The sequence below is a fragment of the Bifidobacterium gallicum DSM 20093 = LMG 11596 genome, from assembly GCF_000741205.1.
GTDB lineage: Bacteria > Actinomycetota > Actinomycetes > Actinomycetales > Bifidobacteriaceae > Bifidobacterium > Bifidobacterium gallicum.
Genome location: NZ_JGYW01000005.1, coordinates 346029 through 434817, shown reverse-complemented (window position 1 = coordinate 434817; position 88789 = coordinate 346029). Strand labels below are relative to the sequence as shown.

General features: G+C 57.8%; 70 protein-coding genes, 2 pseudogenes and 1 riboswitch (1 of these 73 running past the window's edge). Of the genes and pseudogenes, 41 read left to right on the top strand and 31 right to left on the bottom strand.

What is annotated here, in order from left to right:
* The 3 genes from BGLCM_RS06320 to gmk form a co-directional block, all read left to right on the top strand.
* On the top strand, positions 1 to 990 hold a 990-nt coding region (locus BGLCM_RS06320; protein WP_044085160.1), incomplete at its 5' end, for an RNA-guided endonuclease InsQ/TnpB family protein.
* Positions 991 to 1224: 234 nt separating this feature from the next.
* A complete protein-coding gene (gene pyrF, locus BGLCM_RS06315; RefSeq protein ID WP_006294875.1) occupies positions 1225 to 2196 on the top strand; it encodes an orotidine-5'-phosphate decarboxylase in 972 nt (323 codons plus the stop codon).
* A 135-nt stretch (positions 2197 to 2331) separates the two neighbouring features.
* Positions 2332 to 2922, top strand: a complete 591-nt coding sequence (gmk, locus tag BGLCM_RS06310; protein WP_148401531.1) for a guanylate kinase — start codon at positions 2332 to 2334, stop codon at positions 2920 to 2922.
* Positions 2923 to 3091: 169 nt separating this feature from the next.
* Here gmk and ilvD read toward each other — a convergent pair whose 3' ends face one another.
* The 3 genes from ilvD to rpoZ all read right to left on the bottom strand — a co-directional run bounded on the left by ilvD (position 3092) and on the right by rpoZ (position 6781).
* A complete protein-coding gene (gene ilvD / locus BGLCM_RS06305; protein WP_006294873.1) occupies positions 3092 to 4951 on the bottom strand; it encodes a dihydroxy-acid dehydratase in 1860 nt (619 codons plus the stop codon).
* Between the two features lie 45 nt (positions 4952 to 4996).
* On the bottom strand, positions 4997 to 6238 hold the full coding sequence (gene metK, locus BGLCM_RS06300; protein WP_006294872.1) for a methionine adenosyltransferase: 1242 nt from the start codon (positions 6236 to 6238) through the stop codon (positions 4997 to 4999).
* A 258-nt stretch (positions 6239 to 6496) separates the two neighbouring features.
* Positions 6497 to 6781: a DNA-directed RNA polymerase subunit omega gene (gene rpoZ / locus BGLCM_RS06295; protein ID WP_006294871.1), complete on the bottom strand. Its 285-nt coding sequence runs from the start codon at positions 6779 to 6781 to the stop codon at positions 6497 to 6499.
* A gap of 224 nt (positions 6782 to 7005) precedes the next feature.
* Here rpoZ and BGLCM_RS08780 point away from each other — a divergent pair.
* Both BGLCM_RS08780 and fmt read left to right on the top strand, forming a co-directional pair.
* A pseudogene (locus BGLCM_RS08780) lies at positions 7006 to 9604 on the top strand (primosomal protein N' family DNA-binding protein).
* Positions 9605 to 9807: 203 nt separating this feature from the next.
* Positions 9808 to 10809 carry a methionyl-tRNA formyltransferase gene (gene fmt, locus BGLCM_RS06285; RefSeq protein WP_006294869.1) on the top strand — a complete coding sequence of 334 codons (1002 nt, stop codon included), beginning with the start codon at positions 9808 to 9810 and terminating at the stop codon, positions 10807 to 10809.
* 121 nt (positions 10810 to 10930) lie between these two features.
* Here the strand turns inward: fmt and serB are convergent, their stop codons facing one another.
* Complete coding sequence (gene serB, locus BGLCM_RS06280; RefSeq protein WP_006294868.1) at positions 10931 to 11539, bottom strand: phosphoserine phosphatase SerB; 609 nt, start codon at positions 11537 to 11539, stop codon at positions 10931 to 10933.
* Between the two features lie 134 nt (positions 11540 to 11673).
* Here serB and BGLCM_RS06275 point away from each other — a divergent pair, with 134 nt between their 5' ends.
* The 6 genes from BGLCM_RS06275 to BGLCM_RS06250 all read left to right on the top strand — a co-directional run bounded on the left by BGLCM_RS06275 (position 11674) and on the right by BGLCM_RS06250 (position 18423).
* Entirely contained in the window at positions 11674 to 12462 is a 789-nt protein-coding gene (locus tag BGLCM_RS06275; protein ID WP_187367851.1) for a DedA family protein, read from the top strand.
* 16 nt (positions 12463 to 12478) lie between these two features.
* A complete protein-coding gene (gene arc / locus BGLCM_RS06270; RefSeq protein WP_148401542.1) occupies positions 12479 to 14005 on the top strand; it encodes a proteasome ATPase in 1527 nt (508 codons plus the stop codon).
* A gap of 11 nt (positions 14006 to 14016) precedes the next feature.
* Positions 14017 to 15636 (top strand): depupylase/deamidase Dop, encoded by a 1620-nt coding sequence (gene dop / locus BGLCM_RS06265; protein WP_006294865.1) that lies wholly within the window; start codon positions 14017 to 14019, stop codon positions 15634 to 15636.
* 168 nt (positions 15637 to 15804) lie between these two features.
* A complete protein-coding gene (locus BGLCM_RS06260) occupies positions 15805 to 16644 on the top strand; it encodes an inositol monophosphatase family protein (RefSeq protein WP_006294864.1) in 840 nt (279 codons plus the stop codon).
* A 57-nt stretch (positions 16645 to 16701) separates the two neighbouring features.
* On the top strand, positions 16702 to 16893 hold the full coding sequence (locus BGLCM_RS06255) for a ubiquitin-like protein Pup (protein WP_006294863.1): 192 nt from the start codon (positions 16702 to 16704) through the stop codon (positions 16891 to 16893).
* Positions 16894 to 16896: 3 nt separating this feature from the next.
* Positions 16897 to 18423 (top strand): proteasome accessory factor PafA2 family protein, encoded by a 1527-nt coding sequence (locus tag BGLCM_RS06250; protein WP_006294862.1) that lies wholly within the window; start codon positions 16897 to 16899, stop codon positions 18421 to 18423.
* A 73-nt stretch (positions 18424 to 18496) separates the two neighbouring features.
* Here BGLCM_RS06250 and BGLCM_RS06245 read toward each other — a convergent pair whose 3' ends face one another.
* From BGLCM_RS06245 to tnpA, 6 genes are all read right to left on the bottom strand, one after another.
* Entirely contained in the window at positions 18497 to 18778 is a 282-nt protein-coding gene (locus BGLCM_RS06245) for an HU family DNA-binding protein (protein ID WP_006294861.1), read from the bottom strand.
* Positions 18779 to 19132: 354 nt separating this feature from the next.
* Positions 19133 to 21589: a lysylphosphatidylglycerol synthase transmembrane domain-containing protein gene (locus BGLCM_RS06240; RefSeq protein ID WP_006294860.1), complete on the bottom strand. Its 2457-nt coding sequence runs from the start codon at positions 21587 to 21589 to the stop codon at positions 19133 to 19135.
* Positions 21590 to 21863: 274 nt separating this feature from the next.
* Positions 21864 to 23306, bottom strand: a complete 1443-nt coding sequence (gene purB / locus BGLCM_RS06235; protein ID WP_006294858.1) for an adenylosuccinate lyase — start codon at positions 23304 to 23306, stop codon at positions 21864 to 21866.
* Positions 23307 to 23500: 194 nt separating this feature from the next.
* Complete coding sequence (locus BGLCM_RS06230; protein ID WP_006294857.1) at positions 23501 to 25240, bottom strand: PGAP1-like alpha/beta domain-containing protein; 1740 nt, start codon at positions 25238 to 25240, stop codon at positions 23501 to 23503.
* A 1-nt stretch (position 25241) separates the two neighbouring features.
* Entirely contained in the window at positions 25242 to 25583 is a 342-nt protein-coding gene (locus BGLCM_RS06225) for a hypothetical protein (RefSeq protein ID WP_044085058.1), read from the bottom strand.
* Between the two features lie 281 nt (positions 25584 to 25864).
* Positions 25865 to 26281, bottom strand: a complete 417-nt coding sequence (tnpA, locus tag BGLCM_RS06220) for an IS200/IS605 family transposase (protein ID WP_006294854.1) — start codon at positions 26279 to 26281, stop codon at positions 25865 to 25867.
* Between the two features lie 34 nt (positions 26282 to 26315).
* Here tnpA and BGLCM_RS06215 point away from each other — a divergent pair, with 34 nt between their 5' ends.
* Positions 26316 to 27629, top strand: coding sequence for an RNA-guided endonuclease InsQ/TnpB family protein (locus BGLCM_RS06215; protein ID WP_044085057.1), 1314 nt, complete (start codon positions 26316 to 26318; stop codon positions 27627 to 27629).
* 48 nt (positions 27630 to 27677) lie between these two features.
* Here BGLCM_RS06215 and BGLCM_RS06210 read toward each other — a convergent pair whose 3' ends face one another.
* From BGLCM_RS06210 to BGLCM_RS06180, 7 genes are all read right to left on the bottom strand, one after another.
* The gene (locus BGLCM_RS06210; RefSeq protein WP_052295102.1) at positions 27678 to 28283 is read right to left on the bottom strand and encodes a DUF6466 family protein; all 606 of its coding nucleotides are present in this window, start codon (positions 28281 to 28283) and stop codon (positions 27678 to 27680) included.
* Complete coding sequence (locus BGLCM_RS06205) at positions 28280 to 29290, bottom strand: VWA domain-containing protein (protein ID WP_044085056.1); 1011 nt, start codon at positions 29288 to 29290, stop codon at positions 28280 to 28282. The genes BGLCM_RS06210 and BGLCM_RS06205 overlap by 4 nt, the downstream gene beginning before the upstream one ends.
* The gene (locus tag BGLCM_RS06200; protein WP_006294850.1) at positions 29287 to 30342 is read right to left on the bottom strand and encodes a vWA domain-containing protein; all 1056 of its coding nucleotides are present in this window, start codon (positions 30340 to 30342) and stop codon (positions 29287 to 29289) included. Before BGLCM_RS06200 ends, BGLCM_RS06205 begins: the two co-directional genes overlap by 4 nt.
* A gap of 1 nt (position 30343) precedes the next feature.
* Positions 30344 to 30850: a hypothetical protein gene (locus BGLCM_RS06195; protein WP_006294849.1), complete on the bottom strand. Its 507-nt coding sequence runs from the start codon at positions 30848 to 30850 to the stop codon at positions 30344 to 30346.
* Positions 30847 to 31917, bottom strand: a complete 1071-nt coding sequence (locus BGLCM_RS06190) for a DUF58 domain-containing protein (protein WP_006294848.1) — start codon at positions 31915 to 31917, stop codon at positions 30847 to 30849. The genes BGLCM_RS06195 and BGLCM_RS06190 overlap by 4 nt, the downstream gene beginning before the upstream one ends.
* Entirely contained in the window at positions 31914 to 33002 is a 1089-nt protein-coding gene (locus BGLCM_RS06185; RefSeq protein WP_006294846.1) for an AAA family ATPase, read from the bottom strand. The genes BGLCM_RS06190 and BGLCM_RS06185 overlap by 4 nt, the downstream gene beginning before the upstream one ends.
* Before the next feature lie 183 nt (positions 33003 to 33185).
* Positions 33186 to 33968 carry a uracil-DNA glycosylase gene (locus BGLCM_RS06180; protein WP_081450389.1) on the bottom strand — a complete coding sequence of 261 codons (783 nt, stop codon included), beginning with the start codon at positions 33966 to 33968 and terminating at the stop codon, positions 33186 to 33188.
* 195 nt (positions 33969 to 34163) lie between these two features.
* Here BGLCM_RS06180 and BGLCM_RS06175 point away from each other — a divergent pair, with 195 nt between their 5' ends.
* Both BGLCM_RS06175 and groL read left to right on the top strand, forming a co-directional pair.
* Positions 34164 to 34847, top strand: a complete 684-nt coding sequence (locus BGLCM_RS06175; protein ID WP_006294843.1) for a LytR C-terminal domain-containing protein — start codon at positions 34164 to 34166, stop codon at positions 34845 to 34847.
* Between the two features lie 441 nt (positions 34848 to 35288).
* On the top strand, positions 35289 to 36899 hold the full coding sequence (gene groL / locus BGLCM_RS06170; protein ID WP_006294841.1) for a chaperonin GroEL: 1611 nt from the start codon (positions 35289 to 35291) through the stop codon (positions 36897 to 36899).
* 263 nt (positions 36900 to 37162) lie between these two features.
* Here groL and BGLCM_RS06165 read toward each other — a convergent pair whose 3' ends face one another.
* Positions 37163 to 37453, bottom strand: a complete 291-nt coding sequence (locus BGLCM_RS06165; RefSeq protein WP_006294840.1) for a WXG100 family type VII secretion target — start codon at positions 37451 to 37453, stop codon at positions 37163 to 37165.
* Between the two features lie 155 nt (positions 37454 to 37608).
* Here BGLCM_RS06165 and BGLCM_RS08080 point away from each other — a divergent pair, with 155 nt between their 5' ends.
* From BGLCM_RS08080 to BGLCM_RS08725, 5 genes are all read left to right on the top strand, one after another.
* Positions 37609 to 38715: a DUF6479 family protein gene (locus tag BGLCM_RS08080; RefSeq protein ID WP_148401529.1), complete on the top strand. Its 1107-nt coding sequence runs from the start codon at positions 37609 to 37611 to the stop codon at positions 38713 to 38715.
* A gap of 93 nt (positions 38716 to 38808) precedes the next feature.
* Complete coding sequence (locus BGLCM_RS06155) at positions 38809 to 39540, top strand: response regulator transcription factor (protein ID WP_006294837.1); 732 nt, start codon at positions 38809 to 38811, stop codon at positions 39538 to 39540.
* A 181-nt stretch (positions 39541 to 39721) separates the two neighbouring features.
* Positions 39722 to 41707 carry a sensor histidine kinase gene (locus BGLCM_RS06150; protein ID WP_006294834.1) on the top strand — a complete coding sequence of 662 codons (1986 nt, stop codon included), beginning with the start codon at positions 39722 to 39724 and terminating at the stop codon, positions 41705 to 41707.
* Between the two features lie 246 nt (positions 41708 to 41953).
* Positions 41954 to 42343, top strand: coding sequence for a cold-shock protein (locus BGLCM_RS06145; RefSeq protein ID WP_044085150.1), 390 nt, complete (start codon positions 41954 to 41956; stop codon positions 42341 to 42343).
* 47 nt (positions 42344 to 42390) lie between these two features.
* Entirely contained in the window at positions 42391 to 43767 is a 1377-nt protein-coding gene (locus tag BGLCM_RS08725) for a DUF3027 domain-containing protein (RefSeq protein WP_420796158.1), read from the top strand.
* 89 nt (positions 43768 to 43856) lie between these two features.
* On the opposite strand, the gene BGLCM_RS06135 is transcribed toward BGLCM_RS08725, so the two are convergent.
* A complete protein-coding gene (locus tag BGLCM_RS06135) occupies positions 43857 to 44852 on the bottom strand; it encodes a universal stress protein (protein WP_006294830.1) in 996 nt (331 codons plus the stop codon).
* 291 nt (positions 44853 to 45143) lie between these two features.
* On the opposite strand from BGLCM_RS06135, the gene BGLCM_RS06130 reads away from it, so the two are divergent.
* Positions 45144 to 47714, top strand: a complete 2571-nt coding sequence (locus tag BGLCM_RS06130) for an ATP-dependent Clp protease ATP-binding subunit (protein WP_006294829.1) — start codon at positions 45144 to 45146, stop codon at positions 47712 to 47714.
* 443 nt (positions 47715 to 48157) lie between these two features.
* A complete protein-coding gene (locus tag BGLCM_RS06125; protein ID WP_006294827.1) occupies positions 48158 to 48784 on the top strand; it encodes a hypothetical protein in 627 nt (208 codons plus the stop codon).
* 353 nt (positions 48785 to 49137) lie between these two features.
* Here BGLCM_RS06125 and BGLCM_RS06120 read toward each other — a convergent pair whose 3' ends face one another.
* On the bottom strand, positions 49138 to 50526 hold the full coding sequence (locus tag BGLCM_RS06120; RefSeq protein WP_044085055.1) for a DUF349 domain-containing protein: 1389 nt from the start codon (positions 50524 to 50526) through the stop codon (positions 49138 to 49140).
* A gap of 355 nt (positions 50527 to 50881) precedes the next feature.
* Here BGLCM_RS06120 and hisS point away from each other — a divergent pair, with 355 nt between their 5' ends.
* The 8 genes from hisS to BGLCM_RS06080 all read left to right on the top strand — a co-directional run bounded on the left by hisS (position 50882) and on the right by BGLCM_RS06080 (position 61637).
* A complete protein-coding gene (hisS, locus tag BGLCM_RS06115; protein WP_044085054.1) occupies positions 50882 to 52306 on the top strand; it encodes a histidine--tRNA ligase in 1425 nt (474 codons plus the stop codon).
* A gap of 72 nt (positions 52307 to 52378) precedes the next feature.
* Complete coding sequence (aspS, locus tag BGLCM_RS06110) at positions 52379 to 54175, top strand: aspartate--tRNA ligase (protein WP_044085053.1); 1797 nt, start codon at positions 52379 to 52381, stop codon at positions 54173 to 54175.
* Between the two features lie 577 nt (positions 54176 to 54752).
* Positions 54753 to 55556, top strand: a complete 804-nt coding sequence (locus tag BGLCM_RS06105) for an alpha/beta hydrolase (protein WP_044085052.1) — start codon at positions 54753 to 54755, stop codon at positions 55554 to 55556.
* 307 nt (positions 55557 to 55863) lie between these two features.
* Positions 55864 to 56661 (top strand): amino acid ABC transporter ATP-binding protein, encoded by a 798-nt coding sequence (locus BGLCM_RS06100; protein WP_006294818.1) that lies wholly within the window; start codon positions 55864 to 55866, stop codon positions 56659 to 56661.
* 48 nt (positions 56662 to 56709) lie between these two features.
* Positions 56710 to 57555, top strand: coding sequence for a glutamate ABC transporter substrate-binding protein (locus BGLCM_RS06095; protein ID WP_044085051.1), 846 nt, complete (start codon positions 56710 to 56712; stop codon positions 57553 to 57555).
* Position 57556: 1 nt separating this feature from the next.
* On the top strand, positions 57557 to 58234 hold the full coding sequence (locus BGLCM_RS06090; RefSeq protein WP_006294816.1) for an amino acid ABC transporter permease: 678 nt from the start codon (positions 57557 to 57559) through the stop codon (positions 58232 to 58234).
* A 3-nt stretch (positions 58235 to 58237) separates the two neighbouring features.
* Positions 58238 to 59500 carry an amino acid ABC transporter permease gene (locus BGLCM_RS06085; protein ID WP_006294815.1) on the top strand — a complete coding sequence of 421 codons (1263 nt, stop codon included), beginning with the start codon at positions 58238 to 58240 and terminating at the stop codon, positions 59498 to 59500.
* 1108 nt (positions 59501 to 60608) lie between these two features.
* On the top strand, positions 60609 to 61637 hold the full coding sequence (locus BGLCM_RS06080; protein WP_006294811.1) for a PPK2 family polyphosphate kinase: 1029 nt from the start codon (positions 60609 to 60611) through the stop codon (positions 61635 to 61637).
* Positions 61638 to 62526: 889 nt separating this feature from the next.
* Here BGLCM_RS06080 and BGLCM_RS06075 read toward each other — a convergent pair.
* Positions 62527 to 65121, bottom strand: a complete 2595-nt coding sequence (locus BGLCM_RS06075) for a DEAD/DEAH box helicase (protein WP_006294808.1) — start codon at positions 65119 to 65121, stop codon at positions 62527 to 62529.
* 192 nt (positions 65122 to 65313) lie between these two features.
* Here BGLCM_RS06075 and BGLCM_RS06070 point away from each other — a divergent pair, with 192 nt between their 5' ends.
* The 6 genes and pseudogenes from BGLCM_RS06070 (at position 65314) to BGLCM_RS06050 (ending at position 70871) form a co-directional block, all read left to right on the top strand.
* Entirely contained in the window at positions 65314 to 66696 is a 1383-nt protein-coding gene (locus BGLCM_RS06070) for a replication-associated recombination protein A (RefSeq protein WP_006294807.1), read from the top strand.
* A 480-nt stretch (positions 66697 to 67176) separates the two neighbouring features.
* A pseudogene (locus BGLCM_RS06065) lies at positions 67177 to 67683 on the top strand (MFS transporter); the annotation flags it as partial.
* A gap of 45 nt (positions 67684 to 67728) precedes the next feature.
* Positions 67729 to 67860, top strand: a complete 132-nt coding sequence (locus tag BGLCM_RS08705) for a hypothetical protein (protein ID WP_006294805.1) — start codon at positions 67729 to 67731, stop codon at positions 67858 to 67860.
* 352 nt (positions 67861 to 68212) lie between these two features.
* Positions 68213 to 68428: a hypothetical protein gene (locus tag BGLCM_RS08665; RefSeq protein WP_238548640.1), complete on the top strand. Its 216-nt coding sequence runs from the start codon at positions 68213 to 68215 to the stop codon at positions 68426 to 68428.
* Between the two features lie 86 nt (positions 68429 to 68514).
* The gene (locus BGLCM_RS06055) at positions 68515 to 68886 is read left to right on the top strand and encodes an MGMT family protein (protein ID WP_006294801.1); all 372 of its coding nucleotides are present in this window, start codon (positions 68515 to 68517) and stop codon (positions 68884 to 68886) included.
* Between the two features lie 470 nt (positions 68887 to 69356).
* On the top strand, positions 69357 to 70871 hold the full coding sequence (locus BGLCM_RS06050) for an MFS transporter (RefSeq protein ID WP_148401540.1): 1515 nt from the start codon (positions 69357 to 69359) through the stop codon (positions 70869 to 70871).
* A gap of 174 nt (positions 70872 to 71045) precedes the next feature.
* Here BGLCM_RS06050 and BGLCM_RS06045 read toward each other — a convergent pair whose 3' ends face one another.
* Positions 71046 to 72860 (bottom strand): AMP-dependent synthetase/ligase, encoded by a 1815-nt coding sequence (locus BGLCM_RS06045; RefSeq protein WP_044085145.1) that lies wholly within the window; start codon positions 72858 to 72860, stop codon positions 71046 to 71048.
* A gap of 532 nt (positions 72861 to 73392) precedes the next feature.
* Between BGLCM_RS06045 and BGLCM_RS06040 the strand changes: the two genes are divergently transcribed.
* Together BGLCM_RS06040 and BGLCM_RS06035 are read left to right on the top strand one after the other, a co-directional pair.
* On the top strand, positions 73393 to 75240 hold the full coding sequence (locus BGLCM_RS06040) for a DUF6508 domain-containing protein (protein WP_052295100.1): 1848 nt from the start codon (positions 73393 to 73395) through the stop codon (positions 75238 to 75240).
* Between the two features lie 100 nt (positions 75241 to 75340).
* Positions 75341 to 76039: a GNAT family N-acetyltransferase gene (locus BGLCM_RS06035; RefSeq protein WP_044085049.1), complete on the top strand. Its 699-nt coding sequence runs from the start codon at positions 75341 to 75343 to the stop codon at positions 76037 to 76039.
* A gap of 191 nt (positions 76040 to 76230) precedes the next feature.
* Here BGLCM_RS06035 and BGLCM_RS06030 read toward each other — a convergent pair whose 3' ends face one another.
* Positions 76231 to 76611, bottom strand: coding sequence for a DUF488 domain-containing protein (locus BGLCM_RS06030; RefSeq protein WP_044085047.1), 381 nt, complete (start codon positions 76609 to 76611; stop codon positions 76231 to 76233).
* Positions 76612 to 76682: 71 nt separating this feature from the next.
* Positions 76683 to 77165, bottom strand: coding sequence for a GNAT family N-acetyltransferase (locus BGLCM_RS08075; RefSeq protein ID WP_006294794.1), 483 nt, complete (start codon positions 77163 to 77165; stop codon positions 76683 to 76685).
* 469 nt (positions 77166 to 77634) lie between these two features.
* On the opposite strand from BGLCM_RS08075, the gene BGLCM_RS06020 reads away from it, so the two are divergent.
* Positions 77635 to 78006: a metallopeptidase family protein gene (locus BGLCM_RS06020; RefSeq protein ID WP_006294793.1), complete on the top strand. Its 372-nt coding sequence runs from the start codon at positions 77635 to 77637 to the stop codon at positions 78004 to 78006.
* 98 nt (positions 78007 to 78104) lie between these two features.
* Here BGLCM_RS06020 and BGLCM_RS06015 read toward each other — a convergent pair whose 3' ends face one another.
* Entirely contained in the window at positions 78105 to 78464 is a 360-nt protein-coding gene (locus BGLCM_RS06015) for a YccF domain-containing protein (protein ID WP_006294792.1), read from the bottom strand.
* A 177-nt stretch (positions 78465 to 78641) separates the two neighbouring features.
* Between BGLCM_RS06015 and tenA the strand changes: the two genes are divergently transcribed.
* On the top strand, positions 78642 to 79382 hold the full coding sequence (gene tenA / locus BGLCM_RS06010; protein ID WP_044085046.1) for a thiaminase II: 741 nt from the start codon (positions 78642 to 78644) through the stop codon (positions 79380 to 79382).
* Positions 79383 to 79620: 238 nt separating this feature from the next.
* Here tenA and yhbY read toward each other — a convergent pair whose 3' ends face one another.
* From yhbY to BGLCM_RS05990, 4 genes are all read right to left on the bottom strand, one after another.
* Positions 79621 to 79926, bottom strand: a complete 306-nt coding sequence (yhbY, locus tag BGLCM_RS06005) for a ribosome assembly RNA-binding protein YhbY (RefSeq protein WP_006294790.1) — start codon at positions 79924 to 79926, stop codon at positions 79621 to 79623.
* A gap of 146 nt (positions 79927 to 80072) precedes the next feature.
* Entirely contained in the window at positions 80073 to 80861 is a 789-nt protein-coding gene (locus BGLCM_RS06000) for an aldo/keto reductase (protein ID WP_006294789.1), read from the bottom strand.
* Positions 80862 to 81114: 253 nt separating this feature from the next.
* Positions 81115 to 83520 carry an energy-coupling factor transporter ATPase gene (locus tag BGLCM_RS05995; RefSeq protein WP_006294787.1) on the bottom strand — a complete coding sequence of 802 codons (2406 nt, stop codon included), beginning with the start codon at positions 83518 to 83520 and terminating at the stop codon, positions 81115 to 81117.
* On the bottom strand, positions 83517 to 84185 hold the full coding sequence (locus BGLCM_RS05990; protein ID WP_006294786.1) for an ECF transporter S component: 669 nt from the start codon (positions 84183 to 84185) through the stop codon (positions 83517 to 83519). Before BGLCM_RS05990 ends, BGLCM_RS05995 begins: the two co-directional genes overlap by 4 nt.
* Positions 84170 to 84323: riboswitch (FMN riboswitch) on the bottom strand. Its footprint overlaps the gene before it by 16 nt.
* Before the next feature lie 401 nt (positions 84324 to 84724).
* Between BGLCM_RS05990 and ppgK the strand changes: the two genes are divergently transcribed.
* Entirely contained in the window at positions 84725 to 85495 is a 771-nt protein-coding gene (gene ppgK / locus BGLCM_RS05985) for a polyphosphate--glucose phosphotransferase (protein WP_006294784.1), read from the top strand.
* Positions 85496 to 85617: 122 nt separating this feature from the next.
* On the top strand, positions 85618 to 86841 hold the full coding sequence (locus BGLCM_RS05980) for a pyridoxal phosphate-dependent aminotransferase (protein WP_006294783.1): 1224 nt from the start codon (positions 85618 to 85620) through the stop codon (positions 86839 to 86841).
* Here BGLCM_RS05980 and BGLCM_RS05975 read toward each other — a convergent pair whose 3' ends face one another.
* Both BGLCM_RS05975 and BGLCM_RS05970 read right to left on the bottom strand, forming a co-directional pair.
* Positions 86842 to 87651, bottom strand: coding sequence for an ATP-binding cassette domain-containing protein (locus BGLCM_RS05975; RefSeq protein WP_044085142.1), 810 nt, complete (start codon positions 87649 to 87651; stop codon positions 86842 to 86844).
* 94 nt (positions 87652 to 87745) lie between these two features.
* Positions 87746 to 88789: the final stretch of a hypothetical protein gene (locus BGLCM_RS05970; protein ID WP_052295099.1), read on the bottom strand. The gene runs 1164 nt beyond the window's last position; the window shows 1044 of its 2208 coding nt (coding positions 1165-2208); the start codon falls outside the window, past its right edge; it ends in the stop codon at positions 87746 to 87748.

Below are 88789 nucleotides of genomic sequence, written 5' to 3'. Positions count from 1 at the left end.
TTCCTCAGGGAAGTGTCTTCAGTTGCGCTTCAGCAGTCGTTGCGCCACTTGCAAGCGGCGTTCTCCAATTTCTTCGACGGTACTGCGGATTATCCGAGGTTCAAGAAGAAGTCCCGTGGCGGAGCCGCCACGTTCGTTCGTAGCGCGTTCACATGGGACGGCCGCACTCTCAGGCTCGCCAAGATGGACAAGCCGCTCGACATCCATTGGAGCCGTCCGTTGCCGGACGGCGCATACCCGGTCAACGTGACCATATCCTTGGATTCGGCTGGCCGCTGGCATGTGAGCATCCTCGTGGAGGAACACGTCACCGCGTTGCCAAAAGCCGAAGGCGAGGTCGGCGTCGACATGGGCGTGGAATCCTTCGCCACGCTCTCCACCGGCGAGAAAATCGACAACCCGGGGCTGCGCAAGAGGAACGCCAAGCGCCTGGGGAAAGCGCAACGCGATCTGGCGCGCAAGCAGCAAGGAAGCAGGAACCATCGCAAGGCCGCGTTGAAAGTCGCCAGGATCGAGGCGCGTACCGCCGACCGGCGGCGTGATTTCCTGCACAAGCTGTCCACCCGCATCATCCGTGAAAACCAAACGGTCGTGCTGGAGGACTTGAACGTGCGGGCCATGAGCCGCACCTGCGAACCCGTCGCCGACCCGCAACACCCGGGACGGTGGAAACGCAACGGCCAGACGGCCAAACGCGCCCTCAACCGCGGTATCACGGACGCGGGCTGGCGCATGTTCCGCACCATGCTTGAATACAAGGCCGCATGGTACGGACGCGACATCGTGGTCATCGACCGCTGGTACCCGAGCAGCCAGATCTGCTGCGCCTGCGGACGCCATGATGGCAAAAAACCGTTGAACGTCAGGGCATGGACGTGCCCCGCGTGCCACACAACCCATGACAGGGACGTGAACGCCGCGAAAAACATCCTCGCCGCAGGGCTTGCGGTGAACGTCTGCGGAGACGGACGCAAACACCACAACAACTAACCACGTTGTAGTGCGAAGCGTAGTCTGTGAAACAGAAACCCTAGGCCGCGAGGCCAAGGAATCCCCCGCCTCTACAAGCGGGGGAGGATGTCAAGGTATTGATATAAGGATTTTTGCATATGCACCTTGGGCATTCTTCCTGTCGGACCGTCAACCACGGCCGCAAGGCGCAGCAGTCCAAGATGGCATGCACATTACAGCGATGTCTGAAGGTCACGGAAGGATAAGGCAATCATGACCAGACCGACCGATGAAGAACTCAAAGCGTTGCGCAGCGATTTTGGCCTGCGCTTGAGCAACTCCATGAAACAATACGGTCCGCTCTGCATCGGCATTGACCCACATCGCAAGCTGTTGCAGGAATGGGGCTACAACGTGAACGCCGACGGCGCGGAAATATTTTCGATGCGCATGATCCAAGCCGCCACGTCACGTGCGGCGGCCGTCAAATTCCAGTTGTCAATGTTTGAACGCTACGGTTCCAAAGGCATCGCGGCTTTGGAACGCGTGCTGTTCGCCGCACGTCAGCTTGGCTTGATTACGATTGTGGACGGTCTGCAAGGGGGATTGACCACGACGGTGTCGGCTTTGGCGGACGCGTATTTCAATCCGGGTGCGCCACTGTTGTGTGATGCGGCGACATTCATGCCGTACTATGGTGCGCGATCTCTGGGTGGCATTATTGAGGACGCACTGAACAATGGTCGTGGTGTGTTCATCGCGTCACTGACGTCGAATCCGGAAGGCGCCAGTTTGCAAACGGCCATCCGCCAATCAGGCGAGTTCAAGGGGCATACTGTGGCGTACGGCATCGCACGCACGGCGCAGAAATACAATAACGAGATTAAAGGTTTGGGTTCTGTGGGCCTGATCATTGGCGCGACCATTGGCCAGTGGGTGCAGGATTCAGGTTTTTCTCCATCGAGTTTTACCGGCCCCATCCTCTCGCCAGGCTATGGCTGGCAAGGTGCCGGCGCCGCCGATTTGAAATCCGTGTTCCGTGGCACCCAAGGTAATGTGCTCGTGACGGTGTCGCGTGAGATCGCCAAACGTGGTCCTGACATTGGCGAGCTGACGCATGCCACGGAAGTCGTGGCGTTGGATGTGCGCAGCGCGCTGATGGAAGCGATGAACGAAGATGAACGTGAAGCACCCGTCACGAGCCGCTTGGCCAAACACGTCAAGACAGTGCGCCCGCGCAGCTGATTGATGGCTTGCCTGGCATACCGCTGATGCTGACGCATCGAGCACCCCCTTTACTATGTATCGTAGTGACTGGCGTGTGGATGATGCCCATGTGCCGGCAGTGCAGAAGTAGTGATGAAAGAAGGAACGCAACACATGGCAGCACAGCAGGGACGGCTCATGGTGCTCTCAGGTCCCACGGCCGTAGGCAAGGGGACCGTGGAAGCGGCGCTGCGTGCCGCACATCCGCAAGTATGGGTGTCGGTCTCAGCCACAACGCGCGCGCCACGCCCAGGCGAACAAAACGGCGTGACCTACTGGTTCATGGATGACGCTGAATTTCTGGAGATGCAAGCGCAAGGTGAGTTTCTGGAAACCGCCGTCGTGCACGGCATGGCGCACTACGGCACGCCACTGAAACCCGTGGAAGAGCACCTGGCCCAAGGGGTGCCGACGATTCTTGAGATTGACTTGCAGGGAGCGCGCCGTGTCAAGGAACGTGCGCAGGAACTCGGTTTGGATGTGCTCTATGTGTTCCTTGCGCCACCCAGTTTTGAAGAACTCAAACACCGCCTGATTGGTCGCGGCACCGAAACACCCGAACAGCAGGCGCGACGTTTGGAAACGGCCAAAGTGGAACTGGCTTGCGAATCCGAATTCGACGTGACGATTGTCAATACCACGGTGGAGCAGGCTGCAGCTGAGCTGTGGCAGCTGATTGCCGACGAATACGGGTTGGACAACTGAACAAGACTGAGTGAACGGCAGCGCAATAGGCCATCATGCCAGTCATGCCACATGGCTGGCACGCTGTCAGTCAAGCACACCTTGATGTAAATGTAAGTGAATGTAAGTGAGGGGCTCGCCACCGCAGTAACGGATGGCGAGCCCCTCATGCTTTGCAATGGGCTGAATATCAGGCGTGGCCCGACAAACGGTTGATCAGCTCGGGATCACGCGTGGCACCCTTGTCGGCCGAACGGGCGAACGCGGCGAACGCTTTGAGCGCCTGGCTGACCACACGGTCGCGGTGCGGTACGTAACCGTCGCCGGCCTCAAGTTCGGCACGACGTGCGGCGAGTTCTTCCTCGGTCAATTCCACGTTGATTGTGCGGTTCGGAATGTCGATGTCAATGATGTCGCCATCCTTGATCAACGCAATCGGACCACCCGACGCGGCTTCGGGAGCCACATGGCCAATGGACAGGCCCGAAGAACCGCCCGAATAGCGGCCGTCAGTAATCAACGCGACTTCCTTGCCGATGCCCTTGCCCTTGACGAACGAAGTGGGGTAGAGCATTTCCTGCATGCCCGGACCGCCCTTGGGGCCCTCGTAGCGGATGATCAGCGCCTGACCGGGCTTGAGTGTGTCGTTGAGGATGACTTCGATGGCCTGCTCCTGGGATTCGACGACGAGAGCCGGACCATGGAACTTCCAAATCTCCTTTGGCACGCCAGCCGTCTTGACGACGCAGCCGTCGGGCGCGATGTTGCCACGCAACACAGCCAAACCGCCTTCGGTCACGGCAGGATGCTCAATGTCGTGGATTGCGCCGTTGACGCGGTCCGTGTCGAGCGACTCAAACTTCGTGTTGTGCGTCCACGGATCAGGCGAGACGATGCCGCCGGGAGCGTCCAAGAACATGTCTTTGGCTTCCTGCGTGCAAGTGTCGCGCATGATATCCCAGTCGGCGAGCTTGGCTTCCAAGCTCGGGTAATCGACGGAGTGCACGTTGCGGTGCAGTTTGCCGGCACGGTCGAGCTCACCGAGGATGCCCGTGATGCCACCGGCGCGGTGCACGTCGGAAATCTCCCATTCACCCGAAGGGGACGCCTTGCAAATGCAGGGCACCGTATGCGAGATGCGTTCAATGTCGTCGAGCGTGAAGTCCACGTCGGCGCTTTGAGCCATGGCCAGGATGTGCAGCACGGTGTTTGTGGAACCGCCCATAGCCACATCCATTGTCATCGCGTTTTCAAACGCTTCCTTCGTGGCGATTGAACGCGGCAGCACAGACTCGTCATCCTGCTGGTAATAACGGTTCGCGATGTCGACCACGGTCTTCGCGGCGCGTTCGAACAGTGCCTTGCGGTCTTCATGCGACGCCAGGATCGTGCCGTTGCCCGGCAACGCCAAACCAATCGCTTCGTTCAAGCAGTTCATCGAGTTGGCTGTGAACATGCCGGCGCACGAACCGCAGGTCGGACACACGGTCTTCTCATAGGCGAGCAGGTCTTCATCGCTCATGTTGTCATCGGCGGACGCGTACATGACGTCGATCAGATCGGTGTTCTTCTTGACAGTGCCGTCAGTGAGCACCGTCGTACCGGCTTCCATCGGGCCACCGGAAACGAACACGGTGGGAATGTTCAGGCGCAAAGCGGCCATGAGCATACCCGGAGTGATCTTGTCGCAGTTCGAGATGCAGATCAGCGCATCCGCACAATGCGCATTGACCTGGTATTCGACGGTGTCGGCGATGATTTCACGGCTGGGCAGCGAATAGAGCATGCCCGTGTGTCCCATGGCGATGCCGTCGTCCACGGCCATCGTGTTGAACTCGCGCGGAATGCCGCCGGCCTGCTTGACAGCCTCGGAAACGAGACGGCCCACCTTGTTCAGGTGCACGTGGCCCGGCACGAACTCGTCAAACGAGTTCGCGATGGCGATGATCGGTTTGCCAAAATCCTTGCCGTCCACGCCGGCAGCGCGGTACAGGGCACGGGCGCCGGCAAAAATACGGCCGTTCATGATTGTCGCTGATCGCATTTTCATAACTCACCATTCAAGCGAACAACCCGTGCCCCCTAAGGGGAAATGTCACATGGTGGAAGGGTTTTCACGCAGTTGTTGCACTGCATGTTGCAACGCGTCGACGCGGTCCGTGTGCTCCCACGTCAGTTCGGGAATGTCGCGACCAAAATGGCCGTACGCCGCCGTTGTTGCATAAATCGGGCGCAGCAGGTTGAGTTCGTCCACAATGGCCGCCGGACGCAGGTCGAACACTTCACGTACGGCCGCCTGGATCTGTTCGCGTGTCACGCCGGGCGCTTCGGTGCCATAGGTGTCCACGTTGATGCTGACGGGATCGGCCACACCGATCGCGTATGCCACTTGCACTTCAACGCGCTTGGCCAAACCGGCCGCCACAATGTTCTTCGCGACCCAACGCGCCGCATAGGCGGCGGAACGGTCCACCTTGCTCGGATCCTTGCCTGAGAACGCGCCGCCACCATGATGCGCCGCGCCACCATAGGTGTCCACAATGATCTTGCGCCCTGTCAGACCAGCGTCAGCGGCCGGACCACCGAGCACAAACGAACCCGTAGGGTTGGTCAGCAACCGGTAATCCGACACGTCCACGCTGGCTGGCAGCACGTCGGCCAGCGTGGGGCGCACCACATGCTGGTCAAGTTCGTCACGCAACCACTCCTGGCTGATACCGGGATCATGCTGCGTGGATACGAGCACTGTGTCGAGGCGCACGGCGTTGCCGGCCTCGTCGTATTCAATCGTGACCTGCGTTTTGCCGTCCGGGCGCAGATGTGGCACGATGCCTTCATGACGCACCTGCGCCAGTCGTGCGGCCAGACGGTGGGCCAGATGCACAGGTAGCGGCATGTACGCGTCGGTCTCGTCGCTCGCATACCCGAACATCACACCCTGATCGCCCGCGCCTTGCGCCTCATAGCGTTCTTCACGCGATGCCGCGCTTTCCGCGTCGGCCGACAGGCGTGAGACACCTTGGTTGATTTCAGGGCTTTGCTCGCTCAACGACACGACCACACCGCACGAATCAGCATCGAGACCGATGTCGGAGCTCGTGTAGCCGATCGAACGCACGACGTTGCGCACAATCGACTGGATATCCGAGTAGCCTTCACTCGTCACCTCACCGAAAATGAAGAACTGGCCCTTCGTGGCCGCTGTTTCTACCGCCACATGCGAATGCGGGTCCTGGGCAAGCAGGTCGTCAAGAATGGCGTCGGAAATTTGGTCACAAACCTTGTCGGGATGGCCTTCGGTCACGGATTCTGCCGAGATGAGTGTGCGTTCGTTCATGGCTAGGCGCCTTTCTGGTCGCTGGGTCTTTCTGGTCGGTTGGTATGGGCAAAGATTGCTATGGGCAAGGATTGGGGCGGTGGACACGCCATGTGCTGCACGTGCGGAAATAATCCAAACAACAGTGGCACAACAAAGCCCCGGTGCTGAACGGGGGTGGGCAAGCCGGGACGAACATCCCAACGCAGCTCTCCGTTTCAGGTCCGGGGCTCAAGCGTGTTTTACGTACCGTCAACAACGGTGCGTAAGCAGTGATAATCAGTTGCCTTCGTTGAGGTCGTCCTCGCCGAGGGTTTCCTCAACGAAGCCTTCGTTGATCTCACGGAAGGCGATGGACAGCGGCTTCTCCTGATTCTGGTATTCCACGAGCGGGCCGACGTTCTGCAGCAGGCCTTCGTTAAGCTGCGTGAAATACGAGTTGATCTGGCGGGCGCGCTTGGCGGCGAAAATCGCGAGTGCGTACTTGGAGTCTGCATGCTCCATGAGGTCGTCGATCGGCGGATCCGCAAGACCGGTCGGAGTCGGCTCGGTACCGAATGCCATGGTTGAGTCTCCCAATCACTAAAGTCTGACTGTTTCCGAACTCCCCACTGTACGTGCACGAGGGGACTTTTGCACGGGTTCATAACCAACACTACACAAGCGCTGCACAAGTGGTATGTCAACGTTGTGCGGGTGTGCGTGGCGCGGGAACGAGCGGTGGGAACGCGGTTGGAGAGCGGTGCGCATTACACTGTTCAGCACTGTTGCGTTGACGGGATGTGCTGATGCGGGAAGGGGCTGCGATGACTGACGCTGAACAACTCGCGTTGCCGGGATTGGCTCCGCGCAAACGTAAGAGCCGTGCGCGTGTTAAGCAGCCGGCCGCGTTGCTGCCCATCGCTCGCGTTGTGTTGGACGTGCAGGCTACGCAGCTGGGACAGTTGTTTGATTACTTGGTTGAGGAACGGTTTTCCGATGCTGCTCGGCCCGGCACGCTCGTGCGCGTGCGGTTCGGCGGCAAACTTGTGGACGCTATTGTCTGGGAGCGCCGCGCGACGAGCGACACGGACGCCACGGCGTTGCGCTACGTGGAGCGTGTGCTCAGTGACGCTGTGCTCGTGCCGCGCCAGATGCGTCGTGATATCACGGCTATTGCCGACGCGTATGGCGGCACACGCGCCAACATTGTGCGGGTGGCCGTCGCGCCGCGCGTGGCCTGGGTGGAGCAGCGGCTGGGACCGCTGATTGAGCGCGTTGACGCACTCGAATCGGCGGCCATGGGCTCCGGCTCGGCTGCGGCTGTGTCTGCAGGTTCGCCGGCTAGAGGTTCGCTAGCTGCCGGTTCGGTGGCCACAGGTTCGGCTGATGCTGTTGATTTCCCTGATAACGCCCTGGGTGCCGCAACGTTGCCCGCCGACCGCCTCACGCATGCGCAAGCATTGTTGCAGCGCGAATGTGCGCGGTATGCGCTCGCCTATGACGAGGGCCGCGCGCTGCTTGATGCGTTGCGGCATCGGCAACCGGTCGATGAGCATGGCGGCGGTGATGCGAGTGCTGGTGAGGGGCGTGCCGCGGGAAGTGATGCAGTATCGGATGCCGGGCAAGAGCGTGGTGCCGGGCATGATGGTGGCGCCGGACAACAATCTGGGGGAAGGCGTGGGACGGTGCCGCTCGTTTGTGGTGGATGCGGCGCCGGGCGCGTTCATGTGGGCGCGAGACTTGGCTTGTATGGTCATACAAGCGTGGATGGCGGGACGGTCGGTCGCGGTGGTGCTGCCGACGCAACGCGAAACGTTCGACTTGATGCACGCGTTGACGCAATACGGGTTGCGTGCGTTTTCGCCTGATGATCTGACTGCCGATGATGCTGCTATGCAACAGGGTTCCGGGGAACATGAGGGGGAGTCAGAAGGCACGTTGCGGCAGCGTCTGGAGGAGCTGGGGGATGTGGCGATGTTGACGACGGCATTGTCTCCGGCGCAACGATACGCCTCCTATTTGGCTGTGGCTTCGGGCCTTGTGCGCATTGCGATTGGTACGCGGGCCACGATGTATGCGCCTGTGGCTGATGACGCGTTGTTTGTGATTGTTGATGATGCGGCCTATCAGAACGCTGACGGGTTCATGCCGTATGCGAATGCGCGTGGTGTGATGCATGTGCGCAGCATGATGCATGGTGGTGTGTTCGTCGCGATGGCGATGGCGCGTAGCGTGTTGAGCCAGTATGAGTGCGAACCGTCATGCACGGTGGCCGCTACGGTGAGCGGACCGGCGACGAGTGTGCATCCGACCAAGGATTGCGTGCAATCATTGCTGCCGGTTGTGCGATGGTTGAGCCGTGAGGAACTGTTGCGCCTGGGGGATGCGAGTGTGGGCGCGCGCATGCCGCATACGGCCGTGACCTTATTGCGTAAAGCCTTGGAAACGGGGCCTGTGCTGTTGTCAATTCCGCATGATGGTTTGGCTGATACGTTGAGTTGTGCCAGTTGTTTGACGCAAGCGCGATGTCGGCGTTGCCAAGGTCCGTTGGAATCGCGCCCGCATGAGGCGCCACGCTGCCGTTGGTGCGGGGCTCCTGCCACGGATTGGCAGTGTGCGCAATGCCAGGGCACACGGTTGCGGACGATCCGCGTTGGGGCGGCCGGCACGATTGAGGAACTGCAAGGATTGTTCCGTGGTGTGCCCTTGCTCGTGTCGAATGCGCGGTTGCCTGGTGGACCTCTGGTATGGGTGGAGGATGAGCCTGCGATCATTGTGGCCACTGAAGGCTCCGAACCGATGGTGCGTGGCGACGGACACAATGCCGGCATGTATGCGGCGTCAGCGGTGCTTGACGCTTGGACGAGTTTGTATCGTCCGGGTATTGATGCGCGCATTGACGTGTTGGGCCAATGGATGCGTGTGGCTTCGATGACGGCTCCGGCCGTGCGCGGCGGCACGATGCTTGTGATTGGGCAGAGTGACGCGGTGGTCGCGCAGTCATTGATGTTGTGGGATTCGCGGATGTTGGCGGCACGTGAGTGTGAAGAGCGCAGTGAAGCCGTGTTGCCACCGGCTGTCAGCGCCGCTTGCGTATGGGGCAGGCGTGATGCTGTGCAAACCTGTCTGCGTACCATTGGCGTGCTGTCGGGCGATTGGGCTCAAGTGGCAGGTCCCGATGGTGCTGTGCCTGCCGTGTTGGGGCCTGTGGGCATTCCCGCGCAGGCCACGGTGGATGCGCGTGAGTTGGAAAACATGGGTGACCGTGTCAAAGCCGTGGTGCGTGTGCCGCATGAGCGACGGGCTGAACTGGCGTTGCGGTTACGTCAGGAATCGGCACGGCATATGGCCATGCGTGAACCGGGAGAGTTGCGCTTCCAACTCGATCCGAAGGATTTGGTGTGAGTGTATGTGAGTGTAATGGCTGCAGCTGTGGCCCGTAGCGTTGGCTGATGTTGGCGCATGCTGGTCATTGACATCGGAAATGTTGCATGCGCGCTCGGGCTGATTCGTTCCTCGCCTTTATGATGGAAACGACATTACGCATGCTGGCGCAGCGCACATTGGCGTCGGCAGTGAACCACATACCGTGAATCGAAGGTGAGTGCATGCTCAAGGTCCTGTTCGCCGGAACGCCGGAAACGGCTGTTCCTTCGTTGCGCAAGTTGGCGCACGATACCGACCATTTTGAGATTGTGGCCGTGCTGACGCGTCCTGACGCGCCTACGGGACGCGGTCGGAAACTGCAGCCAAGCGCTGTCAAGCAAGCGGCATTGGAATTGGGCTTGCCCGTGATTGAATCCGATCCGAAAGAGGAAACGTTCGTGGACGAGCTTGCCGCAACAGGCGCCCAAATCGGCGTGGTTGTGGCGTATGGCAACATTTTGCGCCAGCATGTGCTTGACGCGCTGCCGATGGGATGGGTGAACCTGCATTTCTCACTGTTGCCGGAATGGCGTGGCGCGGCCCCGGTGCAACGTGCCATTTGGGCTGGTGACTCGGTGACGGGCACCACGGTGTTCCAGTTGACGCGTGGTATGGATGAAGGTCCGGTACTGGCGCAGTCCACCATGGAAATTCGCGCGCATGACACGTCGGGCGAGTTGTTGGAACGTTTGGCGCAAGACGGTTCACATCTGCTGGCCGCCGCGCTTGAAGCGTTGGCTGAAGGCCGTATTTCACCCGTGCCGCAACCACAAGGTTCGTTTGAAGTGGCACGCAAGATCACGACCGAGGACGCCGCCGTACGGTTCAAGGCTCCCGTATTCGCCGTGGACCGTCAGATTCGCGCCTGCACGCCGGCTCCGGGCGCGTGGGCCCATCTGCATGCCAACGCCGTGGCTGAAGACGCGGACGCTGTGGAAGGCAAGGAAGCGCCAGCCGCCACGGTCTTGCATATTCTTAAAGCGGTGCCGGCCGATACGGAAGACATGCAGGTGCCAGACGATCTGGAACCTGGCAAACTTGTGGTCACCAAAAAACATGTGTGGGTTGGCACGTTGACGAGCCCGCTCGAACTGCTCGCAGTCAAGCCCCAAGGCAAAAAAGCCATGGCCGCCGCCGACTGGGCGCGAGGTGCGCATCTCGACGAAACGGCGTATCTGGACTGAGAATCTGTTATCACCTGTCATCGCCTGATGCGTTTGGGGCACTTGGCGCTCGTATCAGGCGATGCAATATGCCCATGCGGCAGACGATGCCCATGCAGTAGACACTGCATGGGCATATTGCTTAATCCAACAAATCAAGGAGCAGCGCCAAATTGCGCTCATTGATGCAGTACGGCGCTTGTGCGCGCACCGTGGGCTTGGCGCAGAACGCCACACCAAGACCTGCCGCGTGAATCATTGGCAAATCGTTGGCGCCATCACCCATGGCCACGGTCTGGCTCATATCAATGCCCATGTCTTGAGCCCATTGGCGCATCGACGCGAGTTTGACATCTTTGGTGACAACCGGTCCCACGGTTTGACCCGTGAGCATGCCATCGTCCTGGCCTAAACGGTTGGCCAGCGTGAAATCAAGGTTCGCATCTTGGGCCAGCAAATCCACGACCTCATGGAACCCGCCCGACACCACACCAACTTTCCAACCGTGCGCATGCAACGTGTCAATCAATTGATGGGCACCATGGGTCAGCTGCACGCGCTCATGCACCGTCTGGAAAATTGAAGCATCCAATCCTTTGAGCAACGCCACACGCTCACGCAAGGCTTGTTCAAAATCAAGCTCACCGTTCATCGCCTTGGCTGTTACCGAAGCGATATGCTCACCAACACCGGCGGCCGCACCCAATTCGTCAATGACTTCCTGATCAATCAGCGTGGAATCCACATCCATCACGAGCAATCCGGGTTTGCTCAACGTGGGACGCGATGCAGGTGACGGCGAATTGGGGCGCGATATGTTGGAACCTTGCAAAGTTTCGGTGCACATGGTTCCGATTGTCGAAAAACGTTGGGACAATCATAATCATGCCTATTGCAATGATTCTTGCCGAAGCGAACCCTGTGCAATGTTCCACGGGGTCCGAAGGTCTGATTGGATCGATGACCATGTGGCTGGTCTCGATGATGGAACATGTGGGAGCGGTCGGCGTGGCGCTCGCGATCATGCTGGAATCCGTGTTCCCGCCAATCCCGAGTGAAATCGTGCTGCCATTGGCCGGTTTCACAGCGGCCCATGGTGATTTGTCGTTGTTCGCCGCGATCATATGGGCCACGCTTGGTTCGTTGCTTGGCGCGTGGACGCTCTATGGCATTGCGCGCTGGGTCGGGTTGCACCGCATTTTGAACGCGGCCGACCGTATGCCCGGAGTCTCACGCAAAGATGTGCACCAAGCCAACGCATGGTTCACCAAATATGGCAAATGGTCGGTCATGATTGGCCGCGTGATTCCCGTGGTGCGCTCGTTGATTTCAATTCCTGCTGGATTCAACCGCATGAACTTCGCCACGTTCTCGATATTCACGTTTCTCGGTTCACTCGTATGGAACACGGTGCTTGTTGGTGCCGGATACCTGTTGGGCGATGAATGGTGTTCGATTCTTGGCGTGCTCAACGTGTTTGAAGATGTCATTATCGTTGTGTTCATCGGCGTGCTCGTGTTCGCTGCGGTACGCTGGGTGAAACGCGTGTCAGCGGAACATAAGAGGAAACAGTCCGACGATGACGACGACATGATGCATGAGTCCACCTTGATGATGGATACGACTGAGGAGCGTGGTGCCGGTGAGCTCAGCGCAGGATCGCGAACTGATTGAATTTGATGACCCTCAGGTGTCGACGCCTGAACAATTGGCGGCGCAAAACGATGCGTTGCGTCAACGCAACCATGCGCTTGCGCAAGCGTTGACCCGTGCCGGCCAGGAACTGTCTAAAGCCAAAGCGCAAATGGATGTGTTCGCACAACCGCCATTGACCTATGCCACGATGGTGCGCGTTGTCAGTGACACGACCGACCGGTTCGGCGTGCAGCATGCCACAGCTGAAATCATGCATGGCGGCCGCGCGATGGTTGTGGCTGTGGCGCCCAACGTGCAAGCCAGCCGTTTGCGCATGGGATCAACAGTGGTGCTTAACGAGACGATGCTGATCGTGGGGCACCGTACGGTTCCCTTGCATGGGCAAGTGCGCACCGTCAACGAGGTGTTGCCCGATGGCCGTCTGCTGGTCGCCGACGCTTCCGGGTCGACCATGGTGGTGGAACGTGCGGGCGACTTGATCCGCGCCCACATTAAACCTGATGATGCCGTCATGTTGGACGCTTCCCAACGTATGGCGTTGCAAATCGTGCCGCGCGGTGAACAAGCCGATCTGGTGCTGGAAGAAGTGCCTGATGTGACATTTGACGACATTGGCGGGTTAACCGAGCAAATCAGCCGTATCCGCGACGCCGTGGAATTGCCGTATGTGCATCGTGAACTGTTCGCGTCCGTGCATTTGGCGCCACCCAAAGGTGTGCTGCTGTATGGACCTCCAGGCAATGGCAAAACGTTGATCGCCAAAGCCGTGGCGCGCGCGTTGTCCACGCGGTCGGACCGTCCTGGCGTATTCCTGTCAGTCAAAGGCCCGGAACTGCTCAACAAGTATGTGGGCGAATCGGAACGCATGATCCGCATGATTTTCGACCGTGCCCGCGAACGCGCCGCGGCAGGCAGCCCTGTGATCGTGTTCATCGATGAAATGGACTCGTTGCTGCGCACCCGTGGTTCAGGTGTGTCATCCGACGTGGAAACCACAATCGTGCCGCAGTTCCTGACGGAACTTGACGGCGTGGAAAGCTTGGAAAACGTGATGGTCATTGGCGCTTCCAACCGCATCGACATGATCGATCCAGCGGTGTTGCGTCCAGGACGCCTTGATGTGAAAATCCGTATCGACCGGCCCGACAAGGAGGCGGCGCGCTCGATTGTGCGCCACTATTTGACCGACGATTTGCCGTTGGCCGCAGGGCAAAGCGCCGCCGGCATGGCCCAAACACTCGTAGAACAGATTTACACGGCCGATGAGCGGCGCCGTATTGGGAGTTACATGGACGAGCGTGGTACTTGGATGCCACTGACGATGGCCGATGTCACATCGGGTGCGAGCCTGAAAAACATTGTGGACCGCGCCAAGATGAAAGCCGTCAAGCATGCCATCGACGCTCAGGCGCCGGTCAGCTTGACGCCGGCTATGCTGGTTGAAGCCGTCGATGAGGAATGCCATGATTTGGCACACACCCTCGCCGACGTGGATGCGGCCCAATGGGCCCGAACCAATGGCATTGGTGTGGGCGAGGTGACACGGATCCGCACGCGATAGGAGGCTGACGCATGAGTGTGCAGCGCATTATGGGAACGGAAACCGAATATGGCGTCCACGAAGCGCATGCGGCACGCTACAACCCCGTGGAGCTTTCGTTCGCCGTGATCGACGCCGCGGCACGCGATGACGCACGTCGGCGCATCCGTTGGGATTATCGGCGAGAAGATCCCGTCAACGATGCGCGTGGCACACGCTTGGAGCGTGCGGCCGCACACCCCGATTTGCTGACTGACGAACCGCAGACCACGGTCATCAACATAATCGCCCCGAATGGGGGACGCATGTATGTGGACCATGCGCATCCTGAATACTCCGCGCCGGAAACCACCGACCCGTTCATGGCCACGGCTTACGACTATGCGGGCGACCTGCTGATGCAGGAAGCGGCACAACAGGCTTCACAGCAGACGGGTAAAACCATTGCGCTCATGCGTACGAACGTGGATGGCAAAGGCGCCAGCTGGGGCACACACGAAAACTACATGATGGATCGGGCGGTGCCGTTCCACGCAGTCGCGTCCCTATGCGCCACCCATTTTGTGACACGCCAAATCTATGCGGGGTCAGGACGAGTGGGACTCGGCGAGCGCAGCGAACAAGCCGGATACCAGCTGAGCCAACGTGCCGATTACATCCATATGATTGAAGCGTTGCAAACCACATTCGACCGTCCGATCATCAACACGCGTGACGAACCCCATGCTCCGGCCGACCAACGCCGGTTGCATGTGATTGTGGGCGATGCGAACCGCATGCCAGTGCCGCAAACGCTCAAACTTGGCACCACGAGCATGTTGCTATGGGTGTTGGAAACCGCGTATGCCAACCCTGATGCCGGCATCGTCGAACAGTTGCAGGACTTTGTGCTGGCCGACCCTGTGCAGGCGATGCATGAAGTGTCGCATGATTTGACATTGCGCAGCGTGTTGGCGTTGACCAATGGTGAGCGCCAGAGCGCCTGGAACATCCAGGTACGCTTGTATTCGCTGGTCTACGAAGTGGCGGCCATGGTCTATGGCGCTGATTCACTGGGGGAGCCGTTGTGGCCGGACAAGCCTACGCGCTCGCTGGTGGCCATGTGGAAACAGGCGTTGCTGGATTGTGGTGCGATTATGCATGCCGATGATGATGCACGCCTGAGCATGAGCGATGAGGCGTCGCGTGTGGAATGGCTGCTCAAATGGCAGATGCTTGAACGGTTGCGTCGGCGCATCGATACGACTGGCACGTTGGGGCAATCGGCATGGGCGGATGCACGCATTCAGGCGCTTGATTTGCGGTGGTCCGTGTTGGATCCGTACACGTCGCTCGTGCATGCGCTTGATCAGCGTGGCCTGATTGAACATGTCTGTTCGGCGCAGGAGGTGCATGATGCGGCCCGGTATGCGCCGCCCACCACGCGTGCGTGGACTCGTGCGGCATTCATCAATCAGTATGCTGAGGATGTGGTGGCCGCCTCGTGGACGCAGTTGACTGTGCGCGATCCCAAGTCCTGCGCACTTCATACTGTGGACATGACCAACCCCCGTTCGTTCGCCCAGGGCGAATCGGAGCCGGTATTCAAGTCCGAGACGTCAGCGCTGGCAATTGTGGAGCGACTCAACTATTTGCAGTCGGCAGAACGGTAAATGTCTCCTCTAGGGGGTTGACTGGTAGTACGGATCACAAGCCAATGTTGGCTAGACCATTCCTATGCAAATGACCGTTGCGTTAGGAACGGCTATTATTCTGATGCACAGGCAACCGCATGGCGGTGGCGTTTTCCCCTGAATGTTTTGCGAGGAGATTGAACAACCATGACCGAACTGAGGAATCTGGCGATGCAGGCCGCCCAGGTCGCACAGGATGCGGGCCGGCATGCACTGGCGGACCAGGTGACACCACGTAGTCTCATGGTTGTGGATCCCGACCACCATGATTATGACGAAGGCCTTGAAGTTGAGCAACGTCTGGAACGGTATATGGCTGTTCGCCTCAATGAGATCAATCCGTTCAGCGGCTTGTGGAATGAACGTCCCGCCGAACTGCATCCGGGCGACCGGTTCTGGTGTCCGGGCGGCATTGATGGCGTGATCAACTATTCACGGTCGATGGCTGAATGGACCGTGACGATTTCACTGTTTGAGTTCAATGAGCATCTGAGCGCCCAACCGATTATTGGCGTGGTACATGCGCCCGCATTGAACCTCACGTATGTGGCTGCGCGACGGTCGGGCGCCATTCGCATCCGCAAAACCCCAATGGGTGAGAAACGTGAGAAAACTGTGCCTTCGACGACAGCCCATCTGGACGGTTCCGTCGTCAGTTTTGGCATGTCGCATAAATCCGAGGAATCCAAACGCGCGTTGGATGTGGTGGCGGCATTGTCCGGGCGTCCGGCTGATATCAAGCGTATCGGCCCTGCGTCGCTGGATTTGTGCAAAGTGGCTGACGGCACGTATGACGCCTATTTTGAACCGAATTTGCATGAATGGGATGTTCCTGCCGTGTCTGCCGGAGCTATCGTAATCTGGGAGTCACAAGGTCGCATTGCGAACTGGGCCGGTGACCTGATTCATTGGCGTAGTGAAAACGACGTGGTGGCCACCAACGGCATCATCAATGATGAATTGCGCCCGATTTTGCTTGAGCACTGACAGGCCGCGGCTGCGTTCAGCCAAGATGCGACAACCAGAACCAATCAAGGAAGAACGATGCCACAGGAACAAGTGAACCGCAAGGCAAGCGAGCACACGCAAGCCGTGAACGACGAACAGGTTCGTCTCAATGTGGAAGCGGAAGCGAGCATGGACGTGCTCGACTCGATTCTCGATGATATTTCCACTGTGCTCGAAACGAATGCGCAAGAATACGTGGACAGCTTCGTGCAGAAGGGCGGCCAGTGAGCGATGCCGCAACTGCATGATTCGACGAGTCGTGCCCAAGGGGAACCAAACGCGCATGAACACGGTTTTGACCGCATCTTCGGTTTGGAAACCGAATACGGTGTGAGCGTGACGGGAGCGGACCATGCAGTGCAAGCCGCCAACGCGGCTGTGGCCATGTTCCGGCCCATCGTGGAGCATACGCGTTCCACGAACACGTATCTGGCCAATGGTTCACGACTGTATCTCGATGTGGGAGCCCATCCCGAATATGCCACGGCAGAGGCGCGCATGCCGAGTGACGCATTACTGGCCGATGCGGCGGGGGAGCGCATCATGCGTTCAATGGCGTTGAACGCCCAGGAACAGTTGCGCGACGCCGTGGGATCGGCCGCGCGTATCCATTTGTTCAAGAACAATGCCGATTCAGCCGGCCACTCGTTTGGATGCCATGAGAATTATTTGGTGCGCCGTTTTGTGGGGCTGACAGACATTACCGACCAATTGCTGCCATTGTTGATCAGCCGTCAGATCATCACAGGTGCCGGACGGTTTGCCGATGGCCGGTTCAGCATCACGCAACGCGCATTGTTTGTGGACGAAACGGTGTCGTCAGCCACGACGCGCAGTCGTCCAATGGTCAATACGCGTGATGAACCGCATGCGAATCCGGAAGAGTTTCGACGTTTGCATGTGATCATAGGCGACTCGAACCGTTCCCAGTGGGCGACTCGCATGAAGCTGGCAATCACGCATCTGGTGCTGTGCGTGATTGAATACCATGCGCGACATCAGGAGTCCAGCGCCTTGTCGCTCATGGCGTTGGCTGATCCCGTGGACGCCAACCATGCCGTGGACGAGCATGGGGTACAAGCGCAGTTGCAGTTGGCTTCTGGAGATCATGTGAGCGCGCTGCAGATGCAACGCCGGTATTGGCAGGCGTGTGCGACGTTCCTCGATGCTCATGCGCACGCTGTGGACGCTTCATTGGGCCAGCCGGGTGCCGCATTGCAAATTCTTGACGAATGGCGCGTGGTGCTTGACGAGTTGGAACGTGATGATATTGCCAGCTTGGCCACGCGTGTGGATTGGGCTGCGAAATTGCACTTGTTCAGCCAGCTGGTCGCACGGCGGTTGGGTTGCGACGTGGATCAGGCGCGTGCATTGCTGCGCCAGCCGGGCGCGCTGCCGCCGGCACTTGCGTTGCAATTGGCCCAATTGGATTTTGACTATCATGACATTGCCAATGGCGCCGTATTCGATGCGCTCGTGCGTCATGGCCGCATGATTGAGGAAGTATCAGCTCAACAAGCGGATGAGGCGCGTCACACGCCTCCAGCAGGCACTCGTGCCGTGTTGCGCGGTCGGTTTGTGCAGTTGGCTGCCGAGGCTCATGTGCGTCATGCGTGTGATTGGACGACGCTTGAACTGCTCGAGCCGCATAAGACGACGGTATCGTTGCTTGACCCGTTCGAGGACCAGCCTGATGCGCAATTGTCCGCCATCTTCGACCAGTTGGAAGCCCGCATCGCGTTGCATGAGACGCGTTGACCGCGTGGTGCGTAGATATGAAAAAATCCCGGCCATCATTGGTCGGGATTCTTTCATACGGCCGAGGCCGTTATCACTCGGTGACAGCCTTCTTCAGCAGCGAGCCAGCGGAGATACGCACACCGTAGGTGGCAGGAATCTCGATGGTTTCGCCCGTACGCGGGTTGCGGCCCGTGCGAGCGGCGCGAGGCACGCGCTCGGCGGAGAACAGACCGGTGAGCTTGAGACCCTCGCCGGACTTCATGGCCTCAACGAAGACGTCCTGGAATGCGTTGACAGCTGCTTCAGCCTGAGCCTTGGTGAGGTTCGACTTCTGGGCGATCTTCGAGACGAGATCAGACTTGTTGTATGCCATAAAGCATCCTTCTTGGTTAGGGGACGATCCTTGGAGCGGTACGTCCTTGTTTCATTGGATATCATAGCGCATAATCTACCGAAATAGGCTAATTTGCAACGATTTTCATGACTCTTCTCAGTTTTGTGATGATTTGCGTGGCGACTGTCGCATAAGTATTCCGTCCACTTTATGCAAAAGTGGCATATTTAGTATGGTTTCAACAGTTTTCGAGGGGAAAGGGGCGTTGTCGCTGCAATAGAAATATCAAAAAACAGGAAACGTGAACAATGTCGTAAGTAGTGCCGGCGCTGCGGAACGTACTGAACATGCAGCGACGGCAACGGTGGAACGCAAACTAGTGAGGGGCTTTTATCAGATCATGTCGTGACGGTCAAGCCACTTCATGGCCAAGGCGCCAACGGGGATGCGCAACCAGTAGAACGCGAGACGGTAGACGATCGTGGCCGACAACGCGATCGGGGAGGGCACGCCCACGGCAGTAAACGCGACCGACAACGCGGCTTCCACAGCACCCAAGCCGCCGGGCGTGGGCACGGCGGAACCCAACGTATTGGCCAGCAGGAAGATGAATGTCGTCTCAATCGGATTCATCGAGAACCCGAACGCGTGCAAAGCCGCCCAGAATCCGAAACCGGTGGCCAGATTGAGCACTAACGCACCCACAATGCCGATGATCAGCTCACGGGGCTGCGTGAGCGTCTCCAACAGGCTGCGCGCATACGATTTGAGCAGTGGCAGGTATTTTTGCGTGACTTTACGACGAATTGGCGTGATGGCCATCGCCAAGCACACGACGAGCGCGACAATAGCGATCACCATGATCAACGTGTTCGTCGGCACCATGCCCGACAGCGTGTTGCGGCCCGTGAAAATGCCAATGACTATCAACAAGATGACGGTGGTGACGGCTTGCACGCCCCACACGGCGCTCATGATGGCTGTGGCCACGGTATTGCGATATCCGTTCTTACGCAGGAACTGCAAATTGACAAACGCAGGGCCGATGCCGGCGGGCATCGACACGGCCGTGAAGCCCGCAGCCATTTGTGAACACAACAATCCGAATGGATTGACGGGCCCACGGTTCATGAAACCGCCCAACGTGACGGCTGAACCCACCCATGCGAGGAACCCGAAACCCACGCACAACAACGCGAACCACAAGTTGGCGTTCGTGACGGCCTTGATCATCTCCTCGGGCTTGAGTTGCGTGAAAATCACAGCAACGGCAATCACGAGCAGCGCCATGCCGACGAACGAACGGATCGAGAACCGCGAAAGCGTGACCTGCTCAAGATTTTCAGCGGCCTCCGGAGGCGCGAGCGCGCTCATCGCCTTGCGCAAGTCTTCGAGCAGATGTTTGTTCCAACCATCCAACTGGCGTGTGGACGGTGGGACGGCAGCCCGCTGCACAAACGGAATGAGATTGATCAGCGTTTCCGTGTCCCACACGCGCTTGGCCACGCGGATTGTGCGATCCACGCCGTAGAGCGCCGCATACAGCGCGAGCATTTGCACGTTGTCGAGTTCCACGTTCGTGATGCTGCTGGCCACATCGCCGTTTTGCCAGCCGGCAATGAACATGTGTGCCGGTTGTTGTTCGGGAGTGCCGAGTTCCTTGATGCGCCCGAGCGTGTTGAGTGTGATACGCCGATGCGTGTAGCCGCGTTGGTGCGCGCGGTCAAGATACTGCAGCAATTCCACGAGCTCGTCGTCAGTCAGCGTCGCGGCGTCACATTCGTCCAGCACGGCGCAGGGGTTGAGCACGAGCATCGAGGATTCACTGTAATCGGCGACGCCATACGGTTTGATCGTGGGCAATCCCAGCGAGCGCAATCCCAACAGCATTGAAGCGTGATGATGCTGCGCGCTGATGGCGGAACGGTCCTTGCGCACAGCCACACTTTTCAATTTGACCAGTTGCCACATCTGATTCAAATAGCCGGCGAACCGCAGTTGGTTGTCGAGCACGGACACGGTGTAATGGCGACCATCCTGGTCGCGCATATCGTAAATGCGCGAGTTTTCGACCAGATCATCATCCAATGATGTGACGAGCACGCCGGGTTCGGTATTCAAACTGGTGCGACGTGTCAATTGCACAGGATTGAGCCCGATGGTGCGCACGGCTGAAATGATTTGACGGCCCCAGGCCCCCGTGTTGATCGAACCGATGGCGAACCGCAGCACGAGCCCAATGACGCGACCAAGCAGCAACGACAGCATAATGCCCGTGACTGAACTCCACGATGTGATGACGAAGATGACGCCGGCGGCAATGAGAATGTTCCAGCCCCATTTGACGGTGGACCGCGTGCGACGCGGACCCGCCATCGTCAGGAACGCGGACAACGCGGCAAAAAAATCAGGCAACAACGCGGTGCCCAAGCTCGTGCCCGCAGACATCAGCGTACCCACAAGAATCGAATTGCCCCACGTGCTCAACGCCAACGACGTGCCCCATGCGGCGCCGAACCCAAGCAGTAGCGCGCCAACAGACAGGGCGGCTTGCAACCATTCTTTACGCGTCATGATTTGGATCAGCACGCTGACGACCACATAAATGACCACAAGTTGTTGCAACAATGACGCGGGCACGTCGAGAATCCAGTCCACGTTCTTACCCACGTTTTGCGCGTCATACGCCACACCTGTGGTCACGCCGCGCAAATACACGGCGAACAACAGCAGCAATACGGCAATGATCAAATCAAGGACAGCGTTGACAAGGTCGCCAAACACATGTGTGCGCTGGGGAGGGATATCGTCAATAACGACATTGTTCATCGTATCGTCATCGTCAAGCATGGTGGGTGAGGCCAATGGTGCCGCTGACGCAGAATCCGAACCGGATTGCGGCGGCTCCGTGCGGGCTGCGTGATTTTGCGGTGATTGCTTGCTGCTCATCCACACCTCATCCGTTGCTTGGGGTCATCGTGATGTGCCCATCACAGTGTGCGATGGTGCGGGAAGCCGTTCATCTCATCGGTATTTACCTGCGGCCATTCTTGCTGTGAAGAGCACAAACGCCCACCGAAGTGGGCGTTTTAAGTGTACTAGGCGGCCTGCATGAGGCACAGCATCATTCAGCGAACGAAATCAAATCCGCAGCCACACCCACATACGAGGCAGGAGTCAACGCTTTGAGACGTGCAGCCGTTTGCTCATCGAACTGCAACGAATCAATGAAACGCTGCACATCATCCTGGTTGATACGATGGCCGCGCATGAGCTCCTTGACTTTCTCATACGGACGTTCCATGCCTGGCAGACCTGCCAATTCACAAGCGCGCATCGCTGTTTGAATAGGCTCGCCCAGCACTTCCCAATTCGCATCCAACTCGGCTTGCATCGTGGCTTGGTCGGGATGAATCGACTGTAAGCCGCCCAACAGGTTGTCGAGCGCGAGCAGCGAATAACCCAACGCGGAACCAATGTTGCGTTGCGTCGTCGAATCAGTCAAATCACGCTGCCAACGGGATTCCACAAGCGTGGCCGACAATGTGTCGAGCAGTGCGCAGGAAAGCTCAAAGTTCGCTTCAGCGTTCTCAAAACGGATCGGATTGACCTTGTGTGGCATCGTCGACGAACCCGTGGCACCCTTGACCGGCACCTGGGCGAACACGCCACGCGAAATATACATCCACACATCCACGCACAGGTTGTGCATGATGCGGTTGGCATGGCTGACCGTGCCATAGAGTTCGGCCTGCCAGTCATGCGATTCAATCTGCGTGGTCAGAGGATTCCACGTCAAACCCATGCGGTTCGTCACGAACTCGCGCGACACAGCCACCCAATCCACATCGGGATAAGCGGCCAAATGGGCGCCGAACGTGCCCGTGGCACCATTGATCTTGCCCAAATACTCCTGGGATTCAATATGACGGATCTGACGGTTGATACGGTAGACATACACCGCCAGTTCCTTGCCCAACGTGGTAGGAGTGGCCGGCTGGCCATGCGTCAACGACAGCATCGGCAGTTCAGCGAACTCCTCGGCCTTGCCCATCAGATGGGCCGTGATGGCCTTGGCGGACGGCAACCACACCTGTTCCATCGCGTTCTTGACACAACGCGCATACGACAGGTTGTTGATATCTTCACTCGTACAAGCAAAATGCACGAGCGTCTTCAACTCGGTCAGCTGCGTGGGATGGCCCAGCACTTCGGCCGCGCAATCCAATTCATCATCAATGTAATATTCCACAGCCTTCACATCATGATGCGTGATGGCCTCATGAGCGGCATGGCGTTCAATGCCCTCATCATCAAAAGTTTCAGGAATCGCGCGCAAATAGGCTTGTTCCTCATCGGTCAACGGCTTGACACCTTGCACAATCGGCTCATAACCATTGCCTTCGAAACCGTTGGCCAGCAGAATCATCCATTCCACTTCCACGCGCATGCGCTCGCGGTTGAGTGCGGGTTCGCTCAAATATTCAACGAGGGGGGCCGTCTGCTTGCGATAGCGGCCGTCGAGTGGAGTCAATGCGGGAGTAGGGGAAATATCGGTAAGCCTCATGTGCCCCACCCTACTGGAAACCGCCAACGGGTGGGGCCTTGAAGCTGCGTTTGTCTCAGGTTATGGGAAGGCGTCCGTAGCGTGACCGGCTACGGGCCGATCGGACAGGACGCAGGCCAATACAGCATGACCTTGGTCAATGGCATCGGTTGAACATCGATGAAGCATCAATATGGTCTCAAAAGGATCAACCGCTAACGAGCCAATGCCGCACGAGGTTGAGGAACTATGGCTGTGAACACTGAATCCGCATGATCCTTCGTCACGCGGCCCTGCCAATACGTGGTGCCCTGGTAGGTGCCGTCGATCGTATTGGCGAAATGCTGTTCATGCGTTTGCACGGCAGGTGAGCCCAACGCGCTGGCATCCTCATACGCCGACTCGTGGTATTTGAGCCAATGTGTGATCTCATAACGGTTGGGGTCGCGCTCCACGCCAGTACCTGAGTTCAGCGCATTCGCCTGATCGAGCGCCCCCTCATCCAACGAACCGCGCACAGTCAACCAAGTGTCGGTGCTCGGATTCGCCTTGCCATCCAACGCGGCCACCAGTTCATCATCCATTTCAATGGCCGTTACCCACGTGGACGACGCGATCGGATGGTTGGCGATGGGCGAGCCCGCTGTCACAATATGGTCGATCGTGAATTCATCCGCGCAATCCGACGCGATGGCCGCCGCCACAATACCACCTTGCGAGTGGCCGACCATCGCCACGGGTTCGTCGGATTTGATGCCGGCTTGCCTCATGGCTTCCACGACCATGCGTGCACTTTCGGCATTCATGCGTTGTTCGCTGTTCGAACTCATGAGCTCCACGTTTTGTGGCCATCCGAACGGCGAATCGTCTTTGCCATCAGTGCCGGGGATCGACACGAGCCATGCGTTCGTGCCGTCATCGCGCACATATTGCGAAATGGCGATCGTGCCGTAGCTCAATGCAGTGTCATCACTGGTCGTCAATCCCGATTCGCTGCGATTCTCGCCGAGCCGGCGCAAATTAGACAACGCTCCGCTAACCGAAGTTGTGGCGCCAACCACCTGCGCATGCCGACCCACTTGCGTGACGGTCAAATCAGTGCCTTGCGCGTAGTTGTGCCATGGCTGCAAGAATTGCGACAGGTTCGCGGCAGCATTGGCGACAGCGGTCGATTTGCGCGCTTGCGCACCGCCAATGCGCTGGTCGACGCCGGCATTTGTCCCCACAGCGCTCATACCCGTTGCCCCGGCCAACATATTGACCCAACCAGACAGACCATTGAGCGTGCCTTCCTGCATCCATGTGGTGCCATTGAGCGCATGGAACGCGTTGACATGGCCTTCCTTGACGAGGCCATACAGCAGTCCGCCACCCGCGCTCAATAGTGTGCTGGCGCCAATCTGCCATGGTGTGGCGGCGGTGATCTGTTGCGCGGCCTGCGTGCCCAAACGGCGTGCCGACGACTCGGCTTGTGCATACAGGCTGTACGCGCGCGACAAAAGGGAGGCCAATGTTTCACATTCCTGTGCCAACGAAGCCAAGTTGGTGGACACTGCGGACGCCTGCCCGGCAATGTCTGCCGGCAACGTGGCATGCTGCGAGCCGGCAGAGGCCGCCATCGAGGCGTTCAGGGCCGACAATGCTCCTACGGCGCCATTGAACGCGCCACCCAGTCCTGTGTCTGCGCTTGCCGCGCCAACACCGCTAGCGCTGCTAACCGTTGTCGGCGCACCCAGGGCGCTCGTGTTGTTCGCCGCACACCATGCCATGCGTGATTGCGCGCCCGTCGCCGTAAACGCCAGTTGACTACATTGCGTGGAGGAACGTGCCAATGCGGCACGCGCCTGATCGAGTAACGCCACCACGCGTTGCGCGCGCTGTTCATCATCCACACTGACCATGCCGCCATACACGCGTGAGACCACGCGCACGCCTTGTTGAGCCACCTGTGCCATGTCACCCCCCGTAGAAACAACGGCGACGCACGTCTTCAATGTGGGTCATCGCCTCATGTGCGTGTTGCTTCAATGTGATACAGCGTTCGTGAAACAGACTGGCCGCGGTGCCACTCCATTGCGGCATCGTGTTCGATGCGGTGGCTTGCACTACCGCTTCCATAGCCTGTTGCACTGCAGCGAACGTGCCGTTGGCGGCTTGACGCACGCGTGCCACTTCGCTGTGGCATACGCAAGCACCGTCGCCAGCGGATGTTAATCCGCTGCTCGTGGATGCAGTCTCACTGGGCTGTTGCTTGACTGTATCGGCAAGTGTGTGTTGAGGAAACCATGCATTGACCATGGTTCCATTGCACGCCATGCCGCATTGAAAATCCAGTCACGCCGGGTCATGTGGAAAACCAAGTCGCCGGGCACGGCTATGTGCATAAACACATGTCGCATGCACACTATGCGTTCGACAATCTGCAATCCGGCTTGCGGACTGGACATGCCGTGTTTCGCCGCTTCAGCCGCTGCTCGTTGTGCCGGTTGGGCTGGTGCCGGTTAGCGTGACGCCTGTTATGGTTGCGCCCTCGGACTGTGCGTGGGTACGCCGTCCTTCAGGGCGGCGGGGAAACGCGCTTAGTCCGGTCTGTTCTGGTGTTCGATGTACTTCCTGAGCGTTGCCAGAGGAGCGCCCCCTGCGGTTCCGGCGTAGTAGCTGCCGGACCAGAGGCGTTGGGCGCGCCAGTAATGCTTGGCGAGTTCGGGGTAGTCTCGTCTCATGTAGCGGCTTGATACTCCCTTGAGGCTGTTGACGAGCTTGCTGACCTGCGTGGTCGGGGTGAGGTTGACGAGCAGATGCACGTGGTCGGTTTCTCCGTTGAACTCCTCCAGACGGCATCCGAAGTCGTCGCATACGTCATGGAAGATGCGTTCGAGCGCGCGCAGGTGCTGGTCGGTGAAGACCTTGTGCCGGTATTTCGTGACGAAAACCAAATGAACGTGCATGTCAAAGACACAGTGTCGTCCCTTGCGTATTTCACTGTCGTTACTCATGCAACCAATTCTACCATGTGGTATGATGGGAACCATGGGCACGACCATGAAACGGTACGACTACCGCGCCTGTCCCACCGGCAAGCAGGCCGATGCGCTGGCGCGCCAGTTCGGCTGCTGCCGGTTCGTGTACAACGCATTCATCAAGGAACGTTCCTACAGGTACCGGCACGGCGGCGTGAACCTGACCGCAGTGCAGTTCGCCAAGGAACTCACCGAACTCAAGACCACGCCTGACCGGCGTTGGCTGGCGGACGTGAGCGTCGTGCCGTTGCAGCAGGCGATACGGCATGCTGACGCGGCGTACAGGAATTTCTTCCGCGGTTGTGAAACCGGCCGCAACGTCGGCTATCCGCGGTTCAAGTCGAAACACGGCACGCAATCCGCCGAGTACACCAAAAGCGCCCGCTTCAAGATACAGCACCAAAAGGGCGCGAAATGGGCATACCTGACGTTGCCGAAAGTCGGACGGCTCAAGTTCCGTTGGAGCCGTGACCTGCCCAGCGTCCCCAAGAGCGTGACCGTTCTCAAACGCCCCAACGGCGACTACCATGTGAGCTTCCCCGTGGAAGCGCCCATCCTCCCCGCGCCGCAACCGGCCCACGAGGCGTGCGGCATCGACCTCGGGGTAGCATCCTTGGCGGTGGTGCGCGCGTCGGACGGTACCGGCTACACCGTGGAGCATCCCCGGCTCATGCGACATGCACAGCGCAAGCTCTCCAGATTGCAGCGCAAACTTTCCCGCCAGAAGAAAGGTTCGAACCGGTACAGAAAAACCCGACACGCCATCGCCAGGACCCATCAGCACATGCGGGACAAGCGCCTTGACCTGTTGACCAAGACCGCCAAGCAAGTGACCGACGAAAACCAAGCGGTCGCCCTTGAAACGTTGAGCGTCAAGAACATGGTCAGACGCGCCAATCCGAAACCCGGTCCAGACAGGCCCGGCCAATGGTCGCCCAACCGACGCAAGGCCAAGGCGGGGCTCAACCGCTCCATCCTCGATGCCGGATGGGGCACCCTTGTACGACTTATCGAACAGATGGGCATGGAGAAAGGTCGCGACATCCGCAAAATCGGCAGGTGGGCGGCAACCAGCCAGACCTGCTGTGTATGCCACACGCGCGACGGCAGGAAACCATTGGCGGTACGCGAATGGGACTGCCCCACATGCGGCGCGCACCTCGACCGGGATGCGAACGCCGCTGTCAACATCATGCTCGCCGCAGGGCTTGCGGAGAGCCTAAACGCCCGTGGAGGGGCCGTGAACCGGAGACTGGCACAAGCCAATCTTGCCGGAAACACCCCAATGGAAGCGGGAACCCACCGAACCGTTGTCCTTCATTAAGGACAGCGTGGTAGGAATCTCCGGCGCTCACGCCGGAGAGGAAGTCAATCACCACGGCTTGACTTGGCTGTCCGATCCCGTCTGGTTCGTCGACGGAGTGCTGTCGCCCTTGGGCTGGTCCTGCTGGCCGTTTTGCTGCAGCAGCTGCTCGATTTGCTGGCGTTGCTCCTCACTCAACGATGGTTGTGACGACGTGGCTCCGTCGGCATTGTTCGACGTGTTGTTGTTTGCGGCGTCCTGCTGGGCCAGCGCCTCGTTAATGCGTTTGGTCAGTTCCTGTGACAGCTTGGCGTTCGTGTCCACAGCCGTGGCGACCGGGGGAGTCAACAGCGCGTTCATATGGTGCGCTGTGGCGAACTGGTCATCGGTTTGTTGCTGACGCACTTTGAGCGTGTTGAGATTCGCCGCCGGATCAGCCGCGTCCTTCAGATTGCGTTCCAACGATGCCGTGGCCTGATTGTAGGTGTATACGGCCGTCACATTGACCAATGCGAGCGCGGCGAGTACGGCGCATGCCACAGCCAAAACTATCATCAGGAGGCGCACGGCCAATGGCGTACGTCGCGTCACCATTGGTGGGGTGTCTGTAAACAGGTCTGTTGTCGAGTCTGTTGTTGTGCTGGTATGGCGCTGTGGCTTTGTGTTGCGGCTCATAGCATCCTCCTTGAGGTGGCCAACCATGCGGCGGCTTCCCAGGCGAGCAGCGCGACGAGCGCGATCGAGAACGGCCATACCAACGGTGTGATACGCGTGTGGGCACGTTGCGTTTCCTCCACGCGCCACTGGTTTGATTGGGCCGCAATCTGCGAGTCGGCCGCTGTCGTGTTCGCGTCAAGGAACACAGCTTTGCCGCTCAGCTCATCAGCCAGATTGTCAATTTGGGTACGGTCAAGTTTGGAAATGCCCGGCTCTCCCGTGGACGGGTCGATCACCCACTCGCCGTCCGCAGCGGGTTGCGATTGGGGAATAGTGCCGCCTTCATCGGATCCCACGCCGATCACGCACGCGTCGTCAACAAACTGCCGTAACGAGGAAAACGTGCGTCGCGTGGTGGGTGTCGTCTGCTCGCCGTCCGTAATCACGTACAGCAGCAGCCGGTCATCCGGGTGTTCATCATGAATGGATTTCAGTGTCACCAACAATCGGTCGAGCGCGGCGTCCATCGAAGAACCCGACGAACTGGACGTGCTTTCCGTATGCAATGAACGCGCCCACTGGTCCACGGCACGTGTATCAGGCGTCAATGGCAAATCCAACGTGCCCGTCGCACCAAAACTCACGGCGGCGAAACTTGAATTCGGATACAACTTCGTGATGTCGGCAATGGCTGATTGTGCGGCTTCAAGACGGCTCACCGTTTGCGACGAACCATACTGAGCGTCGTGCACGCCCATGGAACCCGTAATGTCGGTGGCAATGACCACATCCGTGGCGCTGATCGCACGCGACACGGTAGGTGTGGCGATGGCCGGGGTCAGCGCACAAATCGCCAACACCACGCAGATGAGCACACGGCGCACGCACGCCACGAGGGTTTCATCACTCGTGGTACGCCGGCGCGCATGCACCACGATGGCCGCTATCGCGAACGCGACCATGACAGCTGCCAGTATGATGCCGACAGGCCAGCCCAATGCCGGGGCAAACGTGAACGAACTCATCGCCTCAACCTCCATGCCACGAGCATCCAACCGGCCACCAGCACGATCAGCGCCAACGTCCACCAGCCAGGCGCATCCACCACGGCCGCCTTGTTGCGCAACTCGACCTCATGCACCTGCTGCTCATTGATCTGGCGTACAAGCGCATCGACCGATGTGGCATCGGACTGGCGCAAGAACGTGCCACCATGCGATTCAATCAGCCGTTCCATATCCACCGTGGTGGCGTCTTTCTCACTCGATTGCGGCCCTGAATACAACCCTTCCACGGCAATGTTGGCTTTTGACGTCAAATCCAACGCTTGCGCAAGCGAATACGTTTCCTTGCCCGACACCACATTGTCGGTGGCCAACACGATCGACGCTTCACGCCGCGCACGCTCCTGTGCAGTGGTCGAATAGGTGAATCCGGGCAACATGGCCGCGCATGACACGAGCCCGTCACCAATCAAACTGGTGGCGTTAGGGATGTTCTGTGTGCCATCCAACCAGTCGGACACGTCCTGATACTGCTGGTCCGACATATCATCAATCGTCTGCTGCGACTCCACACCTTTCAACACGTCACTGGCATGAGTCAACTGTTGCGACACAAGTTCATAATCATCAGTCAACGGAAACACGGTGCGCGACGTGGAATTGAAAATGCTCAACCCGATGCGCTCACCCTGAAAATGCTTGACAAGTTCACGATACGTGTCAATGACCTCATGGTCATAAGGCAACGTGGAACCCGACACATCCAAACACAACACAATGTCACGGTTGCCTTGCCGTTCGGTTTGCGAATCCACAGTGCCAGGACGGCCCACCAACACGCAAGCCGCAATCACGACGAACGCCAGCAACAGGGCGCCGACACGGTTCCACACGCGCCAGCGGCGCATGGCGGCCGACGCATGTTCGCCCGCCAAATCCTCATGCAAATCGTAGACCGCTGCCGCTTCGGGGGAGACCTCATGCCGCCGTGTGACGAGCCATGCCACAATCAATGCAGCCACGATTACAAGGGCGGCAATAGCAATGGCCAAAGGCCAACGCCAACTCAACATGTCAACGCCACCTTTCCACAAGACGGGCCACCCAAGCCGCCGCATCCTCAACGCTCACATCATCCGAGGCGGACGCGAACTCGGGCGGATAGATGCCGGCAATAGTCTGACGCAACAACTCCCAGTTCGTCGAGTCGTCCGCATATTTCGCAGCCGTCAAATCAGCCAACGTCTGTGAAGAAACAGGCCTGCCGGACGCGGCCGACGCATACGCGCGCGCAATCTCACTGAGCTTGACAAACGCTTCATCCCGACTCAACTCGCCTTGCTCATAGCGTTTCGTAACCGCATCAATGCGACGCAACCATTCATGCTGCGAACCGGTCGCATGCGCACCCGACGGGACGGCCTTACGCACGCGACGTGGACGCCACAAGCGCACCACCACCACAATCAACACCGCCATCACCACGAGCGCCACAACCGCCACCGTGACCAACGACGTGGCCTGCAACGGACCCAACGGTACGAGCTGGTCAACGTCAAGCGCATACCCTTGTGCCCTCATGACAACCGCGCCCCTTCCTTCACCGTGCGTGCGCTGGCGCCGGATTGTGCATGACTGCGGACAGCGGATGCGCCAGGCAGTAATGAAACGCCCCCAACATGATGCGGCTGGGCGCTCGCAATGATTTTGACGAGCGCATGGAACATCGCATCACTCGATGCCGCATGCACCAAGGTGGCACCTACAGCCGTGAGCTGTTGTTTGAGTTCATGTATCAGGAATGAGCGGTGCGTCGCCACTTCTTTGGCATTGGCGGCGGAACGCAGGAACGCAGGGATTCGACGGCCCGAACGACCGTCCACAATCGGGACTGACGGTTTGGACGCTACCGGCTGGGCGTCAAACGGATTGATCGTGCCCACATCAATAATCATCAGCGGATGCGTGCGCGCAATCCGACGCAGATTGACATGTTGCTCATGCGTCAACGCATGGTCATCCGTGGCCAACACCAGCAGACAGTGACGGTCGCGCACATGCGAAGCGAAATCAAGCAACGCATCGATATTGCGCGACTCGTGCCAATCGCGGTCCAACGCGTCATCAAGCACACGCTCAAACTGGGGCAGGCCCCCATGGAACGGCATGCGCGTAATCGACTTCGCATCACCAAACACCAACGAGACCTCATCGGAACGGCGCAATGACAAAGCGGCAACCATACACAACGCGTTTGCAGCGACCTGCCAGGCGCGCTCGCCTGAAGGACACGTCGCATTCATGGGGGCGCCGATATCCATGAGCATGACCACACGGCTGCTCGCATTGCGTTCACGTTGCACAAGCATCGGCCGGCCATGACGTGCACTGATTTTCCAATCAATGGCACGCGCCTCATCACCCGCCTCATACGCGCGCACATCCATCAGATCATCAGTGCCCCCGCGACGCTGCGACACATGTTCACCTTCAATGACACCCAACGCCTTACGCACGGTGGGCAACGTCAGCGAAGACGCCAACGCGTCAATACGCCGGCGCACGATACGGGATGCTTGCGCCCCGGCATCCTCGGCGCTATGAGCCTGGGCGCGCGCGCCATGCCCGGTTGATGCGGCCTTGATCATGGAACCGGCACCACCTGCACAATCGAATCAATGATCTGATCAGCTTCAATACCATCCGCCAACGCTTCAAACGTCAACAGGATACGATGACGCAGCACCTCATGGGCGAAACGCTTGATGTCCTCGGGAATCACATAATCGCGGCCGGCCATCAACGCCGCCGCCTGACCGATACGGATAAACGCGATCGATGCACGCGGCGAAGCGCCCAAACGCACACGCGCCGACAACCCGTGAATCGGCTTGGGGCCGGCGCCACGCGACGTTTCGACCAAATCAACGGCATACTGCATGATTGCATCCGACACATGCACACGCTTGGCCGCACGGCACAAGAAGTCCACATCCTGAATCGAAATGACATCTTCTCGATCCATCTTCGGATCAACCACATCCGAACCGCGACGGGCCAGCATCTGCAACATCGCCACTTCCTGATCGGCGGTCGGATAGCTCATCACGGCCTTCATCATGAAACGGTCCATCTGGGCTTCGGGCAAATTGAACGTGCCCTCTTCCTCAATCGGATTCTGGGTGGCGATGACCATGAACGGACGCGGCAACATGATGCGTTCGCCGCCAATCGTCGTGGACCCTTCGGCCATGGCTTCCAGCATGGCCGACTGTGTCTTGGCATTGGCACGGTTGATTTCGTCGAGCAACACGAAATTGGCGTGAATCGGACCGATTTGCGTGGTGAAGCGTTGTGTCGAGAAATCAAAAACCTGCGTGCCGACCAGGTCCGACGGCATTAAATCCGGTGTGCACTGCACGCGGCGGAACGATCCCGACACGCTTGTGGCCAACGTTTGCGCGGCTGTGGTCTTGGCCAGGCCCGGCACCGACTCAATCAGGATATGGCCGCCGGCCACCATCGTGGTGATCAACGATTCACGCAATTCCTCCTGGCCGATCAATGCTTTGGAGAACCTACGACGAATATGGTCGGTCAACTGGTGTGCGCGTGCCACATCATGCTGGGTCAACGCGTCCGATGCACCGGGCGTGCTCGTGACGCGCGGATTCGTGGGGGCCGGGACGCCTGGCTGTGGGGCCGCGGAAATATCAGGAATGGATGACGGCATGGGCGATGCAGTGGCGCGCGGTGTGGAACGCGGGTCGCCGGACGGGCTCGGGGGAGTGGTCGGAGGGAACAATGCCATGGAAATCATCCTCGGATTCAAATTGCGGGTGTGCACATGCCAAAAACCATGCGCATCCCCTTTGCTATCAAGCGGTGTCTACGGAAAGGTGCGGCTGCAGGCGTCTTAAGAGTTACTACTGGACCCGTGGCGCACATGACCGGACGTACCGTCACATGATTGTAGCGGTTGGGGATGGGACGTGGGCTGCAAGCGCCAGTCAACGGGCGTGGCGCCAGCATTCTTGAGTGCTTCGTTGGCCCGGGAAAACGGGCGCGAGCCGAAGAAACCGCGTGAAGCGGACAACGGGGAAGGGTGCGGGGAGGCGATAATGGTGGCGTTCGTCAGCAATGGTGCCAACGACTGCGCGTTACGCCCCCAGAGAATGGCGACGAGCGGGAGCAGATTGCCATGCTCATCGGTACGGTTGTTCAACGCGCGGATCGCAGCCTCAGTGACCGGCTCCCAACCTTTGCCCTGATGACTGTTGGGTTTGCCGGCCTCAACCGTCAAACAGCGGTTGAGCAACATCACGCCTTGCTTGGTCCACGGTGTCAGATCGCCGGTGGGTGCCGGTTCGATGCCGAGGTCGGACTGCAGTTCCTTATAAATGTTGATCAGGCTCTTGGGCAGCGGATGCACGTCGGGCGCCGTGGAGAAACTCAACCCCACGGGGTGACCGGGCGTCGGATACGGATCTTGGCCCACAATCAGCACCTTGACCGAGTTGAACGGGATGCGGAACGCGCGCAAAATATTGGGGGCTGCAGGGAGGAAATGATGGCCTTGGGCCACTTGGTCGCGCAAAAAATCACCCATATGGTGGATTTGCGGTTCCACTGGGGCCAGCGCTTGAGCCCAGCCGGGATCCATCAGTTCATGCAACGGTTTGATTGCTGGTGTGCTCATGGTTACAGTACTGTACTTGACCGGCATGGCAAGTGACGTTCACACGGCCTGAGCCTTGTCCATGCAAAGCCGTGGCGCATGCTGGTTCTTCAAGCTGAAGCGGCAATGCGCGCTAGTGTCCACGGTGACGAAGTTCGACTCTGACGGCTGCCCAAGGTACACTCGACGTGGAATTGCTTCAATGGAAGGCGAGATATGGCACACAGCGACAAGGGTACGTACGATTCGTATGCGCAGGATGAGTTCGACAACCCTCCTGCAGGACCCATGGGTGTGCATCGTGGCAACCGGTCATTCGGAGCCCGTTACACGCCCCTGATCATCGTCCTTATTTTGGCTGCCGTGGCGGCCATCCTGTTCTGGAGTATTTATTCGGGAGAAGCCGCGAAAATCTTTAATGGCCGTTCCGACCATGCGGCCACAAGCACACAGACCGCGCAGACCACGCCTGCGGACGCAGCCGCCACGGATGCGTCATCGTCGGCAACGCCAAGCGAATCCGAGTCGGCGACGCCGAGCGAATCGGCCACCCCAGCGCAATCGGCATCGCCCTCCGAGTCGCCGTCTGAATCCCCGTCCGAGTCGCCCTCCGAGTCGCCAACTGATGTGGTGAACTACAACACGGGTGTCACCGTGATCAACGGCACAGGCATCTCGGGTTATGCGGCGCAAGAAACATCGAAGCTCAACACTGCAGGATTCACGAGCGTAACGCCGTCGAATCCGAACGGCGCCATCATGCCGGCCCAGTCGGAAGTGCAATACCAGACCGAGGCCGACCGCGCCACGGCTGAACAGGTCGCCGCCACGTTGGGCATCGCCACGGTCACCCAGGTCGAAGGCCTAGGCTCGCCAGTGGTAGTGATGTTGATACAATAAGCGCTCAGCCGGAGCTGGCAAACCGCCTCTTGCTGCTAGTGAGTCCCTGGCTTTGCGCAGCGTGAGCAAACCAGGGCCAATATCAGAGCCAATGATTGTGACAATGCCTTGCGTGAACAACGCAAGGCATTTTGCATAGGGCGTTATTGGGCATATTGACAGCGAACTTTCAGGCCGGCTGCTTACGATGCACGCAGATTCGACAAACCGCAGCGTTTCAAGCTCATACGGCCATGAAGGGTGTATGGGGCACCACAGGGTGTGTCCCATACGCAAGATGGTCTCATCAGCAACGCGCTGCGATGGGTTGGCACTCGACCAAGGAGAGTGCTAATCTGCCGAATTAGCACTCGAGGCGTGAGAGTGATAACCGGCAGCTGACGGCTGGTTGCTTTCCGTATCTTGAGTGGACAACATCCGTGTAGCCAGTGTGGAGGAACAATGGCAAAGATCATTGAATATGATGAGGAAGCCCGCCAGGGAATGCTCGCCGGCTTGGACAAGCTCGCCGACACCGTCAAGGTCACGCTCGGCCCCAAGGGCCGCAACGTGGTGCTCGACAAGACCTATGGTGCGCCGACCATCACCAATGATGGCGTGTCCATCGCCAAGGAAATCGACCTTGAAGATCCGTTCGAGCGCATCGGCGCCGAGCTCGTCAAGGAAGTCGCCAAGAAGACCGATGACGTCGCAGGTGACGGCACCACGACTGCTACCGTGCTCGCTCAGGCTCTCGTGCACGAAGGTCTGAAGAACGTGGTCGCCGGTTCCAACCCGATCGCATTGCGCCGTGGCATTGAGAAGGCTTCCGACGCCATCGTCAAGCAGCTCGTCAAGTCCGCCAAGCCTGTGGAAACCAAGGAGCAGATCGCTGCCACCGCAACGATTTCGGCTGCTGACCCCGAGGTTGGCGAGAAGATTGCCGAAGCGCTCGACAAGGTCGGCCAGGATGGCGTCGTGACCGTGGAAGACAACAATCGTTTCGGCCTGGACCTCGAGTTCACCGAAGGTATGCGCTTCGACAAGGGCTACATCTCCCCGTACTTCGTGACCAACGCTGAGGATCAGACGGCTGTGCTCGACGATCCGTACATCCTGATGACCTCGAGCAAGGTCTCGTCGCAGCAGGACGTGGTGCACATCGCCGAGCTCGTCATGAAGACGGGCAAGCCGCTGCTGATCATCGCCGAGGATGTGGATGGCGAGGCTCTGCCGACGTTGATCCTGAACAACATCCGTGGCACGTTCAAGTCCTGCGCTGTCAAGGCTCCGGGCTTTGGCGATCGCCGCAAGGCCATGCTGCAGGATATGGCAGTGCTCACGGGCGGCCAGGTCGTGTCCGAGGAACTGGGCCTGAAGCTCGACTCCATCGACCTGTCGGTGCTGGGCCAGGCCAAGAAGGTCATCGTTTCCAAGGATGAGACGACCATCGTGTCGGGCGCTGGCTCGAAGGAAGACGTGGACGCTCGCGTGGCTCAGATCCGCGCCGAGCTCGAGAACACCGATTCCGACTACGACCGTGAGAAGCTGCAGGAGCGTCTTGCCAAGCTCGCCGGTGGCGTGGCCGTGATCAAGGTTGGCGCTGCCACCGAAGTTGAGGCCAAGGAACGCAAGCACCGCATCGAGGATGCTGTGCGCAACGCCAAGGCCGCCATTGAGGAAGGCCTCGTGCCTGGCGGCGGTGTGGCTCTGGTCCAGGCCGCTGAGGTCGTGGAGAAGGACGTCAACCTCGAAGGTGACGAAGCCACGGGCGCCGCCATCGTGTTCCGCGGCATCAACGCTCCGCTCAAGCAGATTGCCGACAACGCCGGCCTGTCGGGCGACGTGGTGCTCGACAAGGTGCGCGCACTGCCTGAAGGTGAAGGCTTCAACGCCGCCACCGACCAGTATGAGGACCTGATGAAGGCCGGTGTCACCGACCCGGTCAAGGTGACGCGCTCCGCTCTGCAGAACGCCGCCTCCATCGCCGGCCTGTTCCTGACCACCGAAGCTGTGGTGGCCAACAAGCCGGAACCGCCGGCAGCCGCTCCGGCCCAGGACATGGGCTACTGATAGACGCGTAAACCGCGTGTGGCGCTGAACTGCAGGTGTCGGTCACAGTTGTGTGACACTTGGGTTCACATGCCACGCGGTGTATGACTATCCATACGAGATCGCCCCCACTTGGCAACAGGTGGGGGCGATTTCGTATGGTTCATCAACATACAGCAATCAGTACTATGCGCATGCAGGGCAGCCTGATGCGCATCATATGCCCCGAATGCCATGCAACTGTGCATGACGGGGCCGTTGTCTTGTTCATGATGCGACAGGGTTTACGAAGCGAACAGTCGCGTCGCTTGGCTTTCGGCGTCGGCATAGAGCGTGGAGGCTTGTGCCATGGCGCGCTGGATTGATTCCAATGACTGTTCCATTTGCTGTTGCGCGGCCCTCCACTGCGCGATGACCGAAGCGAACTGCGATGATGCGGAACCATGCCACACTTCTTGCAGACCGTTGAGATTCGTGACCATGCCTTGCACTGCCTGCCGGATTTGGCTGACCGACGAGCATACGGCCGAGCTTGAGGATTGGATGCGCTCCGAATCCACTTGATACTGTGCCATGGTGGCCTCCCTTCCGATCGAGACACGTGAGCATGCATGGAGCCGAGCTTCGCGCATGGCGACTCATGCCTTACCATGCTGTTGCGCACATGTGTCACGAAATGACTGTGTTGTGGCGGCCGGCGAAGTCCCGGACCGTCCACTACTCTGAACTTATGGCATTTTTTGCACACAAACCAGCCCAGACAGATGTTGTGGAGAACGAAGCGATGCATCCACATTTACGATCGCGCTTGACAACGCGAATCAGTCATGCTGCCGCTGCGGCACTCACGGTGACATTGGCGCTCTGCATGCTGTGGCTACCCAGTACAGCCGTGATACAGCCGTCCACAGCGTGGGCTGATGATCCGCAGCCGGCACAAACCTCGCAGCCCAACCAGTCTCCTGATGCAGCATCTCCATCATCCTCAAGCGATTCCACCGCGGAACCCGTTGACTCGGCTTCCGCCCAAGCCCAGAACTCCGAAAGCTATATCACTGATACGCCGAATTTGCTGGGCGACCATCTGTCTGAAGTGTCCGATGCCATCGCAGCCACGAAACAGGAAACCGGTGTGACAGTGCGCCTGCTGTATCTGGATTCGTTCAATACGACCGAAAGCGCGGAACAATGGGCTTCGTCTCTGCTGGCCAGCCTTAACCCGGCTCCCAACACTGTGATGCTGGCCGTAGCGGCCAATGACGGCAACCTCGTGGTGGTGGTATCACCGAATTCCGATGAATGGTTGCGCAAGCAAAGCACGGTGGATGATTTGTCGGATGCGGCCATCAAACCCATTGTGGATGCGAACTCGGGCAATGGCCCTGATTGGGCGCAATCGGCCTTGTCGCTGATGGCAGCGATCAAGACGGCCAAAGACACCTCCACAGCGCATTCCTCAGTGTCGGCCGGCATTGTGGTACTGATCGTGATTATTGTGCTGCTGTTGGTTCTGGCCATTGTCATGATTTGGTGGCGCAAGACGCACAAGCCGCGCCGCAAGAGCCGCCATTCACGCCGTGCCGCCGAAGAGCGCTGGTATGAAAGCATTGCCGAATCACGGCAAAAGGCTCACGCCCACCGCCGCCATCGCGAAGCCAAAGAAGCCAAAGAATCCAAGAAATCTAAGGAATCCAAGGAATCCAAGGACCCCGAGGAACTTGAGGAATCCGAGTCAAGCCGAACCGGACAATCGGCGCAAGACACGAGCCCTGCCGAGCCTGTGGACCCCTCGGATACATTCTGCGCCAGCACCACTGCCTCAGGCGGTGGCGAATGACGGCGAATAGTTGCGTCCGTTGCTCAACGCATGACCTTGCGAATCCAGTAGGCATTCAGGAAACGTTCAGAGTAGGGGAGAACACTGGGAACCATGAGCAAACCAATTGAAGCAACCATCGTCGTCGTCGATGACGAACCCTCGATCCGTGAACTGCTGGTCGCATCGCTGCACTTCGCAGGCTATGAGGTCGAGACGGCAGGCTCGGGCTCCGAGGCCATCGAGGTCATCGAACGCACACAACCCGATCTGATTATCCTCGATGTGATGCTGCCTGATATTGACGGTTTCACAGTCACGCGTCGCATCCGCCAAGAAGGTATCGACGCCCCCGTGCTATTCCTCACCGCCCGCGATGACACGCAAGACAAGGTCATGGGCCTGACCGTAGGCGGCGACGATTACGTCACCAAGCCGTTTAGCTTGGAAGAGGTTGTGGCCCGTATCCGTGCGATTTTGCGCCGTACACGTGAGCAGGTTGAAGACGACCCGATCATTCGTGTGGGCGATCTGGAAATCAACGAGGATTCGCATGACGTCACGCGCGCCGGAAAGCCCATCGATTTGAGCCCCACCGAATACAAGCTGCTGTGCTATCTGATGGACAATGAGGGTCGTGTGCTGTCCAAAGCGCAAATCCTTGATCATGTCTGGCAATATGATTGGGGCGGCGACGCCGCCATCGTGGAATCCTACATCTCCTATCTGCGTAAGAAGGTTGATGACATCACGGTGGAAGACGAGGACGGCACCACGCATAAAGTGCAGCCGCTGATTGAAACCAAACGCGGCATCGGCTACATGATTCGCGCGCCCAAGAACTGAACAGCCGTGACGGAGCCGGACCCCACGAGGTTCCGCACCATCACGCGATAACCAGTTGGCATGCCGTCTGCTTGCGCAAGGTGGTTTGGTGGATACCCCCTGCAAACAGACGGCACAACCATACATATGGAACAAATGGAACCCGGATGCGGGCTTGACATCAAGGAGATTGAACAGGCGCATGGTCAGTGTTCTCGACAACGGTCCCTCCCCATCCCGCGGCTCCGCACAGCAGGGTAGCCCCAAGCAACGTTCCACCACACCGCAGGCCGCGTCCAACCACGCCGCCAACAGCGCCACGAGCGACCCCGTTCCAAGCGTGACCGCCAGTTCCGCCAGCTCGGCCAGTAGCGCGCCTGCGAATCCCACCAAGGCCGACAGCCCCACCGCCCCCACCAACTCTGCGCCACGAGACGATACCAACAATGCGCACACAGGCCAAAACAATCCGCTGGCGACTGGAGTCAAAAAACTCAACGCGAAATATGTCGACGGTTTTTCGTTGAGCACCAAACTGGTATCAATCATCATTGTGCTGCTGACCGTCGGCACCGTGGGCATCACGATTTCATTGCGCCAGCTACTGAGCAACTATCTGATGGACAAAACCGATTCGCAGCTCGTGCAGCAGGCGGAACTCGTATTCAAAAACACCGACATTTTGAACAACAACCTCAACTCGAGCAACGGTCTGACCACGTATTACGTCAAGGCTTACAACAAGCTGGACGACCATTCGGCCACGCTGTTGCAACCCGTGTTCAAAAATGGTGTGATTTCAAGCCCCGACCTTCCCGATGACGGCTCGTTGGACGGTCATAAGCTCGGCGTTCCCTGGACGGCTCCATCCCGCGTCACGCTCGAAGATCCGGCCACTGTGCCCGACTATGCCACACTCAAGATGGCTGAGGCACCTTGGCGTGTGGTCGCCATGCGGTGGATGAACAAGACCAACTCGGGATCGATGCAGGATCTCGGCATCGTCTACATCGGCTTGTCACTCAACTCGCAGATTGACATGGTCGACACGTTGACGAAGTTCTGTGTGCTTGTGGGCATCGCCGTGGTGCTGTTGGGCGGCGTGATCAGCGCCGTGGCCGTACAGCATACGCTCGAGCCGCTCAAACGCATTGAAAAGAAAGCCGCGCTGATTGCCGGCGGCGATTTGACCCAGCGTATCGATACTGCTCCCGTCAACACGGAAGTTGGTTCGTTGGCACGTTCGCTGAACATCATGTTGATGAAAGTGGAACGTTCGTTCCGCCAGCAGCAGGCGACGACCGACAAGATGAAACGTTTCGTGTCCGACGCGAGTCACGAGTTGCGCACGCCACTTGCCGCGATTCATGGTTATGCCGAGCTGTACAAGATGCAGCGTGACATGCCCGGAGCGTTGGAACGTGCCGACGTGTCGATTGAACATATTGAAGCGTCGTCGTCGCGTATGACACTGCTCGTCGAGGACCTGCTGTCGTTGGCCCGGCTTGACGAGGGGCGTGGCATTTCGGTTGATCAAACGGTCAAACTGTGTAGCGTGTTGCGTGATTCGCTCGACGATTTGCATGCGTTGGATCCCGAACGCAAGGTTTCCACGGGTGTGTTGACGTTGGGTCCGGATTTGTACAACGGGCAACCTCCTGCATTGAAAGAACAGCCCGAGCCGCTGCCGGACCTGACGATTACGGGCGACCCAAACAAGTTGCGCCAGGTGATCACGAATATTGTGGGCAACATTCACCGCTACACGCCTTCCGATTCGCCGGTCGAGATTGCCGCCGGCACGATTGGTTTGGATATCAGTCCTAAGGATTTGCATGCGTTGCCGAGCGAACCCGCTTCATTGGAACGCATCTTGTTCGCCGCTTCCCAGTATCGGGAAGACAAGTTGGGTGTGCCGTACGCGTTCATCCGCATTGCCGACCACGGTCCCGGCGTGCCCGAAGAGTCGCAGGCCAAGATTTTTGAGCGCTTCTATACGGCGGATCCGTCGCGTGCGCGCCAGAAAGGCGGCACCGGTTTGGGTATGGCCATCGCCTATTCGGTAGTGCAGGCCCATTCCGGCTTCATTACGGCCACGACCACTCCCGGAGGGGGCCTTACGTTCCTGATTGTGCTGCCCGTCTCCCAGGATTTCCGCGAAGACAGTTCCGACGACCTGCTATTTTGACCAGAATATTTTCTTGATTCCTGACCAACCCACAGGGCATTATTCATCCCACATATCCGGGTGGTCGCATATCCTGCGCACCACCGCTGAAACGCAAGCCAACCGTAGTGCGGCATGTGGAATGAATCAGTCTTCGGATTGGTTGAGTGTAGAGTAACAACCAGATGAATTGCGGCGGCCATGAAGGCCGCCGTCGTTGTGATGGAAGGCTATCGCAACGGATGTGATGTTGTGTGGAGGATGACTATGCCCAGTGGAAAGATCCGTTGGTACGACGCCAATAAAGGATACGGATTCATTGAGAATGAGGAAGGCAAGGACGTGTTCCTGCCCGCCATGGCGTTGCCGGCCGGTGTGACCACGTTGCGCAAAGGCACCAAGGTCGAATATTCAGTCATTGATGGTCGCAAAGGTCCGCAGGCCATGGGATTGGAAGTCATCGCTTCGGCGCCGTCGTTGGTCAAGGCGACCAGGCCGAAGCCGGATGACATGGCCGCCATTGTTGAGGATTTGATTAAGCTGTTGGATACGGCTGGCAACGGCTTGAGGAGGCACCATTATCCTTCAGCCGCTGACAGCAGGAAGCTGGCCACATTGCTGCGCGCTGTGGCCGACAATTTTGACGTACAGGAATGAGTGTGATGGCCAACTCCGATCTTGACCCACAGGCACTGGCCAAAACCATGGCCATCGAGGCAGCCCAGGATCCGTCGTATGTCGGCGACTTTGTCACCTCGCGTGATGAAGACGGTGTGACCGACTTCCGATTCGTTTCGCTGATGCCAGGTTATGAGGGATGGCAATGGTCCGTGACGATGTTCCATGACGAGGAACTCGACACGTGGACCGTTGATGAATCGACGATGGTTCCTACGCAGCAAGCATTGCTGCCGCCGAAGTGGGTGCCGTGGAAAGACCGTCTTGAACCATCCGACCTGTCCGTCACTGATGCAATCGGCACGGAACCGGATGACGAACGTCTTGAACCTGGGGTGACCAAGAGCGAAGAACAGGCCGACGAGCACGAAGGCGACTCAACCCAAGACGTTGAGGAAGCGGTGGAGGCATTCGATTTGTCACGCCGCCGCGTGCTCAGCGAACTGGGACGCGCGCAAACAGCCAAACGTTGGTATGAAGGCCCGCATGGACCCAAATCGTTGTCTACCAAGACGGCGGACGGCCACGTGTGTTCCACCTGCGGGTTCTTCCTGCAATTGCAGGGTGACCTCAACACGATGTTTGGCGTATGCGCGAACCGGTGGAGTCCCGACGACGGCCGTGTAGTGTCGTTGGACCATGGGTGCGGTGAGCATTCACAAATCGAACCGCCAGAGCCCAGCCGTCTGTGGGTGCAGACCAAGCCGGCGTTGGACGATTTGCATATTGATATTATTGCGCAAAACCCACGCGAAGAACGTGGCGACGTGGAACTCATGGAGCGTTTAGCCGAGGATGAGGTTCAGGAAGCAGCGCAGGCTGATGTCGATATGCAGAAATCAGATGAAGAAGCCGTGGCGCAAGATGAAGCCAACCTGAACGCCACCGCGGAAGCTGTGGTGTTGGGACAGGCTGAACAGCGCGAAAGCGAGCAGGTTGAGGCCCAACAGCAGCTCGACATTGTGCTGCAGGAAGCGCAGGATGCCGCCGATCGAGCCGCTGCGGAAGCGCAGCAAGCGGTGGCTCTGGCCGAACAGATTGAAGCGCAAGCCCACAGCGATCAGCCCGATGAGCAACCTCAAAAGGTTGCATCTGAACAAGCGCAGCATGACAACTTGACGGACAACGGCGAGCAGGGTAATCAGGAAGCCGAGCAAGCTGAGCCGCAAATCGAGAACAATGGTGAGCCGGCTGAGCAGGGCTCTGAACAGGCCGCACAAGACGCTGAACCAACCGAACAGGCCGAGCCAGCTGAACAAGAAGACGCTGAGCCGACACAGACGGATGCTGAGCAAACTGTTGAGCCAGATGCCGAGCACAGCATCGACGACGCTGTACAGAATCAGCAGACTGCGCCAACGCAAGACGCTGAATCGGCAGAGACGGAGCCAAGCCAAGCGTAACGGGGTGGCGTTGCCGAACCGGTATCGCCAAATTACGGTGACATAACTAAGGCCCGCAAACCTGTTGAGTTTGCGGGCCTTATATCGTCTCAGTGCACAATCGTGATGTTACATTCGGCTGAATTGAGCACCTGACGGGAAACAGAGCCAAGGAAATGGGCGTCAATGCGATTCAGGCCGCGACTGCCGACCACCAGATGGCGGGCATAACGCGACGCACTGACCAGACCCTTACCCGGCAGAATATGGAACGCGTTCGTCGTCACCTGCACGCCCACGGGTAATTCCACGCTGTCCGTGAACTCTTGCACGCGTTGTTGGGCGGCCTGCTGAGCCACATCCATAGGCGGCACAGTAGTCTCATAACCCTTCACAGCTCCCAAATCCTTGAGCTGCCAACAGAACATGACATGCAATGGAGCATGATGGATTGCGGCCAGCTGGGCGGCGAACTCAAGCGCATCACGCGAAACCTCGGAACCATCGACGCCAGCGACAATCGGACGTGATGTGCGCGGCACATTGGACGTGGGCGTCTCATAATGCACAGTCTGCTCACCGGGCGTGAGCGAATTGGCAATCTGGTCTTGTACCGTGAAATCCTCATCCTCATGGGTGCGAATCACCGTGACGGGCACCTGCGCTTCCTCAATCAACGAAGCGGACAGTGAACCCGCAAACCAGCGCGCCAAACGGCCCATCGTACGGCGCCCCACCACAATTTGCTGCGCGTTATGCCCAATCTCCAACAGCGCTGCCGAACCTGAACTGCGGAATGACGTGAGCTTGATCTGCTCATCAGACACATCCATGTCTTCACTGGCCTGCGCAACCCAATCATGCAGTTTCTCAGCAATCTGCAGACGAATACGACGCAAATCCTCCTCGGACTCCGGTTCGGGACCCATGTCCCACGAATACGACCAGCCATATACGGCATTCACGCATTGCCCGGTGATTTCCGCTTGGCGCAACGCCCAACGCAATGCGGCGAACGATTCGTCACTGCCGTCAACGCCAACAACAATGTCGGCGTCCAACGACGGGACGGTGACGCTGGATGCAATAGGTGTGGAATCGGCCATGAAACCTCCTCGAATCGGGCCAAGACAACGATGCGCCGCAGCTGGTGTGGCGATCATGCCGTGATCAATGACAGGCGGGCACACCCCACGCGGCCCCCACGCCTGTATGGCACTAAGCCATCGAAGCCTTGCAAGCCCGGCCGGGACCCGTGAACAAGGTATCACCCGAATAGTTCCCAGCATAGCGGGTGGACTCGCGCAACCCCAAGGAAAATTGTTTTACATTTCGGGAACAAACGTCATTCCGAATTTGTAGAGTGTGGTGGAGTTATTACAAATGGAAGGACAAGCATGTTCGAACGGTTTACTGACCGGGCGCGGCGAGTCATCGTGCTGGCGCAGGAAGAGGCTCGGACCCTCCAGCACAATTACATCGGCACGGAGCATTTGCTGCTCGGTCTGATCCGCGAAGGCGAAGGCGTGGCCGCGAAGGCGCTCGCATCGATGGGAGTCACGCTCGATGACACGCGCAAGCAGGTTGAGGAAATGATTGGCAAGGGGACCGCAGCTCCCTCCGGCCATATTCCCTTTACGCCGCACGCCAAGCAGGTGCTTGAACTGTCGTTGCGTGAAGCGTTGCAGCTGGGCCACAGCTACATCGGCACGGAGCACATTCTGCTTGGCCTGATCCGTGAGGGTGAAGGTGTGGGCACGCAGGTGCTTATCAAGATGGATGTGGATCTGGGCGATCTGCGCAGCGCCACGATCGACCTGATCCGCGGCAATGCCGGTGGTGAAGACAAGGGCGATTTGGCGAACGCTGGCGGCGTCTCCGACAAGGCCCGTCAGACGGGTTCGGCGATTCTTGACCAGTTTGGCCGCAATCTGACGGCTGAAGCTCAGGAAGGCAAGCTCGACCCGGTTATTGGCCGCAGCTCGGAAATTGAGCGCGTGATGGTTGTGCTGTCGCGCCGTACGAAGAACAATCCTGTGCTGATTGGCGATCCCGGCGTGGGCAAGACGGCTGTGGTGGAAGGCTTGGCACAGAAGATTGTGGCCGGTGACGTGCCGGAAACGCTCAAAGACAAGCAAGTCTATTCACTCGACTTGGGTTCGATGGTGGCTGGTTCACGCTACCGCGGTGATTTTGAGGAGCGCTTGAAGAAGGTGCTCAAGGAAATCAAGGCGCGCGGCGACATTGTGCTGTTCATCGACGAGATTCATACGATTGTGGGTGCCGGTTCGGCTGATGGCGCGTTGGGCGCATCCGACATGCTCAAGCCGATGTTGGCCCGTGGTGAGCTCCAGACGATTGGTGCCACCACGACTGACGAATACCGCAAGTACATTGAGAAGGATGCGGCTCTGGAACGCCGTTTCCAGCCCATCCAGGTCAATGAGCCCTCGATTGCCGAAACGATTGAGATTCTCAAGGGTCTGCGTGCGCGGTATGAAAACCACCATCATGTCACAATCACGGACGCGGCCATCCAGTCCGCGGCGGAACTGTCGGCCCGTTATATTCAGGACCGTCGTCTACCCGACAAGGCCATCGATCTGATTGATGAGGCTGGCGCCCGTTTGCGTATCAAGCGTTTGACGGCACCGCCCGAGCTCAAGGAACTTGATGCCAAGGTCGCCAAGGTGGCCAAGGAAAAGGATGAGGCGATCAAGGACCAGGAGTTCGAGAAAGCCGCCGAATTGCGTGACCGCCAGGAAAAGCTTGAGGCGGAGCGTAAGGAGAAGGAGCAGGCTTGGCGTGAAGGTGGGTCCGACGTCAAGATGGTCGTGGATGAGGATGTGATCGCTGAGGTCATTTCCCAGAGCACGGGCATTCCTGTGGTCAAGCTCACGCAAGCCGAGTCCAAGAAGCTGCTGAACATGGAAGCCGAACTGCACAAGCGCATTATCGGCCAGGATGAGGCTGTCTCGGCATTGTCGCGTTCCATCCGCCGTACGCGTGTGGGCTTGAAGGGTCCGAAGCGTCCTGCAGGTTCGTTCATCTTCGCCGGCCCGACCGGCGTGGGCAAGACCGAGCTGGCCAAGGCGCTGGCCCAGTTCCTGTTCGACGATGATGATGCGCTGATCCGCGTGGACATGTCGGAGTTCTCGGAGAAGTACGCGGCTTCACGTCTGTTCGGTGCGCCTCCGGGATACGTCGGCTACGAAGAGGGTGGCGAACTGACCGAGAAGGTGCGTCGCAAGCCGTTCTCCGTCGTGCTGTTCGACGAAATCGAGAAGGCCCATCCCGACATCTTCAACACGCTGTTGCAGGTGCTTGACGATGGCCACCTGACCGATGGTCAGGGCCGTAAGGTCGACTTCAAGAACACGATCATCATCCTGACCACGAACTTGGGTACGCGTGACATCGCGAAGGCCGCCAACACGGGCTTCAACTTGGGTGGCAACACCGAGTCGAGCTACCAGCGCATGAAGGACCAGGTGTCGAACGAGCTCAAGCAGCAGTTCCGCCCTGAGTTCCTCAACCGTCTGGACGACATCATTGTGTTCCGTCAGCTGACTGAAGGCCAGGTGCGCCAGATTGTTGACCTTGATGTGAATCTGCTCAACGAGCGTTTGTTCGAGCGTCACATGGAGCTTGACCTGACCGATGCGGCCAAGGACCTGCTCGCGCAGAAGGGCTTCGACCCGTTGCTGGGCGCTCGTCCGCTGCGCCGCGTGATCCAGCGTGACATTGAGGATGCGATCTCCGAGAAGATCCTGATGGGTGAGCTCAACGATAATGAGCGCGTCATTGTGGATGCTGAAGGAGAAGGCATTCTGGGCACGTTCGAGTTCAAGAGCGAACCGTTCGGTGAACCTGATTACGAAGAGGTACATGCGGAAGTCATCGATGACGATTCCGATACGGCACAGGCTCCTGAACAGGCCAATGAAACAGTGGAGGCAGACGCCTAAGCACAGTGTGCATGAAAGACTCCGCGCCAGGGAAGATTCCCCGCGCGGAGCCTTTTTCGTATTGCTGGATTGTGTTGAGGCTAGGAGAGCGGGTTACGAGGTGCAACTTCTCTGCGTGACGCTGCGTGACGCTGCTCACGCATGGAAGTCGCGCTTGACTGGTGCATGAAGCTGGGCATTCGCACAATATTGGCTCCTCATTCGCTGCCAGCGTCGCGTGGTGTGTGAGCCATACGAAGAGGGGATAACTGTCACGCGTTTGCCTGTGCGCATATTCATGGAACTTTCAGACTGCCAACTTTATGATGCCTTTTGTCAGGACACGTTGTGACCAAGGTTGCGACTGGCCGGCAGCGCCTGAGGCAGCATAAACCTGCCCAGAGCCCGACGCGTTCGCGTATAAGACTGCCGCCAGCTTGCAGTTGCAAGAAAGGAAGCCTCTCATGGCAATCGAAATCGGCGCTGTTGACGCCACCACCATGCTCGAACCGCAAACTCTTGTTGATGCCTACACTGAGCGCGTCGCCTCGAACTACGGTGGCTATTTCCCCGACACCCGTGGCGTGGGCCTGCTGGGTGCTGACTTTGTCAAGTTGGCTGCCGAGCAGATCCGCAGCCAAGTGGCTGACGGCGAGAGTGTGGACTTCGCTCGCGATTCGTCCGATGACGTGGTCGCCAACATGCGTGAGGCTCTGAAGATTGCCTCGTATCGTCGTCCGCTGCTGGCCATCGCACGTTACATTGTGTCTGACTGGATCACGTTCCAGTTCGTTGACCTTGAGCAGGCAGAAAGTGTTGCCGCCGATCCCACGAAGGCCGCTATCGCCACGCTGTTCAAGGCGTATATGGAAGCCGCGTTCGCGCCGGCCAATGATGATGAAGAAGCCGCGCTGAACACGGCCGCGTATCTGCCGGAAGGCGATCAGATCGCTGACATCGTCAACACCATTGACGAGATGAACATCGAGCACCTCAGCGGCAAGCATGTGCAGGACGGCGGTTTCCTCGTCTATGACGGCACCAAGTACGCCGATCCGCTGCAAGATCCGAACATGATGCTGTTCGAGTGATATTCATTCGTACCCACGGGTTTGTTGATACGTGACTGATTCGTGTGAGGTTCGTACTCGGGCCACTCGGGGATAGTGATTGTTGGGGGAGCGCGAACCATAAGGAACCGCTCACGCAGGTTCAACCAAACGCAAGTGGGGTGGCCATCTGGTCACTCCACTTGCGTTTTTTTTGTTGTGCATTATTATTTCTGCCAACCCTCACTGGCTGGCCACCGCTCGCAGTCCACGCCCCGCATACTGGTGTGGCGTGGCTATATGAATAACGCCGGTATCCATGCGTATGGCATGGATACCGGCGTTACGTTGCCTATGCGTGGATGTTTAGCGCATCCGGCACAGTGCCACCATCATCACTGGATGGCGTTGAGCCACTGCTCCTTCGTAGCCTTTTCGGCTTCAAGCTTGGCCTTCTTCTTGGCATCGGTCGTCTTGGCGATCTGCTCGTCAAGTTCGGCCAGCTGGGCCTTGAGCTGCTCGCCAAAGCTCGACTTGCGGGCATCAGCCTCAGGGTCGGTCTGCTTCCATGCGGCATCTTCCACGGCCTTGATCTGCTTGTCCACAGCGTCAAGACGGCTCTCGATGCGATGCATGTCGTCGCGCGGCACATAGCCAATCTGATCCCATTCTTCCTGGATGCCGGCCAACGCCTGACGTGCTTGCTTGGCTTGGGCTTCAGTCGTTACGGGCAGCAAGGCTTCTGCCTTCTTGAGCAGCTCTTCCTTCTTGGCCAGATTTTCGGTTTCCGCACTATGCGTCTGATCGCGATCAGCCTGACGTGCATTGAAGAACGTGTCGGCGGCTTCGCGGAACTTGGCCCACAGCGCATCGTCCTCATTGCGACCGGCGCGTCCCGCCTGCTTCCAACGGGCCATCAGGTCGTTGAACTTGCGCGAAGTCTCAGCCCATGCTGTGGAGTCCTTGAGTTCATTGGCTTCAGCAATGATTGCTTCCTTGACCGAACGGGCCTGGGCGCGTTCATTGTCGCGAGCCTGGGCCCACTTGCGGCGAGCCTGGTTGAACGCGGTACGCGACGTTGAGAAACGCTTCCACAGCGCATCGGCGTCAGCTTTGTCAATGCGCACCGAGGAGCGCTGATGCTCCTGCCACTGGTCGAACAGCGCACGGAACTTGTCTGCCGTGGAACGCCAATTCGTGTTGTCGGAAAGGTTGGAGGCCAACGCTTCGGCCTGCTCAACAATGGCCGTACGCTCAGCCACGGCCTTGGCCATGGCCTTCTTGCGATGTTCGGCAATCTGGGCTTTGCGCGTCTCAGCGGCTTTCTGCAAATCAGCGAACTGCGCACGCAGTGCGGCCAAATCACCGACTACGGCCGGTTCAGCCACTTCCTGCTTCAACGTGGCGACGGTCTCGTCGATTTCACGCGGCTTGATCGAATTGGACTTGAGGCGGTTGGCGAACAAATCGAGCTTGGCCTTGAGGTCCAAATAGCGGCGTGCGTAGAGCGCCAGCGCTTCTTGCTTTGTGGCGTTCGGATACTGGCCGACTTCACGTTCCCCTTCGCCATCCTTGACGAACACGGTGCCATCGTCGCTGACACGACCGAACTGCTCCTCATTTTTGAGGGCCGCGTCGGCATTGCCGGATGCGGTGGTGGCAGGGGTGGCAGCGGTATGCGAGGTCTTGGCAAATGCCGCAGGCGACGGTGCGTGCGGCTTCGGGGTGGCTGCAGCTGCTGCAGTCTCGTTGGATTCATTCGGGGTGACGGTATTGTCGGCCATGCTCAGCTCCTTAAGCTTGTCGTGACGGTGAAGATGCCGCGCACCATAGGCAAGGTGCCCCAACCGGGGGTGCCCCGTCGTGACGCGTGACCTCTTCCAACAGCTCAGTGTAGCAATGTCAAAGGCTCTTGTGCCGCACCTTTCACATGGTGTTCGCAAATTGGTGCGGAAAATAGCTCAAAAATGCCGGTTTGCGAGCGTTGTGGCACACATTGCGAGGTGATATTGCCCACATTGCATGGCGTTGAGGTTGCACACCTCTGCGGTGAATGTTGACTGGTATTTGCTCACGGTTGAGCGCCCATGTGGACGTGTTGGCCCATGTTGTTCCGCGACCCTTTTACACTAGAGTTCCGTGGCTAAAGGTTCATCTATTTCAGGTTTTCCAGAGTGGCTCCCCTCTGAACGCGTAGTGGAGCAGCGTGTCATTGACACGCTCCGTCATATTTTCGAGCTCAACGGATTCATCGGCATAGAGACGCGTGCCGTCGAACAGGGCTCCAGCCTGCTGAAAAAAGGCGAGACCAGCAAGGAAATCTACTTGCTGTCGCGTCTGCAGGATGTGGGCAATGAGCAAGACACTCCTGTGGAAGACCGTCTGGGGTTGCATTTTGACCTGACTGTGCCACTGAGCCGTTATGTGGTGGAACATTCAGGCCAATTGGCATTCCCGTTCAAACGTTGGCAAATCCAAAAGGTGTGGCGAGGTGAACGTCCGCAGGAAGGACGTTTCCGCGAGTTCGTGCAGGCTGATATCGATGTGGTCGGCAATGGTGATTTGCCCGAACATTATGAAGTGGATCTGCCGCTCGTCATGGTCAGCGCACTCGAAGAGCTGCGTTCGTTCGGGTTGCCCAAAGCGACTGTGCACGCGAATAACCGCAAGCTGTCGGAAGGCTTCTATCGCGGTTTGGGCTTGACCGACATCGAGGGTGTGCTGCGTGAAATCGACAAACTCGACAAGATTGGTGCCGACGAGGTCAAGAAGCTGCTCATCAGTGAATGTGGAGCCAACGACGACCAAGCCGACGCTTGTCTGGAGCTGGCTGATTTGACAGCCGCGAACGGCACCGACCTGACTGAACGGTTCAACGCGCTGTGCGAACTGCACCACGTTGACGAGAACCCGGAAGCTTACGCGCTGGCCAAGCAGGGACTCGACACGTTGGCCAACATCATTGATCAGGCCGCGCGTATCCGTCCGGGCTCCGTGGTGGCGGACCTCAAGATCGCCCGCGGACTGGATTACTACACGGGTTCCGTGTACGAAACGTTCCTTGACGGCGCGCAGTCGCTCGGATCGATCTGCTCGGGCGGACGATACGACAACCTCGCTTCGCAAGGATCGAAGAAATATCCGGGCGTCGGCCTGTCCATCGGCTTGTCACGACTCGTGTCGTACATGCTGCATACCGCGCACGCCGAAGCGACGCGCGTGTCACCGGCAGTCGTCATGGTGGCCGTATGGAACGAAAACGACCGCGCGATTTCCGACGACATCGCCCGCCGCCTTCGTGAACGCGGTATCCCAACCGATGTGGCGCCCACGGCAGCCAAGCTCGGCAAGCAGATCAAGTATGCCGACAAACTCGGCATCCCGTATGTCTGGTTCCCGGCCGATGCGATGGAAGTGCAAGCCGCACCAGACGGCACCCCTGCCGACCAGGCCACGCACAACGAAGTCAAGAACATCGTGACTGGAGACCAGCAGCCTGCCGATCCGGACACGTGGGAACCCGACGTGGCCATCGCCGCGCAGAGCGTGACCGTTCAGGCGTGAGCCCCGGCTGCGATTGCGCATCATATGCAACTTGAAACAACCAACAACAAGGAAACAAGGAATAGAGGAAGCATGAGCCAGACGGCTTATCGAACACATCATGCCACCGACGTGACCGAGGACCTCGTAGGTCAGCGTGTCAAGCTTTCAGGTTGGGTTGACCGCCGTCGTGACCACGGTGGCGTCGCCTTCATCGATTTGCGCGACAGCTCGGGTGTTGTGCAGGTCGTGATCAACGATGAAGAGATGGCACGTCCGTTGCGCAGCGAATTCGTCGTCGAACTTGAAGGTACCGTGCGCATGCGCCCGGAAGGCAACGAAAACCCGCATATGCGTACAGGCAAGGTCGAGGTGGAAGTCGAATCGCTCGACGTGCTCGCCAAGTCCGACGCGTTGCCGTTCCAGGTTTCCACGGTTTTGGCCAACGAAACTGAAGGCAAGCTGCCAGGCGAGGATGTGCGCCTCAAGTACCGCTATCTTGATTTGCGCCGTCCATCCATGGCACGCAACATCAAGCTGCGTTCCGACATGATGAAGGCCGCGCGCACTGTGCTTGACGAGATGGGCTTCACCGAGGTGGAAACACCAACGATGATCAAGTCCACGCCGGAAGGCGCTCGCGATTTCGTCGTGCCGGCCCGTCTGGTGCCGGGCTCTTGGTATGCGTTGCCGCAGTCGCCGCAGTTGCTCAAGCAGCTGCTCATGGTCGCCGGTGTGGAACGTTACTACCAGTTCGCACGCTGCTACCGTGATGAGGACTTCCGCGCCGACCGCCAGCCTGAGTTCACGCAGCTCGACATGGAGATGGCGTTCGTGGACCAGGAAGACGTGATGGCCATGACCGAGCGTCTGATTCAGGCCATCTGGAAGGCCGCCGGCCATGACGTGCAGTTGCCGTTGCCGCGCATCACCTGGCAGGATGCGATGGACAAGTATGGTTCCGACAAGCCTGATCTGCGTTTCGGCAACCCGCTCGTTGAACTGACCGACTACTTCAAGAACACGCCGTTCCGCGTGTTCCAGGCGCCGTATGTGGGTGCCGTGCTGTTCAAGGGTGGCGCCGCCACTCCACGCCGCCAGTTCGACGCATGGCAGGATTGGGCCAAGCAGCGTGGCGCGAAGGGCCTGGCTTACATCGTGTTCGGTGAGAACGGTGAAATCAAGGGACCCGTGGCCAAGAACATCTCCGAAGAGGAACGTAACGGTTTGAAGGCCGCTGTCGGTGCTGAAGACGGCGACGCCGTGTTCTTCGCAGCCGGTGCCCGTGAAGCCTCGCAGATGCTGCTGGGCGCCGTGCGTGTGGAACTGGCCGACCGTGCCGGTTTGCTCAAGCCTGACGACTTCGCGTTCACCTGGGTGGTTGACTTCCCGCTGTTCAAGAAGGCTGACGATCCTGATGACGATGATGTGGCTGTGGGTCATTCCAAGTGGACGAGCATGCATCACCCGTTCACGATGCCGTCGAAGGATTGGCTTGATACGTTCGACCAGGATCCCGAGCATGCCATGTCCGATTCGTACGACATCGTCTGCAACGGCAACGAGATGGGCGGCGGTTCGGTGCGTATCCACCGCGACGACATTCAGGACCGTGTGCTCGAAGTGCTCGGCATTGACGAAGCTGAAGCGCAAGACAAATTCGGCTTCCTGCTCGAAGCGTTCAAGTATGGCGCACCGCCTCACGCGGGCATCGCTCTGGGCTGGGATCGTACGGCAGCTATCCTGTCCGGCTCCGATTCGATCCGCGACGTCATCGCCTTCCCGAAGGCCGGTGGCGGCCGCGATCCGCTGACGGGCGCTCCCGCTCCGATCTCCGACGAGCAGCGCGCGGAAACCGGCGTGGATTACGATCCGGAAGACGACGAGTGAGTTTCAGCGCCAGCTGTAATGTATCGCTGAACTGACCGTGTATGCGCTTACGGCGCCCGCGGCCACATCCTGAGATGTGGTCCCGGGCGCCGTTTGTATGTGTGCCTTGCGTTGGCGCGTTAAGTATTACGAAGTCGCAGATTGATTGCCGTATCGTGAGAAGGGCCAATTTCCGTGACGCTTCGTAACGCGGACATTGCTTCAATATTGGCTCCCCAATACTGGGGGTAAGTTCCTTTCATTTGCGTCATGTATATGTGAGTGTAATGTTTCCGTACCTCTTCGTTCCTGCTCGATACGGTCACCATGCGCCGCCACAGGGAACTGGTCGCAGCCGGTTCCATCGCTTGAACTGCTGTTTGGAACGCCCGGCCGGACTTCAATCCGCCGGTCGTTTTTGGTTGTTCAGGCGGTTCATGCACGGTGTGCTCATCACGCTACGGTTTCGCGCCGGCAGCTGAAATGCAACGGTTGTCAGCGTTTTTGAGGAATGGGTTCGTATGCTGGACGCCAGTTACGTCACGTTGGCCACTGTGGGTTGCCGGCCGGCGCGGATATGGAGCATACAGGAGGACTCATGGCTGAACAGCATTTCCGTGTTGAGGATTTGGATATTGAACGTGAAGGCATCAAGCTGCACACGCGCATCACGCGGCCGGCTTCCAACGGCGCGTTGGACGTGCGCTATCCTGCCGTTATCATGATGCACGGCCTGTTCGGCACGCTCGGATACGAGCCCACCGATTTGTTCGCTGAGCTTTCCGACAAGCTCGTTGCGGCCGGGTTCATGACCGTGCGGTTCGACTTTGACGGCCGTGGCAAGTCGGGTGGCGAGCCCAACGGTTTTGACCCGTACACCGAGATTGAGGATGCGATCGCTGTGCTTGATTACGTGCGCAATCTTGACGACGTTGAGAAAATTTCACTGCTCGGCCATTCGTTCGGCGGCGTTGTCGCCGGCATGACAGCCGGCATGTATGCCGACGTGATTCACTCGCTCGTACTGATGGCCCCGGCTGCCACGTCGAAATCCGACGCGATGCACGGCCATGTGCTCGACGGTACGTTCGACCCGATGCACATTCCTCAAACCATTGACATTCCGAGCCATCAGGCCAAGATGAGCGGCCGTTTCCCGCGCATCATCCGCATCATGCCCGTCTACGAGGTTCCGGCCCGCTTCGACGGCCCGGCACTGTGCGTGCAAGGTAACGACGATCAGGTCGTCAGCCCGCACGCTTCCAAGAATTACGCCGAGGTCATGCCCAACTGCACAGCCACGTTCTACAACAACCTGGGACACACGTTCACGGGTTCCGACCGTGAGCTCGCACTCGACGAGATCACCCAGTTCCTCGTCGTCGAACGTACCGCCCGCTAAACGTACGAAAGCTGATCGCTCACCACCGGCTGTCATTCGGCAGCCGGCTTTTTGATTGCTGCCATGCGCCATCAGTTATTTTGCTCCCAGAGAATACGCAGCGTACTACGCAAATCCGGGTGACATATTTTGTCGCTCGTATTCGCCGAAGCGGACAAACGGCCAGATTTCAAGCGTTTACCACAGCATGCCACCTAAGGCCGCCGACAACAAACGCAGTACGGATCGTAGGCGGGAGGGGTGAGGCTGACCTATTTGCAGCAAATCAGAAGTAACCGTTTACAAAATCTTTATAAACTACACGGTTATGACACAGACGAACGTAGTAGACACGCCTCAGGCGACCGTGGCGGGCGGTGCGGACAAGCCGCACGTGCTCGTGGAACTCGATCACGTGGAGAAGCATTTCGGTGCGCTGCACGTACTCAAAGATATCAATCTCAAAGTCAACAAAGGTGAGGTGCTCGTCATCGTCGGACCGTCCGGATCGGGCAAGTCAACGATGTGCCGCACCATCAACCGACTCGAAACCATCGATTCAGGTGACATCCGCATCGACGGCCAATCGCTGCCGCAAGAAGGCAAGGCGCTGGCCCAGCTGCGCGCGGAAGTCGGCATGGTGTTCCAGTCATTCAACCTGTTCGCCAACAAAACAATCCTCGACAACGTTACGCTCGCACCAATCAAAGTGCGCAAACGCAACAAAGTGGAAGCCGAACGCGAGGCCATGGATTTGCTCGACCGCGTCGGTGTGGCATCCCAAGCCAACAAAATGCCATCGCAACTCTCTGGCGGCCAGCAGCAACGCGTGGCCATCGCCCGAGCGCTCGCCATGCATCCCAAAGTGATGCTGTTCGACGAGCCGACCTCGGCACTCGATCCGGAAATGGTCAACGAAGTGCTCGACGTGATGGTCGAACTTGCGCACGAAGGCATGACGATGCTGTGCGTCACACACGAGATGGGCTTCGCACGCAAGGCAGCCGACCGCATCGTATTCATGGCGGACGGCCAGATTCTTGAACAAGATACGCCCGACGCATTCTTCGAACACCCCAAGACGGAACGTGCCAAGGACTTCCTGTCGAAGATCCTCACGCACTGAGCGCGGGTGCACACGCGAACGAACGCAACCCAAATGGAAAGCGACTGTATGAAGAAGCAACAATCATTGACGGCACGCGTCATGCGACGCGTCGCGGCGGCTGCATGCGCGGTGGCCTGCGTCGTGTCAGTGGCGGCGTGCGGGTCGAACGAATCCAATGAGGAAGGCAAAATCCGCATCGGTATCAAATTCGACCAGCCGGGCCTGGGATTCAAAAAATCCGGCACTTATGAAGGATTCGACGTGGATGTGGCGCGTTATATCGCCAACTCCCTGGGCTACTCCGACGCGGATATCGTGTGGAAAGAAGCCCCGCCCAAACAGCGTGAAGCAATGCTGCAAAACGGTGACGTGGACATGATCCTGGCCACCTACTCGATCACGGACGCGCGTAAGCAGGCCGTGTCGTTCGCAGGCCCGTACTTCGTGGCCGGCCAGGACCTGATGGTGCGTGCCGACGACGATTCAATCAAAGGGCCGCAAGATTTGAACGGCAAGCGGTTGTGCTCGGTGACGGGCTCCACCTCGGCCGTGACGGTCAAGGAAAAGTTCGCCAGCGAAGTGCAGCTCATGGAACAGCCCAGCTACGCGGAATGCGCGACGGCACTGTTCTCGGGCATTGTGGACGCCGTGACGACCGACGACATTATTCTCGCGGGCCTGGCGGCGAACTCGCGCGGCAAGCTCAAAGTGGTCGGACAACCGTTCACGGAAGAGTATTACGGTGTGGGCATCAAGAAAGGTGACACTGAACTGGCAACCAAAATCAACGCGGCCATTACCGAAATGATTGAGGACGGCAGTTGGCAGCGTGCCCTGGATGCAAACACGAAAGGTACGGGATTCACGCCGAATCCCAAGTTCAACCCGCCAACCCCGACGGAAGGGGAGTGACATGCAGGTTTTTGTTGAACTCTTCCAGAAGTATGACATTCTTGGCGCGTTCCTCGTCAACATTGAACTGACGTTGTGGGCCGCGCTGATTTCGGCTGTGCTCGGTGTGATCCTCGTGATGATGCGCATCAGCCCGATCACCTCGCTGCGCAAGGTTGCAGGAGCGTATGTGGAGCTGTTCAAGAACATGCCGTTGACGATCATCATGGTGTTCATGGTGCTCGGCGTGTTCGCACAGCTCAAAGTGAGCTTCTCCGACAACTTCAACACGAACTTCTTCTGGCTGGCAGTGGTCGGCTTGAGCTTGTATACGGCGGCGTTCGTCTGCGAATCGCTGCGTTCGGGCATCAACACGGTGCCGCTGGGTCAGGCTGAAGCGGGGCGCGCGCTGGGATTGAACTTCTTCCAGTCAGCCACGCTGATCATTTTGCCACAGGCGTTCCGCGGTTCGGTGGCGCCGCTGGGCAACACGCTGATCGCGTTGCTGAAGAACTCGACAGTGGCGGCGGCCGCGTCAGTGGCGACCGAAACGTCCTCGCTGATGAGCGAGATGATCGAGTTCCGCCCCGACGTGATTATCCAGATCTTCTTGATCTTCGCGATCGGTTACGTGATTTTGATCATCCCGATTGGCGTGTTGACCACGTTCCTGTCGAACAAACTTGCAGTCAGGAGGTGAACCATGGCTAGTGCAACAGGTGAATCCGTTCTGTTCGACGCTCCGGGCCCCAAGGCCCTCAAGCGCATCCGTATTGCCAATTGGGTGGCCGGCATCATTTTTGTGATTGTGCTCGTGCTGATCCTTCTACGCTTGCACAATCCGCCGGATGGCGAGAACCAGCTCAGCTGGGAGCTGTGGAAGCCCGCTTTGGATGGTGAGGCTTGGTCCGACTTCTATCTGCCGGGTTTGTGGGCCACGATTCGCGCGTCCCTGCTCGCCGTGGTGGGGGCCGTGCTGTTTGGCTTGATTCTGGGCGTCGGCCGTTTGCTGCCGAACGTGCTGCTGCGTGGCGTGTGCGGCATTGTGGTGGAGTTCTGCCGAGCCGTGCCCGTGCTGATCATGATGATTTTCTTCTGGCGTGCGTTCGCGTTCATCGGCTGGGATAGCCCGTCGTATTGGGCTGTGGTTATTTCTCTGGTGCTCTATAACGGCTCCGTCATCGCTGAGCTCGTGCGTTCCGGCGTGGGCAACTTGCCCAATGGCCAACGAGAAGCCTCATTGGCGTTGGGTCTGACGCGCACACAGTCACTGATGCAAGTCGAAGTGCCGCAGGCGATCTTCGCCATGCTGCCTGCCGCTGTGACGCAGCTCGTCGTGGTGCTCAAGGATACGGCTCTGGGCTCGATCATCATGTATACGGATCTGCTGCAGGAGTCGCGTCGCTTGGGCTCGATGTACTTCAACATTTTGCAAACGCTCGTGGTGGCCGCCGTCATCTACTTCATCGTCTGCGCGGCGTTGTCGAAGCTGGCTGAATGGCTGCCCACACGCATGCAAGAGCGCACGATGGCGCCGACCGAAGCTGAACCGTTGGCTCCAATCGCCATCATGGATCCGTCAAACGTGAACCAGATCGCCGTGGCACACGAAGAGCAGCCATTGGGTGGTATGCAGCGTTTGTACCATGTGCATCACCGTGGCACCAACGCGAGCATCCACAAGTGGCGCGCTACGCGCTACCAGCAGGGCTTTGATGAGACGCATCCGGAAAGCCAGCATGTGGTCTCGGCTGCGCGCGATCGCGAATATCCTGAGCCCACGGGCGAGTTCCAACTCGTACAACCGCCGGATGGGCCGCTGCCTGGGACCGTCGGTGCTGGTGCCGGTGCGGCTGAGGCGAATGATGAGCTGAAGCCCAAGGCGAAGTCGAAGCCGAAAAAGCATCCGTGGCGCCGCAACGGTGGCACAGGACGTGACAACGACAACACGAAGCCCGCGTTCTAGCGCTGATGCGGTGTAGATGCTGAGGTGCCGAGGTGGCTGGCGCTGCGCTGCGCTGCCACGGCAACCCGCTTGCACGTGTGCTGATTGAAGATGCCAGGTCCGGTTCCCCTGAAAATGGGGAGCCGGACCTGGTGCGTTGTGTAGGCAAACCCAGATGCGTAGGTCTTGCTCTTCTGGCTGCGGAGTGCGTGGCCTTCGTCGCAGACGAATAAGGCCAACCAACGGCCACAACAACCATGACGGATAGACACTCCAACACCAATTGCGGCGGATGGGGAAGTGACGCGCGCGCGTTGCTGCTCCTACCTGCGTCGTTTCATCCCTGCTGGCATCACCAGAGCCGCACCTTCATGCTCAGCTCATGCGCAGGTGCCCCAACATGCATCTTTGCTAACCAGTTTGGTCAGCAAAACTGCACTTTCAGCCCCCAAAGTGCATCTTTCCTGACCAGCATGGTCAGCAAAACTACAATTCCGGTCCTGAAAATGCATCTTTCCTGACCAGCATGGTCAGGATAATTACATTTCTGCTTCCAAAACCGCATCTTTCCTTACCAGCCTGGTCAGGAAAACTGCACTTCTATACCAGAAAATGCGTCTTTGCTTACCGACCCGATAAGCAAAGATCACAAACCAACCTTGAATCCGTAGTTTTCCGGTACCGGCCGGTACACCAAAACCACACCTTCATGCGCTGTCATTCTGTGTAGCAACTATGCATGTTGTAGCAACAGAGTGTGTTCGTCTAGCACATCGACCAGTTCCAAAGATGATTCTCCTGAGTAAACATTCTCGGCCGCGATGGCGAAATGGAGAGGTTGGAACCTCTCTGCTATTTGCTGCGCGAGATGTACCTATCAGAAGAGACGTGCCATATATGTTCTTACGTTTGTGTGGCTGGAATATTGCAGTGGCACATGATAATAAACCTCGTAATACGTATGAACTGTAGTTAGGGCCTTAGTTAGCTACGGATAGTGATAGATGAAACGACTGTATGCTACGCATGCACTGATGTGGGGACGACGGGCTAAAGCACCGGTTTCTTAGTTTTGAGGTATCGGCGGGTTTTGATGGAATTCACAGAATAACGCGCCACAATCGGCTCCATGGCAGCGGATACAGGCAAGAAGCAAGCCAAAAAGGCGTCGAAAACCAAGAAAGAGACCGCCAAGCGGTCGGATATCGGTAAGAAGCTCAAGAAGATTGAAAAGCGCATCGCCAAGATCAACACGATGGATGATGTGGTTGAACGCATGACTGCGGCGGCAAAAGCCAGTGAGAAACTCAGTTCGGTGTTCACGCAGCCGCCAGCCCAACGGTTGGTGTTCCGTAAGAATGAAACGCATCTGACTGATATTGATGCGGGGTCCACGCCGGGGTTCCATGGCACCAAAGAGGAATGCCAACGGTTCCTTGATTTGAGCGCATTGGAAATTGAACGCTACCAGCAGCTCATGTATGCGAACGGTACTCGTGGCGACATGCGCAGGGTGCTGATTATCTTGCAGGGCATGGATGCTTCAGGCAAAGGTGGCATCGTCAAGCATGTGTTCAGTCAGGTCAATCCGATGGGCATCCATTATCACGGCTTCGGAGCTCCAACCGCTGTGGAGAAGGACCACAATTACCTGTGGCGTATTCGCAAGGAACTGCCGAACCCGGGTTGGATTGCCATCTTCGATCGGTCCCAATATGAAGACATCGTGATGCCCCATGTCTATGGCACATTGCCTGAAGATGAGTGGATGCAGCGATATGACGAAGTCAATGAATTCGAACATAACCTCGTTGCCTCAGGCTGTGCCGTACTGAAGTTCTACTTGGTCTCCAGCAAGGAAGCGCAGAAACAGCATTTCTTAGGTCGTTTGGATGACCCGCGCAAATTCTGGAAATTCGACCCCAGTGATTTGGAAGCTCGTGACCGCTGGAACGACTACATGACAGCCTGGCAAGACGTATTTGAACGCACCAGCACCACATGGGCTCCTTGGTATTTGATTCCAAGTGACCAGCGCTGGTACTCACGCATGGTCGTCTCCGAACTGCTGCGCAACACGATGAAGAACTTCAACATGACATGGCCGTCACTGGACGTTGACCGCGAATCGATTATCAATCAATTGAATGAAAGGTGAATTAATAATTATTCTCCTGAATCCCTTGTGTGATTGAAAAGAATCCATCTGGCAATGGTGAATCTTGTTCGATGCATTGCATGCGATACTCGATGTTTTGCATGGAATTCATGAACTCCCAAACTAACACATAGATTGTCGGTCGAGGAGGTTCGGGGAATATCCGATATGTCAAACTCTCCACACATTCGTGTGCCATGGGGAAAGCTTCTCGATCATCCAGGCGCTGCAGTAAGGCTTCGCGCAGGGACCATGCTTGCCTGGTGTGGCCTTTTGGGATGCTTGCGGTATTCGATTTGTGTGGTGGCGAGATGGCCTCCCATTAATAACCATGTACGATTACCGTCGGGATTGGGCGGCAATGTGTATTGGGGAATCTATGCTCAACATACTTTATTGCTCGGAAGCATTCGTTCTTTGATCGGTAGACATGCAACAGATCGCCCCAATCGATTGGCTTTCTCCATACAACAGTATGGATTGATTGTTGAGAAAGTGGGTGGCTCTCGTCAGTCTCTGAAATGTGTGGTGTGTAAAAATGGCTTCCTATGGAAAGGAATGCAACAATGACAGCAATTATCAGTTTTGGCATAAGTCTAATCTTTCATCGTTGAAAGTGTATTTCATGCAAAATATTTTATAATGTTAATTCTAATGTCACAATGAACAAACAATGCTAATTGTTGGATTCATTATTCCTGAGGGAACATATATTGCAAATATTAGAATATTTGCGATGTATTGACTGCTCATGAGTGCGAGAAACTGAATACTGTTGCCTCATTGCAAAACAGGTGGTCTGCATATCTACATATGCAGCACCACCTGTTTTTGACTGCCAATTTTACTGAATTATGGGAATTGGAGATGTCGATTGAGCGTTGTGGCATCAGATGGTGTCGACGGAGTATTCCTTGAAGACGACTTCGCCGGTTTCTTGGGTGGCGTCGAGGTCGATGGTGCCGGTGATGGCCCAGTCGTGATCGCCGTCGGAGTCGTCGATGATTTGGCGCACCTTCCAAGTATGGTTTTCCAGTTCACCGCGCACGTCGAGGATGAACCATTCGCCGCTGCGAGCGGCCGCATCAATGCCCACGTACTCATGCTGGTCGTAGAAATCGTCGAGCACATCGTTCCACTCGTGGGGGCCATATCCCCAGGGTCGATCGAGTGTGCCCAAAGTTTCTGCATCTTCAAGGTCCATAAATTGCACGCGGCGCCACATGGCGTTGCGTACGAGCACGGTAAGGCCTCGACGGTCTTCAACAACGGCGTTCTTGTCAACGCTAGGCGCGGCAAGATTGGCTGCCGTTTCCGAATCGGTGGTACCGGCTTGTTCCCATTCATCAACGAGGCTCGAATCAATCGAGCGCACCACAAGACGCAGCCATGAAATGATGTCGCTGAGCTGTTCATTGCGTTTCTCAGGAGGCACCGTGTATGCCAGTGCGCGGTAAGCGTCAGACAGGTAACGCAGCAACGTGCCTTCGGAGCGTGCGATGTTGTAGCGGGCGATGTATCCCGTGAAGTCGGATGCCGTTTCCACCATGTCGCGTACCACTGACTTGGGCGAGAGCCAGTAATCATTGGCCCATGGCACATCATGGCGATACTGTGTGAACGCGGCGTCCAGCAGCTCTTCCAAAGGCTTCGGGTAAGTGATTTCTTGCAAGCGTTCCATGCGCTCGTCGTATTCCACGCCATCAGCCTTCATCTCACTCATAGCCTTATCACGCGCTTGGCGTTGCTGCGCTTTGAGAATCTGACGCGGGTCTTCCAACGTGGCTTCGACCATGGAAAGCACGTCCAGCGCATAAGTGGGTGATTCAGGGTCGAGCAGTTCAAGTGCCGCAAGCAGGAACGGGGAGAGCGGTTGGTCCAATGCCAGATTGTCGGGCATCTCCACAGTCAAGTAATAGAACTGTCGGCCATCCTCATCAGTTTCGACTTCAATGACATTCGTATCAAACAGCGTCTGGAAAATCTCGTCAGCCCGCTGATGCAGCTTCTCTTTTTCTTCCGGTGTCTGCGATGAATCGTCAATAAGACGGCTGACGCGCTTGCGTGTATCACCACCTTGCTGCACCATGTTGAGCACCAAGGAATGTGTAATCTCCAAATGAGGTTTAAGCGTTTCCGGTTCGGCATCAATGAGCTTGTCGAACGTGGACTCATTCCAAGCCACAAATCCTTCAGGCGCTTTCTTACGCTTGATTTTCTTGAGTTTCTTCGGATCATCCCCGGCTTTGGCGATCGCACGAGCGTTTTCAATCTCAAACTCGGGAGCCTCGGCAATAACCAGACCCTCCGTATCGAATCCCATACGACCTGCACGCCCGGCAATCTGATGGAATTCACGGGCACGCAGCTTGCGCATACGGCTGCCGTCAAACTTCGTCAACGCGGTCAACACCACCGAGTGAATCGGTACATTGATGCCCACGCCCAATGTGTCGGTGCCACAGATGACTGGCAGCAACCCTTGCTGGGCGAGTGTTTCGACGAGACGGCGATATCGGGGCAGCATGCCGGCATGGTGGATGCCTACGCCTGTGCGCAGCAAACGATGCAGGATTTTACCGAACGCAGTCGTGAATTTGAATCCTTTGATCGCTTCGGCAATGGCTTCACGCTGCTCTTTGGTGGACACTCCGGCATTGGCCAAGGATTGCGCGGTATCCAAAGCTGCGTCTTGTGAGAAGTGCACGACGTAGATTGGCGTCTCTTGCTCGGCCAAAGCCGACTGAATCGTCTTCTCCAACGGTTCGGTAGTGTATTCGAACGTCAACGGGACCGGACGTGGCGCGTTGGAAATGATATCAACGTCACGATCGGTCATCTGCTCAAGTTTGTCGGCAATCTGATCGACGTTGCCGAGCGTGGCGCTCATCAACAAGAATTGGGTGTCTGGCAGTGTCAACAACGGCACCTGCCAAGCCCAACCGCGCTCAGGGTCGCCATAGTAATGGAACTCGTCCATCGCCACACAGCCCACATCGGCGCGTTTGCCTTCACGCAACGCTTGGTTGGCCAGGATCTCGGCCGTGCAACAAATGATTGGTGCGTCCGCATTGATATGTGAATCGCCGGTAATCAGGCCGACGTTTTCGCGGCCGAACACCTCGACAAGGTCGAAGAACTTCTCGGAGACGAGCGCTTTGATTGGAGCCGTGTAATAGGCGGTGCGCGCCGTGCACAACGCTGCAAAACACATGCCCAATGCCACGAGTGATTTGCCTGAACCCGTCGGCGTATTGAGCACTACATGGTCGCCGGCCAGCAAATCCATGATGGCTTCTTCTTGATGGGGCCACGGTTCGATATGTTTGTTTTGTTCGACCCATGTGAAGAAGCGCTCAAAAATCTCATCCTGGTCCAGCGGCAAATCGCGCTCAGGCGGCACCAATGCCGCCAACGAACCATAGCCAGACGTACCATTGGTGTGCTGCTCCTCGATTGTGCCGTTCTCGGTTGTGTCGCTCATGCCGCCTCGTTTCCATCACAAACGTTTTTAATTATAAGGGCCGTGCGCTCGCCGCGAATATCTGCCTCTACATGCTCAATATCAGCCACTTTGGTCAATATGCAAAGACGTGTTCGACACGCATTCGAACATATGTTCGACAATAGTCGTTATGGATACTACCATGGTGGAAGCGACGTTGGGAGGTGCGTGATGGATCAGGATCTGTTTGCGGCGGCAGAGGCTCCCGAAAGCATGGTGCGCCCGCTCGCTGTGCGCATGCGCCCCCATACATTGGACGAAGTCATCGGCCAGCAGCGTGTGCTCCAGTCCGGGTCTCCTTTGCGACGTTTAGCCGACCCTGCATCGTTGGGATCGTTGACGGCGCCAAGCTCGATTATCCTGTTCGGCCCTCCAGGCGTGGGCAAAACCACATTGGCCACGATTGTGGCGCAACAGTCGGGCCGCGCGTTTGAGGAACTCTCGGCTGTCACGAGCGGCGTCAAGGACGTGCGCGCCGTATTGGCACGCGCACATGAACGTCTTGTGTCTTCGGGCCAAGAAACCGTGCTGTTCATTGACGAGGTGCACCGCTTCTCCAAATCGCAGCAAGACGCATTGTTACCCAGTGTGGAAAACCGTGACATCACGTTCATCGCAGCCACCACTGAGAACCCAAGCTTCTCGGTCATCAAACCGTTGCTGAGCCGGTCGGTCGTCGTCAAACTCGAATCACTCGACCATGATGAACTCGAAGACGTGATCCGCCGTGCCATTGTCAGTGAGCATGGACTGAACGAAACCGTCAGCATCAGCGACCAAGCCGTGGAAGACATTATCCGCATGGCCGGCGGGGATGCGCGCAAATCATTGACAATCCTTGAAGCCGCAGCGGGGGCGCTAGACGATGAGAGTGAGGCGCAGCGTGGCAACGGAACGACGAGCCAAGAGGGAATCCCGGAAATAACAGCCCAAATCGTGGCGCAAGTCATGGATGTGGCGACAATCCGCTACGACAAGCAAGGAGACGACCATTACGACGTGGCATCCGCGTTCATCAAATCGATGCGCGGATCGGACGTGGATGCAAGCCTGCACTACCTGGCACGCATGATCCGGGCAGGGGAGGACCCGCGGTTCATAGCGCGACGCATCATGATCGCCGCAGCTGAAGAAGTGGGCATGGCAGCGCCGCAAATCCTGCAGGTCACCGTTGCAGCAGCGCAAGCCGTGGCGCTCGTCGGCATGCCTGAAGCACGGCTAATCCTGGCGGAAGCCGTTGTGGCCGTGGCCACGGCACCCAAGTCAAACGCGACCTACCAGGCCATCAACCAGGCGCTCGCCGACGTGGACGCCGGAAAAGCGGGACCTGTGCCATTGCACTTGCGCAACGCGCCCACGAAACTCATGGAGCAGTGGGGCAATCATGAAGGCTATATTTACGCGCATGACGTGCCGGGCGCCGTGGCTACGCAACAATATTTGCCTGATGAGCTCGTGGGCACCGAGTACTACCATCCCAATGACCGCGGGTACGAGCGCGAGATAGGACCGCGACTTGAACGCATCCGCAACATTTTGCACGATGAGCGGTAGTCGAGGAAAATGAACTACGTGCTGCAACTGCAAGGCGAATCGGTAAGCCGCAATAGTCGGAACGATGTAGTGAAACAGTGTGCTGCAGCTGCGTGAGGAATCAGCGAATCGCAACTGTGTGACAAATCGGCGAACCAGAGCAGTGCGGCGCGTTAGGGGATCGCAACTGCTTGTCGAATTGGCGAGTTGGCGAGTTGGCGAGCGGGACCGACATGACGAACCGACGTGACGAAACGGCCGGCGTGGCGGATTTGTCCAGATTGAGGCGGTAGGTTACGCACTGTTGCGAGAGGAAATTGCCTTGGCGCAGCCGTGCCCTGCCGGATTCCGGAGGCCGTATTTCTGTACTCCAGATTTCAGATTTCTTTCACGATGTCGCATATTACCGTGCCCGTATCAGCCTCGCCTTCATCCAAACAAGCCAGTCAATTGAACGATTCCTCGCAACCTGATGAACGGTTGCAGGAGGAAGAAACCTATATCCAGGACGAATGGGGTGGCTCTCCCGCGCCTGCAGCCAATGACCGCGTTCCCGGATACCTGATTGGATCAATTGGAGCCGTGGGCTCCTTGGCGTTCCTTGGCATTCTGACCGAAACGTTGATGACCGTGCTATTTCCTGAACTCATGCGCGAATTCGGTGTTTCCACAGCCACTGTGCAATGGGTGACGACCATCTACCTGCTCGTCGTGGCCGCGACGATGCCTATTTCAGGATTTTTGACGCGGCGGTTCACGCTGAAAACCGTGTTCGTGGCCGCAGTGACATTCGCGGTCGTAGGCTCACTCGTCATGCTCGTCAGTGTCCAATTCTGGCTCGTGCTGGTGGCGCGCGTATTGCAAGGCATCGGTTCAGGTATTGCCACGCCGCTGATGATGAATATCATTCTTGAGCAAGCGCCGCGTACCAAGATCGGCAAACTCATGGGCATCGGTTCACTCGTGATCACGGTGGCTCCGGCGATTGGCCCGACCGTGGGCGGCGCTGATTGTCGCATCGAGTAATCCTTATGCTGCGTAGAATGTGGTGACATGGTGCTGATGATTCGTGAACAAGATCTGGAAAGCGTTCTTGCTCAACGACGCAATTTCATCGGCTTAAAGCCGCTGGGTGAGAGCCTCCTGACTCTAATAACTGGCATATTTTATTCCAGCGGCTTTTGATGTTGAGCATTATGTAGGAGGAGTCTTTCTGCTGGTGCTCGGAATTGCACTGACAGTGTACGGGATTGTTGGGTTGATATTGCGCCCATATACTGCAGAAAACTTATACAAGGAGATAGCCGCCATGAATATTGTCGAAAGTTCGATTATGGCAATCAGGAACCCGGCGACTGGATTTGAGAACAGGTTTCTTTAGTATTGGGATGCGGAATGGAACTGCTGGTTTTTCCCGAATCGCCGTTCCACTCCTGATATCGCAGACGATACCCGAGATCTGATCAATTACCTGTATGCCGAATATGGCCTTCCGAAAGATGATTGCCAGCTCGAGATTCGCGGTACCGGCGAAAGTGTGAAGAATTCAACAGAACACGAAGAAACACGCCATTATGTCTACCGGCTGTATGAAGCAATCCTTTTCAACTTGCCGGAGCAACGGGCCCCTGAGGGAACCTTCACTGTTGGTGGCCACCAGTGCAAATGGGCTACTATCGCCGACATGCTGGCCGATCCTGCATCAAAAACCATCAATCATGATGTCATTGCCTTGGTGCGATACAACATCTAGAATCGCATATCAAGTTATTGTTCCGAGCAACAAAAACTAGAGGATATGTATTTAGCAACCGCACCATGGAGTAACTGTTGACCACCATGACTGAAGGGTTTTCGCAGGCCGTGTACCGCGTTGTCATGGCCATTCCGCAAGGATATGTGGCTACGTATGGCATGGTGGCGCAGCTGGCCGGGCGCCCGCGAACGGCGCGCATGGTAGGGGGAGTATTGCACCGCAATCCGCAGCCCGGCGTCATTCCTTGCCATCGCGTGGTGTTCCGTGATGGTTCGTTGGCTCCGGGATTCGCCTTTGGGGGCCCAGGGGAGCAGCAGGCTTTGCTGGAACAGGAATGCGTACGTTTTATCGCTGGCGATGACTCAAACGCTGGAGCCGCGGGCATGCGCGTCGACCTGCAACAATGCTTGTGGGATGGCCGCATGAATGGTTCGGAAGAACAGCACATTGAATAGTGCCGAAAACAGTGGCGGAAACGGTGCGCTGCCGAGCATAACAACATGAGGAATGTCCGCCATGCTGAGGTACATTCCAAACGGTCCCAGTACGGTTCCGCCAGCACACCCGCATGCACTAGGATGCGGACTTGGCCGGACCGCCATGATTCCCATGCATACGCGGTGACCGCAATACCGACACATTGACACGCATAGAGCGCCAACGGGCTTTTACCATGTTCAACAGCCCAAGAATCGCGTCGCTATGCGGCTTTGGCATGGCCTCATGGACTCATGCATATAAGGGGCGTACGAAACCCGACGAATCGGGCAATTGTCGCGGCAGAGCAATCTGCACGTGCATAAGGAGAGGCAAGACACAACAACTCATGTCACAGAACCCAACGACCATGTCCATGAACGCCCGCAGGAATGAACCATCCTTGGATCCCTTGGACCCCTTGGATTCCTTGCATTCCGTGGACGCCATGGATGATCGCGCCTACAAGATCGAGAACGAAGAACGGCTCGCCACAACCAACGAGCACATCCCCGGATTCCTGATCGGCTCCATCCTGGCCGTAGGATCCCTGGCCTTCCTCGGCATTCTGACCGAGACAGTCATGACCGTGCTCTTCCCGGCACTCATGCAGGAATTCCATGTGGACACCGCCACCGTGCAATGGGTGACCACGATTTACATTCTCGTAGTCGGTGCGATCATGCCGATTTCGAGCTACCTCAAACGACGCTTCACGTCAAAATCGCTGTTTGTATTCGCGCTTGCCACCGCGGTCGCCGGCCCGATTATCATGTATTTCTCCACAGCGTTCTGGATGGTGTTGGGCGCGCGCGTGGTCCAAGGCGTGGGCGCTGGCATTGCCACCCCGCTAATGATGAACATCATTCTTGAGCAGTCGCCCAAATCCAAGGTGGGCCGTCTGATGGGCATCGGCTCGCTCGTAATTACCGTGGCACCGGCCATTGGCCCGACTGTTGGCGGCGCACTGACTGAAGTGATGACCTGGCGGCAAGTGCTATTGTTGACGATTCCGATTTTGCTGATCATATCCTTGCCATTGGGATTGAAGAGCATTCGCCAGATGGTTGCTCCTGTCCACGCCGAATTTAACCTTGCGGGATTCGTTTCGATTTTTGTGGCGCTGATCGGCCTGGTATTGGGCGTGAACCAGATTGGTTCCGGCATCTCGCATATGGTAGCCGGCACCAACGCGACGACGGCGCTCATCATCGGTGTGGTGGCGTTGCTCGTGGGTATCGCGTCACTCGTGTTCTTCTGCTGGTCGTCAAGCCGTTCCTTCTCGCCATTGCTGCGTCTGGGTTGGCTGCGCGACCCGATTTCACTGCTGCACGTGTTGCCGTATTTGCTGATGCCAATGCTTGGTATCGGTTTCGGCTATGTCATCACCAATCTGGCGCAGCTTGGCATGGGACAAAGCGCACTGATTTCCGGCCTGCTCGTGTTGCCGGGCGCTTTGGTTGGCGCGTTCTTCGCGCCCGTGGGCGGCATGCTCTATGACCGGTTCGGCGCACGCCTGCCGATTCTCGTGCCGATGTTCGTGTCGGTTGTGGGCTTGCTGCTCATGATTGCGTTCGCGACCACGATGTCGCCCTTCATGCTGGCTGCGTTCTATTTCATCTTTGGTGTGGGCTATTCGTTGAGCATTTCGAACATCATGACCGACGGCATCGCCGGCATCCCACCCCAGTTCATTCCTGACGGCACGGCCGTGTTCCAGACCTCACTACAGGTCGGCGGCGCTTTTGGCATGACGGTTTTCTCCACGATTATCACCGTGGCGCAGGCCGGTAACGGCGCTGAGGGAACGGCGGCTTACGCTCACGCCACGATGTTCGGCGGCTCATGCGTGTTCCTGACGATGCTTGTCATTGAGCTGATCGCCATTGGCTGCCTCATCGCAGCGTTCCATCTGCGCGCCCGTCGCGATGGAGAAACAAGCATGGATCGAGGCATTCAGTGACACCACACATGTCTCGTTAGGATAGCCCGCATCTGGCTGAGCCAAGCGGGAGATCCGCCAGTGTGCGGCACTTATGAGGCACTTGCGCGCCATGCCGGCAACACACTGTCAACTTATGATAAAGGCCGTAACCAGGCAATCGCTTGGTTACGGCCTTCCGTCAATCCGCTGCCGTCACTTCTTGCGCGGCACGTAGATCACAGTATCGATGAGCTTCTTGTAATGCTCCACAATCTGCGCGCGACGCGTCTTGAGAGACGCGGTAATCATGCCGTTGTCCACCGTCCACTCGTCAGGCAGAATCTCGAACTTGCGGATTGATTCGGCACGCGACACACCCTCGTTGGCGCGCTTGATAATGCGCTCCACTTCCATGCGGATAATCGGGTTCTTCGACAGTTCCTCAAGATTTTCAGCCGGTTGCGCACCGTGGGCCACGAGCCATGCGTTCGCGTCTTCAAGATCAAGCGTGATCAGCGCCGCGATGAAAGGCTTACGGTCGCCAATAATCAGCGCTTGCGAAATCACAGGCGACGTCATGATCGTGGTTTCCAGCACGGACGGCGACACGTTCTTGCCGCCTGCCGTAATGATCAGGTCCTTCTTGCGTCCCGTGATAGTGATGAAGCCGTCCTCATCGATATCGCCGAGGTCGCCCGTATGGATCCATCCGTCCACAATCTGCTGTGCCGTGACTTCAGGCTGGTTATGGTAGCCCATGCACACGCACTGACCCTTGAAACACAACTCGCCGTCCTCGGCCACGCCGGCCGTAGTGCCGCACAGCGGCTGGCCGATGGTGCCAATGTGGTTGTTTTCGGGCAAGCTTACGGACACGGGTCCCGAAGTTTCCGTCATGCCGTAGCCCTCGAGCACGGGCATGCCGATGCCATTGAAGAAGTTCGACAGTCTTGAGTCCATCGGCGCGCCGCCCGTGATCGCGAAATCGGCGTTTGGTCCAAAAATCGTGCGGATTTTCTTATACACGATGTTCTCGTAGAACGCATGCTTCATGCGTAGCCGCAGCGTCGGCTTCTCTCCGGCCTGTTCCAGCGCCGACCATTCAATCGCGCATTCGGCGGCTCCCGCGAACATCTTGCCCGCAACGCCCGTACCGGCACGCTGGGAGGCCGCGTTGTACACCTTCTCGTACACGCGCGGCACAGCCAGCAGCAGTGTGGGACCGAACGTTTCGAAATCCTTGACAATTGTCTTCATGTTGCTGCTCAGACCCACGGTCAACGTGCCCGAGAATCCCACAATGCACATGAACCGTGCGAACACATGGCTCATCGGCAGGAACAGCAGCAGCCTGCGGTCGGGAATGTTGATGGCGCGCGGCATGTATTGCAACGCGTCCATGCATTCAGCGGCCATGTTGCGGTGTGAAATTTCCACACCTTTCGGCGTGCCTGTGGAGCCTGACGTGTAAATGATCGTCGCCAGGTGGTCGCCGTGGCAGGCATCCTTGCGCGCCTGGAACTCACGGTCGTCCACGCTCGTGCCAAACGCGCGGATCGCATCGATTGCGCCGGCCGTGATTGTGAATTCGTCACGCAACGACGGAATGTCGTCGTTGACCGTTTCAATCTTGGCGGCCTGTTCGTCATCTTCGGCGAAAGCCAACACCACTTCAGAATCGTTGAATACCGAGCGGATTTGCGAGGGGGAGTTCGTTTCGTAGACGGGTACTGTCACGCAGCCAATCGACATGATGGCCATGTCCAGCGCCACCCACTGCCAGCTTGTGTGGGCGATGATCGCGACGGACTCACCCGGACGTGCTCCCCATCCAATCAGGCCTTTGGCGATTGACTTCACGAGGTCACGAAACTCGGTGGCCGAGTAATTCTGCCACGCGCCGGCTTCATCCTTGTAACTGATCATTGGGGTGTCCGGCAGTCGTGAGACACGGTCCTCAAGAAAATCGTACAAGTTGATATCCGCATCGATGGGATGCTTGAGGGGCGTTGTGTAACGCTTCACGATGCCGTCGGATGCATCGGGAGTCAGCTGCACGCTGTTGTGCTGCTCGTCGTTGGTCGCGGCAGCGGTGGCGTCAGCCTGCGGGGTGGAGATTTCTTGCGCTGCTTGGGGGTCAGAAGCAGTGCCCAGTGTTGATTTTTCATCTGTTCCCATACTCTATGCTGTACCGGAACGCCCCTACATTTTTCCGTCAAAAAACCGCTGTATTGGTGCGTTTTGGCCATTTTCTTACGATTCCGTAGGTTACGGGGGCGTACGGTTTTCTCTATACTCGAACATCGGCGTGTCGAATAGAGATCGCGTGGCTCGTTTTGGGCTTGAGTGTTGCGTGCGTTGAACGCCATGCCATAGAATGACCCCTAGAGTTCGTCCGCCCCTTGGGCTCGTACACCGGGACTGGGGAAACCGTTTGGCAATCTTGCGAACCCGACCGGCATCCGCAGGTGCCTTTCGGGTTATATTGAGATTTCTGTGGTTGACTCAGTGGCATACATCACTTCGTGCATGAGTTGGACGCTACAAGGAGGAGTACACCATGACGCGAGAGCATTGCATCTGCGGCGCCCCACTCAAAGGCTTGTCGGTTGAAGGCGCGTCGCGCTTCGGCTTCGTTCCCGCTTCCTCTTTGGCCCATCACAATTACGACATCCCGTTTGATGTGGGTGTGACATTGCTTGGTGCCCGCGTGTTTGAATGCTGCCCCAATTGTGGCGCGTTGGTGGCCTGTGAATATCCCACAGTTGAAGGCCAGGTACGTGATGAAGACCCGCTGATCACTTATGGACCAGGCACCGTATATGAAGAATGCGATGTTTCTTCCGTACCCACCACATACCGCTCGTTCCGTGCGTTGATGAGTTCCGGAGTGACGGGCGGCTACATGTATTCGGGTGTGTTCAAACAGCACATTGCCGATCTCTACCACACCACAGTCGATCAGATGCCCGGTTGGAAAGTGGTGCGCGACACGATCATGGATCCGGCCAATATCGCCGTGGATGAATGGTGGAGCGCGGCCATCGGCCGCAATTTCATCGTGCTCTACGAAAACGCGAAGGTGTTGCGTCTGGTTGCCGCATGGCATCGCGTTGAAGGCACAGATCCTAGAAACGAACGCATTGAACGCTTGCAACATATGCGCACGGACATGTTGTCCGATTCAGCCAGCGACACGATGGAGGTCAGCCAGTTCAAAGCGCAGCTTGAACTGCCCGACGTCAAACGCCAGCTGATCCATCTGGGTAATGTGGGGCGTGCCCGATTGAACAACAATTCGATCACGATTGGACGCCATTTGCTTGATTTGCGCTTATGGGTCGCCCAATCGGTACTTGCCGAAGGCAATGCGCTGTTTGAAGCCAATGCCGTGCACAACACGAATGAGACACGGTTCGGTATCTGGCACGCCGAAGTCGACAATGTCGACAACGTTGATAGTGCATCGGAATCCGAATCGCGCCCATCCGATGCGCAATCCGCAGTTGATGATGCCACTGATGATTCGTCCCCACTGACAGCTGCCGCGGCAGGGAACGGTCAACCGGCCGCCAGCGAAGTGGACATGCTGTTTCGCCATAACAATGTCGTACGTGTGTCATGCACATGCGAGGAAGGGCAGAATGGCGAAATTTGCAAGCATATTGTCGCTGCGGCGTTGCAGGTGGCCAGCCATTTCAAAACGAGCGTGCGTTTGCCCGACCTCTCCGGCGGCAAGTCGGTAGGGGCGCGCGGCGCCGACAACACGTCGGTGGATAGTGAACGCTACCAACATTATGCCGACGCTGTCTCGATGCTGCACCAGGTGCAGCCCACAGAACCGCGTTTCGAGGCATTGACTGCATTCATCACCTCATTCAAAGAGCCCCCGGAACCATTGCATCGCGTCGAGTTCATGGCAGTGGATGCCGCAGGATCGCATCGTATCGGGTATTCCGTGTATTCGGAAGTGGTGCTGTCGTTCATTGAAGCCGTGTTGCATGATTCCGACGACCAGTACACCAAGGTGCTGCATCGGTATGGGCTTGATAAAGACGTGTCATTGGATATCCTCAACACCGACCATCTGGACGATACGTTGATTGTGGCGTTGCTGACCATGCTGGTCTACAAAGAACGCCGCAATGAAGGCGTGATTGCCGAAGCGCTCGAAGACGGTTCGCTCGTGCGGCTGCTGGAACGGTTGCGTGACGTGGATTCCTCGCGTGGCACCAAAGAAGACAAAGCCATACGTCGTAAGCAATTGCAGAGCAAAGGCACGCGTACCGGCCGTATGTTGGGCGGATTGGGCGTCGGTATGACGGGTGGTCCCATCGGGCCGCGCGGGTTGTCCACTTCGCCAGCACCCTCACCAACACCGACGCAACCAGACGGTGACGACCACTGATCTGCCAACAATGCACGCCTGCCCGATGCGGGCGCGTAACAGGTTGTGCCTTGCGCTAGACGTCATTGGTATGCCTGCATAAGCGCGTATGATAAGTGCCATGACGACGAATACAGATACAGTCACGTTCCGTCTGCTTGAGCGCGACGATTATCCGGCATTGATTGAACTGGTACGCGAAGCATGGTATTCGGACGTATCCGATGAGCAAATCGCCCGTGATTTGGCTGAACTCGACTTTGAACGCAGCCTGGCACGTGCCACCACAGCCCAAGTGGCGGTGCGTAACGGCATTGCCGTCGGTTTGATTTTGGGACGCATCGACACGAAGGAAACGCGTCCTCTCGTCAACACGCATCATACGAATGTGGTGCGCTTGGAAACGCAGCTCATGCGTTCGGCTGAGGGGCGTAAGCAGTTGGCCCAACTGCATCGCATGTTCCGTGAACAGCGCAAACTGTTGAAGCTCGCCAAGGATTCAGGCAACGCTTATGATGGCGAAATCATCATGTTCCTGATCGATCCGGCATTGCGTGGCAAAGGCATTGGCAAGCGCCTGTTCGATTGGATGCTTGGGGAATTCAAGGCCGCAGGCGTGCTCAACTATTTCTTATGGACCGATACGACGAGCGATTATGGCTTCTATGATCACCAGGGCATGAATCTGGCCGGTGAACAGCAGCCGATGCCGCAACGTTCCACTGAAAACATGAAACTCGACCAGCATCTGCGCGTGCTGATGTACGACAACGAAACGGATTTCGCCAACGAAGGCGTAAACCCGTTGGGCCGTGACTGATTCTGATTCAGCCATCACATAAGATGTTCATCACCATAGTGGGGCCGTGGAAGCTGGGTATCCTCCTTCCACGGCCCTTCCATTATCTATACCGATGATTGGCGTCGGTTCCTTGCAGTGGTAGGGACGATTGACCAATCATTGCCATTGGATGCCACATGCGTCGACCAAGTGTCGTTGCTGCACCGTTATTATTGATTGTTCCACTGCTGTTCAAGCCATGATTTGAGTACCACGGCATTGTTGTGTTCGGTGTCTTTGGCGCCATAGAGCAGCGTAACGTTGCGCGACTGCAGTTCCTTATGGATGTCGGCGGCGAATTGGTGGGCCGCTTCGCTGCCATCGAGTTCCTCATCGAAACGCTGCTCAAACTGCTCAAACTTGTGCGGGTCATGTCCGAACCACTTGCGCAGGTCCGTGGAAGGGGAGACTTCGGCGCGTTCCCATTCATCGAGATCGGCACGCTCTTTGGAGATGCCTCGTGGCCACAGCCGGTCAACGAGCACACGGAATCCATCATCTGGCGACTGCGCTTCATAGATGCGTTTGATCTTCAATTCATGCATAACCATGGGGGCTTCTTTCTTTACTAATGTCATCACAACGGGCTGGAGCGCATACTGCGCAATGTGGCACTCTTGGTTCAGGACTGGTCAAGCTTCGTATAGAACATGGCGCGTAAGCCCGGCTCACGTTTTTTGAACCCGATGGCCGCATATACATGCTGACCGGCCGGAGTGGCGTTCAAGCGCACGGCTTCGCAATCCAATGTTTGTGTCGCATCATCGACGAGCCGTTGCATGACTTGTTTGGCAATACCGCGTCCGCGATATTCAGGACGCGTCAACATATTGAACACTTCACCCACACGACCCGTGGGGAATTCAGGACGCGGCGGTTTTTCCTCAGTCAACAGCCAAGCAGTGGATGCAATCGTGCCATCCTCATCTTGAGCAACATAGATATATAAATCATCGCCCAAATGGTCGAGAATGAATTGTGGCACCGCTTGTTCCATCGTGCGCTGCTGCTCATCGGTCAAAGCGCCATGTTCGGCATGCATGTAATCCATGCGCAGTGCGGTGAGTTGATCGATATCCGCTGATGTGGCAAGCCGAATCTGCATGCAATCTCCTTTATGGGTACGGGGTACTAGCCCAGACTACTCCACGTTGGATGCCGAGGATGGTGTGCTACGCCTATCGAATGGTTTATGGCAATAATGCGCATGGCGACTATAGCTGGCGCATGTAGGGATTGCCGGCCTCCGACAGACAAACGTTGATACGCTTCCCTATCTCTTTATAGGCCCGTATCAGCAAATTCCCAACATGAGGGCGCTACAGTGTCCTTAATACGACCGCACGGTCAATGTGACTCGCGGATGCCCAGATAACAGGGGGATGTGATGGCTATGGTATCGATTGTGATTTTGGTGGCTGCGGCGCTCGTGGTGAATGTGTCGGTGGACAAAGCCGCATTGCGGAAGGAATATGCGCTGGCACGCGTGGACGACTAGGAGTAACGCGCTTGATTGATTGGTTGACATTCTGCCGGTTTGCTGGTGCAATGCGGCAGCAGATGAGGTTTGCCGCATGCATATGACTGAAGACGAATTCGCCCAAGCCGTCCATGAGGCATTGGAGCAAGTGCCGGACCGGTTCCAGCAGGCCTTGCATAACATTGCGATCACTGTGGCTGACGAGCCGACGGCCCAGCAGAAAGCCGACACCAACTGCACTGATGGGGGAGAGCTGTTGGGGCTCTACCAAGGCATTCCCTTGCCGCAGCGTACGACAGGCTATGCGGGCGTCATGCCTGATGTCATCACGATTTTCAAAGGGCCTCATGAACGCGTCTGCCAAACTAAAGACCAGATGGTACATCAAATCGGCATTACCGTGTTACATGAGCTTGGCCACTATTTTGGCTTTGATGACGCGTATTTGCATTCCCATGGGTATTAACGTTTTCCGAGTCTAACAACGTAACGTAACGAAATGAGGTGCTATGACGGTTGAAACCGCCATAGCACCTCGTTGTATAAATAAAAATCATAAATTTGTCAGCTGACGGTGGCACCGAACGGCCACAACGCAAGCTTGGCCATCTTGAAGGCCTGCAAGCCGAACGGAATGCCCACAATCGTGATGCAGTTGATCACGCCAGCCACCACGTAGCCTATCGCCATCCACAAGCCCACAAAGATGACCCAAATAATGTTGGCCACCAAAGACGGCGCGCCGCCACCATACGTGATTGTGGAACCGAACGGAGTCAGTGTGAGACCGGCCATCTTGAACGCTTGCAGCCCAAGCGGAATGCCGATGATCGAAATGCACAGAATCACACCGACCACAGCCCAACCCAAGGCGATTTCCAAGCCACCCAACAGCAACCACAAAATATTTCCTAACAGCTTCATAGTGCGCAATGTAGAGGGTGAACATGGGAAAACGCTGAAATGTCCCATGGCCATGATGCCATAAAGGCGCGTGCTCACACGCAGGGGAACCCGGGACGCGTCAAACGGACCGGGTTGAGAGAGGCGATACAGCCTGACCCTTTGAACCTGTTGGCTAATACCATCGTAGGGAGAAGAATGAGCAATCAAGGCACAACCATGCCCACCATCAGCCCAACCGACGTAACGACGTTGCCGCCTTTTGCGCGCCGCATGCGCGAAGCGGCCGCCGACGTGTGGGAAGAAGGCTATAAGCAGCCGTTCTTGCAGGAACTGGGTGAGGGCACGCTGGCCCCTGAGCGTTTCGCTTTCTATTTGATTCAAGACAACTTGTATCTCAATGATTATGCGAAAGTGCACGCGTTGGCCGTTACCAAAACCGATGACGTGGAAATCATGCGGTTCATGGCGCAAGTGCAGATGAATATTTTCAATATGGAGCAGGGCCATCACAATGAGGCACTGCGCGCGTACGGCATGGATCCTGATGAGGCTGCTGCAATCGGTCAGTCGGCGTTCGCGCATGCCTATACGTCGAACATCATGGAAATCGCATATACCAAGGATCTCGTTGACATCCTCGTGGCCGTGTTGCCGTGCGCATGGGTGTATGCCGATTATGGCGAGCGTTTGATGCGCGATTTTGGCGACAATCTTCAAGACAACCCGTATGGTGATTGGATTGCCATGTATGCGGACCCCGCATTCTGGTCAGGCGGCGTATGGCTGATTGAACATATTGAGCGTCTGGTGCAAGGGTTGCCGGAAGAGCGTTTAGCCGAGTTGGAAGCCAGCTTTGTGCGCGGCGTGCAAAACGAGTATCTGTTCTGGTCCACAGCCTATGACCGTCAGCTGGGTTGGAAACCAGGCTGGCGCTGAACTGACAAACTGGCAGACGCGTACACACTGCTAGGTGCTGACGGGCGCTGATGGGCCTCATGTGGTTGTGGACAGTTCCACGTTGCTGATGACTCATCATTGCCCATGAGATACCTAAAGATACTTTCCTCACATTAGTAAACCCTGCATTCCATCCTGTGCCAGTGGCACGGACGGGTGCAGGGTTTACTTATTCCAGGTGTTCCGGAAGTTCACAGACGGAAGCTGCTCGAGCATATTAGTCGCGCACCAAACGGATGTGTTCCACGTCAGGACGCGTGGACTTGCGGTAGAGCACAAAACGGTTGCCGATGACTTGCACGATTTGCGCGCCGATCTGACCGGCAAGTTTCTCAGCGCATTCAGCCGCGTCAAATCCGGCGCCATCCATGACCTGGCATTTGATCAGTTCGCGCTTGTTGATTGTTTCGGCGGCCTGCTTGACCACATTGTCGGTGATGTCGTTCTTGCCGATTTGTACGAGCGGGTTTTCGTGATGTGCGAGCGCGCGCAGCTGCTTGATCTGCTTCTTGGTCAATGCCATGGTGAAATCCTTGAAACGATGATGGTAATACGGTTCTTCTCGACCAGATGATTGTAGCCGGCAGCCACGCCATTGCTGCTCACTGTTGAGCAACACTGGCATGGCTGCCGGCTACGGGCGACTTGGCGCAGCCGTCCGGCTGCGGATTAGAAGTTGAACGTGTGTCCTGATGCGCCGACGCGCTGGTTGAGTCCCAGGTTCGAGATCGTATGCATTTCCTCGGGCGTCAACTCGAAGTCGAACACGTCGATGTTTTGGGCGATATGCGATGGCGAGGTGGACTTGGGCAGCGGGATCACGCCACGCTGAATGTGCCAGCGCACAATGACCTGCGAGGAGGACTTGCCGTACTTCATGCCGATTTCAATGAGTCGCTGGTCGGCGATGAGCTTCGTGTTCAAGCCTCCCAAGGGGCTCCATGCTTCCACGGTCACGCCTTGCGACTGCGTGTAATCAATGAGTTCCTGGTTCGTGAACTGCGGTGAGGATTCAATCTGGTTGACGGCCGGCTTGTAGGACGAGTGCTTGAGCAGCTCTTCGAGCTGGTCCTGTTCAAAGTTGCATACGCCGATTGCGCGCACCTTGTGCTGCTCAACCAGCTCCTGCATCTGGTCCCAGGCTTGCTGCCATCCGTCGGCCGGCCAATGGATCAGATACATGTCGACATAGTCGAGTTCCATCGTCTTCAGGCTCGTTTCGAACGCCTGCTTGGTTTGGCTTGCGCGAATGTCATCGTTCCACAGTTTGGTTGTGATGAACACGTCGTCACGGTCCAGGCCGCTGTTGCGAAAGCCGTCGGACACGTCACGCTCATTGCCGTAGATCATGGCTGTGTCAATCATGTGGTATCCCAAATCCAATGCGGTTTTCACGGCTTCAACCGTCGTGCCGCCCTTCTTGGTTTGGAACACGCCGAACCCGATTTGCGGGATCATGACCTCGTTGTTCAGTGCTGTTGCGTGCGCATATGTCACGGTTGCCTCGTTTCTATTTCGTCTGTTTCGCCAAGGCGCCCGTTGCGCCCGTTTGGCTTGCTGTCTTCATTCTATGGTTCGAGTCTGTGCTGCACGGTGGCTGAGGCTGGGAATCGTCTGATAACGAAAACTGGCGTGCGCCCGCGTCGGCCCACGCCAGTGTTCTCCATTCATTTTCCCCAACACGCACCGATTGCATTGATGGTCCGCTGGCTCACAGCGGCATGGTTCGCAACAGCCACAATCCTGCGCAGGCGACTGCGACTATGGCCAGCAGCAGCCAGTCGCGCCAGGTGCAGCGCATGACGCGCCAGTGGGTGCGTTGCAAGCCTTCTTCAAAGCAGCGTGCGTCCAAGGCCAGACTCAACGTGTCGGCATGGCGCAACGCGGCCGCGAAGACGGGCATGATAATCGCTGTCATCGCACGCAGACGCGCTGTGATGCTACCGCTTTCCACGGCTCCCGCACGGCAGCGTTGCGCGTCACGTACCGACTGCACTTCTCTGGACAGCGTGGGCAGGAACCGCAACGCCAGTGCGGCGACGAGCGCCACTTCCTGCACGTGCCATCCCCAGTTTTGTAACGGTCGCATCAGTGATTCGCAGGCGTCTGTCATGGCTGTGGGTGTCGTGGTTTCCAGCATGACGGCACCGAGGACGATGACGACGGTGAACCGCAACGCATAGAGCACGCCCGTTTTGGCACCCACATCAGTGACCTGCAACACGCCCCACTGCACCAGCACGGTACCGTCGCGCACAATCAGCACGTTGAGTACGGCAACGAAGATGAACATCACCACAAACCAGCGGATCGCACGCCACAACCGTGCGATGCCGATATTCGCTGCGACCACGAGACCTGCCGCTACAGCCATGCCGATGCCCAGCTGCGCCCAATTTGACATCGTGAACGCCGTGCACATGAGCACGAGCAGTCCGATCATTTTGACGCGCGGATCCAACATGGCCACCCATGAGCGACGCGGGCTGTTCAACGCTTCAGCATCGCCGGCCTGGCTATGCACGTGGTGCTGCTGGTTGACCACGTTCACGGCCAGTTGGCGTCCTTGGCCGTCGCGCAATGTTTGCAAGGAGTCGCGTAAGCGGCGTTCCGGCTGCCCGAATACGATCACCCGGTCGGCAATGTGTTCGGCCACGTGCACGTTATGCGTCACGATGACTATGGTCAAGCCACGTTCGCGCAGCATATGGATAATGTCGATCATGCGCGCTGTGGCCGTTTCATCCAATCCGGCTGTCGGCTCGTCCATCACGATCACGCTCGGCTCGCATGCGAGCACGCCCGCTATGGCCACGAGCCGCTGTTGACCGTCCGACAATTCGAATGGTGACCGCTCGGCCAACTGCCCGATGTTGAGCAGGTCCAGCGCGTGCATGACCTGAGCGTGCACGCGCGGGTCGTCGAGTCCCAGATTGCGTGGTCCAAACGCCACGTCCTCACGGACGGTTGGCGCGAACAGTTGGCGTTCGGGATGCTGCATCACGTATCCCAACGTGCGGCGCAATTCGCGTAAATGTGCGGGTTTCGCCAGTTTGGAGCGGCCTTTGGCTCGAGCTGTGGCTACTGGTATACCCGCTATGGTGATCGAGCCCGTACTAGGTTGTTCGAGCGCGCATAGCAGCCGCGCGAACGTTGTTTTACCCGACCCGTTTTCGCCGAGTACGGCCGTGACCGTGCCGGGTTCGATGTCAACGTCCAGTCCGTTCACGGCCGGACGGTTGGCTCCCGGATAGGTCAATGACACGTTGTGGCAGCTGATGATCGGGGAGTGGTTTTTTGTTGATTTCCGCTCGCTCTTCATCGCCGCTGCCACTTCGCCATGCGCCACGGTGCTGCTTGTAGTATGCGCGGTGGTGGCATGGGACTGGTCAACGGCCACGGGAGCGGTAGCGCAAATAGCAATATCAGTGTCGTCAACGAGACGGCCATGTTCCAAGCGCACGATGCGGTCGGCGCGCGCGAGTTCCTCACGCAAATGCGTGATGATAATGAGCGTGGTGCCCTGCTGTTGAAGACGGTCGAGCGTGGCCATGACGTCGGCGCGCGCGTCGGGGTCGAGCATGGCCGTGGGTTCGTCGAGCACGAGTGCGGCAGGCTGCATGGCGAGCATGTCGGCGATTGCGATGCGTTGCTGCTGACCGCCGCTCATGACGGTCGGGTCATCACCGCGTGACGCTTGCATACGCACCAGCGACAACGCCGTGTCAATACGCTGACCAATCTGCTCGCGTGGCACCGCCAAATTCTCCGGCCCGAACGCGATCTCATCTTCGACCACCGTGGTGACGAGCTGATCTTCGGGATTTTGAAACACGGCGCCAATCACACGACGCGCGGCACGATAGGCGCCAGGATCGACGCCAGTCTCGTCACTGAACACAAGATGCCCGGCCAAGGTGATCGTGCCATGGTCGGGAGCTGCCAAACCGGCGATCAGCCGGGAGAGCGTCGACTTGCCCGACCCGTTCGGGCCGACCAGACAGACACGCTCCCCAGGCCGGATCGTCAACGATACGTCGTCAAGCGCCCAGGAAGTCCCATGATCATAGCTGAAGCGCACATGATTGAGCGCAATGAGAGGATCGGGTTCGCTCACCGTCCCACCAGCTTGGACACAGGCTTGTAAATCAGGAACGTGACCACATCATGAATCGCGAACTTGATCAGGTTGAACGGCAGCAAAATCGGCACAATCATCGCGGCAACCTGCGCGATTGACATGTGCGCGTACAGCGGCGTGATAAACAGGTTGCACACGATGGCCGCGACGAGCGCGCACAACGAACCCACAGCCAACGCGACGACGGCGCGGGCTCGCGTCTTATTGCCGCGGTAAATCAACGCAGCCGGCACGGACAGTGCGAGCGCCACAATGATCGCCATGATGGTGCCGAACGGATTCGAGAACACGTGCGGCAGGAAGCCGATCACGCTGACAATCGCCGCGGCTGACGGGCCGAATGCGAAACCGGCCAGCAGACAGACGATGCCGGACGGATCGTATTTGAGCCATGGGGCGGCTGGCATCAGCGGGATTTCAATGAAGCTCACGGCCATGGCCAGGGCGGAAAACAGCGCGTAAATGGCGATGCGTTTGGTGGACCAGCGTCCCGAGTCGCCCACGCCGGTTGAATGCGTGGTGTCGGGGCGTGTGGCCTGGCTGAGTGGTTGTGTGGAGGATTCGGCTGTGTTGGCCGAAGAGGTGGCGCGTGTGGTGGCATGCGTCGAATTGCCCATGAGGGGACCTTCCGTTTCTTCCATCCGGACTGTAACCGTTGGCCCCGGATTCACACCGGATCAACCGCGTCATGCGGGTTGCGGGCTTCGCGTCGAATACCGGTTATGGACCCGGCCTAGCGTTACCGCCAGTAAGGAATTGCACCTTCCCTGAAACTATGTGCATCGGCCAAGGCTACGGGACGGCCGGGCGATGAATCAATGATGGATCGCTGGCCGACAGTGGTGCGCCGGGTGCTGATGCATCTTCAGTTATAACGAAAGGCGGGGAAGGGCGGCAATCTTTCACAGAATTTTCTCAGCATCCGGATAGGAAGAACGGCGTTCTGCATGCAAACGTTTGTTACACTGGGGGAGGACGGATTCCATGGCATGTGGGGGTTACGCGCGGTGACGGGGTTGCCGGTCAATCCCGCGGACCTGGGCATACCATGGGGTGCGGCCGTATGAACATCCGTATTGATGATGGTCAAGAAACGGTAGGGCGTCGTTGCTCCACTACGTGTGCCGGCACCCGTGAATGTGCCGGGGCTGTCATACACCTTGCTAGGAAAGGGTCAATCATGATTGAAACCGCACAGGCTTTCGGCGTCGACATCGGCGGCTCGGGCATCAAGGCCGCACCTGTCAATTTGGAAAAGGGTGAATTCGCCGAACCACGTCTCAAGATCGCGACCCCGAAGGTGTCCACGCCGCAGGCCGTTGGTGAGATCGTGCGCCAGCAGCTTGAGCATTTTGAAGTGCCTGAATCGGCTCCTGTCGGCATTGCGTTCCCGGCTCCGATCAAGCCAGGCCAGAAGCTTGATTACATGGCCAACCTCGACAAGTCGTGGATTGGTGTGGACGTGACGGAAGTCTTCTCCGAGGCCTGCGGACGCCCGGTCACCGTGGTCAATGATGCCGATGCCGCCGGTTTGGCCGAACAGCAGTTCGGCGCAGCCAAGGGCCAGGAAGGCCTGGTCATCGCGACCACGCTGGGCACGGGCATCGGCACGGCGCTGATTTACAACGGTGTGCTGATTCCGAACACGGAACTCGGCCATATCCAGCTGCTCAAGGGCAAGGGCGAGGCCGAGGCGTATGCGGCTTCCTCGGTGCGTGAGAAGCTCGACATGGGTTACAAGAAGTGGGCGAAGCGCCTGACCAAGTATTACAGCCTGATGGAACTGTATTTCAGCCCGCAGCTGTTCGTGGTCGGCGGTGGCGTGAGCCGCGTGTCGGAGAAGTTCCTGCCGTACATCGACATCAACACGCCGATTGTTGCGGCAAGCCTGTGCAATGAAGCCGGCATCATTGGTGCCGCGTATTACGCATCAGTGCAGCAGGGCAAGTGACGCGCCACTCGAGCGAGCCAATGGTTATGAGGGCGGTGCTGTCGGACATCGGTTCCGACGGCGCCGCCCTTTTTTGTAGGTGTGTGAGATTGCTCATCGTAGTGGCGCAGTAGGCTAAAGGCGTGCGTTTTTCTTCCCGTGTCAATACCACAGCCCCCAATCCGATCGCGCTCGCCGAAGCGCAAGCACGCGCTGCCGGCATCGCGTTGCACAAGCTCAACGATTCCAATCCCACAGCACATGGATTGGCGCCCCACTCGTTGAACGCCGTCTACCATGCCGAGCCGCGTGGCCAATATGACGCGCGTGAAGTGTTAGCCGCGTTCCTCAACGCACGCGCCGAACAGGAAACACGCGAAGGCCGGGCGCACTGCCAAAGCCAACCCCATCAGGTCACAGCGGACCGGTTGTATCTGCTGAGCTCCACTTCACAAGCCTATGCGTGGCTGATGAAACTGTTGTGCGATGCGGGCGACGCTGTGCTCGGTCCCAAACCCGGCTATCCGCTCATCGAATCCATCGCAGGACTCGAATGCGTGCACAGCATCGAATACCAATTGGCGTTTGACGGTTCCTGGACCGTTGACGTGCCGGCGATGCGCGCGGCCATTGAAACGTTCAATACCGAGCATGCGCCACATCGTGTGCAAGCAATCATCGTGATCAACCCGAACAATCCGTCCGGATCCTATGTCAAACCCGCGGAACGCGAAGCGATCATTGATCTGGCACGCGCGATGGACTGCGCGATCATCGCCGATGAAGTGTTCTACGGCTATGACTTGGAACCGTTCGACGGCAATCAACGCTTTGCCGGAGAGAACGCTGTGCTGACGTTCGCGCTTGACGGGTTTTCCAAAATGCTGGCCGCGCCACACGCCAAAGTCGGTTGGATCGAGGTTAGCGGACCGCACACGGATGTCAGTGAAGCCATGCGACGGTTGGATGTAATCGCTGACGACTTCCTGCCGATGAGCGAACTGATCGCCCAAGCCATGCCCGCCATGCTGGAGGAAGCCAGTGCGCAAACCGCGACAGTGCGCGAACGCACGCAATCCAATTTGCGTCGGCTGCATGCATTGCTCGACGCGGACGAATTGGGCGTCACCCAAGTGCTGCGAGCTGAAGGCGGCTGGAACGTGCTGCTGCGCATGCCAAGCGTGATTGATGAAAACGAATGCGTGCTCGCGATGATTCGCGACCAGCACACCACGGGCCAGCCAGGCTACTTCTTCGATATGCCCGCCAACGGCTATTTAGCGCTCTCATTGCTGCCCGAACCCGCGCAATTCGAACGCAACGTGCACACAGTGCTGAACGCGGTACGCGCGGCACTCGCCGACTGATCACTGGTGGCGTCGCATCACGCTCGCATATTTGGCGCGGATCACTTCGGAATAGTGTTCGCAGGCGTCATTGGCTGGCCCGTCAAACACGATACGTTGGTCGTCGAGCACGAGCACACGGTCAATCAGATTGTCGGCATTCCTAACCAGATCAATGTCGTGCGTGGCGAAAATCACGGGTTTGCCACAGTGGAACAATGCTTGCGCCACGTGCGCCGTGCTGATTTCATCAAGCCCTTTCGTGGGTTCGTCGGCCACGAGCACAGCCGGATTCCTCGCGCATGCCACAGCCAACGTCAGCATGTGGATTTGTTCGGCGTCCAGCGTGGTCACTGGCATGCGTGATAGCTGTGTCAAGTCGAACCTGGAGAACACGCGTTCGATGATGGCTCTTGCTGCAGTGTCGTCGACATGCAACCGTTTGAGTTCGTGCGCGAGCGCGGTTTCAATGGATTGCGCCTGTTCAATGGCTGGAGGAATGTGTTCGGCGCGCACTAGCGGCAGCATGCGCTTCACATCACGCCGGTCCTTCGCCGTATTCGTGTTCCAGGATTGTTGTCCCGCTTCAACCTGCACCTCGCCTTGGGTTGGCACAACCGTGCCTGTAATCAGGTCGAGCAGCGTCGATTTGCCGGCTCCGTTCAACCCGATCAAGGCCGTGTGGGTATGCGTGGGTTCGAACGTGACCGTCGTGGCCGTGAGCCCCGACGAACCGTCCGGATATTGGTATGCGGCGTCACGCAACGCAATCGTCACATCCGTCACATCATTGAGCCGTTCATGACTGAACAGTGAGGAGAAAACACTCATGTCGCCCATTGTAGAACGATGATTATTGATTTCTCTGGTTGCAAGCAATCGTCCCGACAATCCATCCCACTGCATCACTTGGCACGCGTAGTGGTCATAGCAATGTGAACCAGGATTGCACGGCGTGGAACGTAGCCGGATCATTGACAATCAGCATGTCATCGCGCCCCAGCGCAAAACACGACATGACCGCCAACACGAGTGCTGCCAACACGCTCACTGCCACGACCCAACGGCCAAAGGCGCCCCGGCGCGTCACCCACCATGCGCCCACGGTGACGGCCCCCAGCATGAACAACCAGCAGAAATCCGCCATATAACGCCAACTGAAGCCGCCCACATAGGAGTCGAACACAAGTAGCAACGCCCCCAACACCAAGGCCGTGTTGCACAATCCCAGAAGTCCCGACCCGCGTAATTGTCGTCGCATGAACGGCACGGCCAACGCAAGCACCATCAACGGCATCAACCATACGATGCCGCCAATGGACGGTTCCGTGAACGACCACAGCGGCAATGGGGTAGGGCTGAGCGCGAGGAACGGGAACGTGGATTCAAACCGCAACGGCAACCCCAAGTAATACAGCATCGTCAACGGCATGTTGACCCATGGCGTATGGAACGACGTCATATCAGCCACAGTGAACTGGTAGGCATTGCCGAAATCCAACCATGAGCCAAACCGCGCATGGTTGTATGCCAATACGGGCGCCACCACCACGAGCGCGGGCACGCATACGGCAATCAGCAGCCGCACCACCAAACGCCCTCCATGCACGTCATGGTGTGCATGCGTTCGGATTCGCCAGAGCGCTCGCAATTGCGGCCAGAAGATCGCGAATCCCAGGATGGCCGCTGTGGCGAACGTGGGACGGCAGCCCATGGTGGCGCCGATGCATGCCGAACCTATGGCCACGCGTGGCAATGATACGGCGTCGGCGCCTGGTACCTGCCACAAGCCGAAGCGGCTCTTGCACGTGCCGCTACTGGCAGCGTGGCCAATGACTCCAGTGTGGGCAATGGTTGTAGCGGGTATTGCCGCGCCCATCCACACCCATAGGCCGATTAATGTCAATGCCATGGCGGCCGCGAACGGGATTGAATAGAAATTCACGCGATACCACAAATAGAGCATGTC

What these genes read in the sequence shown, in the direction of transcription:
- pyrF (WP_006294875.1), top strand. Translation starts at nt 1,225, where the DNA reads ATGACCAGACCGACCGATGAAGAACTCAAAGCGTTGCGCAGCGATTTT.
- gmk (WP_148401531.1), top strand. Translation starts at nt 2,332, where the DNA reads ATGGCAGCACAGCAGGGACGGCTCATGGTGCTCTCAGGTCCCACGGCC.
- ilvD (WP_006294873.1), bottom strand. Translation starts at nt 4,951, where the DNA reads ATGAAAATGCGATCAGCGACAATCATGAACGGCCGTATTTTTGCCGGC.
- metK (WP_006294872.1), bottom strand. Translation starts at nt 6,238, where the DNA reads ATGAACGAACGCACACTCATCTCGGCAGAATCCGTGACCGAAGGCCAT.
- rpoZ (WP_006294871.1), bottom strand. Translation starts at nt 6,781, where the DNA reads ATGGCATTCGGTACCGAGCCGACTCCGACCGGTCTTGCGGATCCGCCG.
- fmt (WP_006294869.1), top strand. Translation starts at nt 9,808, where the DNA reads ATGCTCAAGGTCCTGTTCGCCGGAACGCCGGAAACGGCTGTTCCTTCG.
- serB (WP_006294868.1), bottom strand. Translation starts at nt 11,539, where the DNA reads ATGGATGTGGATTCCACGCTGATTGATCAGGAAGTCATTGACGAATTG.
- BGLCM_RS06275 (WP_187367851.1), top strand. Translation starts at nt 11,674, where the DNA reads ATGCCTATTGCAATGATTCTTGCCGAAGCGAACCCTGTGCAATGTTCC.
- dop (WP_006294865.1), top strand. Translation starts at nt 14,017, where the DNA reads ATGAGTGTGCAGCGCATTATGGGAACGGAAACCGAATATGGCGTCCAC.
- BGLCM_RS06260 (WP_006294864.1), top strand. Translation starts at nt 15,805, where the DNA reads ATGACCGAACTGAGGAATCTGGCGATGCAGGCCGCCCAGGTCGCACAG.
- BGLCM_RS06255 (WP_006294863.1), top strand. Translation starts at nt 16,702, where the DNA reads ATGCCACAGGAACAAGTGAACCGCAAGGCAAGCGAGCACACGCAAGCC.
- BGLCM_RS06250 (WP_006294862.1), top strand. Translation starts at nt 16,897, where the DNA reads ATGCCGCAACTGCATGATTCGACGAGTCGTGCCCAAGGGGAACCAAAC.
- BGLCM_RS06245 (WP_006294861.1), bottom strand. Translation starts at nt 18,778, where the DNA reads ATGGCATACAACAAGTCTGATCTCGTCTCGAAGATCGCCCAGAAGTCG.
- BGLCM_RS06240 (WP_006294860.1), bottom strand. Translation starts at nt 21,589, where the DNA reads ATGCTTGACGATGACGATACGATGAACAATGTCGTTATTGACGATATC.
- purB (WP_006294858.1), bottom strand. Translation starts at nt 23,306, where the DNA reads ATGAGGCTTACCGATATTTCCCCTACTCCCGCATTGACTCCACTCGAC.
- BGLCM_RS06230 (WP_006294857.1), bottom strand. Translation starts at nt 25,240, where the DNA reads ATGGCACAGGTGGCTCAACAAGGCGTGCGCGTGGTCTCACGCGTGTAT.
- BGLCM_RS06225 (WP_044085058.1), bottom strand. Translation starts at nt 25,583, where the DNA reads ATGGTCAATGCATGGTTTCCTCAACACACACTTGCCGATACAGTCAAG.
- tnpA (WP_006294854.1), bottom strand. Translation starts at nt 26,281, where the DNA reads ATGAGTAACGACAGTGAAATACGCAAGGGACGACACTGTGTCTTTGAC.
- BGLCM_RS06215 (WP_044085057.1), top strand. Translation starts at nt 26,316, where the DNA reads ATGGGCACGACCATGAAACGGTACGACTACCGCGCCTGTCCCACCGGC.
- BGLCM_RS06210 (WP_052295102.1), bottom strand. Translation starts at nt 28,283, where the DNA reads ATGAGCCGCAACACAAAGCCACAGCGCCATACCAGCACAACAACAGAC.
- BGLCM_RS06205 (WP_044085056.1), bottom strand. Translation starts at nt 29,290, where the DNA reads ATGAGTTCGTTCACGTTTGCCCCGGCATTGGGCTGGCCTGTCGGCATC.
- BGLCM_RS06200 (WP_006294850.1), bottom strand. Translation starts at nt 30,342, where the DNA reads ATGTTGAGTTGGCGTTGGCCTTTGGCCATTGCTATTGCCGCCCTTGTA.
- BGLCM_RS06195 (WP_006294849.1), bottom strand. Translation starts at nt 30,850, where the DNA reads ATGAGGGCACAAGGGTATGCGCTTGACGTTGACCAGCTCGTACCGTTG.
- BGLCM_RS06190 (WP_006294848.1), bottom strand. Translation starts at nt 31,917, where the DNA reads ATGATCAAGGCCGCATCAACCGGGCATGGCGCGCGCGCCCAGGCTCAT.
- BGLCM_RS06185 (WP_006294846.1), bottom strand. Translation starts at nt 33,002, where the DNA reads ATGCCGTCATCCATTCCTGATATTTCCGCGGCCCCACAGCCAGGCGTC.
- BGLCM_RS06180 (WP_081450389.1), bottom strand. Translation starts at nt 33,968, where the DNA reads ATGAGCACACCAGCAATCAAACCGTTGCATGAACTGATGGATCCCGGC.
- BGLCM_RS06175 (WP_006294843.1), top strand. Translation starts at nt 34,164, where the DNA reads ATGGCACACAGCGACAAGGGTACGTACGATTCGTATGCGCAGGATGAG.
- groL (WP_006294841.1), top strand. Translation starts at nt 35,289, where the DNA reads ATGGCAAAGATCATTGAATATGATGAGGAAGCCCGCCAGGGAATGCTC.
- BGLCM_RS06165 (WP_006294840.1), bottom strand. Translation starts at nt 37,453, where the DNA reads ATGGCACAGTATCAAGTGGATTCGGAGCGCATCCAATCCTCAAGCTCG.
- BGLCM_RS08080 (WP_148401529.1), top strand. Translation starts at nt 37,609, where the DNA reads ATGGCATTTTTTGCACACAAACCAGCCCAGACAGATGTTGTGGAGAAC.
- BGLCM_RS06155 (WP_006294837.1), top strand. Translation starts at nt 38,809, where the DNA reads ATGAGCAAACCAATTGAAGCAACCATCGTCGTCGTCGATGACGAACCC.
- BGLCM_RS06150 (WP_006294834.1), top strand. Translation starts at nt 39,722, where the DNA reads ATGGTCAGTGTTCTCGACAACGGTCCCTCCCCATCCCGCGGCTCCGCA.
- BGLCM_RS06145 (WP_044085150.1), top strand. Translation starts at nt 41,954, where the DNA reads ATGCCCAGTGGAAAGATCCGTTGGTACGACGCCAATAAAGGATACGGA.
- BGLCM_RS08725 (WP_420796158.1), top strand. Translation starts at nt 42,391, where the DNA reads ATGGCCATCGAGGCAGCCCAGGATCCGTCGTATGTCGGCGACTTTGTC.
- BGLCM_RS06135 (WP_006294830.1), bottom strand. Translation starts at nt 44,852, where the DNA reads ATGGCCGATTCCACACCTATTGCATCCAGCGTCACCGTCCCGTCGTTG.
- BGLCM_RS06130 (WP_006294829.1), top strand. Translation starts at nt 45,144, where the DNA reads ATGTTCGAACGGTTTACTGACCGGGCGCGGCGAGTCATCGTGCTGGCG.
- BGLCM_RS06125 (WP_006294827.1), top strand. Translation starts at nt 48,158, where the DNA reads ATGGCAATCGAAATCGGCGCTGTTGACGCCACCACCATGCTCGAACCG.
- BGLCM_RS06120 (WP_044085055.1), bottom strand. Translation starts at nt 50,526, where the DNA reads ATGGCCGACAATACCGTCACCCCGAATGAATCCAACGAGACTGCAGCA.
- aspS (WP_044085053.1), top strand. Translation starts at nt 52,379, where the DNA reads ATGAGCCAGACGGCTTATCGAACACATCATGCCACCGACGTGACCGAG.
- BGLCM_RS06105 (WP_044085052.1), top strand. Translation starts at nt 54,753, where the DNA reads ATGGCTGAACAGCATTTCCGTGTTGAGGATTTGGATATTGAACGTGAA.
- BGLCM_RS06100 (WP_006294818.1), top strand. Translation starts at nt 55,864, where the DNA reads ATGACACAGACGAACGTAGTAGACACGCCTCAGGCGACCGTGGCGGGC.
- BGLCM_RS06095 (WP_044085051.1), top strand. Translation starts at nt 56,710, where the DNA reads ATGAAGAAGCAACAATCATTGACGGCACGCGTCATGCGACGCGTCGCG.
- BGLCM_RS06090 (WP_006294816.1), top strand. Translation starts at nt 57,557, where the DNA reads ATGCAGGTTTTTGTTGAACTCTTCCAGAAGTATGACATTCTTGGCGCG.
- BGLCM_RS06085 (WP_006294815.1), top strand. Translation starts at nt 58,238, where the DNA reads ATGGCTAGTGCAACAGGTGAATCCGTTCTGTTCGACGCTCCGGGCCCC.
- BGLCM_RS06080 (WP_006294811.1), top strand. Translation starts at nt 60,609, where the DNA reads ATGGCAGCGGATACAGGCAAGAAGCAAGCCAAAAAGGCGTCGAAAACC.
- BGLCM_RS06075 (WP_006294808.1), bottom strand. Translation starts at nt 65,121, where the DNA reads ATGAGCGACACAACCGAGAACGGCACAATCGAGGAGCAGCACACCAAT.
- BGLCM_RS06070 (WP_006294807.1), top strand. Translation starts at nt 65,314, where the DNA reads ATGGATCAGGATCTGTTTGCGGCGGCAGAGGCTCCCGAAAGCATGGTG.
- BGLCM_RS08705 (WP_006294805.1), top strand. Translation starts at nt 67,729, where the DNA reads ATGGTGCTGATGATTCGTGAACAAGATCTGGAAAGCGTTCTTGCTCAA.
- BGLCM_RS06055 (WP_006294801.1), top strand. Translation starts at nt 68,515, where the DNA reads ATGACTGAAGGGTTTTCGCAGGCCGTGTACCGCGTTGTCATGGCCATT.
- BGLCM_RS06050 (WP_148401540.1), top strand. Translation starts at nt 69,357, where the DNA reads ATGGATGATCGCGCCTACAAGATCGAGAACGAAGAACGGCTCGCCACA.
- BGLCM_RS06040 (WP_052295100.1), top strand. Translation starts at nt 73,393, where the DNA reads ATGACGCGAGAGCATTGCATCTGCGGCGCCCCACTCAAAGGCTTGTCG.
- BGLCM_RS06035 (WP_044085049.1), top strand. Translation starts at nt 75,341, where the DNA reads ATGACGACGAATACAGATACAGTCACGTTCCGTCTGCTTGAGCGCGAC.
- BGLCM_RS06030 (WP_044085047.1), bottom strand. Translation starts at nt 76,611, where the DNA reads ATGGTTATGCATGAATTGAAGATCAAACGCATCTATGAAGCGCAGTCG.
- BGLCM_RS08075 (WP_006294794.1), bottom strand. Translation starts at nt 77,165, where the DNA reads ATGCAGATTCGGCTTGCCACATCAGCGGATATCGATCAACTCACCGCA.
- BGLCM_RS06020 (WP_006294793.1), top strand. Translation starts at nt 77,635, where the DNA reads ATGCATATGACTGAAGACGAATTCGCCCAAGCCGTCCATGAGGCATTG.
- BGLCM_RS06015 (WP_006294792.1), bottom strand. Translation starts at nt 78,464, where the DNA reads ATGAAGCTGTTAGGAAATATTTTGTGGTTGCTGTTGGGTGGCTTGGAA.
- tenA (WP_044085046.1), top strand. Translation starts at nt 78,642, where the DNA reads ATGAGCAATCAAGGCACAACCATGCCCACCATCAGCCCAACCGACGTA.
- yhbY (WP_006294790.1), bottom strand. Translation starts at nt 79,926, where the DNA reads ATGGCATTGACCAAGAAGCAGATCAAGCAGCTGCGCGCGCTCGCACAT.
- BGLCM_RS06000 (WP_006294789.1), bottom strand. Translation starts at nt 80,861, where the DNA reads ATGATCCCGCAAATCGGGTTCGGCGTGTTCCAAACCAAGAAGGGCGGC.
- BGLCM_RS05990 (WP_006294786.1), bottom strand. Translation starts at nt 84,185, where the DNA reads ATGGAAGAAACGGAAGGTCCCCTCATGGGCAATTCGACGCATGCCACC.
- ppgK (WP_006294784.1), top strand. Translation starts at nt 84,725, where the DNA reads ATGATTGAAACCGCACAGGCTTTCGGCGTCGACATCGGCGGCTCGGGC.
- BGLCM_RS05975 (WP_044085142.1), bottom strand. Translation starts at nt 87,651, where the DNA reads ATGAGTGTTTTCTCCTCACTGTTCAGTCATGAACGGCTCAATGATGTG.